The organism is Nitrosomonas sp. Is24, from assembly GCF_033063335.1.
In the GTDB taxonomy this organism is placed as follows: Bacteria; Pseudomonadota; Gammaproteobacteria; order Burkholderiales; family Nitrosomonadaceae; genus Nitrosomonas.
Window position 1 is genome coordinate 2824873 of sequence record NZ_JAWJZG010000001.1, and the last position, 115063, is coordinate 2939935.

Annotated in this window: 119 protein-coding genes and 3 tRNA genes (2 of these 122 running past the window's edge); 51 read left to right on the plus strand and 71 right to left on the minus strand. The window is 48.5% G+C overall.

Features of this window, described 5'->3' with window-relative positions; genetic code table 11:
- Window positions 1–2072, minus strand: the 5' portion of a protein-coding gene (locus R2103_RS12905) for a methyl-accepting chemotaxis protein (protein ID WP_317531787.1). Its footprint begins 34 nt before the window's first position; the window shows 2072 of its 2106 coding nt (coding positions 1–2072); its start codon is at window positions 2070–2072; its stop codon lies off the left edge, out of view.
- Between the two features lie 32 nt (window positions 2073–2104).
- Between R2103_RS12905 and R2103_RS12910 the strand changes: the two genes are divergently transcribed.
- Complete coding sequence (locus tag R2103_RS12910) at window positions 2105–2398, plus strand: hypothetical protein (RefSeq protein ID WP_317531788.1); 294 nt, start codon at window positions 2105–2107, stop codon at window positions 2396–2398.
- A gap of 31 nt (window positions 2399–2429) precedes the next feature.
- Here R2103_RS12910 and ilvA read toward each other — a convergent pair whose 3' ends face one another.
- Together ilvA and sbcB are read right to left on the minus strand one after the other, a co-directional pair.
- On the minus strand, window positions 2430–3941 hold the full coding sequence (gene ilvA, locus R2103_RS12915; RefSeq protein WP_317531789.1) for a threonine ammonia-lyase, biosynthetic: 1512 nt from the start codon (window positions 3939–3941) through the stop codon (window positions 2430–2432).
- Window positions 3942–4122: 181 nt separating this feature from the next.
- Window positions 4123–5553, minus strand: coding sequence for an exodeoxyribonuclease I (gene sbcB, locus R2103_RS12920; RefSeq protein ID WP_317531790.1), 1431 nt, complete (start codon window positions 5551–5553; stop codon window positions 4123–4125).
- Window positions 5554–5662: 109 nt separating this feature from the next.
- On the opposite strand from sbcB, the gene R2103_RS12925 reads away from it, so the two are divergent.
- The gene (locus R2103_RS12925) at window positions 5663–6052 is read left to right on the plus strand and encodes a RidA family protein (protein WP_317531791.1); all 390 of its coding nucleotides are present in this window, start codon (window positions 5663–5665) and stop codon (window positions 6050–6052) included.
- A 99-nt stretch (window positions 6053–6151) separates the two neighbouring features.
- On the opposite strand, the gene R2103_RS12930 is transcribed toward R2103_RS12925, so the two are convergent.
- From R2103_RS12930 to R2103_RS12990, 13 genes are all read right to left on the minus strand, one after another.
- Window positions 6152–7027: a hypothetical protein gene (locus R2103_RS12930; protein ID WP_317531792.1), complete on the minus strand. Its 876-nt coding sequence runs from the start codon at window positions 7025–7027 to the stop codon at window positions 6152–6154.
- 39 nt (window positions 7028–7066) lie between these two features.
- Complete coding sequence (locus tag R2103_RS12935) at window positions 7067–7456, minus strand: type II secretion system protein (RefSeq protein ID WP_317532099.1); 390 nt, start codon at window positions 7454–7456, stop codon at window positions 7067–7069.
- A 2-nt stretch (window positions 7457–7458) separates the two neighbouring features.
- Window positions 7459–7968, minus strand: a complete 510-nt coding sequence (locus R2103_RS12940) for a type II secretion system protein (protein ID WP_317532100.1) — start codon at window positions 7966–7968, stop codon at window positions 7459–7461.
- 7 nt (window positions 7969–7975) lie between these two features.
- Window positions 7976–10261 carry a secretin and TonB N-terminal domain-containing protein gene (locus R2103_RS12945; RefSeq protein ID WP_317531793.1) on the minus strand — a complete coding sequence of 762 codons (2286 nt, stop codon included), beginning with the start codon at window positions 10259–10261 and terminating at the stop codon, window positions 7976–7978.
- Entirely contained in the window at window positions 10258–10827 is a 570-nt protein-coding gene (locus R2103_RS12950) for a hypothetical protein (protein WP_317531794.1), read from the minus strand. Before R2103_RS12950 ends, R2103_RS12945 begins: the two co-directional genes overlap by 4 nt.
- 5 nt (window positions 10828–10832) lie before the next feature.
- Complete coding sequence (locus R2103_RS12955; protein ID WP_317531795.1) at window positions 10833–11414, minus strand: hypothetical protein; 582 nt, start codon at window positions 11412–11414, stop codon at window positions 10833–10835.
- Window positions 11411–11959, minus strand: a complete 549-nt coding sequence (locus R2103_RS12960; RefSeq protein WP_090320487.1) for a PilN domain-containing protein — start codon at window positions 11957–11959, stop codon at window positions 11411–11413. The genes R2103_RS12955 and R2103_RS12960 overlap by 4 nt, the downstream gene beginning before the upstream one ends.
- Entirely contained in the window at window positions 11947–12780 is an 834-nt protein-coding gene (locus R2103_RS12965) for a hypothetical protein (protein ID WP_317531796.1), read from the minus strand. The genes R2103_RS12960 and R2103_RS12965 overlap by 13 nt, the downstream gene beginning before the upstream one ends.
- On the minus strand, window positions 12761–14413 hold the full coding sequence (locus R2103_RS12970) for a GspE/PulE family protein (protein ID WP_317532101.1): 1653 nt from the start codon (window positions 14411–14413) through the stop codon (window positions 12761–12763). Before R2103_RS12970 ends, R2103_RS12965 begins: the two co-directional genes overlap by 20 nt.
- Window positions 14414–14448: 35 nt before the next feature.
- Window positions 14449–15633 carry a type II secretion system F family protein gene (locus R2103_RS12975; protein WP_317531797.1) on the minus strand — a complete coding sequence of 395 codons (1185 nt, stop codon included), beginning with the start codon at window positions 15631–15633 and terminating at the stop codon, window positions 14449–14451.
- Window positions 15634–15642: 9 nt separating this feature from the next.
- Entirely contained in the window at window positions 15643–16077 is a 435-nt protein-coding gene (gene gspG / locus R2103_RS12980) for a type II secretion system major pseudopilin GspG (RefSeq protein WP_317531798.1), read from the minus strand.
- Window positions 16078–16220: 143 nt separating this feature from the next.
- Complete coding sequence (locus R2103_RS12985; protein WP_317531799.1) at window positions 16221–16904, minus strand: zinc metallopeptidase; 684 nt, start codon at window positions 16902–16904, stop codon at window positions 16221–16223.
- Window positions 16905–17168: 264 nt separating this feature from the next.
- Complete coding sequence (locus R2103_RS12990; RefSeq protein ID WP_317531800.1) at window positions 17169–18104, minus strand: CysB family HTH-type transcriptional regulator; 936 nt, start codon at window positions 18102–18104, stop codon at window positions 17169–17171.
- 163 nt (window positions 18105–18267) lie between these two features.
- Here R2103_RS12990 and R2103_RS12995 point away from each other — a divergent pair, with 163 nt between their 5' ends.
- The gene (locus R2103_RS12995; protein ID WP_317531801.1) at window positions 18268–18558 is read left to right on the plus strand and encodes a hypothetical protein; all 291 of its coding nucleotides are present in this window, start codon (window positions 18268–18270) and stop codon (window positions 18556–18558) included.
- A 243-nt stretch (window positions 18559–18801) separates the two neighbouring features.
- Here the strand turns inward: R2103_RS12995 and R2103_RS13000 are convergent, their stop codons facing one another.
- Window positions 18802–20175 carry a substrate-binding domain-containing protein gene (locus tag R2103_RS13000; RefSeq protein WP_317531802.1) on the minus strand — a complete coding sequence of 458 codons (1374 nt, stop codon included), beginning with the start codon at window positions 20173–20175 and terminating at the stop codon, window positions 18802–18804.
- A 127-nt stretch (window positions 20176–20302) separates the two neighbouring features.
- Window positions 20303–21136, minus strand: coding sequence for a PEP-CTERM sorting domain-containing protein (locus tag R2103_RS13005; RefSeq protein WP_317531803.1), 834 nt, complete (start codon window positions 21134–21136; stop codon window positions 20303–20305).
- Between the two features lie 204 nt (window positions 21137–21340).
- Between R2103_RS13005 and R2103_RS13010 the strand changes: the two genes are divergently transcribed.
- From R2103_RS13010 to R2103_RS13020, 3 genes are all read left to right on the plus strand, one after another.
- Window positions 21341–21505 carry a hypothetical protein gene (locus R2103_RS13010; protein ID WP_317531804.1) on the plus strand — a complete coding sequence of 55 codons (165 nt, stop codon included), beginning with the start codon at window positions 21341–21343 and terminating at the stop codon, window positions 21503–21505.
- A 41-nt stretch (window positions 21506–21546) separates the two neighbouring features.
- The gene (mgtA, locus tag R2103_RS13015) at window positions 21547–24051 is read left to right on the plus strand and encodes a magnesium-translocating P-type ATPase (RefSeq protein WP_317531805.1); all 2505 of its coding nucleotides are present in this window, start codon (window positions 21547–21549) and stop codon (window positions 24049–24051) included.
- 186 nt (window positions 24052–24237) lie between these two features.
- Complete coding sequence (locus R2103_RS13020; RefSeq protein WP_317531806.1) at window positions 24238–28269, plus strand: PAS domain S-box protein; 4032 nt, start codon at window positions 24238–24240, stop codon at window positions 28267–28269.
- 12 nt (window positions 28270–28281) lie between these two features.
- Here R2103_RS13020 and R2103_RS13025 read toward each other — a convergent pair whose 3' ends face one another.
- Complete coding sequence (locus R2103_RS13025; RefSeq protein ID WP_317531807.1) at window positions 28282–29688, minus strand: GTPase/DUF3482 domain-containing protein; 1407 nt, start codon at window positions 29686–29688, stop codon at window positions 28282–28284.
- A 3-nt stretch (window positions 29689–29691) separates the two neighbouring features.
- Window positions 29692–31074: a DUF2868 domain-containing protein gene (locus tag R2103_RS13030; RefSeq protein ID WP_317531808.1), complete on the minus strand. Its 1383-nt coding sequence runs from the start codon at window positions 31072–31074 to the stop codon at window positions 29692–29694.
- Between the two features lie 168 nt (window positions 31075–31242).
- Here R2103_RS13030 and R2103_RS13035 point away from each other — a divergent pair, with 168 nt between their 5' ends.
- A complete protein-coding gene (locus R2103_RS13035) occupies window positions 31243–31944 on the plus strand; it encodes a type 1 glutamine amidotransferase (RefSeq protein ID WP_317531809.1) in 702 nt (233 codons plus the stop codon).
- A 17-nt stretch (window positions 31945–31961) separates the two neighbouring features.
- On the opposite strand, the gene R2103_RS13040 is transcribed toward R2103_RS13035, so the two are convergent.
- Complete coding sequence (locus R2103_RS13040; protein ID WP_317531810.1) at window positions 31962–32972, minus strand: metal-dependent hydrolase; 1011 nt, start codon at window positions 32970–32972, stop codon at window positions 31962–31964.
- 227 nt (window positions 32973–33199) lie between these two features.
- Here R2103_RS13040 and R2103_RS13045 point away from each other — a divergent pair, with 227 nt between their 5' ends.
- The 3 genes from R2103_RS13045 to R2103_RS13055 all read left to right on the plus strand — a co-directional run bounded on the left by R2103_RS13045 (window position 33200) and on the right by R2103_RS13055 (window position 36356).
- On the plus strand, window positions 33200–35665 hold the full coding sequence (locus R2103_RS13045) for a YdbH domain-containing protein (RefSeq protein WP_317531811.1): 2466 nt from the start codon (window positions 33200–33202) through the stop codon (window positions 35663–35665).
- 100 nt (window positions 35666–35765) lie between these two features.
- Window positions 35766–35981: a YnbE family lipoprotein gene (locus R2103_RS13050; RefSeq protein ID WP_317531812.1), complete on the plus strand. Its 216-nt coding sequence runs from the start codon at window positions 35766–35768 to the stop codon at window positions 35979–35981.
- A gap of 24 nt (window positions 35982–36005) precedes the next feature.
- Window positions 36006–36356, plus strand: coding sequence for a YdbL family protein (locus R2103_RS13055; RefSeq protein ID WP_317531813.1), 351 nt, complete (start codon window positions 36006–36008; stop codon window positions 36354–36356).
- 128 nt (window positions 36357–36484) lie between these two features.
- Here R2103_RS13055 and R2103_RS13060 read toward each other — a convergent pair whose 3' ends face one another.
- Window positions 36485–37339 (minus strand): hypothetical protein, encoded by an 855-nt coding sequence (locus tag R2103_RS13060; RefSeq protein WP_317531814.1) that lies wholly within the window; start codon window positions 37337–37339, stop codon window positions 36485–36487.
- Window positions 37340–37888: 549 nt separating this feature from the next.
- On the opposite strand from R2103_RS13060, the gene R2103_RS13065 reads away from it, so the two are divergent.
- Complete coding sequence (locus R2103_RS13065; RefSeq protein ID WP_317531815.1) at window positions 37889–38260, plus strand: hypothetical protein; 372 nt, start codon at window positions 37889–37891, stop codon at window positions 38258–38260.
- 206 nt (window positions 38261–38466) lie between these two features.
- Here R2103_RS13065 and gdhA read toward each other — a convergent pair whose 3' ends face one another.
- Window positions 38467–39810, minus strand: coding sequence for an NADP-specific glutamate dehydrogenase (gdhA, locus tag R2103_RS13070; RefSeq protein WP_317531816.1), 1344 nt, complete (start codon window positions 39808–39810; stop codon window positions 38467–38469).
- Between the two features lie 365 nt (window positions 39811–40175).
- Here gdhA and R2103_RS13075 point away from each other — a divergent pair, with 365 nt between their 5' ends.
- From R2103_RS13075 to R2103_RS13085, 3 genes are read left to right on the plus strand one after another with little or no spacing between them, the layout of a single operon-like run.
- On the plus strand, window positions 40176–40502 hold the full coding sequence (locus R2103_RS13075) for a hypothetical protein (RefSeq protein WP_317531817.1): 327 nt from the start codon (window positions 40176–40178) through the stop codon (window positions 40500–40502).
- Window positions 40503–40529: 27 nt separating this feature from the next.
- Entirely contained in the window at window positions 40530–40913 is a 384-nt protein-coding gene (gene crcB / locus R2103_RS13080; protein WP_317531818.1) for a fluoride efflux transporter CrcB, read from the plus strand.
- 16 nt (window positions 40914–40929) lie between these two features.
- Entirely contained in the window at window positions 40930–41247 is a 318-nt protein-coding gene (locus R2103_RS13085; protein ID WP_317531819.1) for a DUF190 domain-containing protein, read from the plus strand.
- A gap of 64 nt (window positions 41248–41311) precedes the next feature.
- Here R2103_RS13085 and R2103_RS13090 read toward each other — a convergent pair whose 3' ends face one another.
- Genes R2103_RS13090 through R2103_RS13105 form a run of 4 tightly spaced genes read right to left on the minus strand, consistent with a single transcriptional unit; the run spans window position 41312 to window position 43844 of the window.
- Window positions 41312–41830 carry a BsuBI/PstI family type II restriction endonuclease gene (locus R2103_RS13090; RefSeq protein ID WP_317531820.1) on the minus strand — a complete coding sequence of 173 codons (519 nt, stop codon included), beginning with the start codon at window positions 41828–41830 and terminating at the stop codon, window positions 41312–41314.
- Window positions 41790–42260, minus strand: coding sequence for a hypothetical protein (locus R2103_RS13095; RefSeq protein ID WP_317531821.1), 471 nt, complete (start codon window positions 42258–42260; stop codon window positions 41790–41792). Before R2103_RS13095 ends, R2103_RS13090 begins: the two co-directional genes overlap by 41 nt.
- A complete protein-coding gene (locus R2103_RS13100; RefSeq protein WP_317531822.1) occupies window positions 42257–42496 on the minus strand; it encodes a hypothetical protein in 240 nt (79 codons plus the stop codon). Before R2103_RS13100 ends, R2103_RS13095 begins: the two co-directional genes overlap by 4 nt.
- Window positions 42474–43844 carry an Eco57I restriction-modification methylase domain-containing protein gene (locus R2103_RS13105; protein ID WP_317531823.1) on the minus strand — a complete coding sequence of 457 codons (1371 nt, stop codon included), beginning with the start codon at window positions 43842–43844 and terminating at the stop codon, window positions 42474–42476. Before R2103_RS13105 ends, R2103_RS13100 begins: the two co-directional genes overlap by 23 nt.
- A gap of 129 nt (window positions 43845–43973) precedes the next feature.
- Here R2103_RS13105 and R2103_RS13110 point away from each other — a divergent pair, with 129 nt between their 5' ends.
- From R2103_RS13110 to R2103_RS13125, 4 genes are all read left to right on the plus strand, one after another.
- Window positions 43974–44453 (plus strand): hypothetical protein, encoded by a 480-nt coding sequence (locus R2103_RS13110; protein ID WP_317531824.1) that lies wholly within the window; start codon window positions 43974–43976, stop codon window positions 44451–44453.
- Window positions 44454–44572: 119 nt separating this feature from the next.
- Window positions 44573–45235: a protocatechuate 3,4-dioxygenase gene (locus R2103_RS13115; RefSeq protein ID WP_317531825.1), complete on the plus strand. Its 663-nt coding sequence runs from the start codon at window positions 44573–44575 to the stop codon at window positions 45233–45235.
- 3 nt (window positions 45236–45238) lie between these two features.
- Window positions 45239–46189: a thioredoxin-disulfide reductase gene (gene trxB / locus R2103_RS13120; RefSeq protein ID WP_317531826.1), complete on the plus strand. Its 951-nt coding sequence runs from the start codon at window positions 45239–45241 to the stop codon at window positions 46187–46189.
- 43 nt (window positions 46190–46232) lie between these two features.
- Entirely contained in the window at window positions 46233–46781 is a 549-nt protein-coding gene (locus R2103_RS13125; RefSeq protein ID WP_317531827.1) for a Smr/MutS family protein, read from the plus strand.
- Window positions 46782–46799: 18 nt separating this feature from the next.
- Here the strand turns inward: R2103_RS13125 and R2103_RS13130 are convergent, their stop codons facing one another.
- The 3 genes from R2103_RS13130 to R2103_RS13140 all read right to left on the minus strand — a co-directional run bounded on the left by R2103_RS13130 (window position 46800) and on the right by R2103_RS13140 (window position 49055).
- Window positions 46800–47171: a TraR/DksA family transcriptional regulator gene (locus R2103_RS13130; protein ID WP_317531828.1), complete on the minus strand. Its 372-nt coding sequence runs from the start codon at window positions 47169–47171 to the stop codon at window positions 46800–46802.
- 101 nt (window positions 47172–47272) lie between these two features.
- Window positions 47273–47806: a peroxiredoxin gene (locus R2103_RS13135; protein ID WP_317531829.1), complete on the minus strand. Its 534-nt coding sequence runs from the start codon at window positions 47804–47806 to the stop codon at window positions 47273–47275.
- Between the two features lie 13 nt (window positions 47807–47819).
- Window positions 47820–49055, minus strand: a complete 1236-nt coding sequence (locus R2103_RS13140; protein WP_317531830.1) for an MFS transporter — start codon at window positions 49053–49055, stop codon at window positions 47820–47822.
- Window positions 49056–49085: 30 nt separating this feature from the next.
- On the opposite strand from R2103_RS13140, the gene R2103_RS13145 reads away from it, so the two are divergent.
- Window positions 49086–49161, plus strand: a tRNA-Arg gene (locus tag R2103_RS13145).
- A gap of 189 nt (window positions 49162–49350) precedes the next feature.
- Here the strand turns inward: R2103_RS13145 and R2103_RS13150 are convergent.
- The 9 genes from R2103_RS13150 to ppc all read right to left on the minus strand — a co-directional run bounded on the left by R2103_RS13150 (window position 49351) and on the right by ppc (window position 59616).
- On the minus strand, window positions 49351–50487 hold the full coding sequence (locus R2103_RS13150) for a PilT/PilU family type 4a pilus ATPase (protein ID WP_317531831.1): 1137 nt from the start codon (window positions 50485–50487) through the stop codon (window positions 49351–49353).
- 38 nt (window positions 50488–50525) lie between these two features.
- Complete coding sequence (locus tag R2103_RS13155; RefSeq protein WP_317531832.1) at window positions 50526–51569, minus strand: type IV pilus twitching motility protein PilT; 1044 nt, start codon at window positions 51567–51569, stop codon at window positions 50526–50528.
- A 190-nt stretch (window positions 51570–51759) separates the two neighbouring features.
- Window positions 51760–53001 (minus strand): EAL and HDOD domain-containing protein, encoded by a 1242-nt coding sequence (locus R2103_RS13160; RefSeq protein WP_317531833.1) that lies wholly within the window; start codon window positions 52999–53001, stop codon window positions 51760–51762.
- A 139-nt stretch (window positions 53002–53140) separates the two neighbouring features.
- Complete coding sequence (locus R2103_RS13165; RefSeq protein ID WP_317531834.1) at window positions 53141–53986, minus strand: HDOD domain-containing protein; 846 nt, start codon at window positions 53984–53986, stop codon at window positions 53141–53143.
- A gap of 155 nt (window positions 53987–54141) precedes the next feature.
- On the minus strand, window positions 54142–54396 hold the full coding sequence (locus tag R2103_RS13170) for a YfhL family 4Fe-4S dicluster ferredoxin (RefSeq protein WP_317531835.1): 255 nt from the start codon (window positions 54394–54396) through the stop codon (window positions 54142–54144).
- 15 nt (window positions 54397–54411) lie between these two features.
- Window positions 54412–54894 carry a pantetheine-phosphate adenylyltransferase gene (coaD, locus tag R2103_RS13175; RefSeq protein ID WP_317531836.1) on the minus strand — a complete coding sequence of 161 codons (483 nt, stop codon included), beginning with the start codon at window positions 54892–54894 and terminating at the stop codon, window positions 54412–54414.
- Window positions 54887–55441: a 16S rRNA (guanine(966)-N(2))-methyltransferase RsmD gene (gene rsmD, locus R2103_RS13180; protein WP_317531837.1), complete on the minus strand. Its 555-nt coding sequence runs from the start codon at window positions 55439–55441 to the stop codon at window positions 54887–54889. The genes coaD and rsmD overlap by 8 nt, the downstream gene beginning before the upstream one ends.
- An 11-nt stretch (window positions 55442–55452) precedes the next feature.
- Window positions 55453–56757 carry a pitrilysin family protein gene (locus R2103_RS13185; protein ID WP_317531838.1) on the minus strand — a complete coding sequence of 435 codons (1305 nt, stop codon included), beginning with the start codon at window positions 56755–56757 and terminating at the stop codon, window positions 55453–55455.
- Between the two features lie 57 nt (window positions 56758–56814).
- Complete coding sequence (gene ppc, locus R2103_RS13190) at window positions 56815–59616, minus strand: phosphoenolpyruvate carboxylase (protein WP_317531839.1); 2802 nt, start codon at window positions 59614–59616, stop codon at window positions 56815–56817.
- Between the two features lie 124 nt (window positions 59617–59740).
- Here ppc and hemC point away from each other — a divergent pair, with 124 nt between their 5' ends.
- From hemC to R2103_RS13205, 3 genes are all read left to right on the plus strand, one after another.
- Entirely contained in the window at window positions 59741–60697 is a 957-nt protein-coding gene (hemC, locus tag R2103_RS13195) for a hydroxymethylbilane synthase (protein ID WP_317531840.1), read from the plus strand.
- Between the two features lie 2 nt (window positions 60698–60699).
- The gene (locus R2103_RS13200; protein WP_317531841.1) at window positions 60700–61488 is read left to right on the plus strand and encodes a uroporphyrinogen-III synthase; all 789 of its coding nucleotides are present in this window, start codon (window positions 60700–60702) and stop codon (window positions 61486–61488) included.
- 83 nt (window positions 61489–61571) lie between these two features.
- Window positions 61572–62747, plus strand: coding sequence for a heme biosynthesis HemY N-terminal domain-containing protein (locus R2103_RS13205; protein WP_317531842.1), 1176 nt, complete (start codon window positions 61572–61574; stop codon window positions 62745–62747).
- A 4-nt stretch (window positions 62748–62751) separates the two neighbouring features.
- On the opposite strand, the gene R2103_RS13210 is transcribed toward R2103_RS13205, so the two are convergent.
- Window positions 62752–63807: a CDP-6-deoxy-delta-3,4-glucoseen reductase gene (locus R2103_RS13210; protein ID WP_317531843.1), complete on the minus strand. Its 1056-nt coding sequence runs from the start codon at window positions 63805–63807 to the stop codon at window positions 62752–62754.
- Between the two features lie 49 nt (window positions 63808–63856).
- On the opposite strand from R2103_RS13210, the gene R2103_RS13215 reads away from it, so the two are divergent.
- The 6 genes from R2103_RS13215 (at window position 63857) to R2103_RS13240 (ending at window position 70239) form a co-directional block, all read left to right on the plus strand.
- Window positions 63857–64753, plus strand: coding sequence for an SDR family oxidoreductase (locus tag R2103_RS13215; protein WP_317531844.1), 897 nt, complete (start codon window positions 63857–63859; stop codon window positions 64751–64753).
- Window positions 64754–64931: 178 nt separating this feature from the next.
- Window positions 64932–66155: a type II secretion system F family protein gene (locus R2103_RS13220; RefSeq protein WP_317531845.1), complete on the plus strand. Its 1224-nt coding sequence runs from the start codon at window positions 64932–64934 to the stop codon at window positions 66153–66155.
- Window positions 66156–66174: 19 nt separating this feature from the next.
- A complete protein-coding gene (locus tag R2103_RS13225; protein WP_317531846.1) occupies window positions 66175–67035 on the plus strand; it encodes an A24 family peptidase in 861 nt (286 codons plus the stop codon).
- A gap of 3 nt (window positions 67036–67038) precedes the next feature.
- Window positions 67039–67665 (plus strand): dephospho-CoA kinase, encoded by a 627-nt coding sequence (gene coaE, locus R2103_RS13230; RefSeq protein WP_317531847.1) that lies wholly within the window; start codon window positions 67039–67041, stop codon window positions 67663–67665.
- A 95-nt stretch (window positions 67666–67760) separates the two neighbouring features.
- Window positions 67761–68516 carry a cell division protein ZapD gene (gene zapD / locus R2103_RS13235; protein WP_317531848.1) on the plus strand — a complete coding sequence of 252 codons (756 nt, stop codon included), beginning with the start codon at window positions 67761–67763 and terminating at the stop codon, window positions 68514–68516.
- Between the two features lie 493 nt (window positions 68517–69009).
- A complete protein-coding gene (locus R2103_RS13240; RefSeq protein WP_317530501.1) occupies window positions 69010–70239 on the plus strand; it encodes an IS256 family transposase in 1230 nt (409 codons plus the stop codon).
- A gap of 639 nt (window positions 70240–70878) precedes the next feature.
- On the opposite strand, the gene R2103_RS13245 is transcribed toward R2103_RS13240, so the two are convergent.
- Entirely contained in the window at window positions 70879–71193 is a 315-nt protein-coding gene (locus R2103_RS13245) for a type II toxin-antitoxin system RelE/ParE family toxin (RefSeq protein WP_317531849.1), read from the minus strand.
- Window positions 71193–71444 carry a DUF1778 domain-containing protein gene (locus R2103_RS13250; protein WP_317531850.1) on the minus strand — a complete coding sequence of 84 codons (252 nt, stop codon included), beginning with the start codon at window positions 71442–71444 and terminating at the stop codon, window positions 71193–71195. The genes R2103_RS13245 and R2103_RS13250 overlap by 1 nt, the downstream gene beginning before the upstream one ends.
- A gap of 288 nt (window positions 71445–71732) precedes the next feature.
- On the opposite strand from R2103_RS13250, the gene R2103_RS13255 reads away from it, so the two are divergent.
- Window positions 71733–72155 (plus strand): hypothetical protein, encoded by a 423-nt coding sequence (locus tag R2103_RS13255; RefSeq protein WP_317531851.1) that lies wholly within the window; start codon window positions 71733–71735, stop codon window positions 72153–72155.
- Here the strand turns inward: R2103_RS13255 and R2103_RS13260 are convergent.
- Window positions 72126–73243 (minus strand): IS3 family transposase gene (locus R2103_RS13260; protein ID WP_411172575.1). Its coding sequence is split into 2 segments (ribosomal slippage): window positions 72126–72982 and window positions 72982–73243, totalling 1119 coding nucleotides; the frame shifts between segments, so codons are not numbered across the junction. The genes R2103_RS13255 and R2103_RS13260 overlap by 30 nt on opposite strands.
- A 103-nt stretch (window positions 73244–73346) precedes the next feature.
- On the opposite strand from R2103_RS13260, the gene R2103_RS13265 reads away from it, so the two are divergent.
- From R2103_RS13265 to R2103_RS13295, 7 genes are all read left to right on the plus strand, one after another.
- Window positions 73347–73958 carry a hypothetical protein gene (locus R2103_RS13265; protein ID WP_317531852.1) on the plus strand — a complete coding sequence of 204 codons (612 nt, stop codon included), beginning with the start codon at window positions 73347–73349 and terminating at the stop codon, window positions 73956–73958.
- A gap of 1 nt (window position 73959) precedes the next feature.
- Window positions 73960–74574: a hypothetical protein gene (locus tag R2103_RS13270; protein ID WP_317531853.1), complete on the plus strand. Its 615-nt coding sequence runs from the start codon at window positions 73960–73962 to the stop codon at window positions 74572–74574.
- 250 nt (window positions 74575–74824) lie between these two features.
- A complete protein-coding gene (locus R2103_RS13275; RefSeq protein WP_317531854.1) occupies window positions 74825–75190 on the plus strand; it encodes a hypothetical protein in 366 nt (121 codons plus the stop codon).
- 53 nt (window positions 75191–75243) lie between these two features.
- Window positions 75244–76320: a replication initiation factor domain-containing protein gene (locus R2103_RS13280; RefSeq protein ID WP_317531855.1), complete on the plus strand. Its 1077-nt coding sequence runs from the start codon at window positions 75244–75246 to the stop codon at window positions 76318–76320.
- Complete coding sequence (locus R2103_RS13285) at window positions 76310–76603, plus strand: hypothetical protein (RefSeq protein ID WP_317531856.1); 294 nt, start codon at window positions 76310–76312, stop codon at window positions 76601–76603. The genes R2103_RS13280 and R2103_RS13285 overlap by 11 nt, the downstream gene beginning before the upstream one ends.
- A 19-nt stretch (window positions 76604–76622) precedes the next feature.
- On the plus strand, window positions 76623–76913 hold the full coding sequence (locus R2103_RS13290; protein ID WP_317532102.1) for a helix-turn-helix domain-containing protein: 291 nt from the start codon (window positions 76623–76625) through the stop codon (window positions 76911–76913).
- Complete coding sequence (locus tag R2103_RS13295) at window positions 76823–77815, plus strand: tyrosine-type recombinase/integrase (RefSeq protein ID WP_317532103.1); 993 nt, start codon at window positions 76823–76825, stop codon at window positions 77813–77815. The genes R2103_RS13290 and R2103_RS13295 overlap by 91 nt, the downstream gene beginning before the upstream one ends.
- Before the next feature lie 25 nt (window positions 77816–77840).
- Here the strand turns inward: R2103_RS13295 and R2103_RS13300 are convergent.
- From R2103_RS13300 to rpsU, 5 genes are all read right to left on the minus strand, one after another.
- A tRNA-Ile gene (locus tag R2103_RS13300) sits at window positions 77841–77917 on the minus strand.
- Between the two features lie 12 nt (window positions 77918–77929).
- Entirely contained in the window at window positions 77930–80203 is a 2274-nt protein-coding gene (gene rpoD / locus R2103_RS13305; RefSeq protein WP_317531857.1) for an RNA polymerase sigma factor RpoD, read from the minus strand.
- Window positions 80204–80285: 82 nt separating this feature from the next.
- Window positions 80286–82097 (minus strand): DNA primase, encoded by a 1812-nt coding sequence (dnaG, locus tag R2103_RS13310; RefSeq protein WP_317531858.1) that lies wholly within the window; start codon window positions 82095–82097, stop codon window positions 80286–80288.
- Between the two features lie 95 nt (window positions 82098–82192).
- Window positions 82193–82639, minus strand: coding sequence for a GatB/YqeY domain-containing protein (locus R2103_RS13315; RefSeq protein ID WP_317531859.1), 447 nt, complete (start codon window positions 82637–82639; stop codon window positions 82193–82195).
- An 86-nt stretch (window positions 82640–82725) separates the two neighbouring features.
- Complete coding sequence (gene rpsU, locus R2103_RS13320) at window positions 82726–82938, minus strand: 30S ribosomal protein S21 (RefSeq protein ID WP_013648785.1); 213 nt, start codon at window positions 82936–82938, stop codon at window positions 82726–82728.
- A 257-nt stretch (window positions 82939–83195) separates the two neighbouring features.
- Here rpsU and R2103_RS13325 point away from each other — a divergent pair, with 257 nt between their 5' ends.
- Window positions 83196–83426 carry a sulfurtransferase TusA family protein gene (locus tag R2103_RS13325; protein WP_317531860.1) on the plus strand — a complete coding sequence of 77 codons (231 nt, stop codon included), beginning with the start codon at window positions 83196–83198 and terminating at the stop codon, window positions 83424–83426.
- A 95-nt stretch (window positions 83427–83521) separates the two neighbouring features.
- On the opposite strand, the gene pmbA is transcribed toward R2103_RS13325, so the two are convergent.
- Window positions 83522–84880 carry a metalloprotease PmbA gene (gene pmbA, locus R2103_RS13330; protein ID WP_317531861.1) on the minus strand — a complete coding sequence of 453 codons (1359 nt, stop codon included), beginning with the start codon at window positions 84878–84880 and terminating at the stop codon, window positions 83522–83524.
- Window positions 84881–84928: 48 nt separating this feature from the next.
- Between pmbA and yjgA the strand changes: the two genes are divergently transcribed.
- Window positions 84929–85474 carry a ribosome biogenesis factor YjgA gene (gene yjgA, locus R2103_RS13335; protein WP_317531862.1) on the plus strand — a complete coding sequence of 182 codons (546 nt, stop codon included), beginning with the start codon at window positions 84929–84931 and terminating at the stop codon, window positions 85472–85474.
- Window positions 85475–85618: 144 nt separating this feature from the next.
- Here yjgA and rsgA read toward each other — a convergent pair whose 3' ends face one another.
- From rsgA to R2103_RS13350, 3 genes are read right to left on the minus strand one after another with little or no spacing between them, the layout of a single operon-like run.
- Window positions 85619–86536: a ribosome small subunit-dependent GTPase A gene (gene rsgA / locus R2103_RS13340; protein WP_317531863.1), complete on the minus strand. Its 918-nt coding sequence runs from the start codon at window positions 86534–86536 to the stop codon at window positions 85619–85621.
- Entirely contained in the window at window positions 86533–86874 is a 342-nt protein-coding gene (locus R2103_RS13345; protein ID WP_317531864.1) for a 4a-hydroxytetrahydrobiopterin dehydratase, read from the minus strand. Before R2103_RS13345 ends, rsgA begins: the two co-directional genes overlap by 4 nt.
- Complete coding sequence (locus R2103_RS13350) at window positions 86871–88127, minus strand: M48 family metallopeptidase (protein WP_317531865.1); 1257 nt, start codon at window positions 88125–88127, stop codon at window positions 86871–86873. The genes R2103_RS13345 and R2103_RS13350 overlap by 4 nt, the downstream gene beginning before the upstream one ends.
- A gap of 152 nt (window positions 88128–88279) precedes the next feature.
- Between R2103_RS13350 and orn the strand changes: the two genes are divergently transcribed.
- Complete coding sequence (gene orn / locus R2103_RS13355) at window positions 88280–88825, plus strand: oligoribonuclease (protein ID WP_317531866.1); 546 nt, start codon at window positions 88280–88282, stop codon at window positions 88823–88825.
- A gap of 135 nt (window positions 88826–88960) precedes the next feature.
- Window positions 88961–89344 (plus strand): calcium-binding protein, encoded by a 384-nt coding sequence (locus tag R2103_RS13360; RefSeq protein WP_317531867.1) that lies wholly within the window; start codon window positions 88961–88963, stop codon window positions 89342–89344.
- A 117-nt stretch (window positions 89345–89461) separates the two neighbouring features.
- Here R2103_RS13360 and R2103_RS13365 read toward each other — a convergent pair whose 3' ends face one another.
- Complete coding sequence (locus tag R2103_RS13365) at window positions 89462–90862, minus strand: pitrilysin family protein (RefSeq protein WP_317531868.1); 1401 nt, start codon at window positions 90860–90862, stop codon at window positions 89462–89464.
- An 83-nt stretch (window positions 90863–90945) separates the two neighbouring features.
- On the opposite strand from R2103_RS13365, the gene ftsY reads away from it, so the two are divergent.
- The 7 genes from ftsY to R2103_RS13400 all read left to right on the plus strand — a co-directional run bounded on the left by ftsY (window position 90946) and on the right by R2103_RS13400 (window position 96590).
- Window positions 90946–91995, plus strand: a complete 1050-nt coding sequence (gene ftsY, locus R2103_RS13370; RefSeq protein WP_317531869.1) for a signal recognition particle-docking protein FtsY — start codon at window positions 90946–90948, stop codon at window positions 91993–91995.
- Between the two features lie 29 nt (window positions 91996–92024).
- Complete coding sequence (gene ftsE, locus R2103_RS13375) at window positions 92025–92678, plus strand: cell division ATP-binding protein FtsE (RefSeq protein ID WP_108697829.1); 654 nt, start codon at window positions 92025–92027, stop codon at window positions 92676–92678.
- Window positions 92675–93586: a permease-like cell division protein FtsX gene (gene ftsX, locus R2103_RS13380; RefSeq protein ID WP_317531870.1), complete on the plus strand. Its 912-nt coding sequence runs from the start codon at window positions 92675–92677 to the stop codon at window positions 93584–93586. The genes ftsE and ftsX overlap by 4 nt, the downstream gene beginning before the upstream one ends.
- A 116-nt stretch (window positions 93587–93702) precedes the next feature.
- Window positions 93703–94548 (plus strand): RNA polymerase sigma factor RpoH, encoded by an 846-nt coding sequence (gene rpoH, locus R2103_RS13385; protein WP_317531871.1) that lies wholly within the window; start codon window positions 93703–93705, stop codon window positions 94546–94548.
- An 80-nt stretch (window positions 94549–94628) separates the two neighbouring features.
- Window positions 94629–94721 (plus strand) — tRNA-Ser (locus R2103_RS13390).
- A gap of 84 nt (window positions 94722–94805) precedes the next feature.
- Window positions 94806–95804: a tyrosine-type recombinase/integrase gene (locus tag R2103_RS13395; protein ID WP_317531872.1), complete on the plus strand. Its 999-nt coding sequence runs from the start codon at window positions 94806–94808 to the stop codon at window positions 95802–95804.
- A gap of 22 nt (window positions 95805–95826) precedes the next feature.
- A protein-coding gene (locus R2103_RS13400; RefSeq protein ID WP_317531873.1) for an IS5 family transposase occupies window positions 95827–96590 on the plus strand; the annotation gives its coding sequence in 2 pieces (ribosomal slippage) (window positions 95827–96142 and window positions 96142–96590; 765 coding nt in all).
- 699 nt (window positions 96591–97289) lie between these two features.
- Here R2103_RS13400 and R2103_RS13405 read toward each other — a convergent pair.
- The 11 genes from R2103_RS13405 to R2103_RS13455 form a co-directional block, all read right to left on the minus strand.
- A complete protein-coding gene (locus tag R2103_RS13405; RefSeq protein ID WP_317531874.1) occupies window positions 97290–97877 on the minus strand; it encodes a trypsin-like serine peptidase in 588 nt (195 codons plus the stop codon).
- A gap of 115 nt (window positions 97878–97992) precedes the next feature.
- A complete protein-coding gene (locus R2103_RS13410; protein ID WP_317531875.1) occupies window positions 97993–98379 on the minus strand; it encodes a PRC-barrel domain-containing protein in 387 nt (128 codons plus the stop codon).
- Window positions 98380–98754: 375 nt separating this feature from the next.
- Complete coding sequence (locus R2103_RS13415) at window positions 98755–99579, minus strand: OmpA family protein (RefSeq protein ID WP_317531876.1); 825 nt, start codon at window positions 99577–99579, stop codon at window positions 98755–98757.
- Window positions 99580–99597: 18 nt separating this feature from the next.
- Window positions 99598–99993: a DUF4398 domain-containing protein gene (locus R2103_RS13420; protein WP_317531877.1), complete on the minus strand. Its 396-nt coding sequence runs from the start codon at window positions 99991–99993 to the stop codon at window positions 99598–99600.
- Window positions 99994–100327: 334 nt separating this feature from the next.
- Window positions 100328–100861, minus strand: coding sequence for an FxDxF family PEP-CTERM protein (locus R2103_RS13425; RefSeq protein ID WP_132428442.1), 534 nt, complete (start codon window positions 100859–100861; stop codon window positions 100328–100330).
- Between the two features lie 452 nt (window positions 100862–101313).
- A complete protein-coding gene (locus tag R2103_RS13430; RefSeq protein WP_411172634.1) occupies window positions 101314–101538 on the minus strand; it encodes a glycine zipper 2TM domain-containing protein in 225 nt (74 codons plus the stop codon).
- A 61-nt stretch (window positions 101539–101599) separates the two neighbouring features.
- Window positions 101600–101875 (minus strand): hypothetical protein, encoded by a 276-nt coding sequence (locus R2103_RS13435; RefSeq protein WP_317531878.1) that lies wholly within the window; start codon window positions 101873–101875, stop codon window positions 101600–101602.
- An 84-nt stretch (window positions 101876–101959) separates the two neighbouring features.
- Window positions 101960–102175: a hypothetical protein gene (locus R2103_RS13440; protein WP_317531879.1), complete on the minus strand. Its 216-nt coding sequence runs from the start codon at window positions 102173–102175 to the stop codon at window positions 101960–101962.
- Window positions 102176–102353: 178 nt separating this feature from the next.
- Window positions 102354–102494: a lmo0937 family membrane protein gene (locus R2103_RS13445; RefSeq protein ID WP_108698634.1), complete on the minus strand. Its 141-nt coding sequence runs from the start codon at window positions 102492–102494 to the stop codon at window positions 102354–102356.
- A 129-nt stretch (window positions 102495–102623) separates the two neighbouring features.
- Window positions 102624–103763, minus strand: coding sequence for a DUF1207 domain-containing protein (locus R2103_RS13450; RefSeq protein ID WP_317531880.1), 1140 nt, complete (start codon window positions 103761–103763; stop codon window positions 102624–102626).
- Window positions 103763–104254 (minus strand): BON domain-containing protein, encoded by a 492-nt coding sequence (locus R2103_RS13455; RefSeq protein ID WP_317531881.1) that lies wholly within the window; start codon window positions 104252–104254, stop codon window positions 103763–103765. Before R2103_RS13455 ends, R2103_RS13450 begins: the two co-directional genes overlap by 1 nt.
- A gap of 396 nt (window positions 104255–104650) precedes the next feature.
- Between R2103_RS13455 and R2103_RS13460 the strand changes: the two genes are divergently transcribed.
- On the plus strand, window positions 104651–104965 hold the full coding sequence (locus tag R2103_RS13460; protein WP_317531882.1) for a BON domain-containing protein: 315 nt from the start codon (window positions 104651–104653) through the stop codon (window positions 104963–104965).
- A 59-nt stretch (window positions 104966–105024) separates the two neighbouring features.
- Window positions 105025–106071 (plus strand): catalase family protein, encoded by a 1047-nt coding sequence (locus R2103_RS13465; RefSeq protein WP_317531883.1) that lies wholly within the window; start codon window positions 105025–105027, stop codon window positions 106069–106071.
- Here the strand turns inward: R2103_RS13465 and R2103_RS13470 are convergent.
- The 4 genes from R2103_RS13470 to R2103_RS13485 form a co-directional block, all read right to left on the minus strand.
- Window positions 106068–106799, minus strand: a complete 732-nt coding sequence (locus R2103_RS13470) for a GGDEF domain-containing protein (RefSeq protein ID WP_317531884.1) — start codon at window positions 106797–106799, stop codon at window positions 106068–106070. The genes R2103_RS13465 and R2103_RS13470 overlap by 4 nt on opposite strands.
- 112 nt (window positions 106800–106911) lie before the next feature.
- The gene (locus tag R2103_RS13475; protein WP_317531885.1) at window positions 106912–107307 is read right to left on the minus strand and encodes a septal ring lytic transglycosylase RlpA family protein; all 396 of its coding nucleotides are present in this window, start codon (window positions 107305–107307) and stop codon (window positions 106912–106914) included.
- 241 nt (window positions 107308–107548) lie between these two features.
- Window positions 107549–108256, minus strand: coding sequence for a Crp/Fnr family transcriptional regulator (locus tag R2103_RS13480; protein ID WP_317531886.1), 708 nt, complete (start codon window positions 108254–108256; stop codon window positions 107549–107551).
- Window positions 108257–108636: 380 nt separating this feature from the next.
- Window positions 108637–109344: a Crp/Fnr family transcriptional regulator gene (locus R2103_RS13485; RefSeq protein ID WP_317531887.1), complete on the minus strand. Its 708-nt coding sequence runs from the start codon at window positions 109342–109344 to the stop codon at window positions 108637–108639.
- Window positions 109345–109529: 185 nt separating this feature from the next.
- Between R2103_RS13485 and R2103_RS13490 the strand changes: the two genes are divergently transcribed.
- Window positions 109530–109688 (plus strand): DUF3309 family protein, encoded by a 159-nt coding sequence (locus R2103_RS13490; protein ID WP_317531888.1) that lies wholly within the window; start codon window positions 109530–109532, stop codon window positions 109686–109688.
- 32 nt (window positions 109689–109720) lie between these two features.
- Here R2103_RS13490 and R2103_RS13495 read toward each other — a convergent pair whose 3' ends face one another.
- From R2103_RS13495 to R2103_RS13505, 3 genes are all read right to left on the minus strand, one after another.
- Window positions 109721–110950 carry an IS256 family transposase gene (locus R2103_RS13495; protein WP_317531322.1) on the minus strand — a complete coding sequence of 410 codons (1230 nt, stop codon included), beginning with the start codon at window positions 110948–110950 and terminating at the stop codon, window positions 109721–109723.
- Window positions 110951–111188: 238 nt separating this feature from the next.
- Entirely contained in the window at window positions 111189–111530 is a 342-nt protein-coding gene (gene smbP / locus R2103_RS13500; RefSeq protein WP_317531889.1) for a small metal-binding protein SmbP, read from the minus strand.
- Between the two features lie 106 nt (window positions 111531–111636).
- Complete coding sequence (locus R2103_RS13505; RefSeq protein ID WP_317531890.1) at window positions 111637–111822, minus strand: CsbD family protein; 186 nt, start codon at window positions 111820–111822, stop codon at window positions 111637–111639.
- Window positions 111823–112257: 435 nt separating this feature from the next.
- Here R2103_RS13505 and R2103_RS13510 point away from each other — a divergent pair, with 435 nt between their 5' ends.
- On the plus strand, window positions 112258–115063 hold the 5' end (the start) of the coding sequence (locus tag R2103_RS13510; protein ID WP_411172647.1) for a GH36-type glycosyl hydrolase domain-containing protein. Its footprint extends 5849 nt past the window's final position; only the first 2806 of its 8655 coding nucleotides appear in the window; the start codon lies at window positions 112258–112260; its stop codon lies off the right edge, out of view.

A 115063-nucleotide genomic window follows, 5' to 3' on the forward strand; every position in this document is an offset into this window, starting at 1 on the left:
TCGGACGCGAATCCTGCGATCTGTTTGATCGATCCTGTGGTTTTCAGCGTTCCTTGTGTCGTCTGCCGGGTAATATGAAGAATTTCTTCCATATTGGCAACTACCTTATGCGCCGCGCGTGTCTGCGTATTGGTCACGTCAAAAATATGCGTCACCAGCTGCGCCAGTTGCTTGGATACTTGTTCGATTTCTTCCAGCGCCCGGCCCGCCGCGTCGGAGCGTTTCGCGCCTTTTGCCACGCCGAGCGTGCTGCGCTCCATCGCCGCGATGGCGTCCTGCGTATCGCCCTGAATGGTGACGATCAATTCGCTGATTTGCTTGCTGGCTTCCGCCGACCGTTCCGCCAGCCGCTGCACTTCTTGTGCGATCACGGTAAATCCGTGCCCCGCTTCACCGGCAGCGGTCGCTTGCAGCGCCGCGTTCAAAGCCAGCACATTGGTTTGGTCGGTGATGCCGGTGATCAAGGCGACAATCTCGCCGATCTCCTGCGAGCTTTCGCCAAGGCGCTTAATCCGTTTCGAGGTATCTTGAATGTGCGTGCGGATTTCGTTCATTCCGGCGATCGACTCACGCACCGCCAGCGTGCCTTTCTCCGCCGCGGCCAATGATTGTTTCGCGACTTTGGCGGATTCCGTCGCCATATCCGATATCTCACTGATCGATTCCGTCATGCCGACCACCGCCAAAGTGGTTTGTTCGATTCTATCCGTTTGTTGCTGTGCTGCGGTTAACAAACCGGACGAAACTTGCTGCGCTTGATGGGATGCTTTCACCACCAATGCGCCCGCCTGATTGACCTGCTCCACCAGTGTGTGCAATTCCTCGATGGTACTGTTGATGGCGTCGGCAATCGCACCGGTCATATGGTTGGTGATGTCGGTGCGCACCGTCAGATCGCCGTCGGCGATTTTTTTCATGTCGTCCAGCAGTGTCACAATCGCTTTTTGCGCTTTCTCCACTTCGTTGCGGTTGGCCAGATTCTGGTGATAGGCATTGCGCCGTACCGACCGGATTAGCAAGATCAATACCAACACGGCGCACGTAGCCAGGATCATCGCCAGCGTATTCAGCAGCAGCGCGGCATGATTGTTTTGCTGTTGTATTTCATCGTCGAGCGTTGCGGCTTGTTCCTGCATCCCAGCATGGCTGTTCACAATCTCGTCGATTGCGGATTCAATCGTCAGCGCGACAGGAATTTCCTTACGGATGATATGTAAATGCTCGTCAAATTTTCTCAACTGCGCATACGCATGCGATAACAGATCCTGGATCACTTCGTGCTTGCTGGAAATCGCGCCAAGACCATGATTGCCTTGACTCAGGGTTTGGATCATCGCGGCGACTTGCGCATGATCCTGCGCCAGTTGCGCAGTGATTTCCACCAGCGGCGCTTCGAGCGGCAGCAGGGTCTTCACATTTTTGGCCACGGTGCGCGCGTGTATTTTGATCGTTTCCACGGTGCGGATTTCCTGCGACAGATTTCCGGCTTCCGTCATGCGATTGATCAGTTCGTCCACGCGTCGCGCCAACTGGCTGTGTGAGTTATTGACCGCTTTGATGCTGTTATTGAGCTGTATGAGAGGTTCCTGCTGATTCAGAATCAAATCGATCCTTTGGTCTTCCAGTTGCCAGTCTCTGAAATAAGTATGCAAGCCCGGCGCTAATGAATCGTCCGCAACCGCCACGGTTGTGCCGCGATACGAGCCGCCTTGCAATAGCAGGGTAATGTCACGATTGAATTGCTGACGGCTGTCGCGCAACCGGGCAAAAGCTTCTGCTTCGCCGAGCAGTGCCTGTTGTAAGGCATTGGCGATATGCGCATGCTGAATTTGCAACTGCGCGGCCAGCTCCGGCTGAATTGCATTCTGTCTGGCTTGGCGCACACTGATGGTTAGTGTCATCAGCAACAGCACGGTGAAAAACATCACGACGCCACCCAGCACCCAGCTGTTGTTCACCAGAGCAGCACTCTTGGGAATATTTTTCTTTGCGGGCGCCGCAAGCACCGGCAACTTCTTACCTAACGCAACCAAACCGGTTGGCAATCCGAATTTAGAAAAATTGTCTTCCATTGTGCTCTCCAGCTTGAAGTCAGACTTTCTGAATGTCCGTTCTTTTTAAAAACAAACGGCATCAGACAGGGGAAATACCGGACGACAGCTTAACTGCTGGAGCGCGTAATCAAAGACAGGATAAGACCTGGAAAACAATGTTTTTTATGAATCTATCGAACTTAATATCAACAAATTCAAGAACAAACCACATCATTCAAGTGATTGCCGGGCAGTGCGAGAACAACCTGCTCGCGGCGTTTGAAATAAGAACGGACGAACTTGCGGTGATTCAGGTTACAGAATGGCCAAATCGTAGAATTCCAGACACAACAATCACCTTCTAAAGCGCTGCGTAATCAGCGCGTCCAGTCTTCGTCACCCAAGAAACAATTTATACGCGGGATTCTTAGTTTCATCCCAATAGTGGTAACCCAGCTGGTCAAGAAAAGCCCTGAAGCTGGATTTCTCTTCCGGCGGCACCTGGATGCCGATCAGCACGCGGCCATAATCGGCGCCGTGATTGCGGTAGTGAAACAAGCTGATATTCCAATTGTGGCTGAGGTTGTTGAGGAAGTTCATCAACGCGCCGGGGCGATCGGGAAATTCGAAGCGGTAGATGATTTCATCCTTAACCGCCTGCGCCCGTCCGCCGACCAAATGCCGCACATGCAGCTTGGCCATTTCGTTATTGCTCATGTCTTCCGTGGCCAGACCGCTCTGTTTTAACTCTTTGATCAATTGCTGCGTTTCTTCCTGGTTGCGCACCGATACACCGACAAACACATGCGCCACCTTGGGATCGGCATAGCGGTAATTGAATTCGGTAATGCTCTTAGTGCCGAGTAAATTGCAGAATTTCTTGAAACTGCCGGGGTGCTCGGGAATCGCCACCGACATCACCGCCTCGCGCTGCTCGCCGATTTCCGCGCGTTCGGAAATGTGACGCAAGCGATCGAAATTCATATTGGCACCGGACGCGATCGCGACCAGCGTTTTATGCAGGATTTTCTCGCGCGCGACATACGCTTTGATACCGGCAATCGACAACGCGCCAGAAGGTTCCAGAATCGTACGCGTATCTTCGAACACATCCTTGACTGCCGCGCAAATGGCGTCGGTATCGACCAGAATCACTTCGTCGACCAGTTCGCGGCATAAGCGGAAGGTTTCCTTGCCGACATGCCGCACCGCCACGCCATCGGCAAACAACCCCACTTGCGCCAACTTGACCCGGCGGCCGCTTTGCAGCGAGCGGTACATCGCATCGGCGTCGACCGGCTCAACGCCGATGATTTTGATTTTCGGATACAGCCGTTTCGCATACGCCGCAATGCCGGAGATCAGACCACCGCCGCCGATTGGCACAAAAATGGCGTAAATCGGACCGGTATGCTGGCGCAGAATTTCCATACCGACCGTCCCCTGCCCGGCGATCACATCCGGATCGTCGTACGGATGCACAAATGTAGCCTGTTCTTCCTTAGCCAGTTGTATCGCGTGCTCATATGCATCGTTATATGAATCGCCATGCAAAGCCACCGTGGCACCATGCCCCATGACGGCATTCACCTTGATTTGCGGCGTCGTCACCGGCATCACGATGGTGGCGGAACAATTGAGCCTTTTCGCAGCCAGTGCTACGCCTTGCGCATGATTACCGGCGGAAGCGGCAATCACGCCGCGATTGCGCACCGCAGGTGTTAACTTGATCATTTTGTTATACGCACCGCGCAACTTGAACGAAAAAACCTGCTGCAAATCCTCCCGCTTCAACAACACCTGATTGTGAATACGCCCGGATAAATTGGCAGCAAGCTCCAACGGACTCTCAATCGCCACATCGTAAACCTGTGCGGTCAGTATTCTTTCAAGGTAATTGTTTTTCATGATGGGAAGTAAGTAAATCCAGGCGGATTTTAAGTTAGGAAACGCGACCGGATTTTAACATGATCAGGGATAGGATAAGTTTTGTTACGGCTACAAAATGTAGTCTAATTTTTAGAAAACAAAGAACGCACTCAACGAAAACAATGGCAATCAATAGAATGATTATCTGGTTAGAAAAGCTTTATGAATTCATTAAAATTTTTCCCCACACCTCCAGCTCATCCAATATCTGTCTTGTACTTATATCTGCCTTGTGTGCCTCTCGCAATATCGCAATCTGCGCGGAAAATTCAGCAAAAGTAAGACTCCCGCCACTACCTTGCGTCAGATGCTGCACACGCAGCTGTTCCCATCGTTCCATTTCATCCGGTGTCAACGTTTCCGGCCAGTTGCGCGCACGGTAGCGGAACAGCAGTTCGGGTAGCCGTTGATCCTGAAAATCAAAACGCATCTTGGCCAATTGTTTTGGTGAAGCGCGCCGGATCTGGGCTAATGACGCAGCATCGGCACTGTCCAGAAAGCCGTCATACAATGCCACATCGACATCGCCGGACGGCTCAAATGCATGGCTGGTATACGCAGTGGCGATGCGCTGGAAGAAATCAGGATGGGCGCAGAGTTTCTGCCAGTGACGGTAACATGCGTCTAGATCGAGTGCAATGCGCTCGGCAGCTTCTTGATCCAGCGTATTGCGTGGCGCCAGCGCCGGGCATTTGTTGATTTTTACCGACTTGACCGGCAGCCGCTGCATGCCTTCCGGCAAATCATCGTTGTGGGTAAACAGCAATTGACTCAGTTCGTCTGCATCAAGCGATAAAAACATTTCCGGATCGTGGCGCAAGTCATACACCAGCACGCTGTTGTTGTTTCCCGGTTCCGTGATGAGCGGCATGACCAGCGAGGTGCAGCCGGTTTTGGCCGGGTACATGCGCGTGGTGTGCAACACCGGGTTGTGTGTGATCAGATCAAGTTGCGCGGCCGCCTTGCGTTTATCGCGCAGTTGCAACAGCCAATCGTACAGGCGCGGTTGCTGTGTGCGCAGCAGGCGTGCCAAGGAAATGGTGGCTCGCACATCGGACAAAGCATCGTGCGCGGATTCGTGCACGATGCCGTTGGCCGCCACCAAATGCTCCAGCTTGAAACTCGGCTGACCTTCTTCGTGTTGCGGCCAGACGATGCCATTCGGGCGCAACGCATACGTCATGCGCACCAGATCGATGATGTCCCAGCGCGAGTTGCCTTGCTGCCATTCGCGCGCATACGGGTCATAGAAATTGCGATACAGCGTGAAGCGCGTGACTTCATCGTCAAACCGCAGCGAGTTGTACCCAACACCGCAGGTATTCGGTTGCGCAAACTCGGCATGAATGCGCGCTATGAATTCGGGTTCCAACAGTCCACGTTCATCGGCAAGCTGCGGTGTAATTCCGGTAAGCAGGCAAGCTTCCGGATGCGGCAGGTAATCGCGCGCCGGTTTGCAATAAATTACCAATGGCTCACCGATCTCGTTCAGCGCTTCATCGGTGCGCACGCCGGCAAACTGCGCGGGCCGGTCGCGCCTGGGATCGGCGCCGAAAGTTTCATAGTCATGCCAGTAAAATGTGATAGCCATGGGTGTGGGTGGATTTAGATGAAGGTGCCGGTAAAAAACTGGTTTGTTGTGCAATTATAGTGGTATCTTACGCAAAAATTTTCAAACCCAATCACAAGGATGACACAACATGGCAACAAAACTCATCAGTTCAGGCTCTACATTTGAGAAGGAAATCGGTTATTCGCGCGCTGTGGTCGCAGATAACTGGGTACTGGTATCCGGCACAACCGGTTTCGATTACAGCAAAATGACCATTTCCGATGATTTGCTGGAGCAAGCGGAGCAATGCTTCAAAAATATCGAAGCAGCGTTGCGGCAAGCAGGGTCAAGCATGAAAGAGGTGGTGCGCGTTACGTATGTATTCCCCAAGGCAGAGGATTTTGAGAAATGCTGGCCGGTGATGCGCAAGTACCTGGGCGATGTGAGACCATCCGCCATGATGCTGACTGCTGGGCTATCCGATCCGCGCATGAAAATCGAGATTCAGGTGACGGCGTATCGCAGTACCGGAGCTTAATGACATTTGTATTTCCTGATCGGGGAAAATAAAAAGGAGCGCTCGAATGGACGAGCGCTCCTTTTTGCGACTTATATTAGTACCACCGTACTTTGACTATCAATCCATTCCAAATCCAGATGAGCTTGCTGGCGCGCCGGATTGCGGTGCAAACGGTGAAGCATTACCCGCTGACGACGACCGCGAGGAAGGTGAAGCTGCACCCGAGGAAGATTGCGGCGCAAAAGGGGAATTGGACGGTGAAGCTCCCGGTGCCGTATTCGGTCTGGATTGAGTGGATGCCGGCTTCGACGCGCTACTGCCCTCGCCGGGTTTATAAATAAATTTCCAATCCCGGTAAGTTAACGCTTCTGAGAATTTAGCGTATTGCTCGGGAAATTTATCTTTCTTGATGGGTTTCTTTTCCGATAGGCTGTATACGCCGGTGATTCTCTTAGTGAGATTGGAACCTATACCCGGACTGCTGCTCGGCGCCGCATTGTTCGATGCTTGATTGGGTGTTGTGCTGCCGGATGTCTGGCCAGTATTGGGCATCAAGCTATTACCCGAGGGCTGGTTACTGCTCGATGCTTGATTACCACCCGCTACTGCATTATTCCCCGGCGTTGTATTCTGGCTGGCTGCCGGGCTGTTACCGGACACTGTATTACCGCCGGGCGGAGGCTCGTCAATGATGCCCCACTCCGCTGTATTGGTGATCGGGTCCATATAGATTTTACGCAAATGCCGTTTGATGGCCGGTGTGCGCTTATCCTCCAGCAACTCCTCCAAAGTTTCGGGAAATTGCTTAGTGCCGGTGTTGTAGTAGGACATAATCGCTTTGCGGAATTGCTCGCCCACATAAAGCAATTCGGCTTCTTTCTCGCGCTGCGCTTTTGCCTGCCATACCTGCCCCACTCCGGCCATGACAACGCCCGCTAGAACGACCGAGAACAAGGCCCAAAGATAAACAAAACCGCTTTCCCGCTGTGGCATATCATGTGCACCGCAAGAATCCGAGCAAGCCCCGGTCATTTACCATTCTTGATAGTACGAGCCATCCAGCGCTCTCCCCGAGTAGCCGCTATAAACATCATAGACACCTGATTCCGTCTCGTTCTTGGGAGGAACCTCGATCCAGGTTTTATCGCTTTCGGTGAAGGGATCTTTCGGCACGCTGCGCATATAGCGTTTGTCGACCAGCTCCGCCAAGTCAATGGGATATTTACCAAAGTCAGAATAGAATTGATCGATGGCATTGCGCATAATACCCAAGTCCTGCCGTAGCACGGCTTCTTTGGCTTTATCGATAGAATTAAAATACTTCGGCGCGACAATACTTAACAACGTCGCGATAATCGCCATAACCACCAGCAGTTCGATTAAAGTAAACCCTCTGAATTTACGGGTCCCGGATAGGTTCATCATCACCACTCCCGGTAAGGAATGCCGTTCAGACCTATGGCTTCCGAACGTGAATGAACATCAAAAACATCGTCGCCTTCCTTGGGACTATCCCAGGGACTCTCATAACTGCGCTTCCCCCAGGTATCCGCAGCCGGAGTCGCCGAAACACCGGCGACATCCAGTTCGACAAACAGTGGGTCAGCGGGCAAGCGGCGCAGGAAATAAATAATCTTCTTATCCGGACTCTTGACATCCGGCACCCCCATGAATAATTCCTCCAGCCGGGGTGGGTAGCCAGATTCATCGGCCTTCTTGGTGATACGCCCCTCATCCGAAGCCTGCTTGTAAGCATCGATGGCCGTTCGAATCTGACGCAATGCAACGCGTAACTCTTGCTCCTTCTCGCGTTTCACCATCAGCTCCCGCAATGGCAATGCGGCTGTCGCTAAAATAGCCATGATTGCCACCACGATCATTAATTCAATCAGCGTAAATCCTCTGTGCTTCACGGAAACTCTGGATGCAGCCATAAGCGGATTATTTAATGTTGACACTGACCGGCGGCGGCGGTGTCACTTCGACCGCCTGACCATTTTCCATATCTTCCGCGTTTACATTTTGGATATTGATTTCTGTGGTACCCGGATTTGCTGCGATCACCTTGAAGCGAAGCTGCGCCGCCAGACCGGAAGCCTGATCCTTACCTAATTTGATAGTACGCGTCCCGGATTTATCTCCGCCATCCAGCGCCTCCAATGCGCTGGCTTCATAACTCAGCACTAAGTCGGAATTAACCGTCGCTTTTGCGCCAACCAGCCGCACACTGACAGAAAATTCTTTACCCAGCCCCACATTAGTCGGTGATTGCAGGGTAAGCGAAGGTACTCCGGATGCGGAAGCTGCAACACTGGCAAATGGATTCGGTGGTGGTTCCTGACCTTCGGCTGGCGGAGAAAAAGCATCCTGAATCGCAGCCGCAACACCGCGGCCCGATCCAGCCGGTGCGACAGACAGGGATTTCGCCGCTGTTCTCTCAATGGTAACGGGTAATTTGCCCGCTTCGCTCGCGGTACCGAAGTGATATTCGCTTTCTAAGTTAGTCGGTCTGGGAATATTGCGAACAATACGAGGGGTAATCAGTAAAATCACTTCATTCTTTGTTCTTTCAATATCTTGATTGGAAGTCAATCGATCTAGTCCTGGAATATTGATCAATCCTGCAAGACCTTTAGCAGCTTTTCTTTCTCGATTATCGAGAAGACCTGCAATGACTTGCGTTTCACCATCTTTTAAAGTGAGAAGAGTCTCGGCATTTCTCGTTCCGACCCGAGGAGCCGTTGCACCTTGCGCATTTGCAATCGTGCCGAGTAGAGAGCTTACTTCCAAAGTAACTTTTAAGGTGACATCGTCATTCAATCCGATACGAGGCTCAACATCAAGTTTGACCCCTAAATCGATAAACGTCGGCGTTGAGGTAACGACACCCCCAGCGACACCAGGTTGAACATTTGCGGTGAAGAAGGGTTCTTTTGTACCAACATGAATCTTTGCTTTTTCTTTGTTATTAACCCGGATTCTGGGGTTTGCCAATATATCCCCTGCTGAAAAGTTTTGCAGAAAATCAATTTTTGCTTGGCTAGTAGCCATGCCAAAACTTTTAAGGCCCTCAAAACCAAAATTACTGATTAGAGCAGCAGCCGGCGTAGGAGTAGCAGCTGTAGCCCAATTGAATTGAACTGATTGGGGGAAATTTGGCCCCAATAAGAAAGTATTGGTGCGCGTTACATCAAGAATGGTAACTTCCAGCATGACTTCGGGTTCCGCGTAATCATTCAAGCTGATCAACCGCTCAGTCAACCGTATGGCTTCGAGCGTATCGCGCATAATGAATAGGTTGAGTTGCTCGTTAACATAAATATCCTTCGCTTTAACGATGCCTCTGACCATCGCTACCATTTGCTTGACATCGGTATGCGCAATCTGAAAACTGCGCACGACCAGCTCCTGATAATCTTTCTGCTTAGCCGGTGTATTGGGGTAGAGCAGTAACGAATTGTTGTTCAGTACCTTGTACGCTAGTTGATTCGTCGTCAGAATCAATTTGAGAATATCTTCAATGGTGTTACTGCGCACAAAAATGGAAATCTTAGTGTCTTGACGAATGTCTTTGTCAAACACGAAATTAATCCCGGCAGTTCGTGACATGAGCTCAAAGACTGATTTGAGATCAGTATCTTTGAATTCCATCGTGACTGTTTTTTTGAATGCGGATTCTAATGCGAGATGGGTAACTTCAGGGCGCGATAGATTTAAATTGATTTCCGAAATCAACTGACGCGCATGCGATTGTTGCGGATTCTCTTGCAACACCGCACGCACCAGTGTTTCAGCTTTTGAAGTTTCTCCATTTCTTAACAGCTCTTTCGCTGTATCCACTTTAGCAATATGTTGACGATCTAATGCTATGGATTCCAAGCCTTCTTTAGCCCTCTCATTGAATGGAAATAAACTGAGGATACGTTGAAAGGCTTCGGTTGCGCGATCCAGTTGTCCAGAAAAACGCAAATTTTCTGCTTCAAAAAGGAGCTTACCAGTAACTTCTTCGCGTAAGCGCAAAACTACCGTTTGAATATCCCTGTTTTCAGGTTCCTCGCGCCGTGCTTGTTCTAATCTTGCAAGTCCGCTCTCAAATTGACCTTGCGCAATCAGTTTCTGCCCATCGTCAAATGCAATATTCCTAGTGCCGAATGTTCTGTTATTGATTGCGCACCCGGCAATCGATACGAGCAAAATGATGAGGACAATGATTCTCCAGCTTTTCATCGGAACGTTCCTGCGATTTTATTGTTAATAGTGAGCGTCTGCTTTATGTTGAGCGGTAGATAAGTGACGGCAATTGTACTGTCATTGATCGAATCCAGCCGGTATTTGTCGTTAATTTTTCCGCCGATCTTGGTAATGAAATTCTCTCCCGGTTGCGACAGAAAAACCCAAGTTTCGTCGTCCGTAATAGCCTTGCCGCTATACTTGAACTGTAGCGGCGGTGCTGTGGGCGCGGGAGGAGGCGCGGCTTTTTTTATTTGCTCAGCCAGCGCAGCTTGCTGCTCGAAGCTGACTGGCGGTTGTTTTGGCGTCCATGTCGTGGATGCAAACAATTCTCCCGCCAAAGGATTGAATTTCCGCTGTCCAAGTTTACCGACATCCAGCGGCTCCGTGCTGCTTTCTTGATTTTTTGCCCGGTCTCTACCTGTGCTTGCAGGTTTTACCGGTTGCACGGTTTCTACGATATCCGTCGATGTCTCTTCCTCTTCAACCAGCACCACAGCGATTAATGTGGCCAGCAATGCGCCGCCTAACATCAATTTCCGCTTTTTCTCAGCTTGATCCATGGCACTTATTTGTTCAAGTAAAGGTTAATTTCAAGGCGGACTTCAAGCTTGTCGGAAGTTATATTTTCCCGTTTAAGCGCAACCGCGGAAATAGCCATGGCAGGAACCTTTTCCAGCGCTTCCGCCATAAAAGCGCGAATTTGCGGATAACGCCCTTTTACCGGCAATATCATCTCGTAACGAGCCAAACGCGCGTCATTCTCATTCATCAAGCGATATTCGCTGCTGCTCAGATCAACGCCATGCTTTTTAGCCAATTGCACCAATTCACGAATCCAGAAAGGCGATGAGTCGATACGCGGGAAGAAGTCATAAAATACTTGCAATGCCTGATCACCGCTCAATTTCTTTCCACTTTCCATTTCTCCCGGAGACTGCTTCGCTAGTTCTTGCAGTTGCAGCGTCTCAGCCCGTTCCTTCAGCTTTTGCAGATCGGAGTCTTGCGGCAGAACCGCTGAAAAGAAATAAATACCGGCAACAACAATCAGGCCCAGGCCGATTTTTCCAATCGTGCCGAGACGGCCTGCCTGCCAGCGCAGTTGCAGCATCAAACGGTCGAGTTGTGTTTGGATTGTTGCGGTCTTCAAGAAACTTGCATCCATGCAGCAGTCAGAAGAAAAATAATGGGCCGGTGCGGATTATCTTGTTTAACTTTGTAGTTTAGCAAATGCACATTCTCAAAAACCAGCTCACGTTCAAGCGCTTCGACAAAATCGAGCAGTTCGGACATACTCTTCGCTTCACCGCTGAGACGCAGTGTCCGGCTGGCTACATTCGGCTGCAAGGATAATAAAGCGATTTCTTCCGTTGCCGCATGTTCGATGGCATCGAATAAAGTCTCCCACGGCAAATTGATCTGATCCAGTATTGCATTGGCTTGCGTGATTTCCTTGCGGATTTCCTGGCTGAATTCTTTTATCCGCGGGGTTGACCGTGTGCGCGGCGCAGCTTTCTGCTGCTGTTGTTTCTCCAGCCGCTCGACCCGGTTTGTCCAGTGATTTACTTCTTCGGTCACCTGGCGGAATTGCAGCAGCACACCGGCAAGCACGAGCAGTCCGATCAGCAGGATGGAAAAATCGATATGCGGAACGGATTGTCCGCGATCCGGGAACTTAAGTCTCAAGCGTGGCATCGATTTACCCCGTCATCATCAACCGGCCCGGATGGATAATGCGGCAATACCGGTATTTTCCCGACCGGCATCGGAACAACGCACCATCCGCACTGTTCCGGCAGCGTCAAATCCGCCTGTTCCGGCGCAAACACATGAACCAGCTCAATCGCTTCCTTACTTCCGGTCAAGATGGCTTCCTGATCCAATGCTGCGAGCAACTCAGCCGCGACATTGTGCAAAATGCGCTGATTGCGGATGCTGTGCCAGCTTCCATTAATCAGCACAGCCAAGCAAATACGTCCAGCTTCAATGACTGCAAAATAGGTTTTATTGCCATCCAACAGTTTTTGCCAGCGATCATAAACAGACGCAAAATAAGGCTCGATCTCTTTAAGTGTGCAACGGCACCGCGCCGCCATCTCTTCCAGTTGCACCATCAAATCGCGCGGAATTGCGGCGCACACCGCACCGCTCAGCGGAGTCCATTCGCTCACGCTCAGCGCCCACGAATTCACCCGTTCCGCATACACTTCACGCATGCGGAACGCGGCATAGGAATTCACCTCTTCCGGCGTTGCGATTTCCGCTTGCGGCAGCAGGGCAACATACCGTACAAAATGATTGGATAGCGTAACACTCAATTGCGCTCCAGCCGCATCCATCAAATGTTTTTCCAACTGCTGCACAGCGGCCTGCCAAACCAGCGCATCCTGCGCAGGCTCGCACCACACGGTAACCTTGGCTGACTGTACCGGTTTGAAACCGCGCGTTGAACGCACCAGGTCGATTCGTCCAGGCGCCAGGAAGACCTGTATTTGATCACGCCACAATGGTGACACGATTGGCCTCCTCTAAACTGGTTAATCCTTGCCTGACCATATCCAAAGCGGCCTCCCGCAGGAATCGGGTGCCATTGTTCCTGGCTGCTTCCTTGATGCGGCGTATCGGCTCCTGCGCTACGATCAACTCACGAATCTCATCGTTCAGGATCAGAATCTCGGCAATTGCATTTCTTCCCCGGTAACCGCTGCCACGGCACTGGCCGCAACCTCGTCCGCTACGAAACTTGAATTGATCCGCTTCGTCGATGGGAATTCCGGATTCTTCGATTAGCTTATCATCCGGGCGCTCATCGACCGAACAGTGCGGACATAACAAACGCACCAGCCGTTGCGCGGCGATTCCGTTCAGCGCGGACACGAAACTGTAAGGATCCACGCCCATATGCGAAAACCGTCCGATGACATCAAATACGTTATTGGCGTGCACAGTGGTAAAAACCAAGTGGCCGGTCAGCGCAGCCTGAATGGCGATCTGCGCCGTTTCAGAATCACGAATCTCGCCTACCATGATTTTATCGGGATCGTGCCGCAGGATTGAGCGCAAGCCGCGCGCAAACGTCAGTCCTTTTTTCTCATTCACCGGGATTTGCAGCACACCCGGAAGCTGATACTCGATCGGGTCTTCGATGGTAATAATTTTATCGCTGCCTTTATTCACTTCGGAAATCGCGGCGTAGAGCGATGTCGTTTTACCGCTTCCGGTCGGGCCGGTAACCAGCAGCATGCCATACGGTTCCGAACTCAGGCGGCGGATACTGGCAATCGCCGTCTGATTAAAACCCAATTGGTTTAACGTCAGTCCCTCAATCTGATCGGATAATGCTTGCCGGTCAAGAATCCGCAAAACCGCATCCTCACCGAAAATACTCGGCATGATGGAAACCCGGAAATCGATCTCCCGCCCCTGGATGGAAACTTTAAACCGGCCATCCTGCGGCACGCGGCGTTCGGCAATATCCAGCTCGGACATCACTTTAATCCGGGAAATGACTTGCTCGGCCAGATCCGTACCCTGGATCACGCCGATCGAGCTCAGTACGCCATCGATACGGTATTTTATCGACAGTGCGCCTGCCGTCATTTCCAAATGAATATCGCTGGCTTGAGACTTATGCGCGTCATACAAGGTGGAATGCACCAAGCGCACCACCTGGCTGGTACCTTCGTTGATGCTTTTTAACGATAAATCCTCAATACCGCTTTGTATTTTATCCAGCTCTGTGGAAGGCAGCACTTGATCCATGGCGCGCATGGTTTTTTCCTGCTGGGCAAAAAAAGCGCTCAAATCAGCGGGATGTACCAAATACCACTCCGCAGCGACAGCAAAACGTTCTTCCGCCCATGCCCGTAATTTTGTCGAGAATGGATTACTGACTGCCAGCAGATAGTCTTGTTCGCGGCGGAATAAAACACATTCATGCATCATGGCTTCGGAAAACGAAAGCACATCAAAAGCGGGACTGAGCGCGTGAATCGCTTTCATGTCCAATACCGGCATATGCAACAACTGGCCGAGCTGCTGCATGAGCTCATCGGGCGTATAACCGCCTTTCTCTTCCAGAACCTGAATGACGGAAACATTCTGTTCGAGCGCTTTTTGCTGCGCATCGGCTAGATGGTTGATCTCCATCGACGGTTTGTTTACGGTTTGTACCTGCGCTTCGATCAATTGATACTTCCCGCCAATTCAAATATGGGCATATACATGAGAATAATAATCCCGCCAATCACAATGCCGATGACCGCCATCAGCAATGGCTCTATCAATTTGGTTGTCCATTCGACCCAACGCGCAATTTCCTCATCGTGAAAATTACCGATCCGTTCCATCATATCGCCCATTAACCCTGTTCTCTCGCCCACGCGGAGCATGCGATTGCCCACTGCCGTTGTCAGTCCTTCCAATTCCATCGCGCTGGAAATCGTTTTGCCTTCGCGGATATGCTTGGCCGCGGCTGCAACTTTGGGGCGGAAATGCGCTTGCAATAAACCGCTGACCATGTCCAGCGCTTGCGTGATGGGAATACCGCCGCGCAGCAGCATACCCAACGTCTTGTAGAAGCGCGCCAGCTGATACACTCGCATGCGTTCGCCGATCGCCGGAATGCGCCACAGGAGCTGCATGACACTGGCACGAAAGGTTGACCGGCTAACTGTATACCCTGTCGCAATCAACAGCGCCAGCGCAGCAATGGCCAATTCCCAGCCGCGTTCATGAACGAATTGGCCCCATTTAATCAGCAACAACGAAAGCCAAGGCAAATCGCTGCCCATATCATCATAAATCGCACTAAATTTAGGTACCACAAAAACCATCAGAAAAATCGACACCAGAAAACCGATCACCAATAACAGCACCGGATAAATCGACGCGCCAACGAGTTTTTTGCGCACAAACTCCATCTGTGTCTGATAGGTGATAAAACGGGTCAGCGCTTCCGCAAGATCGCCGGTCCGTTCGCTGGCGCGGACCGTGGCGATATAGAGCGGCGGAAATGCTTGCGGAAATTCTTGCAGCGCTTGTGAGAATGTCACACCCTCATACAATCGATCCAAGATATTCTGGATAATTTTACGGTTACTACTATCCTGCTCTTTCTCGAGCAGCGTTTCGATGCTCTCGACCAAACTTAAACCGGCAATCTGCAATGACAGCAATTCCTGGCTGAAGTGAACCAGCGGAAAATGGCTCTTCGCTTTCAGCGAAAAACCCGAGAAGCTGCGCCGTATGCTTAGAACCATACCGCCTTGTTCAACCACCTGGCGGCGAGCTTCTTCCTCGCTGTTCGCTTCCAGTTCAAGATGCACGGTACCTTGTCCGGACATCACGGCTTTCACTTCATAACGCATGCGCGGAATTTACCAGTTGGTAATATCAGCCGCCTCACCCTCACCGCCAGGCTGTCCATCCTTGCCGTAAGAGAGCAAATCAAACTCGGAACGTTCACCCGGATACTTGTACACATACGGGCGGCCCCAAGGATCGGCTGGCGGCAGCTTGGACAGGTAAGGCCCTTGCCAGCGCGCCTCATTATTGGGGCGCGTAACCAGCGCGGTCAAGCCTTGCTCCGTGCCCGGATAGCTCCCCACATCCAAACGGTATTGATGCAACGCCTTTTCCAGCGCATCGATTTGCGCTTGCGCCATTTTTATTTCCGATTTGCCGACTTGCGAAAAGTACTTAGGCCCGACATAGGCAGCCAGCAAACCGATGATAACCATGACCACGAGTAATTCGAGCAGTGTAAAGCCGCGTACTGCTTTTGCCTTTTGTTGCTCAACCAATTGCACCATATTTGTCCTCTAACAAAAAATACTGATCTCTAATGGATTAGCCTATCAATTCAGTTTCAAATCTTGTATGGTAAGTTGCCCGTATGACAGGGTCAAGACGGAATATCACACCTGTACTGCGGAATTCCGGCAATTCAGCAGCCTTAGCGCCGGAGAATCGCCCACCACCGGCCGATATTGAGTAGCGCCATGAGCGAAGCGGATACATAAGTCCACGCTGCGGCGCGCAGAATCCTGCGTGCATGCGGCTCGTCACCTTGAATGAGATACTTGCCTTGCTCCAGCATGGGTAACGCCCGGGCGAAACTGGCATGCAATTCCATCGGCAGCGTCACCATATGCACGACTACTGCGCTCCCCAACGTCAACAAGCCACCAGCAAGAAACAGAGCACCCGCTACCGGTGCACGCAGGCCCACTGCGACAATTGGTGCGATCATCAAAATCACCGCGCCCAACTTTTCCGCCGGAGCGGCTATTTGCACCAGGCGGGTCCGCCATTTTAGCGGCAAGTAACCATCGCGGTCCTGGATGGCGTGCCCAACTTCATGCGCCGCAACCGTAATTGCCGTGAGCGATTTGCCATTAAATTTATCCGCGGTCAGACGCACTGCTTTTGCTATCGGATCATAGTGATCACCCTGTTCCGTCACTTCGACCTTCACCGTCTGCAAATTGGCCCAATCGAGCAAAATACGCGCCAGCTCAGCGCCGGTACCCGGATAACGATCTTCAGGATGGCTGTATTTTGCCAGGGTATGCTTAACCCAGTAAGACGGGCCCACAATGAGCGCAGCGATAACGATAACAAGTATTAAATAAAGCATAGACTTGAGATATCAGCACGAATAATTGGTTCCACACAAGACCTGCCCGCCATTTCATATACGCCCGGAAATATCTCTTGTTAATCAAGTATCAGGAGAATACTACTGAATTATACCGCTTGCTTCAAAGATAAACTCAGAAATAAAGTATCGCATTGAGTTACTGAGACTACCGGTAAATCGATTATTTCGATTTACCGATCAGCACAATCAAATGGCGTCATTTATTTGATCAATCGGATCAAACCTATCGCCAGCCCTATTTTATTCAGCATCAATCAATGGTTTAACGCCGGAACGAATGATCGATTCAGTCAATGTTGGAATACAAAGCTCAATAAACCGGTACGCATAGCTACGCAGATAATGATTACGCCGCACCGAAACAAACGTGGTATTCATTTCAAACAGGTATTCACTTTCAAGCTTGACTAATGTTTCATCTCTCCTGGGAGAAAATGCCACAGAAGCAATAATGCCGATACCCAATCCCAACTTTACGTAAGTTTTAATCACGTCAGCATCCAAAGCGGACATAGCGATATCCGGTATTAATCCTGCCTTGGCAAATACCTGGTCGATACGGGACCGCCCGGTTAAACCTTGGTGGTAAGTAATAATCGGAAACTCAGCAATGGCTTCCAGCGTAAGCGGCTGTAGCGATTGCAAAGGGTGCCCCGCAGGAACGATGACTGTATGCTGCCACGTATAATAGGGAAAAGACACTAAATCAGCCGCATTCTCCAACGCTTCCGTCGCTATGCCGATATCGGCCTCGCCGTTGATCAGCATTGATAATATCTCCCCTGGCCTGGATTCATGAAGTATCAGCTGAACTTTGGGAAATATTTTCTTGAACTCTGTCACCACGGGCGGTAACGCATATTGTGCTTGCGTATGCGTAGTCGCGATAATTAATTGCCCTTGATCATAGCTGCTGAATTGCTCGGCCAAACGCTTGATATTTTTGGTGTCGAATAAAATGCGCTCGACAATTTTCACCAATTCCTTGCCGGGTTCTGTCAGACCAATCAGCCGCTTCCCCTTACGAATGAAGAGTTCAATATTCAATTCGTCTTCGAGATCCTTGATATGCTTACTCACACCGGATTGTGATGTAAACAAAGCATTGGCTACCTCGGTCAGATTATAATTCTGCCGGACTGTTTCATTAATAATTCGAAGTTGTTGGAAATTCATTTCCTATCTCTCAGCTATTTAATCATCAACATGCATGCGATTTCCGCAGTAAGCGGCTTCGTGTATTCCGGCAAATCATCTATCGAGTCATCGAACAAGCCGGAAAGCAGGAATTCGCACCGGAAAAATCAACCAGTAAGTGTTTCCACAAACACAGTATGGCATGCGGTATTTAGCAAACATTGCAGCGTCTCCGGAAAACCAGGACGTGCCGTTTGCTGCTATCACAAAAAACTACCCGGAGGGATTGGCTCACTTCGATACCAAACGCTTACCACGGCTCAAAAGCGGAATAAGGCATTCTGCGGCGATACCGCCTGCTATGGCCATCGATGATTTATCCCGGGCATTGTACGACGCTATCCGGCCAGACAAAACACCGGATTCCGCAGCCGCCTTCTTAAACCAAGTTATCACAGAATATCTTTATGCGACGGCATCGTATTTATTCTGACAAGGGTACGGAATACAAATACAAAAGCATGCTTCAGCATGCACTTGTTTATTTTTGCACAACCAATGAGATTTATTCGGGTACGGTGGTCTTAAACCCATGGCAAGATCGAGCGGGTTATCGGAAAAATCAGGGATATGTGGCATAAAAACTATTTTGGCATTACGAAATGAAAGTAAGATCGCTTGAATAACAGCAGACGCCTGTGTTACCAGAGCGCCTGCCGAAATAACTTCAGCTTGATTACGGTGCAGGTGGTTCAACCAGTTGCAATGGCGCGGTGGAATTACCGAAACGTGTTCCATGAGCACGGAATGCATCCAGTGTTGCATTGCCGGTTTCGGGAAACTCGGCCGGATCAAGCACTGTGCCTGCTACGGTTGTAATCACCGCAGGGTCTTTCGCTTTATTGATGAATGCGTTAGCCAGCGCGAGTTGGTCGCCGGTCACGCTTTTACGTAAGTTGACCGAAGCCTGGAAGAAATAATCGTACTGGCCTGAAATCGCTTGTTGCTTGTCGAAAGCAGTACCGGCCGGATTTGTAGCTCTTGCGCCGTTAATGGCCACGAATCGCCATTTGCTTGTTACGGATGGTGCGTTTTCCAGGCCTAGAATACCAATTCCATAAGCGCCTTTGTTGAATACATTGTCGAGCGCACCGGGCACGTTGCCTGCGCTGGGTTCGGTACGCACGGCATATGCGGCAAAATTAACAATATCGCCAATACCGGCTTCGGCCCCTTGGTTTGCCGGAGAAATGGCGCCGCTAAACGCCGATCCACCCGGATTATTCAGGAAATACTGATTTGCGGCTGCCTTAGCACCAGAACCGGCATTGCGGTCAATCAGTATGACCGGCTTGTCCAGCGCTTCCAGACCCTGCACTTGAGTCCAATTCGTGATGGTACCCGAGAGAATACCGGCAATTTCGGCTTTACTCAGTCCATTATCCAAGCTGGCTGGGCGGTGACCGGCCAGCGTTGCTGCCACGAGAGCGTCGGCGAGATTGTTTGTTGCGGCAATCCCGTTCACCACGTTATAAAGCGGCGTTTGAACTAATTGAGCTAATTGGCCAGCAGTCAGCGCGCTGGCGCCAGCAGGCAGATTCGAACCGGTAAAAATCGCCAGCTCCAGATTTGCCAAACCAACGGCCGGTCTTTGACCCGGTACAAAAGTTGATAAATTGGTAATCTTGAAAGTTGGGTTTGCGAGACCGGTGGAGGTTATATTGTTTTGAATCTGATAGTAATTGGTCAACGGTGGATTCGGTGTAACCAGCGGAGCGATTCCGTTAGCGAACACGCCACCCAGGGAACGATAAGCAACGATCCAGTTCTGACCCGCCAGACTGCCTACCGATACGGTACCGGCTACTGCGCGGAACGATCTGCCCTTGGCGGGAGGAGCGCCGGTATCATCAGTAATGTATGACACTGAACCTGCGGTGAACAGTTTGGAGGCTATGGTTTCAAATACACCGTTTTGCTCCGCGCCACCACCGACATAGAGAACGTGTGCAGGCGGTATTGCGTTGATTTCATCCACACTGAGGGCGTAGGCCTGAGTGGATAACATCATGCTGAGAGACGCGATAATATGTCCGAATTTCAGTTTCATTTTAATATTCCTTAAAAATGAGTTATGCACCGGGTGATTTTGCAGTTTTTCAGACAAAATCACCCTCACACCGGCATCCACGGATACCAGTTTCTTCAATAAAACGGAGTAATGCGCTGCGGAGAAACTAAGACACGATTCCTGCGCGGCGGCGGACTGTTACGCCCATCAAACCAAGGCCAACCAAGAGCATGGCCCAAGTATCCGCTTCCGGCACAGGAGAAATAGGTGAGATTGAGAGTAATCCATCGTTGGTCAGTGTTACGGTTCCCAGTAAATCCGTTGTTATTCTGGTAAGGCTGACCACTCCCCCACTCGGCGATTTCGTTATGTTTGCTTCATAGAAATTGAGGGTTTCGCCCAGCGCTCCGGTGGTATCGAATTTCGCTTTACCACTCCAGTTACTGCCAATGGAAATTTCATACGACGCAAAGTCGGTTGGGCCTTCTTTTAAATGCACCGTGGAAGGTTGGCCGCCAAAGCCGAAGACTGTTCCATCCCCGCCATTGCTTGCATTAATAAACGAATTGTAATTGACATTCCATTGGTTCAACTGAGCATTGGTTGTGCCATTGCCGTTGGTGCCAATATCCAAACCGTTGGCTGCCGTAGTCAGAAAACTTCTAAGATCGCCATCGATAACACTGGTATCACCGGCAGTGACAGCCCATCTGATATCAGCAAAGTGAGCTGAACCTACGCCAGCCAGAAAAGTATTCCAGTTGGTATCCAGTGCGAGATTAAAATTGAGGGGAGTAAACAATGGAATGGATGCAGAGTAGTCATCTCTGCGGCTGCCTGTATCCAGGGTAAAAGAATAACCGCTTACGGACTCATAGGCGCTGAACAATAATGAACTGCTTCCACCGGCACTTTGATCACCATTAAAAGCCGCGAATGCAGGACCTGATACAGCCAGGGCTAACACTGCCCCTAGATACTTAGTTTTACGATATCTCATTTAGACTCTCCTTGATTTCGATTAACAGAAAAAACCAGACTGCAATGACCTCCGGGATAGCTCATCAATGTGAACAAGATATTCGCATTAGAAAAATGAGTGGACTCCATCCCTGAACCCCTTGCAGCTACCTCATACAGTTTCCTGTGCTTGCAGTGTAGTAACTATTAAAAGATTCCACAAAGAAGAAAAAATTGTTAAGTTATGAAGTTTATTCATATAAAAGATCTGCGCGACAAAAGCGGCGGGAAACGGGATGAAATGCGAGGCGCACGCAACTCGGCAACCGGGATCTATCGGCATTCCGCGCACGTCATCAATGAAGCGGGATTAAACGTATCCAAAGACTGCATCACCCTGCGTGCATAAAGCCGCTATAATCATGGAACACAAGCCCGGAGGGCGAGAAAATGATTAAAGATCATATGGATACCGGCTTAAGCAATGCAGAAGCAGTCATTCTGTTAAAGCAGCACGGCGCAAACGAGATTAAACCTGTCAAGCAGCGCAACATCCTCGTGCAGTTTCTCGCCCATTTCTACAATCCGTTGGTATTGATACTGCTCGTCGCAGTGAGCATTTCAGCGTTAAACGGTGACGGAGTCAGCGCGCTGATCATCGGCGTCATCGTCCTGATGAGCGTCACACTGGATTTCATTCAGGAGTACCGCGCCGGTCAGGCGGCGGCAAAACTGGCGGCACAAGTCGCTGTAACCGCCACGGTACTGCGGGACGGGAAATTATCCGAGATTCCGGTTGCGCAGTTAGTGCCGGGCGATATCATTGCCTTATCGGCGGGCGATCTGGTTCCGGCCGACGGGCAATTGCTCGACGCCAAGGATTTGTTTATCAATCAATCGCAACTCACCGGTGAGGCCTATCCGGTTGAGAAACATGCCGATGCACCGGCCAGCGCCGATCCCTGGGACTTGGAAGCAAAAGCTGCGGTATTCATGGGCAGTACGGTGATCAGTGGCACAGCCCGGGCCAGAATCACCCGCACGGGACAAACGACAGCGCTGGGGCAAATCGCCGACAGCCTCGAGAAGAAACCGCCACCCACCTCATTCGAGCTCGGCATACGCCAGTTCGGCATGTTGATCATGCGCTTTACCTTCCTGCTGGTGCTGTTCACCTTGCTGGTCAATATCGTGATGCACCGCCCCTTACTCGAGTCTTTCCTGTTTGCCGTGGCCTTGGCAGTAGGACTCACACCGGAATTATTGCCCATGGTGGTATCGGTCACGCTCACACGCGGCGCATTGCGCATGGCCGCATTGAACGTGATCGTCAAGCGGCCATCGGCGATTCAGGACATGGGCGCGATGGATATCCTCTGCACCGATAAGACCGGCACGCTGACCGAAGCGAAAATCCATCTGGAACATCACGTCAATGCACTGGGTCAAGGCTCCCAGCGGGTATTGGAACTTGCCTATTTGAACAGTTATTTTGAAAGCGGCCTGAAAAGCCCGCTCGATGACGCCATCTTGCTGCACCACGACGTAGCGATTGAGGGCTGGAGCAAAATTGATGAAGTACCGTTTGATTTCGAGCGCCGCCGCGTATCCGTACTGGTAGAGCGTGAAGAAACCCGGATACTGGCCGTCAAAGGGGCTCCCGAAGACATCCTGAACCTTTGCACTCAGTATGAAGATGAAACCGGCGCCATTGTTTCGCTGGATGAAACCGTACGGCAATCGATTACTCAACTGCTCGACCAATTCGGCAATGATGGTTTTCGCGTATTGGCTATCGCTTGGCGCGAGGTCGCGCCGGATCATCCGCATGCTGTCGTAACCGACGAAAGCGAACTGGTATTTGCCGGTCTTGCGGCTTTTCTCGATCCACCCAAAATCAGCGCCGGACCGGTTTTGACCGCACTACAGGCGAGCGGTGTGCAGGTCAAGATTTTAACCGGGGATAATGAACGGGTAACGCGCTATATTTGCAACCAGTTGAATCTGCCGGTTACCGGCGTGCTGACCGGCAATGACATTGCCGCCATGCAGGACGATGCGTTGCTCGCCCGCGTGGAAGAAGTCAATCTGTTTTGCCGTGTCAACCCAGCGCAAAAGAATCGCGTGTTGCTGGCGCTCAAGGCACGCAAACATGTCGTGGGTTATCTGGGCGACGGCATCAACGATGCGCCTTCACTACATACCGCCGACATCGGCATTTCGGTGGACGGTGCGGTCGATGTGGCCAAGCAGGCTGCGTCCATGATCATGCTGGAACACGATCTGAAAGTCTTGCATGCCGGTGTGATGGAAGGACGCCGCACCTTCGGCAATGTGATGAAATACATCATGATGGCGACCAGCTCGAATTTCGGCAACATGTTCAGCATGGCCGCCTCGACGCTCTTCCTGCCGTTCCTGCCGCTGCTGCCGTTGCAAATTCTGTTGAACAATTTGCTGTACGATCTTTCCGAAATCACCTTACCGATGGACAATGTCGATGAGGAAGATCTGGCGCAACCAAGCCAATGGGACATGAATTTTATCCGCAATTTCATGATGACCATCGGCCCTATCAGCTCGATATTCGATTTCGTTACGTTCTATCTGCTGATCACCGTATTTGAGGCGGACGAAACCCTGTTTCGCACCGGCTGGTTTGTAGAGTCGATCGCCACGCAAGTACTGGTCATTTTCATCATCAGAACCCGGCGCAACCCCTTGCACAGCCACCCCAACCGCTGGCTGACGATCACTTCGCTCAGCATCGTCGCCATCGCCATGCTGCTCCCCATCAGCCCGATGGCGCATTACCTGGGCTTCACAGCACTGCCATTGATGTTCTTCGGACTGTTGGCTGTTTTGATCGTTACTTATCTGTTGACAGTGGAATACTGTAAACAATGGTTCTATAAGCGCCTGAACAAATCCCGGAACAACCCGGCCGTGCCATAGGATAGCTGATAGAACACCCGCAACCGTTGTCCGTTTTCTCTGGAAAGACGGTGATTCTTTATAGCCATTAAAAAAGCACATTTTGTTTTAATTTCCAACGTGATAATCTTCACCTTATGCCACCTCAAGCGATGTTTATAGCCCAATCCGCACTGACTGCCCACTCAATCGATTTCTTGCCTTTTCATGTTCAGTAACAATCAGCCGGTTTCCTATCGTCATTATATTTTTCAGCTGCTTGCGCTCGCTGTTTTGTACTTTGTATTTGGCCATATCAGCTTTTTGATCTCTGTTTCGCATTTCATTGTCACACCGGTTTTCTTTGTCGCGGAAGGTATTGCACTGGCTGCCGCCATCTTGCTTGGACGCAAGGTCTGGCCGGGCGTTTTCGTTGGGCAACTGGCACTCGCTTTGAGCAGTGGACTGGAGTTTCCACCCGCGCTGGCGATATCCGCAGTCAACAGCTTTGAAGCCGTAATTGCGGCGGCTTTATTCAAGCGCTGGAAACTGGATCCAACGCTCACTAGGGTGCATGACCTCAGCCGGCTGGTTGCCATGATCTTTTTAGTGCTGCAACCAATTAGCGCCACCTTCGGAACGATCGCGCTGTCATTCTTCAATGTCATCCAGGAATCACAGAACTACTTCCAGGCATGGGCATATTGGTGGTTTGGCAACTGCTTGGGACAATTGCTGGTAACGCCGTTTTTGCTGATTTTGTTTTCTTCGCGCGGCCGCAGCATCAGCATCTGGCAATCCATGCGCAAAGCGATCGTGCCGGTTATCTTGATGCTGCCCGCCACATGGCTGGTTTTCGGTAATTCCACTTTCAGCGGCATTTCCCTCGCATTGGTGATTTATGTTCCCTTGTTGTTATGGATTGCGATTAAAAGTGAATTAGCCGTCGTATCGCTGATATGCAGTGTCATCACCGTACTGGCGCTATTTGAAACAGCGCGCAAATTCGGCCCTTTTGTCGTGGATGATTATCCGCAGATCTTCGACATGAATATCTTCATTTTGGGTATTTCGCTCACGGCGCAATTTGTCAGCGTGCTATTCACCGAGCGTAACCAGGTGGAAGCAGAGTTGCGCAAAAGCGAAGCCAGACTTTATGCGATTATCGATACCTCCCCCATACCCAAGGCAATCAACGACGATCAGCAGAATATCACCTTCCTGAACAAAGCATTTGTGCAGACATTTGGCTATACCTTGGACGATATTCCAACGTTAGCGGACTGGTGGCCCAGGGCCTATCCGGACCCAGCATACCGCCAGCGGGTAGAAACCACATGGAATCAGCATCTGGAACAAGCATCGCGAGACAATACCAGTTTTGCTCCGCTCGACGTCATTATCCGCTGCAAAGACGGTTCTCTGCGCAGCGTTATCGCAACCGCCTCACCGCTTGAATCCGGAACATCCGCTAAGAGTTATTTGATCACCTTGGTGGACATCACATTGCACAAGAATCTTGAGACTCAGCTCATCAAAAGCCATAAATTTCTCGAGGATTTATCCAATAGTATTCCTGGCTTTATTTACCAGTTCCAGCTTTTTCCGGACGGGCGGAATTGTGTGCCGTATGCCAGCAAAGGAATAACCGGGATCCTCGGTGTATCGCCGGAAAGCATTACCACGGATGCATCGGCCATTTTTTCCATCATTCATTCCGAGGACATCGAAACATTTAACCGGTCGATTCAGGAATCCGCCGCTACATTGACCGATTGGCACGCTGATTTCCGCGTCATGACCGCACAAAATGAGATCCGGTGGATACACGCGCACTCAAAACCCGAGAAACAAGCTGACGGCAGTATTATCTGGAATGGCTACGCCAGCGATATCACCGAATTAAAAAATATATCGCTGAAATTTGAAGCCTTACTGGAACTCGCCAGCGATGGCGTTCACATTCTCGATGAAGATGGCAATATCGTGGAATTCAGCCACGCCTTTGCCAAGATGCTGGGCTATTCCAACGAAGAAACCGCCCGCCTCAATGTGATGGATTGGGATGCAATGATTCCCAAAGATAAACTGATTGCGGCAGTCCGTGAAGTCTCGAAGACACCGCGTGTTTTTGAAACGCTGCACCGGCGTAAAGACGGCACGATCATGAATGTTGAAATCAACGCCAGCAGACTGGAGGTCACGGGAAAAATACTGATTTACGCTTCGTCACGCGACATTACCGGCCGCAAGCAGCACGAAAAAGAACAGGAATATCAACGCTTGCGCTTATCCAATATCATTGAAGGAACGCACATCGGCACCTGGGAATGGAACGTGCAAACCGGGGAAGTCATTTTCAATCAGCGCTGGGCCGAAATACTCGGCTATACCCTCGAGGAACTTGCCCCGACATCGATTGAAACCTGGCAGAAGTATGCGCACCCGGATGATTTGCAGCAATCCGAAACGCTTCTCAAAGATCACTTCGCCGGAAAAATTCCTTTTTACGAATGTGAAGCCCGTATGCGTCACAAAGCAGGACATTGGATTTGGGTGCTGGATCGCGGCAAAGTGTCCAGCTGGACCGCCGATGGCAAACCGCTCATGATGTTCGGCACCCATCAGGACATCACCGAACGGAAAGAGCGTGAAACCATGCTGATCGAAGCGCGCCAGCAAGCGGAGGCCGCCAGTAACGCCAAAACCCGCTTCTTGGCGATGATGTCGCATGAAATCCGCACGCCGATGAATGCCGTGCTGGGCATGGCGTATTTATTAAGCAAAACCACCTTGGATCCGCGCCAAAGCGGGTATCTGCGCAATATTGAAGGCTCCTCCAATATTTTATTGGGCGTTATCAATGACATTCTGGATTATTCCAAAATCGAAGCCAACAAAATTGAATTGGATCATATCGCTTTCGATTTGAACACGATTCTGGAAAACCTGTCCGCCATTGCTTCAATCGCTGCAAAAGACAAAACCATCGACGTGCTTTTTTATGTCGAACCCAATGTACCCCGGCAGTTTATCGGCGATCCGCTGAGGCTCAGCCAGATTTTCGTGAACCTTATCAACAATGCGATCAAGTTTACCGATCGCGGCGAAGTCATTATCCGCATCGCCATCGCTCCGGCTGACGATGCCGAAACCGCTACGCTGGTTTTCAGCATCACCGATAGCGGTATCGGCATGACACCCGGGCAAATGGCGCACCTGTTCCAAGCATTTACCCAAGCCGATTCATCCATCTCGCGGCGTTTCGGCGGCACCGGCTTGGGTTTGTCGATTTCATACCGGCTGGCGCAGTTGATGGGAGGCAATATCGTGGCCGAAAGCAAACATGGCGAGGGCAGCCGGTTTCATTGCACGGTTCAGTTACACTACAAAAATCAGCACCGGGAACCTTGGGTGACCATTCCCGCTCACTTGCAATCACTTAAGGTAATGATCATTGACGACCATACAGTGACACGCGGCGTCATCGCGGAAATTGTTCACTCCATGGGCTGGAGTGCGGTTGCGGTGGATAACAGCACGGCATCGCTCAGAATGTTCGCCGATCCCAGTCAGGTGCCGTTTGATTTGCTGTTGTTGATGACACGCTTAACCGACACGAATTATCGCGACACCATCCATGCGATAGAAGCTGCATTACCTGCGTCACGCCGTCCCAAAATCATAGTGATCAGCAATAATATCGATCCCGCGTTCTCGAATCAGTTTGAAGCCAATAGCACCATCAACGTGCTGATTAAACCTTTCACACCGCTGAATCTGCTGGATACCGTTGCCGCCTTGTTTAGCGAAACCGCACACCAGCAAGCGCACCAGCAAGCCATTCCCGGCCAGCAGCAATTCAGCGGTGCGCATATTCTGATCGTGGAGGACAACGAGTTCAATCAACTGCTGATCACTGAGTTATTAACAAGCTGGGGTATCAAGGTGAGTCTGGCGCAAAATGGCGTGGAATGCCTGGATTTACTGAAAACAACCGAATCTCCGTTCGATCTGATTTTCATGGATATCCAAATGCCGGAAATGGACGGGTTGGAAGCAACCCGGCGTATCCGCCAGGAATTGCATCTGACTGGCATCCCGATTGTCGCTTTGACCGCCAATATCATGGAACACAACCAACAGGAGTTCCTGGCAATTGGCATGAATGCTTACCTGCCCAAACCTTTCGACCCCAATCAGCTCATTCAAGTTTTGGGTCAGTTTTTGCAACCCGGCGGGCAAAAAACGCCAACCTGATTGCAGCGTCTCTTAATTTTCATCCAGCAATGCCTCCACCAGTTTCGCTTCTATCTCCAGATATTGTGTATTGCTGTTACGCGCAGCGGATGGTTCCTGCCAAGCCGGGTTTTGGCGTAATGCGCTGGTCAGTTTGGTCCAGTTTGCGGGCAATTTCTCGCTGTCGGCTTTGTCCACATGCAGCCTGTCCTGCGCGGCATGGCCGCGGTGCATCAGTTTTTTCAGCAGATGCTTCTGACGCAAATACAAGACTTGCAGCGTGGTTTCGTCGGCACACTGCCATTGCGTGCCTTTGACCGTCGCTTTGATCTCGTCGCCATAGCGTTTGAAGGTCGACCAGCCGGCACCGGCGATTGCGCCTAACGCGCTGGCTGCGCCCAGACTCATGCCGCCGACCATCAAGTCAATTCCGGCGCCCGCCGCAGCGCCTTTAGCCGCGGCGCTGCCGAGATCCAATCCGTACGCTTTGAGGATGCCGGGCGCAAAAATATCCAGTTGCCATTGTCCGTTACTGACCGGTATTTTTTGGATGGCAACGTCTTTTTCCGAAAAATTGAAAATGGCTAACAGATCGTGCAGGCAATGCTGCTCGGCCTTACGGACAAAATCGTGCAGCCGGTCTTCAACCAGCGAATGCGCAATCAAATTATTCTGCGCGGACTTACTTTCACGGTAGCAAGCGACCGTGACAATCAATCCGGCAATCCGCTTGGCACCCGACAAACACAGCTGATTCCATAATTGGGCGCGGTAATCGATCAGCTTCTGCAGCCGGTCGTAGTGAGATTCCACCAGCGTTTGCATCTTCTGATACAAACGCTTCTCCGCTTCAAACGTAAACGCGACGGTATCGAATTCCAGCGTGGCGTGCATGCGGAAAGCCGCCAGATGCTCACGCCATTTCGCCAGTTCCCGGTCATGCCCGGCGATAAAGTTAAAAACCGGAATAATCGGTTTACTGACCTGCGTCAGGATTTCCAATTCCAGCCGGTATTTTTCCAGGAAAGGCTCGCGCACATCGATGATGTAGAGCAGGATATCGCTGCGCAATACCTGGCGGATCACTTTCGCTTCTTGTTCCAGCGGGTCGTTGACCGTTACTTGCGCAATAAACTGTTCCAGAATCTGGGTAGGAGACAACGATTTCGCTTTGGCTTGCAGCTTCTTGATATGCGCAAACAAAGCCCGGGAATCCTCCAGACCGGGCGTGTCATACAACTTCAGAATCGCTTCATTGTCGGCGGATATCGTTGCTTGCTCGACATGCCGGGTGGTACCCGCGCCATCTTCGATGACACCGAATTCAGTGCTGCGCAGCATGGTGCGGATCAGCGATGTCTTGCCGGTATTGGTATGCCCGACGACGGCGATGTTCAGCAATGAATCCGCTTGCGGATGCTGAGGGTTAGGGATATTCATGATTTACCGGGTGATGACATGTTCTGCCGGAATACCGCAGACTTCCGCCAGACGGAACCAGGCGAATTCGCGCGCGCTGGTCACCGGCGCCGATGGTTTACTCAACAGGATCAGCCACGGCTTAGCATTGCTGCCGTCGACCAGCTCCTTGATCAACCGCTGCACGCCGCGATCGGGTAAACGGTGCGCCGCCACGCCCAGCAGCAACGGACCGTTGAGATTCTTTATCAATGTCATGGCCTCATCATGCGATTCCTGATCGACGATATTCAAGCGGCAGGCAACGGATTCCGGCCAGTGCGTGGCATCGTCCAGCTCAATGCCGAAGGCTTGCGCATTGGCCGGAATAGCGACATTCTCCGGCGGACGGACAACTTCCGCAGGCTTCATACCGGCCTGCGGGTCGGCATCGATGACTTGCGCTTTCACGTCGCGCGCCATCAGACGCTGACGCAATTCAATGTAATAGGGTAAGTACAGATCGAGCTTAAAGCGGCTCTCACTCCACTGCTGCATGAGCCAGGAAAACCCAAGCAGTAACAGACGCGGGAAAATACCGTACACCAGCAAAGCGCCAATCAAGAAAACCGCCCACGCGGTGCGCGTTTCCGCGTCTTGTTTGCCTGTCCCGATACGGCTGGCAACCGTCTGCGGGTTATCCGGAATTTTCAGTCCCATCGCTTCCAATGGCGCGCCAAGGATTTCCGTGAGTCTCGGCAACGTGCTATCCGGCAGCAATGTGGTACCCCAAATGAAATTATATTGCCTGGCCAGCATGAGCAAAATCAGCAACACCAGACCGGCGGTTAAATAAGTCAGCCAGAATTGATGCGTCAAAACACTGATACGCCATTTGCCCACCGTGCCGGTTAAACAACTTTCCCACCACGCATGCGATGCCAGCGATGCAACCGTCGGCTCTTTTTTGTGCCGGTAAGGCAGCCAACTGGCCAACTGCGCCACGATACCGCTGCTCAAGCTTTGCAAATTCAAGACAATGCCCGTCAACCACAGCAATAGCGAAATCATGTTGAATCCCAGCAGCACCGCCAGCAGCCAGTAGATATTCAATGTGGAAGATTCGCTGACCGCCTGGCTGGCTGCCAATCCACCCAAAGTCAGCGCAGCAATCAGACAGATCCAGCGCGCCCGGGTAAATTGCTTACGTGGTTGCTGCAATACATCATCCAGCGCGTTATCGCGGATCAGGTGCTTGGCGCGCTGCGCCAGGCGATGAATAAATTCCGTATAGTTGAAGTCACCGGCCGTAGAACCCGGCATATTTTTAATGCCTTCGTACGACAGCTCACCGGCTTTGGCAGACTCGATTTTGCGCAATTGTTCAATGCGCACCAAATCAGCGAAGGTATGTTTGTTTACAGACATGAAAGAGTCCATTCCGGCAGAATGTCCACTCGGATTTCACAATGGGCGATAGCGTTATGTTTCACAGGTAACAAAAAAAGATTTATCCGGATTTTCAGCAGAAAATTTGCTGCAAAACAAGCTAAAATCCGTCATCAGATCGTTCAAAAAATTATGCAGGGAAATTCCATGAAACCGGTTGCAATATTCAGACATATACCCATCGAAGGGCCTGGCTATTTTGCCACATTTCTCGACAACAATCATATTCCGTGGCGCCTGATCAAAATCGACGCCGGAGAACAACCGCCCGCCAGCATCGATGGATTCAGCGGTTTGGTGTTCATGGGCGGAACGATGAGCGTCAACGACGACTTACCGTGGATCGAGCAGGAATTAACATTAATCCGCCAAGCGATTGCTCAAGACGTTCCGGTACTGGGCCATTGTCTGGGCGGTCAACTCATGGCCAAAGCCTTGGATGGCGTGGTCAGCGCCAACCCGGTCAAGGAAATGGGCTGGGGCGAAGTTACCGTGCCGGATAATCCGGTTGCCCGCGCATGGTTCGGCGATCTGACAACTTTCAATTCATTCCACTGGCACGGCGAGGCGTTCACCATCCCGCAAGGCGCCACCCGCATCTTGTCCAGTCCGTATTGCGAAAATCAGGCGTTTGCCCTGGGCATGCACCTCGGCATGCAATGCCACGTCGAAATGACCGAGCGTCTAGTCAGCGACTGGTGCAGCGTCGGCGCGGAAGAACTCGCCAGTTTGAACGAACCGTCGGTACAATCGCTGGAAGAAATTGAGAAGAATTTACCGGAACGTGTAGCGGCGTTAAATGTAGTAGCTGAGCGGCTGTACCGGAAATGGATTGTGAATTTAAAATAGCTATCTGATAATTTCAATCAATCCAGCATATGTTCACCCAGCAGCAACTTCAAAAACTTCTCTCGCGTCACACTGGATGAATCGCGGTAAAGTTTGTATTTCGCATGCTGATCCGGTTGCTCCGGGTTGATTTCGATGCCCCACAGCGGGGCGGTTGTTGTCGGCAAGTTGGAATAGCGCACATCGACCAATACATTCGGTTGTTCCGGGCGGATAGCAAGGAATCCGGCGGAGAAATGACTGAAGCGCGCGATATCCTGAGCCAGCACTGATGAAACCGGCAGATCGCTCAAATCGCGCTCCAGCACAAATTTTTCAATCGATTCTCCTGGATAGATGCGCGGCTCGGAAAACAAACCGGCGCGGATGGCATTCACATACAGTTTGCCCTCAAATTCGTAGATGGATCGCCACAGTACCAGATTGCCAAGCGTTGGCTTGACCAGCAATTGTTCCGCACGATGCCCTCTTTCCGCAATTAATGTTTCCGCAATGGTTTCAGCGCGGTGCAATTGCATCCATCCGAACGACAAATAGATCGCTGCAAGCAACAATCCGATCCGCGCTGCGGCATGACTGTATTTCCTGAAAGCAATCACCCCGGCGACCAGCAAGATCAACGTGAAGGCCGGATCCAGCACCGAAATGATATTCAACGCCACCCGTGCATCGCTGACCGGCCAGAGCAGATTGGTGCCATAGCTGGTAAACGCATCCAGCACGCCGCTCAAGCAATAACCGAGAAAGGTAAACAGGTACAGCCGCGCAAAAGTCAGGCGTTTACGCAAAAACGGCCAGAGCAGCAGCGCAACAATCAAAGCGCCGAGCGGCACAAAAAACAGCGAATGCGTGAAATGCCGGTGAAATTCGATATTCAACAGCGGATCGTTCTCCGATTGAATCAGAATATCGACATCCGCCGCAATACCGGCAACAAAGCCTATGCCGGTTGCAATGCGCGCTTCTTGTTGTTTCGCACCCGACTGCGCCATCGTTGCGCCGAGGAGTCCTTGGGTTAATAAATCCATAGTGTCGTAACGATAGTGAACAAAAAATCTCTTTTGCAGAAGATACGTAGTATAAAAGAGAGGCGCGTGATTCTTTACGATTTTTCGCGCAAACACAGCAAAACATAAAATACTGCAAGGCAATGCAGTTGTGATATCTTGTCGCAGAGTCGAAACGAAGCTAATCAGACCCGTATTAATCGAATTAAAAGTTAATTCAATGCTTGTGATCCTATGCAATTGATACAATGGGAAAACTCTTAAAGACCGGATTCCTGATCCTGATCAGCCTCGCCGTTTTTGCCGGGGCAGGTCTTTATTTTTTCCGTAATCCGTTGCTGGAAACCTTGATCGGCCAGCAGTTGAATAAGCAGGGCTTACCGCTGCAATCCATCGCTGATTTGGATCTCTCATTCAATACTTTCCGTTTGAAGGGGTTGTCGGCAGGTAAAAATAAAGAGTTGCGCTTGGATAACATGCTCGTAGCGTGGAATGTGCCGGATCTGCTTGCCGGTAAGCCAATCTCAGTTGAGATCAGCGGTTTGAACGTAGCATTCGACCTGAACGCGGCGCACCCGTTGTTGAGTTCCACTACCCCCATGACTGCCGCACCTGAGAAAAGTATCAGTCTTCCCTGGTTGCCAAATTTTTCACTCAAGGACTCCGCGATTCATCTGCGTTCAACAGCAGGTGAAACGACCATCGCGCTATCCGGCGGCATTGCGCAAAACCAGCCGGATGCACAAACGATACGCTTGAGTGTAATCGTTTCCGGTTCGCTTGCGCACAGCAAAAGCTTACTGACGGCGACGCTGGATAGAAAGGGAAATATTCAAGGCAAGTTCGCGATCTCTGAAGGTATGCTGGGACTGCCCGAAGCGAGCATCTCCAGTTTCTCGGGCGAAGCGGCATTTTCGTTCGCGGCATTGCAGTTACAGCATATCCAAACCGAATTCACATTAACCGGCATCAAACTGCCGGGAAAAGCAATCATAAAACCCGCATCCGATTCCGCTGATAAAAATCCGGTGACGCCAGCGTTAGGGGATACAGCCATTGATCGTATCACACTGAAAAGCGATATCCGCGCGTCAGCACAATCATTGACAGGATCATTGGATCTCGAAGCCGATGGCGGTCAATATGCCGCGGAACCGCTCAAAGTTCAGCAATTCTCAGTTTCTTTGCCCGTGCAAGTCACGTCCAACCGGGATAATTGGCAAGTTGCATTGCGCAATCCGGGGCAGATCACTTTTGGCAAGATCGATTCCGGCACGCCTGTGCATTTGCTGAATGCACTCAAGTTTTCCATTCCCCAAGTGAATTTGGAATTGGCAAAAAACTCGCAGGGTTGGTCACTTGCACACGATATCGCAGTAATTCCTGGCAACCTGAACGTGCGTATCGATCGTACCGAATCCTCCGCTATTGAAGCGCAGATTCATCCCGGAAAAATAACCCTGACCGGAAAACTCGGTGCCGGCACCGGCTACCAAGGGCGATTTACCATCAACGATGCAGGCTTCACATTGCCGCAATCCGATCTGCAATTGAAGGATTTTTCCGCCACCGTGCATCTAAATGATGCCGAGATCGGCACTGCCGCGGATTTTGCCATTGCCCGGCTGCAACACCTGGCACCCGAACCGTTATTTGCTGCGTTGTCCATCTCAGGCAGTATCCGCAATGAAGCGTCAGCTGGAGAACCAGCCGTGTATGCGCTAAACATAACGGGCGGCGTGCCGGATTTACGCTATTTAAAAATCAGCGGCCGTCATGCGCTCGCGAGTGGCGATGGCACGCTAGTAGCGGAATTTATTCCTGTCCGTTTCTCACCGGAGGGTTTGCAACCCAGCGCACTCTCTCCCGTTCTTGCACAGCTTGAGGATGCCAGCGGACATCTCGGCGCCAACGTTCAATTCAAATGGTCCAAGGAAGGTGTGCAGAACAGTCAGGCTGCATTTGAATTACGTAACTTATCGTTTACCCGTGAAAATACAAAACTCAGCGATCTGAATGTCAGTCTTAATTTGGTGGATCTGTTATCTCCCCGCACCCCGCCGCACCAGACGGTCACAATCCGGCGGATTGACGCCGGTGTTCCGCTGGAAAATTTGCTGGTCTCCTATCATATCGTAGGCACCAGCCCGCCCCGCATCGCCATCGAACAAGCACAATTCTCCGTGCTGGAGGGTACAATTGCCGTGGTACCTACCGTCATCGACCCGGCCGCGACACGTTCCGATACTTTGATCCGCATCAGCAACATCGACCTGGAAACCCTCTTTAATGTCATTAAGGTTGACGGATTGACGGGAAGCGGTCATTTGGACGGTCAGATCCCGCTGACATTGGCAGAAAATCAAGTGACCATCACCAATGGCCACCTTGCAGCGCAAGCTCCGGGGATTTTGCGCTTCAAATCGGCAAAAGCCTCAAAAATGATGGCTTCCGCCGGTAAGGAAATGAATTTATTACTGCAAGCGGCGCAGGATTTTCACTACACCGAACTGTCGCTGGATCTGGACAAATCGGTTACGCACGATCTGGTAGCCAAACTGTCGTTGTTGGGGAATAATCCCAAGGTGAAAGACGGGCAGGCATTCCGTTTGAACATCAAGCTCGAAACGGATATCGATAAAATTCTGCAAACGATTAATCAGGGCTACAACTTATCGCATGAAATTCTGCGCGGCTCATTAAGGTTCCATTAAGTCCGCCCGCGTTAAATTGAAGCCATGGAACACAGTATGCTAATTATCGGATTCCCAGTCAGAGTGGAGCGCGGGAATCCATCAGAAAAGGAGTGCAATCATGCGCAAAATTGATCGAATAACCAACGCGACATTAATCAAAGTCATCCTGATCCTATACTGCCTGACGATCACTGCATGCGCGCCGACCGTTAAAGTGGAGCCACCGCAAGAACCGATCACAATTAATCTCAATATCAAGCTGGATGCCGACATCCGGGTAAAGCTTGAAGAGCAAGCCAAAAAAGATATCGCGGCCAATCCTGGCATCTTCTGATATCAACGAGACGAGGAGAACACTATGCAGCGTACTGCACACATGACAGTTAAAAAACCTTTCGCAAAAATCGGCCAAGCCATGCTGCTGGCATTCCTGCTTAACGCGCTACCCGCCTGGGCCGATTCCATCGAGAATCTGCGTGCATCGGGCGCAGTCGGCGAAAGTTACGATGGCTATGTCGTCGCGCGCCAACCCAGCGCCCGTGGAGAAGCGGATGAGATTAATGCAAAACGCCGATCGATTTACCAGGAAAAAGCCACCGCTCAGGGAATCGATATCGAACAAGTCGGTAAAGTTTATGCTGAAGAAATCATTCGCAAAGTCCCATCCGGAACTTGGATTCAGCTGAATGGACAGTGGAAACAGAAATAGCAGCCCGTGCAAGTTGAACTACCGTTAAAACCGGCAAGCATCATCCGCGAGTACTGACGCTAAAAACCATTGTCCTATTTTGACACCCGTCAGGCGCTCGCAGTCCGGTCCCCAAAGGAATTGATCCGTTAATCCGCCATCAGCGGACTGACTTCGGCATACCAGCTGCAATGACGATAAAGTTCGGCGCGCAACAATGCTCTGTAGTTATCCGGCAAATCACGCGCAATCGCCCGGAATTCCTGCTTATCCTGTGCCGTAATGACAGTCGGACCTATAAACGGGGTTTTGTTGCGGCGCAAATTCAGGTTGAATACGGCCTGATGCGGCAAGTCAAAAAATCGAACCATGTCTTTTAACACTGTTTCCCGTTTGAGATCGGCGTCGACATCGATAAAAAATACGCGATCCTGCCACTGGTTATCTCGGATCAGCTGCATCGCCCGGTGTTCGATTTCCAGCCATTGCAACAAATAAAACTGAAAACGGCTGAGTGTGCCCGGGTAGTGCCGGAACAATGCTTCATGCCCGGTTAAAGCCCAGCGGAACAAACGTTCACCGGTATCGCTGGTATATTCCGCAAACGGCAGATGCAACCGGCGTATAGCCTGTTCGCGCACATATTCGCTTTTTGCCACGAGTAATGGATTTCGTACCAGATGAATAAAACCGAGATTGCGCAGCAGGTTTCCGGCATGGCGGTTAAACGCTTTCACAAAAGCATGATTCGATTCAAAATAAAACGGTTGCTGGCGATCCGTGATAAAACGGCATTTGCGTTCCAGCACAGGGATTAATGCGTTGTCGTTATTCTGCGTATTCCATTCAATGGGTTTGCCGAACAACGTGGGATTACCCGGTGTGAAGTAAGGCTCGTGCGTGCTGTAACAGTGCGTAATATTCTTCGAGAAAAAATCGGCGAGATAGCTGGTACCCGAACGGCCGCTGGCGAGGGCGAATAGTACAAGCTGAGTGTTATTCATAGCCTCGTCGGCGAACTATCCAGTAGTACCATAAACACCATGTTGACTCTTAACTGTATCAGACCGGAGCGTGATGAATCAGCTCTGCTCTTTATTTCAGAAACTTATCCTTGATAATCTGTGCAACAATCAATCCAGCGATCAATGCAATTACAGAATAAATAGTAATTTCTATTAAATCAGTCATTTGGCAAGGTATCCCATCTCAATCAATGCAAACGCAAGCATTTTATATGAGATACATGCATCCAATGGAAAAATATTCTCCGTACAAGATTCCTAAATTGGGAAATTCTTACCGCTGATTGACACCAGCTGAAATTATTCTCAAAATCGCGGCGCACGTTGATGGCGAAACATCTAATGGCATGCAAAAAGCACCTCTGTGGCATGAAGCGTGTGCCATGGCATTAGGATTGGATGATAAAATGCCGTGAAGCTACGCTTATAATAATAAGTGCGTATCTGCCACAAAACAGGAAGCATTGATGTTGATCGCAACGGATTTGTTACTTTAATTTAAGATTAATTTTTATAGGCTTAATACATATGAAGAAATTACTTTTTGTTGTTCTGATTTCCTTGGTGTTTACAAACAACCTGTACGCGAAAGGTAGCAAAGGCAGTAAAGGCAGCGTATCAAAAGCGCCAGTGAGCTCTAAACCGGCCGCACAACAAAAACAAGCGAATACGAACCAACCTGCGCCAGCTCAACAGCCAGCGCAAGCAGCTAACGCCAATGCACCAGCTGCAGCACCAAATGCACAAGCTCAAAACCCATCCCTTTTGCAATCCGCAATGCCCGCATTAGTCGGTGGCGCGGTGGGAAGCTATATCGGCAGCAAATTGGCCAGTGATGGCGAGGATGCAAAAGCAGCGGAAGAAAGCGCGGAAAAAAAGGACGAGCAGTTTTTAAAATAATAAACCATAGCCGTTCGGCTTAACTTCACAAACCCGCAAAGCAAAGAGCGTTACCATTCTTCACAACAAAGAAAGGTAACGCTCGAACCAATGAACCCTGGTACTGAAAAAACAACCTGATGAGCTTGCCGGAAAACAATGGCAGCTCATTCAGGAATTTTTAGCGCCACTCGCCCAGAGTCACATATTCCATCGGTTTGCTAAAGCTAAATAACGCCTTGTCCCAGCATGGCTTCAGCCACTTTGACAAAACCGGCGATATTGGCGCCATCGACATAGTTGACGCTGCCATCGGCTTTGGTACCGTATTTCAGACAGGATTTATGGATCGCCTGCATGATTTCTTTCAGGCGCGCATCGACTTCGTCACGCGTCCACGATATCCGCATGGCATTCTGGCTCATTTCCAAGCCAGATGTCGCAACGCCGCCTGCATTACTGGCTTTGCCCGGCGCATAGAGCACTTTGTTGTGCAGGAAACATTCGACAGCTTCCGCGGTCGATGGCATGTTGGCGCCTTCAGCCACGCAAATCACGCCATTCTTCACTAGCGCCCGCGCATCGTCACCGTTCAATTCATTCTGTGTTGCACAAGGCAATGCCACTTGGACGGGCACATGCCAGGGTTTCGCACCGGGTAGATAGGTGACATTGACCCGTTTGGCATATTCATCGAGACGGGCATACAGGTGATTTTTAACCTCGGCCAGAATCGCCAGCTTTTCGGGAGTGAAACCCGCTTCGTCGACGATCGTGCCGCTCGAATCGGATACGGTCACCACTTTGGCGCCCTGCGACATAGCTTTTTCCACGGCAAATTGCGCCACATTTCCCGAGCCGGAAACCGAAACGCGCATGCCTTCGAGGGAACGCCCTGCGTGTTGCAATATTTCCTGGGCAAAGTAAACCGTGCCGTAACCGGTTGCTTCCGGACGTATCAATGACCCGCCAAAACTCAACCCCTTACCGGTGAATACGCAATCCGCACGATTCGATAATTTCTTCATCATACCGGCCATGAAACCGACTTCCCGCCCGCCTACACCGATATCTCCGGCAGGAACATCGGTATCCGAACCAATATGGCGGAATAATTCGCTGATAAACGCCTGGCAGAAGCGCATGACTTCACCGGGGCTTTTACCTTTAGGATCGAAATCGGAACCGCCCTTACCGCCGCCCATCGGCAGCGTCGTCAAGGCATTCTTGAAGGTCTGTTCAAACGCCAGGAATTTAAGAATCGACAAATTAACCGAGGGATGAAACCGGATGCCGCCTTTGTAAGGTCCGATGGAAGAACTGTGCTGTATGCGATAACCGCGATTGACCCGGACTTCGCCGTGATCATCCACCCAGGACACCCGAAATATAATCACCCGCTCCGGCTCGACCAAGCGATCCAGCAAACCATGCTCGGCATAACGAGGATGCTCCAATATGAACGGCCACAAACTTTCAATCACTTCCGTGACCGCCTGCATATACTCTGGTTGGTTCGGATTGCGCCCTGCCACATCGGCGCTGAACTCTTGAAGACTTTTATATTTCATTTTATTTCCCCGGTAAGTAAAAGGTTATCAGCAAATGGCCCAATTTTGCCAAATTAATGTACAAGCTGCACTGTATTTTTATTAAAAAAGGGTTTTTATACAAGAAACCTCTGCATGGCCCAAAGCGGATGGTTGCCGATAGGAATCTGGAATGGTAGTTTAGACGGCAGACCAGTTTCAGTGTCCGGCTGGCGATGGCCATACTCAAATAAATTGCCTTGTGTGTAAACCGGCAAATCCAAGCGCGCAATAGCACGATGAGAGGAGAATATCATGCCTATATCAGCAGTATGCAAAATCCGCACAAACTTAAAACCAAACCTGCAAATGAATAAAGCCTGATCGTGCTTATCTGCCTGACTTTCTTGATAACATCGCCGGCTCACGCTGCAGAAAAAGCAAGCGAACAAAGGCTGGATGAGGTCGCCGGACGCGCTTCGCATGTCATGCCGTTCGATCTGGAGAAAACCACGCATATTTTTTCCAAGACTGACACGGGCGGTATTCGGCAGATAATTACTAAGAACAAATCCGATAGCGGACAAATCAGCCTGATACGGGTGCATTTGTCCGGAATTACCCAGGAATTTCAGCAAGGTGATTATTTGAATCCGGAAAAAATTCATGTCGCTGGCATACCTGAACTGGCGGAATTGAAATCGACACCCGCGATAGGGGATGACAGGACATGAGCAATCCGATCAAGCAAGGATAATTTTATGTTCAATTCGCTAGCAGCCATTTGTTTGGGAGCATCACTCGGCGCCGTGCTGCGCTGGTTGCTGGGCATGTCGCTCAACGCGCTATTTCCCGCCATACCGCCCGGCACACTGGTAGCGAATCTGATCGGCGGTTACCTGATCGGTGTCGCGCTGGCCGTTTTTGCCCATCACCCCGGCTTAGCACCCGAATGGCGCCTGTTCGTCATCACCGGTTTCTTGGGCGGATTAACCACATTTTCCACGTTCTCCGCCGAAATCACGACGCTGATTCAAGAAGGGCGCATGCTGTGGGCTTTGGGTGCGATCAGCGCGCATGTGATCGGTTCTTTGGTAATGACGATGCTTGGGCTAGCAACCGTTTCCACGTTCAAGACCCTTTGATTTTAGGGAGAGGGCTATGAGAGGCTATCAACTGACTTTTTTCACTCAACAAGACCGTCAGCACAACCACCAGCCGCTCGGAGAATGGCTGCTGCAAGCTGCTATGAAACTGGGCATCGGTGGTGCAACGCTGATCGCCGCTAGCGAAGGCTTCGGACATGATCGCAAACTGCACGCCGCGCATTTCTTTGAACTGGCTGATCAACCGGTCGAGGTGACGATGGCCGTCAGCGAACAGCAGGCGGAACTCATGTTCGAGCATCTGAGGCAGGAAAGTGTAAAAGTGTTTTACGTCAAAACACCGATAGAATTCGGTATGACCGGAAAATTGTGATGCTGCAAAGATAAATTGCTGGGTAACATCGAAACAGAGGATTTTCCCGATATCGGTAAAGACCTCAGGAAATATAGGGCCCAAGAAATCGTACACCATTGAAATGAATTAGATGTGAAGGAGCATCAGCCACCCACACTTCTGTTTCCCAGGCAATTTCACTAAGGTAGCGACTCATAATGGAGCGGTTCGGGAAAGCGGTCACATAGACCAGCCCAGCATTGGAATCCGCAAAGAGTTTGGCGAGTTCGGCGTGGCGCTTGCCATCGACCGGACCGTGACTGGTGACGGACTCCACTAGCAGTAGCCAGTTTTTCTCGGTGAAGTGCAGAACCACATCGGGCATCTTCCCGTGCGACTCTACCTCCACGCCCAGCTTGGCCAGCAACACGGCGTCGAAGTAACCCCACTTGTCGCCGGTGTCACCGGCATAGACCAGCACGCTACCTGGTGCAAAGCGGGGCGCGAAATCCTCGATGATGGCCCGGATCAGTTCGCTGTGTTCGCCAGGGCTGAGAGTGATTTCCTTCCCCGGTGCAATCTCAACCGGGATTCTGCTCGCGCTCCATCGCGTACATGGCAACTAGCGTTTCACGCTCGGCCAGATAGGCGGTTAGATTGTCGTGCCACTTGGTCGTGCCGAAGCTGCGTAACAACTTGAGCGCGGCGGGTTCGATCTGATAGACCGCCTTCGGGCTGTTTACCGGGCGGTCTGGCATATCAGGGTTGTAGAGGACCAGGCCAGCGTCGCAGAACTGGTGCATTGTCTGGCGTCGGAATGTCTCGCGAGTATTCGGCGCGTACTCCCTGTCGTAGTGCTTCCGTACCCAATCCATGATCGGCGTAATGCCAACAAGCGGGTTTTCTGCCTGTGACCACGGCTTTCCCGGTGTGAGGTTTAGCAGAGCCAGCAGAGATAGGGCGGATCGCTCGTTTTGCTGCGCTCGGGGTAAGCCTAAAGACATGATGATCTGGTGGGCGGCCTCGATGTACTCGTTCTTCTTGTCGGTCATATAGTCAGCCTCCCTAGTTGTTCATCCATCATTTCCTGCGTGATTTCGCTGTGCTGCTTGGCCCACTTGCCCAGCTCGATCAGCGCCTCACGGCTCGGGTACTTCATTAGCTTGAGGTCGGTTGCATTGACCTGCGTGTGGCCATTGAAGCGGCGAAAGCTCTCGTCAACTGCGGTCGTATTCAAAAAAACGGCCAAGCCCCTTGCCAGCAACTCAGGTAAACCACGCTTGTTCATGTGAAAGAGGTTGATGTGATTCTCGAATCCCAATGCGGTATGGTCGCCAAATGCCGAAGGTTCGACCACGCTTGCCACCACACGCCGCTTCTGTTCCTTCGATGAGAAGCGGCGCACTGCGCAGTAGAAGCCATTGGGATAAAGCCACTTTTCGGTCGCCTCGTTGAGCAGGATCGCGTTCGGCTTCTTCAAGCCCGGCGCCGGCCACATCGTCCCGGTAACGCTCAGATGTCCGGGGTAGATCAGCGGCACCGTGCCCTCTTCGGGCATGTCGCTTAGTTGCTCTTTCAAGCGGAAGTCCACCACGGGATACCTTGATGCCCAAATCAGCCAGCGTGTAGCGAACGGCGGGTAATAGTTCAATGGCGCTTTTCTCGGGTGATGTAGGTATATGAATGAAGCGCTCCGAATCGTCCGGGAACACGATCCGGTCGAACGGGTGTTCGTGAGTGGTAAGGTTGGTGAAGTTGTCATCGACCGAAGTGGTAACCGTCACCGGCCCTTGCTGGCCACCCCGCTCAAGGCGAATGATGACGTTCTCTTGCAGCACTTCGTCATCCTTGAAAGCTTTGGTGCGTGACTCGAAGAGGTGCATATGGCGGATGGCTGTTCGCTCAAGGATGAAGTCACGGAACGGGCGGTAGTATGGCCCATTGCAGAAGCTTCGCGGAATAATTGCCACGATCTGGCCACCTGGTGCTGCCTGTGCCACGGCCAGCGCGACAAAAGCAGAATACAGATTCACCGTCTCAATGCCAACGGAACGCAAGGCCAGCCGGTAAGCCGAATTGCTGTTGATCTTCTTGTAGGGCGGATTAAGAATCGCATGAGTGTAATAAATGGGGGGCTCAGAAAATAAGCCACTAGATAGTGACTCAGTAGCTGAATAGATAAAATCATCACTCCGGATATTTACTTCAAAATTGCTGGAATCCTTGTACTTCTCGAAAGATTGAAACAAAAAATCATGCAACGCTTTATCAATTTCAAATGCGTTAAGTTCAACACTTTTGAAATGAAGCCCGCCCGCTCTCCACCTCTCAATAAAAGCTACAGATAGCGAACCAATACCGGCACCCGCATCAAGAAGACGGCAAATCCCATTGGCAGCAGGAAATAAGCTAGCTATAAATTTTGCAATTTTCTCAGGCGTAAGAAATTGTCCAAGCTGCGATTTCTTTTGTGCATTAGTGCTACGCGAAACATATATTCTTTTTTGCTCAACGGCAGATAGCAATGAGGGTTCTCCTGTTGTAAGTTCTGAGCACACAAGTTTTTTGTTCAATAATTCCAAATTTCCAAATGTAGCACCTAGGAATCTAAATAATGACCAATCATCTTTATGCATATTAATACAAATCAGAAAATGAACAAGATGAATGGTATCTCCACTATATATCTAACTGCCAGACCTATTGTGGCGGGGCGTACCAAGCTGCTAAAGTCGGGCTTCGATCTTCACTTCAAGGAGCATCAAATGCGAGAAACGCGAATGATCATTGCCTGTTTACTGATTTCCACATCAGCGATCGCGGCGGATATGGATAACCGGCAAACCCTTACACTCACGGAAGGTCAGCGTAGTCACGTGCTGGAGGAAATGCGGGCATTGTTGTCGGGCACACGGGACATTCTGGCGGCGCTTTCGACGAATGACATGGCAGCAGTCTCCAGATACGCCCGTCCTTTGGGGTTGGGCATGGCGCATAAAGCCGAGGATCACCTCAAGAGTGTGCTACCCAGGGAATTCATGCAGCTCGGCATGTCCTTGCATCAGGATTTCGACCAAATTGCCGCGGATGCGGAATCCAAGAAGGACTCCAAACTCACGCTGCGGCAGTTGAGCGACGCCATGGCCAAATGCGTTGCCTGTCATGACGTCTATCAGATCAGTAAGGCACCGGCATCCGGACAACCGGTGCAAGCTAAGGAGCATGGGCACCACCATCATCCTTAGGGCTTAAAACAGACTCCAAGGAATATCCGGTTTTGCTGCGTTGAAATCAGATTCGAGTAGTCTTTGTGTTACTCAAAGCAATCGCACTTACTATACAAATAGCGGTCGAATTACCAATCATGAAAAAAATTTCCCGCAGAAAAATGATCCAGTTCGGTGTATTGAGCGGTCTAGCCAGTGCGCTTGGCATCAATGGTAGTTTTGCCAAAGCATGGGCGCTGATACCGACTCCCGATGAAACTGAAGGGCCGTTTTATCCGGTGAAAGATCAGCAAGACAAAGATGCCGATTTAACACAAATCAAGGGACATAAGGCTGCTGCGCAAGGCCAGCACATTGTTGTGAGCGGTCAAATTCAGGATGTTGCAGGGTATCCCGTTGTACAGGCTGCATTGGATATTTGGCAGGCTGATGCCCACGGGCGGTACCATCATCCGCGCGATCCTAATCCAGTGCGTCCAGACGAAAATTTCCAAGGCTGGGCGATCATCCATAGCGACGAGAATGGCTTATTCCGCTTCAAGACGGTGATGCCCGGCGCTTATCCTGCCAGCAGATCGTGGATCCGTCCGCCGCACATTCATTTTAAGGTCTCAAAACCAGGCTTCCGTGTTCTGACGACGCAAATGTATTTTCCTGCTGAGAAGCTTAACCGCAGCGATTTATTGTTGAACGCAAAATCCGCGCAGGAACGCACCGCGATGACGGCACGGTTGGTCGCCCAGCAAGGCAATTTACCCGTTTACGAGTACAATATCGTTCTTGATTTACTTCACCGATAAAATATGACAACCAAACACAATACATTGCTGATTTTGGGCTCCGGACCTGCCGGTTATACCGCCGCAGTCTATGCCGCGCGTGCAAATCTGAAACCGGTCTTGATCACCGGATTGGCGCAGGGTGGACAGTTGATGACGACTACCGATGTCGATAACTGGCCAGCCGATGCGATGGGCGTGCAAGGCCCGGAATTGATGGAGCGGTTTCAGAAACACGCCGAGCGCTTTCAAACCGAAATCATTTTTGACCATATCCATACCGCAAAACTGACGGAAAAACCGGTTACGCTGATTGGCGATCAAGGCACTTATACCTGCGATGCGCTCATTATCGCCACCGGCGCTTCCGCGCAATATCTCGGTCTGTCGTCGGAAGAAGCGTTCATGGGGCGCGGCGTATCCGGTTGCGCGACCTGTGACGGTTTTTTCTATAAAGGACAAGATGTTGCCGTGATCGGTGGCGGCAATACCGCGGTGGAGGAAGCGCTTTATCTGGCCAACATCGCGCGCAGCGTGACGGTAGTGCATCGGCGCGATCAATTCCGCTCGGAAAAAATTCTGATCGATAAATTGATGGACAAAGTCCGCAACGGCAATATCAAACTGGCATTGAATCATGTGCTGGAAGAAGTGCTCGGCGATCAATCCGGTGTGACCGGCATGCGCATCAAAAGCACGCAGGACAATGCCACGCAGACGATCAACTTGCAGGGGGTATTCATCGCCATTGGCCATAAACCCAATACCGATATTTTCACCGGACAATTAGACATGGAAAACGGCTACATCGTCACGCGCGGCGGCGGTCAAGGCAATGCGACAGCTACCAGCATCCCCGGTGTTTTTGCTGCGGGCGATGTGCAGGATCATATTTATCGTCAAGCAGTTACCAGCGCCGCGAGCGGCTGCATGGCGGCATTGGATGCGGAAAAATACCTCGATCATTTGAAATAGCCCATGCACCGGGAACCCTGCGGCAAGCAGTCAGTGATATTTGATGAAGGACAAGAACTCCACGGAAGATGACGATGAAATGGCGCTATTTCACGCCGCGATGCGCGACGTAGCGCCGTTACCCGCCACCGCTACAGTCGTCCAGCATAAGCCTTCCGTCCCCCCGGTTCCCCGGAAAAGTAATCTGCAGGAACAACTCGTCACAGCAGATGCTCTCTCTGATCATATCGCCATCGAAATGGAAGCAGGTGATGATTGGTTCTATGTGCGCCCCGGTATGCCGCGTCTGACATTGCGGAAATTGCGGCGCGGTCACTGGCGGATCCAGGACAATCTCGATCTGCACGGGTTTACTCGTGACGAAGCCAGGCAGGAATTAAGTATTTTCCTGAATGCCTGTTTACAAAGTAAGTTTCGCTGTGTCCGCATCATTCACGGTAAAGGATTGAGCTCCAAGAATCGCGAACCGGTCCTGAAAACCCGGATTGGAAACTGGTTGCTGCAGCACGCGGATGTACTGGCTTTTTGCCAGGCTAGGGCGGAAGACGGCGGTGGCGGTGCGATCCTGATTTTGCTTAAAAGCAAAGCATAGATTGATCGTGGCTCACCTTTACAGCGACGAACTGGATTCCTGCGGAAAAGCCTTTTCGTACTTGCTCTGACACTGAATACAGCGTTGTGCGGATGGGTATGCCAGCAAACGCTCAAACCCGATTTCGTTGCCGCAATCGATACAATCGCCGAATTCCAGCTCGTTGAGATACTCCATCGACATTTCCAGCTCACGCATCTCGTTGATCTGCCGGTCGATCAGGGCGGTATCGATGTCATCCGGGGTATCGTCCAAATATTCCATCCGCTCAGAGTCACGAATATCGTTGGTGTGCGCCAACTCATTTTGAACCTCTTCCTGCAACGCAAGATATCGCTCATGGAGTGCGGTTTTTAACTGTGCTAACTGATCTTCTGTGAAATTTGCCATTCAGTCTCCTTTCGATTTTAGCTTCCATATATTGTCTGAGATGTAATTTTCAATCCTTGATCGAAGTCAAATGAACATGTCCCCATCACGGCTCTACCGGATCAAACCGCTTGTAAATGCTTCAAATCAGCGATCACTTCGGCAGAGTTACGGGCTGCACTCGCTGACAGATACATCCGTACGATTTTTCCCTGCGGATCGATCAAGAAGGTATTGCGCTGGGCAAATTTGATAATGCCCAGATTAATCAGGGAATGATAATGTGCCGCCGTTTCGGTTGTGGTATCGGCCAGCAACGGAAATTGCAGGTGAAACTTCTTGGCGAAATCAGCATGACTATTTGTGTCATCGACGCTCACGCCGACCACGTCAGCGCCCAAATCCATCAATTCCTGCAAGCCGTCACGAAAAGCGCACGCTTGTTTGGTACAACCGGGCGTATCGTCCTTAGGATAAAAATATAAGGCCAGCCATTTGCCGCGAAAGTCAGCCAAAGTGTGGGTTTTTCCATGCTGATCAGCCAATTTGAAATCGGGCGCAAGCTGACCCAGCTCGAGTGACTTTCTATTCCTGGAGAAAAACCAGAACATGAATCCCAGCGTGAGGATTGATAGGGTAATAGTCAACCATTCCATGATATTGTCGTCCTTATTCGTTGTTATCCGGATGCCGCGGCGGCCAAGCCCATAGCCATAATAATCCAATAGCCAGTAACGCCAGCAGACTGGCGAACATAAATGCCGCCGCCGCGCTGTATACATGCCATATCACCCCGAACAATAGCCCCGCCGGGATGGCCGCGATACCGCTGACCAGATGATACCAGCCAAAAGCGGTACCGCGTTCGTCAGGCGAAGCATAATCACTAATCAACGCGCGCTCGGCGCCCTCGCTCAAACCCATCAGCAAACCGTAAAAAACACTGATGATCCATAGCCCGATGCTCGTTGTAATCTGACTCAGCGCCAAAAACGATACTGCGAGCGCGGACCAGCCGATTAGAATCAATGCGCCACGGCCGAAATGATCGGCCAATTGCCCGCCCTGCGTGGAAGTAATCGCCTTGGCGAGATTGAGCGCCGCCCATAGCAGCAGTAATTCAACCACGCCGATACCTAATTCATGACCAAATAGCAAAATAAAAGTTTCAGAAGCGCGTGCGAAGGTGAACAGCATCAGTACCCATAAGTAATGCTGCATTGGCACGGACAAGGCAGACCAGCGCAACGGCGGGAGCACGCGCTGCGCTGCTGCGGAGGGGGTTTGGCTGGCCGTGGTTTCTTTCACTCCCGCGCCCAAAAGCGCTATCGCGGCAAAGCCGGGTACTGCCGACCATAGAATCACTTCACTTAGACTTAAATCCGACCACGCCAGAATAGCCGCAGCAGCCAAAGCACCGGCAACCGCACCGGCATTATCTAATGCGCGATGAAAACCGAATGCATAGCCGCGTATCTGCGGCGGTGTCGCATCGGCGACCATCGCATCACGCGGCGCGCTGCGCAATCCCTTGCCAACCCGATCCACGCTCCGCAGCAATAATACAGTCAGCCAGGAACCCGCCAAGCCAAGGAGCGGACGCGCCAGATTGGAAAGCGTGTAGCCCGCCAACGCCAGCTTTTTACGCCGCCCGCTCATCACATCGGAATGCCGTCCCGCCCATAACTTCAGAAAACAGGCCAGTGCATCCGCAACCCCTTCGATCAATCCCAGCGCAATCGGCCCCGCAGCCAGTACAGTTGCCAGCAGAATCGGGATCAATGGCACCACGATATCGGATGCGAAGTCATTGAAAAAACTAACCAATCCGAGAACAACAACTGTCCTCGGGAGTTTTTCTGAGGTTTGCGGACTGGAAGGATCTGGCTGATCAGGTTTATTCATGGTGTGATATTAGCGTAAAATATCAAGTTCGCCCTGGTAGCTCAGTGGATAGAGCAACCCCCTCCTAAGGGGTAGGTCGCACGTTCGATTCGTGTTCAGGGCGCCATGAGCAGCACATAATAAATATGTGCCCTAAAAACGATGAGATCAATTATATCCGGTTGGTTGATGTTTGATTAAACTGTGCCAATCGCCATCCAGCTAGCGCATCCGCACAGTTATACCGGATTCAGGTTGTAAAAGAAGAAGTAGACTAACAGAACAGATTCAAAATCGCGAATTTCGCGCTCTGTTCTTATGTGATTGCCAGATGCGCAATGCCAGAATTAAGATCCTGCGATTTGGCTTCAGCGCCTTCCAGCTTAATTTGCAAGCGCAGTTCATTCATTGAATCCGCGTTACGCAGTGCGTCTTCATAACTGATTTTTCCCGCTTCATACAGTTCGAATAGCGCCATATCGAAGGTTTGCATGCCAAGTTCGCGGGATTTTTTCATGATGTCTTTGATCTCGTGAACATTTCCCTTGAAAATCAAATCCGAGATCAGGGGCGAATTAAGCAGCACCTCGATCGCGGCCACTCGCCCTTTACCGTCTTTGGCCGGTATCAACCGTTGTGCAACAAGGGATCGCAAATTCAGCGATAAATCCATCAGCAACTGTGCCCGGCGTTCTTCCGGGAAGAAATTGATGATCCGATCCAACGCCTGGTTGGCGCTGTTGGCGTGCAGCGTGCCCATGCACAGATGACCGGTTTCAGCGAAGGCAATCGCATGTTCCATGGTTTCACGGTCACGGATCTCGCCGATGAGAATGGCATCCGGCGCTTGCCGCAAGGTATTTTTCAGCGCCGCTTCCCACGATTCGGTATCGACACCGACTTCACGCTGCGTAATGACGCAGTTGATATGCTCGTGCACATATTCGACCGGGTCTTCGATGGTGATGATATGGCCGTAGCTATTTTTATTGCGATGCCCGATCAGTGCGGCCATGGATGTGGATTTTCCCGAACCGGTGCCACCGACAAAAATGACCAGGCCACGTTTGCTCATCACCACTTCTTTCAGCACTTGCGGCAACCCCAAATCGTCAAATTCGGGGATTTTGGTGGTAATGGTACGCAGCACCAAACCAACCCTTTGCTGCTGCACAAAGGCATTAACCCGGAACCGCCCTATTCCGATGGGACTGATTGCGAAGTTGCATTCCTTGGTGGCATCGAACTCCACCGCCTGTTTGTCGTTCATGATCGCGCGCGCAAGCATTTCGGTATGTTGCATGCTCAAGGATTGTTGCGACACCGGTGTCATTTTTCCGTCAATTTTCATCGCTGGTGGAAAACCGGCGGTAATAAACAAATCGGAGGCTTTCTTGCTGAGCATTAAGCGCAGTAAATCCGACATAAATTTTGATGCTTGCTCCTTATCCATAATGCACTCCCGGAATTCAACTCAACTGGATTGGCCGATCAGCCCCTGAAATTATCTTTATTCATCGCTTGCGTTCTGGCTTCGGCCATTGAAATCACACCACGCTTCACCAGATCGGTCAAATTCTGATCCAGCGTTTGCATACCCGCATTCTGGCCCGTCTGAATCGCTGAATACATTTGCGCAACTTTTCCTTCCCGTATCAGATTACGGATTGCAGGTGTGCCAATCATAATCTCATGCGCCGCCACGCGGCTTTTGCCATCCTTGGTTCGCAACAATGCTTGAGAAATTACCGCACGTAACGATTCGGACAGCATCGCACGAATCATTTCCTTTTCTTCAGCGGGGAAAACATCGATGATACGATCGATCGTTTTAGCGGCGGAACTGGTATGCAATGTGCCGAAAACCAAGTGACCGGTCTCGGCCGCCGTCATCGCCAAGCGGATGGTTTCCAGGTCACGTAACTCACCGACCAGAATAATATCCGGATCTTCCCGCAAGGCTGAGCGCAAGGCATTCGAGAAACTCAGGGTATCCCTTCCCACTTCACGCTGATTAATCAGACACTTCTTGCTTTCATGCACAAACTCGATGGGATCTTCAAGAGTCAGGATATGTCCATAATCATTTTCGTTGATGTCGTTAATCATCGCCGCCAATGTAGTTGACTTGCCAGAACCGGTAGGGCCTGTCACCAAAACCACACCGCGCGGTTGCTTGGCAATTTCAGCAAATATTTTGGGCGCTTTGAGATCCTCCAGGCTCAATACTTTTGACGGGATCGTCCGCATCACTGCGGCGGCACCGCGTTGCGTATTGAAGGCATTGACACGAAAACGGGCGAGATTCGGCACCGCAAAAGAAAAATCACACTCCAAATGCTCTTCATAAAATTTTCGCTGACCGTCGTTCATAATGTCGTACACCATCGCATGCACTTCCTTATGCCCCATCTCCGGCAGATTGATGCGGCGGATCTCGCCATGCACCCGGATCAAGGGTGGCATTCCGGCCGATAAGTGCAAGTCCGAAGCGCTATTTTTAACGACAAATGCAAGCAGCTCTACGATATTCATAGTGACACCCTCTTGTGACAATGCAAAATGTAACGTGAAACATTTGGATAAGAATTGATGACCGCAAGGATCAGAATCAGAATCTGAATCAACCCGTTTGTTAACGGATAGGGTCAATAAAAAATTGAATGCGGCTGATTTAGAAATTCAGGCTTCTTCAGATCAGCAGTTATAAGCATTACATCGATTTCTATGCCGTCTGGTTGACGGCATCGCTGATCCGGTGAGCCCAGGCTGTAGCGTCCAGTTCCAATCGGGTGAATTCTTCCATGCTGAGAAATCCCAGTTCCAACAGCATCGTTGAAACTATTTCGGATTCACCTTTTTCATACGCTTCGATCAATGCAAGTTGAAATCCAAGCGATCCGCGGCGTGTCAGCAAAGCTTCGCTCATGTCTTTTTGTATACTGAGAGTCCCGACGAGCTCGGACATTTCGATCCCCAGCAATGTATCCAACAATGACAGAACACCGACCATAAACGCGCGATCCTGGTGGTTCTTATCATGCGGACGATCCGCGATGGCAATCGACTCTAATAATTTGCCCCGCACGGTTGCTGTTTGCATCAAGGCATCGGAAGTGCTGCCGTCCCTTTGCTTGGCAGCGTAGAGCAGAATCTGCACCCAGCGTTGCAGTTGCTTGCGGCCCAGAATCATAATGGCCCGTTTGATCGAGTTAATCGTGCTCGGCAAACCATTGGCAGCCGAATTCACCATGCGCAGCAGGTTATAGCTCAAACCGGGCTGATATTTGAGTTCATTTTCAATTTCACCCACTTCACTTTCTCTGACCACCAGCAACAAAAGCTTCAGCAAAGATAGTTTGGATGGATCGATCCGTTTTCCCGAAATAATCTCCGGTTTTGCAAAATAGAATCCTTGCAGCATTTGAAAATTCAGCGCAATGCAGTTTCTGGCAATCTCCTGACTCTCAACTTTCTCGGCTAACAGCAGCACCGGCCAGCGCCTTAATCGCTTCACCAGGCTCAGCAAATCCTGTTGGCTGAGTGCCGTAATATTGATTTTCACCACATTAATAAGCGGCATGATGCGATCAAATCGCGCATCCAGGTGGGTCACATTGGAAAGTGCTAGTTGATAGCCCTTTTGCTTCAGAAAGGAACAGCGTTGAATGATCTCATCGTTAATTTCCACACTTCTTAAAATCTCCAGCACGACATGTTTTTTGGGCAGCATGCAAATAGTATCGTTAAGCAGCAACTTGTCATCCACCTTAATAAAACCGCGCCGCTTACCAATGACATTCTCTATGCCTAACTGCCCATAGGTATCGATAATGACATTTGCGGAAGCTGCGGAGTTATCGGTTATCGAAACGACATTGTGTTGATCGGAGCGGAATAAAAGCTCATATGCCACCAAATTTTGTTTGTTATCAAGGATCGGCAATCTGCCGAGATAAACTTCCATCCCATCTGCTCCTGTAACTTTACGCTGTCCTGCTGATTTTTGTTTATCGTCCCGGATAGGATCAACTTGAGCTTTTGTTTTATGGAAATAACATGATGAAATAATTCAATTAATATGAAACTTTATAATGCCATGATCACTAGCGTATGGCGTTGAATACTTCGATGACTTGCAATTTCGCCACCGTCATTACCGACTCGACAATTTCAGCCGATAAGCCCAGAAAACTCCAAGCCTGAAGTGCACGATCGGAGATAGTTTCTTCGTGCTCTACCGGTTGGTTGGTACAAGGTTGAATATAACTGGCAATATTGACTGCCGCACACAATGTGCTGGCGTCATACTGGAATTCCTTTTCTTGCATCGGATTGAATTGATATTCAACCATCTTGCAGATATTGACCGGCAGTTTCCATTGCTTTAGAAGTTCGGCGCCCAGTTGCGCATGGGTAAAACCGAAGATCTTGCGTTCCGCCTGAATTGCCGCGTCTTCGCCTTGATTCATGCAGCTCAATACTTTGGCCGATTCCTTCGGATATTGGCTGAAAAGAATTAATCGCCCCACGCCATGCAACAATCCGGCGATAAAAAAACGCTCCCGGCTGTCGACACTGGAAGCCAATAAGCGCGCAGTAACTCCGCAGGTGATACTGTGATTCCAGAAGGTATCCATGTCCACCAGATCGGGGGGAATGTCCTTGAATGTGGAGGTCACAGATGTGGCAAGAACCAGATTGCGCAGTTCTTTATGCCCGATAATGGCAATCGCTTTTAAAACGGTTTCCACTTTTCCAGAAAAACCAAAATAGCTGCTATTGGCAAATTTCAGTATCTTGGCCGTCAATGCGGGGTCGCTTGCAATAACACGCTCCAGCTCAGTATTGGTTGCTTCTCCGGAGTCGATCAGATCATTCACTCGAACCACAACATCCGGCAAGGAAAAAATTGAGCGAACGTTAGTCACTATCGTGCGTGGATCATCCATTCAGGTCTCTGTTAAGAAAAATTAGGGTCTTAGGAAGTTAAACACTTACTAAGATTAAACTAAAACCGGAAGGGTTACGCTGACGATTAAACGGGGAAAACTATCGGATTTCGTCGGGAAGGATTAGTGGGACGGGAAGTGTATTGCGAAATACTTTATTTCTTGGCGGCAATAAGCGCCTGATATTTTGCTTGCAATTGTTCCTTACTTTCAATCACAGCGGGATTGGGTGAAATACAATCAACCGGACATACTTCCACGCATTGCGGCTCGTTATAATGTCCGACACACTCGGTGCACAAGGCCGGATTGATCCGGTAAATTTCCTCACCTTGGGAAATGGCGCCATTCGGGCACTCGGGCTCACAAACATCGCAGTTGATACACTCATCGGTAATGATTAATGCCATTTAATTCTCACAAAACTATTGATTAACAATCTTCTCGCGCAGCTTTTGTGCCACCAAGGGATGTACAAATGCATCCGCATTCCCGCCCAACGAAGCGATTTCACGCACCATGGTGGCGGAAATAAACATATATTGTTCGGATGGGGTCATGAATAAAGTCTCGACATCGGGATACAAGCCGCGATTCATTCCCGCCATCTGGAATTCGTATTCAAAGTCTGACGCCGCGCGCAAACCGCGCAAAATGACACGCGCATTCTGCTGTTGTAGAAAATTCATCAACAAGCCGGAAAAGGGCATAATCGTGACATTGGCACAGCCGGACAAGACTTCCTGCGCCATGTCCACGCGCTCTTCCAATGTGAAAAACGGCTTCTTGCTGCTGCTTACGGCTACCGCCACCACCACTTGATCAAACAAACGCGCGGCTCGCCGGACCAGGTCCTCATGTCCTCGGGTTATCGGATCAAAGGTACCGGGATAAATCGCTTTATCCATGCTGCGCCAGCTCCAGCAGCTGGCAATGCACACTGCCGGCTCTTGTGTTACGCCTTACCTGCCATTGCGCATCCGCAGTCCAATTGCCTTTGGCTTCAGCATAAACCAGTCCGCCCGTTTCAAGATGACATGGCAATAAAGGCAGCAATTCCGGCAACAACGCCAGACGGTAAGGAGGGTCGAGAAAAATAACATCAAATTTCCGCGTATCCGACTTCAAAAAATTCATCGCATTCATCATCACCAGTTCAATCTGAGTTGCTTGCAATTTTTCCTTATTTTCCCGCAACATGCGATAGATTCCCGCATCCGCATCCACCATCACCACCGATGCCGCGCCGCGAGATGCTGCCTCGAAACCTAGCGCCCCGCTTCCGGCAAATAAATCGAGACAACGCATGCCGCTTAAATCTTGTCCCAGCCAATTAAACAGCGTTTCACGGATCCGATCGGCGGTGGGTCTTAAATCGGGATGCTCGGGAAAAGCCAGTAAACGGCTGCGCCACTGACCGCCGATGATACGAATTTTTCCCCGGGTTAAAGCCATCGGCACAAATCTTATTCGATTGCACCCACGATCACAGTCACCATACCGTCAGGCTGAATCCGGCGTTGAAATGCCTGCCGGATCTGTTCGGTGGTAACTGCCTCAACGGCTTCCAAGTAATCCGTCAAATAGGTCATCGGCAAACGATAAAAACCGATCACGGACAGAAAACCCAATATTTTGCTATTGCTGTCGATACGCAGCGGGAAGCCGCCGATAATATTTTGCTTCGCCGCCGTTAATTCATCCTCGGTTGGACCTTGAGCGACAAAATCTTTCAGTACTTTGTGCGTCAAAGCCAATGCTTCTTCCGACTGTTCCTTTTTGGTTTGCAAACCGATCTGAAACGGTCCTTGCTCCTGATAAGGAGAAAAGAAACTATACACACTGTAAGCCAAGCCGCGCTTCTGGCGGATCTCTTCCATCAGGCGTGAAACAAATCCGCCGCCGCCCAGAATGTGGTTGCCGACCAGCAGGGGAAAATAATCCGGATCGCTGCGCCGCAGTCCCGGATAGGCCAGCTGGATATGACTTTGCGTTGCAGGATGGGGAATTCTTTTTATCCCCGCTGCCGGGATTGATACCGGTGCAATCCCTGTCTTCGCGCCATCGGCAGGTAAATTGCCGGTGAGTGATTCCGCAAGCGCTGCCGCGTCAAGCCGGGTGATGTCGCCCATGATGGCGATCACGGCATTCTTGGCGACATAATAAGAACGGTAAAAAGTCAGTAGATCCACACGCTGCAACCGGTTCAACGGCTCAATCTCACCCATCTCATTGAATCCGTAAGGATGATCGCCATAGAGCATTTTCATCAATTCACGATCACCGATGTAATCCGGTTTTGTGCTGGACTCTTTGATACTGGCAATGATTCTGGCTTTTTCCCGCACCACTACGTCTTGCGGAAATTCCGGATGCTGAATAATCCGCGCCAATATATCGAGCGCCTGTTTGCGTTCCCGCTCACTGCTCAAGGTGCGCAAAGCAATACCGGCACGATCGCGATCGAAATGGTTCTTCATTTGCGCACCGACATCGGCCAGCGCGGTCGCAATCTGGTCTTCCGTTAAGCCACCCGCGCCAAGGCTGAGCATATGCTGCACCAGACTGGCGCGGCCGGATTGACCGGCGCTATCCGTACTGCTACCGGCGGCAAATTCAACGCTGATATCCAATATGGGCAAATCATGATTCTCGACAAAATACACCCGCGCGCCTGAAGCTGTTTGCCAGTATTGGATCGACAATGTGGCCCAGGCCCATTGCGCGTAAAGACTGAACAGCACAATAAAAATGAATCGTTTTATTTGCACCCCAATACCTCCCGCAGTGCGTTCACTAAAAGTAAATAAGGAAAATCCATATTCCGATTAACCGCTATTGCGCAAACCGGCGGTTACACCATTGATGGTCAGATGAATGGAACGTTTAACTTCCTCGCTATCCTCACCCGAGCGGTAACGGCGTAACAATTCCACCTGCAAGTGATTGAGCGGATCAATATACGGCGTTCTATTGCGGATACTACGCGCTAGCGTCGGATTATCCTGCAGCAACTCGGTATGACCGGTCACGGCAAACAACCATTTTTGACTTCTTAACCATTCATCTTTAATGCGACCGAAAATCTGCTCGCGTAACGCCACATCTTCGACCAATTCCGCATAACGGGAGGCGATACCCATGTCCGTCTTGGCCAGCACCATATCCATATTCGACAACAATGTTTGCATGAACGGCCATTCCCGGTACATCTCTTGCAATAACGCCAACCCTTGACCATTCTGATCCTGATGATTGACAAAAGCTTCCACCGCATGACCAAACCCATACCATCCCGGCAGCATCATCCGGCTTAAACTCCAGCTGAATACCCAGGGAATCGCGCGTAAATCTTCAATCGCATCGGAATTCTTACGCGACGGCGGCCTGCTGCCAATGTGCAGCCCCGACATTTCCCGGATCGGTGTGGACTCCAGAAAGAATTGCTTAAACCCCTCCGTTTCGTATACCAAATCACGATACGCCGCAAAAGAGCCGGATGCCAGTTTTTCCATCGCCTGGTAATAGCGATCCGCATTCGCGCCCAGCGAATCATGACTCAGCAGTGTCGCCTCCATTGTCGCAGCCACCAACGTCTCGAGATTCCGCCGCCCGATTTCAGGTTCGGCGTATTTACTGCTGATCACCTCGCCTTGCTCGGTAACGCGTATTTGACCGTTCACGCTGCCTGGCGGTTGCGCCAAAATACTTTGATAGCTGGGTCCGCCACCCCGGCCTACCGTGCCGCCACGGCCATGAAACAGACGCAGCTCCACTTTATGTTTGGCAAAAACCTTGGTCAGCTCAATTTCGGCTTTATAAATCTCCCAGTTCGACGTGATAAAACCGCCGTCTTTGTTACTATCCGAGTAACCGAGCATGACTTCTTGCACATTACCGCGAGAAACCAAAAGCTTACGATAGTATGGCGTGGAGAATAATTGATCCATAATTTCGCCACAGACACGTAAATCCGAGATCGTTTCGAACAATGGAATAATATTCAGGTGCAATTGCGGGTTTTCACCGCTTTGCAACAAACCGACTTGCTGCAGCAGATATGCGACTTCCAGAACATTGATAATGCTGGTTGTCATGGAAATAATGTAATTCGGCAGTGCGGCCCGTCCAAACCGGCGGTGAATATCAGCAGCACAGTGCAAAATGCGCAATTCCGATTGCGCCAATTCGGAAAAGCCGTCATAAGTAGCGAGTATCGGCCGGGATTGACCGATTTCGCTCAGCAGCCACTCGGTGCGTTGTTTTTCATCGAGTTGTGCGTAGCCGCTCTTGCCGGTGTGATGCTGGAATAATTCGCTGACCACTTGCTCGTGAATTTTGCTGTGTTGCCGCATATCCAGCGGAGTTAAATGAAATCCGAACACATCCGCGGCGCGGCGCAAATTGCGTAATGCTCCGCGAGCAATCCAGGCGGATTTGTGCTGTTTCAATGAGGCAATGATGGTATCGAGATCGCGCAAAAACTCTGCGCAGTCGGCATAAGGTTCCCTCTTTTCCGCCGAGCTGAGTTGCAAGACTTGGTGCCCGAATTGTCTGGCGGTTGCAACCAAACGCGCACCGATACTAAGAAAAATCCGCCGATAGGGCTCATCGGATCGATTAGGAATATCGGGTGCGGTAGCCACCAATTTCTTGACATCATCACTGACTTCAACCAATTGCTCGGTCAAACTCATCGAGCGGCCAATTTTTTGTGCCGCATCAATGTAATAGTCCAGTGCGACCGATGATTGACGTTCAACCGCCCGCAACATGACATCATGTGTAACAAAAGGATTGCCGTCGCGATCGCCGCCGATCCAGCTGCCGATGCGTAAAAATGAGGAAACCGCAGGAATTTCGCTTTGATTTAAACGGCGTTCGAGAAAATCCTCAATTTTTGCATAGATATAAGGGATTTCGGCCAAGAACGTATAACTGTAAAAAGTCAAACCGTTTTCGATTTCATCGTTAACCGATAACCGGCTTGGCCGCAGCATGCGCGTTTGCCACAGAATTTCAATGGTTGCCCGTAAATTTTCTTCATTATGACGCAATTCGTTGGGTGTCAGCTCCGTCCGCGCCCGTTCTCTTAACAACCGCTCAATGGTGAGCTGACAGTCCAATATACTGCGCCGCTGCACTTCTGTCGGATGCGCTGTTAGAACCGGCGAGACGACGGCTTTCTTAAAGAAATCGAAAAGGATAGCGGGGGCATTGTTGCTGCTGGTTAGCACACGTTCAAGCGCCAGCGTCAAACTGCCTTCCTGCAGCGGGGATTCTGCGCGCAAATGCGCACGCCGCCGCCGGTTGTGATGAACATCTTCGGCGATATTGGAAAGCAATGAAAAATAACTGAAGGCGCGAACAACAGGCAAGGAGTTCTCATCGCTCAAACGGTTAAGTATCGCATCCAGCTCCTCACGCGCCTTGGGGTCCTGATCTCGATGAAAACGAATCGCGGTCTGGCGTATATTCTCGACCAGTTCAAAAGCGCTGTCACCGTCTTGCTCCCGCAGCGTATCGCCCAGCATGCGCCCGAGAAAGCGGATGTCCTCACGCAATGGTAAGTCTTTATCATTCACCAATTTATTATTGGCACTATTATTCCCTGAATCAGCAGCGCTCATCGCATTACATACCCACGATCAAAAAAGAATCCGGCGCGCGCTTGCAACACGCAAAGTCCGTACCGGCCATGCTAAAATAATCATCATACAAAATTTTTTGTAATTTTTTCATTTTATACTATTAATGCCCAACTCACTTTTATCTCCACAGAAAATCGTCATTGCATCGCGGGAAAGTTTACTCGCTATGTGGCAAGCCAAATTTATCCAAAAACGTCTCGGCGAATTATACCCGCAAACTGAAGTCAGCATACTTGGGATGACAACACGCGGCGATCAAATACTGGATCAGTCCTTAGCAAAAATTGGTGGAAAAGGCCTGTTCATTAAAGAGCTCGAACAGGCATTGGAAGACGGCCGGGCCGACATCGCGGTGCATTCGATGAAAGATATGCCAATGAATGTGCCGGAAGGATTTGCGCTGGCCGCCATAACGGAGCGGGAAGATCCGCGCGATGCGTTTGTTTCCATTCACTATAGCGGCCTGGATGCATTGCCTGAATGCAGCATCGTCGGCACCTCAAGCTTGCGGCGCGAAAGCCAGCTGCGCGCGCAATTCCCGCATCTCGAAGTTCATCCCTTGCGCGGCAATGTGCAGACCCGGCTGCGTAAACTCGACGAAGGGCAATATGCCGCAATCATTCTAGCTGCCGCCGGTTTAAAACGGCTGGGATTATCCAATCGCATCACCGCATTACTGAGTCCCGAGCAAAGCCTGCCTGCGGTAGGTCAAGGCGCATTGGGTATCGAATGCCGGGCGGATCGCACCGATCTGGTTGCGCTGATGCAACCGCTGCATCACCAGGAAACCGCTTATTGCGTCGAAGCCGAGCGAGCCCTGAGCCGTGTATTGGGCGGCAGTTGCCAAGTGCCGCTGGGCGCGTTTGCTGAAATCAGCAACGGCAAACTCCAGCTGCGCGGATTCGTGGCGCAACCTGATGGCAAACGCATTGTCAGCGATGCGCTGAAAGGCAAACCGGAAACCGGCATTACGATGGGACAGCAATTAGCGCAAAAGCTGATCAACAAAGGCGCCGGTGAAATTCTGGCAACCCTGGTCCCCGCAGAGGGCTGGAAATAACATTGCCTGCGAGCACACAACTTACCGGCCTTAATATTCTGGTCACCCGCCCTGAGCGTCAATCCGCTGTTCTTGCGGAAGGTATCCGCGCGCTGGGCGGCAATCCGATTTTGCTTCCTGTACTGGAAATCGCCGATGTCACCGATCTGAGTCCTTTAACCGATCTGATCAAGCGCTTGGATGAATTCGACTGGGCAATCTTTGTCAGCCCCAATGCCGTCAACAAAAGCATGCCGTTGATAACCAAGCAGCATGCATTGCTGCCGCCGCACCTGAAATTTGCCGCGGTCGGGAAAGGCAGCGCAGACACTTTGAAACAATACGGCGTCAACAATGTGCTCATTCCAACCGAGCATTCCGATAGCGAAGCGCTACTCAAGCTCGATCAGCTACAGCACATGGCCGGGCAACGAGTTGTCATCTTTCGCGGCAATGGCGGCCGGCAATTATTAGGTGACACACTCGCTCAGCGCGGTGCTTATCTCGAATACGCCGAATGTTATCAGCGCAGAAAACCCGACCTCGATACGGCACCGCTACTTGCTGATTGGTCACAAGGCAAAATACATGCCGTGATCATCACCAGCAGCGAAGGACTGCATAATTTATTTGACATAATAGGCATGCTTGGCCAACAATTGCTGAAATTAACGCCGGTTTTTACAGTTCATGAACGAATTGCCCAAACGGCCAAAGAGTTAGGACTGGAAAAAATCATAAAAGCGCCTTCCACGGGTGACGAAGGCTTACTGAAAGGCTTACAAGCATACTTTCAGGTAACCGGAAAATAGTACAACCGAACGGATGTTCATGTAATTTGCCATCGGCGGTTCAATATTAACAATGATCATCTCTACTGCAATGAGGAGAATATATGAAACTGATACTCTGGCTATTGGCACTATTCGCTGCTGCTGTAGCTGTCACGCTAGCTGCTAAAAACACAACAGGGCGCGCGCTCATCGAGATGCCGCCTTATCAATTGGAATTACCGCTGGATCAATTCATCCTTGCGGCAGCAGTAGCCTTTTTTGTTTTTTATATTCTAGTCCGGTTTATTCTGGGGATTTTTGGTTTCAGTCAACGGCATCGCCATAAGAAAACGGATGAAATGCTCTTGTCCGGATTAAAAGCTTATCTTGAAGGCGATTACATTAAATCACAAAAAAATACAGCGATTGCGCTCAAGCTAGCCGATTCATCGACAGCCAAAGCAATCAGCGCTGTTATTGCAGCCCGCTCGGCTCAAATACTTAATGAAGTGGCTGCGCGTGATCAATATTTGAACACTGCACTGGCTCAAGCACCGGATGAGAAATCATTGTGCCTTGCCGCCAAAACCGAATTTATGTTGCAAAAAGGGGACTATCAAGAGGCACTAAGAATATTACAGTCGCTCTATTCAGAAGGCGGGTTGCAATCCATTGCCGTTCTGCAGCTGGAGCTGGAAGCTCAGCAGCAAGCCGGCAATTGGGATGCGGTTCTTGAATTGGTTGACATATTGGCAAAACGCCAATCAGCGAACAAAACGCTGGTAAAAAAATTAAAACACGATGCGCAAATAGAAAATATCAAAAGCAAAGCCACCGATTTACAATCATTGAATCAATATTGGCAATGCATATCACCGCTGGATAAAATGGACAGCAAGCTTTCTGTCGCAGCCGTGCGTGCCTATATCTCGTTAGGTAACTGTAATATGGCCAATAAAATTATCGAAGCGAATATCCCGATGACATGGGATAACGAATTGATAGAGCTGTATTCGGAATGTTTGGATTACCACGTCAGCAGACAAATCGAATGTGCCGAAGTATGGCTTAGATCACACCCCAATAATGCGATTTTACTGCTAACGCTGGGCAAACTCTGTACGTATTGTGAGCTTTGGGGTAAAGCGCAAAATTACCTGGAAGCAAGCTTATCTGTTGAAGCCGGGCACAAAGCGCATTTCGCCCTAGCGCAGTTAAATGAAAAGCTCGGAAAACATGAATTGGCAATGGATCATTACAACAAAGGGTTGCAATTAACACTCAAACAACTCAGTTAAAACGCTAGGGTTCCCGCGCAACTTGGGGATTGCTGGTTGAAGGCGTGAATACATCGGAAAAGAAAGCATCTTTTGGCAAGCTGCGATAATTGGTAAAGTCATGGTAAGCAGCTTTGACCATAGCAGGGACACCGCAAGCGTACACTTGATGCTTTTCCAGATTGTGATGATCCTGCATGACAGCTTCGTGCACCAGACCTGTTCTCCCCTGCCAGTTGTCCGATGGCAACGGATCCGACAGCACGGGAATAAACGTAAAATTATCGTGCTGCTGTTGCCAGCTTTCGGCCAAATCCATCAGATATAAATCAGCTTTTGTACGCGCTCCCCAGTATAGGGTCATTTTCCTTTTCTCATTCCGGTTACTTTCCTGATAAAAAATATGCTCGAGAATACTTTTTATCGGTGCAAATCCCGTGCCGCTTGCTAGGAACGTAATAGCGGTATCGGACGGCGTATCCCTTAAGAAGAATGAGCCCAATGGACCTGTGAAACGAAGCATATCCTTAACTTTCATGTCCGTAAAAACATGTTCTGTAAATGCGCCACCCGGATAATTTCGCACATGCAATTGCAGCAATTCGTCGTCATGCGGTGCATTCGCCAAGGAAAAACTGCGCCGTTTACCATCTTTGAGTAAAATATCGATATACTGACCGGCCAAAAACTGTAATCGCTGATTGGTTGGAAGTTTCAGAGAAATAACCATCACATCCGGAGCAACAAGATCGAGCCTATGCACCCGACAGGGCAAGGTTTTAATTTCAATATCTTTGATTGCACCAATTTCGTGACACTCGATTATCAAATCACTTAATGGGGAAGCGCAACAAAACAATGCATTGCCGGCACGCTTATCTTCTTCAGTCAAGGTTTCTTCACTGTAGTTACCATAAGCGACTGCTCCTTGGATGATTCTTCCTTTGCAAATACCACAGGAACCATTGCGGCAACCGTAGGGCAGCGAGAATCCTTCACGCAGAGCCGCTTCAAGAATGGTTTCTCCAGGCTCAACCTGGAAAACATGCCCGCTGGGCTGAATAATGATTTGATGCGACATTGAGTAGCAAACAAATAGAAAATATAATAATTAGAAACAAATAACTTATATGAAGAAAGCAGTATTAATTATTGGTTGTGGTGATGTCGCGCTTAGAACAGCGCCACTATTACAAGCACATTACCGGATTCTCGGTCTGTACCGTAACTTAGATAATTCCGACCATTTACGATCACATGGAATTATTCCAGTTTACGGAAATCTGGATTCTCCGAAGAGTCTTGAGAAACTCGCTGGAGTTGCACAGTTGATATTGCATCTGGCCCCTCCACCCAACCAAGGGTTACGCGATCATCGAACCGCGCATTTACTGTCCGCATTAACCAATCGGACTAGAAATCGTGCGCTGATTCTACCACAACGATTTATCTATATCAGTACCAGTGGCGTTTATGGTAATTGTCATGGCGCATTGATCGATGAAAGTCACCCCGCTAATCCTGAAAATGACCGTGCAATACGGCGTATTGATGCTGAAAGGCAAATACGCAACTGGGGCAAACGCAATCACGTTCCTGTCTCGATTTTACGTGTTCCCGGAATTTATGCGGCGGACCGGCTGCCATTAAAGCGGTTACGTGAAGGGCATCCGGCAATATTGGCCAGTGAAGACAGTTATACCAATCATATTCACGCAGATGATCTTGCGCGAATCATTTATGCTGCTTTGCATCACGCGAAGCCCAGCAGGATTTATCATACCTGTGATGACTCCCGCCTCAAAATGGGAGAATATTTTGATCTGGTCGCGGATCATTTTGATTTACCGCACCCTCCTCGCATCAGCCGAAGCCAAGCTTACGAGCAAATATCGCCCGGCATGCTATCTTTCATGAAAGAATCCAGGCAGCTTAAGAATTTCAGAATGAAGAAGGAACTGCGCATTCAGTTGTTATACCCAACCGTTCATGAAGGCGTTAAAGCCGCTCGAGCTAACAGCTCATGAAGTCGTGCGGTTGCATCCTTCGCTGATTCAGTTTCTCAAATTAACACTAAGAATATACAAAACTCTGCCGTTAATTCCGCACAATCTCAAAACAATCACTGGGGTTTTGTTGTCAACAGCCGCAGCAGAATTTTAATGTATTGATTTTCATGAGAGCCTCTGTTCTTAGGAGTTAACGATGGCAACTGTCACAGCGCATGCAGAAAAGAAAGTAAAAGAAATCAATTATTCGTGGGAAGGAAAGGACAAAGCTGGTAAACAACTGAAGGGTGAGATGCGCGCTGCCGGAACAGTTGTGGTAACTTCCACATTGCGCCGTCAAGGGATTAAAGTCACAAAAATCAAGAAAACCCAATCCGGCGGCAAAATAACAGACAAGGATATTACGTTATTTACGCGTCAACTGGCCACCATGATGAAATCTGGCGTGCCGCTATTACAAGCTTTCGATATCGTGGGAAGAGGCCACAGCAACCGCGCTTTAAGCAAATTAATATTGGACATCAAAGCGGATGTGGAAACCGGTAGCAATTTGACGGACGCCTTCCGGAAATATCCACTCTATTTTGATGCACTCTACTGCAATCTTGTCGGCGCAGGTGAAGCGGCTGGTATTTTGGATGGTATTTTGGATCGTCTGGCTACCTATAAAGAAAAGATTCAAGCTATCAAGGGAAAAATCAAATCCGCACTCTTTTACCCGATTTCAATTCTTGTGGTTGCGTTTATCATTACCGCAGTAATTATGATCTTTGTCGTTCCAGCTTTCAAAGATTTATTTGAAGGATTCGGCGCCGAATTGCCTGCCCCAACGCTTCTGGTAATGACGATCTCAGACTTTTTTGTTGCTTATTGGTGGGCAATTTTAGGGGTTCTAGGCGGCGCAATCTATGGCTTCTTGTATGCCTGGAAACGCTCGGTTCCGATGCAGCGGGTCATGGATCGTCTTGCGCTCAAATTACCGATTTTCGGTGAGGTCATTCGCAAAGCCACGATCGCACGTTGGTCTCGAACACTATCAACCATGTTTGCCGCCGGCGTCCCATTGGTAGAGTCATTGGATTCTGTGGCAGGTGCTGCCGGAAATTTCATTTATTACGAAGCCACCAAGACCATTCAGCTTGAAGTCAGTACCGGTAACAGCTTGACGTCTTCGATGGCCGGCACCAACGTTTTTCCTAATATGGTCATCCAAATGGTCGCCATTGGTGAAGAGGCCGGATCGCTTGACTCGATGCTCAGTAAAATTGCCGATTTCTATGAAGCGGAGGTGGACGATGCAGTAGCCGCGCTTTCCAGCCTGATGGAACCCATCATTATGGTCGTATTGGGCACGCTCATCGGCGGTATGGTTGTTGCGATGTACTTACCTATCTTCAAAATGGGCATGGTTGTTAATTAAACATTATTTCCTTAAGAACATGTCATTCTTATCCATATTGCAAGACTCGCCTGTTTTCTTCGTATCCTGTACGACAATACTCGGTTTAATGATCGGCAGCTTCCTGAATGTTGTGATTTACCGGTTGCCTGAAATGATGAAAAGGAATTGGCTGCAACAATGCGCGGAACTCCATGGTGAGGCGGCCCAAGCATTACCCGAATTCAACCTTCTTACGCCGCGTTCAACGTGTATACACTGCGAACATAAAATAACCGCATGGGAAAATATTCCGATTATTAGCTACCTTTTTCTACGAGGACGCTGCTCTCAATGCCATGCGCGCATTTCTCCGCGCTATCCGATAATAGAAGCAGCAACCGCTATTATCAGCGGTTTTGTTGCTTGGCACTTCGGTTACGGCTTTGTCGCACTTGCAGCACTAATCTTCGTATGGGCGCTCATCGCCTTAGCTGTTATTGACTTGGATACGCAATTATTACCGGATGATATAACATTACCATTATTATGGATCGGCCTATTGGTTAATATCAATCATGGCTTTACCGATATCCAATCGGCAGTCATTGGCGCCATCGCCGGTTATCTTTCCTTGTGGTCCATTTACTGGTGCTTTAAACTGATAACCGGCAAAGAGGGCATGGGATACGGCGATTTTAAACTGTTAGCCGCAATTGGTTCGTGGCTAGGCTGGAGCATGCTTCCATTGGTGATACTTTCCTCATCTCTGGTCGGTGCGCTGGTCGGTATCGGATTGATTCTTGCCGCCAAGCTGAATAAGAGTATCCCTATTCCATTCGGTCCCTATTTGGTTGGCGGGGCACTTATTGCTTTATTCTGGGGAGAGCAGCTCATTCATACCTACATTAGCTTATTTTAATCAATGACTTTTATAGTTGGACTTACTGGCGGAATCGGTTGTGGAAAATCAAGCGCCAGTCAATTTTTCACTGAATTAGGTATTGATGTCATTGATACCGATGTAATTGCCCGGAAATTAACCCAGCCAGATGGTCAAGCTATCAATTTGATAAGAAACTCATTCGGAGATGCTTTCTTAACAGCGAATGGTTCTCTGGATAGAGAAAAAATGCGCAATCAGGTATTCTCGGACAGTCATGCACGACGTAAACTGGAAGAAATCCTTCATCCGTTGATACTGAAAGAAGTAATTGAACAAATTGAACAAACCCAATCACCTTATATCGTACTTGTGGTTCCATTATTATTTGAAACGAATGATTACGACGGCATCATTCAGCGCAGTCTGGTGGTTGACTGTGAGGAATCAGTGCAAATTTCACGCACAATGGCACGCAGTCAATTACCGGAGCAGCAAGTGAAGGCGATCATGGCGCAACAGATCTCTCGACAAACTCGCCTACAAAAAGCCGATGATATAATTACTAATAATCGAGATATCGATTTCCTGAAGACACAAGTCAGCCAGCTACATCATAAGTATCTGATTCTTTCACAGAATAAATCAGATGCCATAAACTTGCACTAAAGAAATTATTTGGGAAAATTTATTTTTTTGTGAAATAATCTTAGTTGCAGCAAAGCTTCAATACCTCTAATTTCTCTTGTGGATGTACAACTATTGTGATTTGTTACGAACACCCGCTCAATGAGCGCATACGTACCCTTCTTCGACTTGAGGATCTATTTAATAAGATTGATTTCTTCTCTACGAAAGATACTGCGACCGAGCACCACGCGTCACTCATCGCTTTATTTGAAGTGCTTGAGATCACAAGCCGGGCTGATATCAAATCAGATTTACTGCAAGAACTTGAGCGGCAGAAACAAATACTCGAAATGCTCCGAAAAAATCCCGAGGTGTCTGAAACCGCATTGGATAATGTACTCAATGACATAAAAATCACCTTCCGGGAAATGCTGGATTTCCCAGGCAAAGTCGGTGAGCATCTGCGTGAAAATGAATGGTTAATGGCAATCAAGCAACGCATTGGAATACCTGGCGGTTGCTGTGTATTTGACTTGCCATCCTATCATTACTGGTTGAATTTGGATCCTGCCCATCGGCACAAAGACTTCGACGAGTGGTTAACGCCGTTCCAACCCATCCGAAACGCATTCGGAATTGTGCTTTACCTGTTGAGAAAAAGTGGCAGAACCTTGCAGGTGGTTGCAAATCAAGGAATTTTCCAGCAAACGGGATCGGAATACACTGCACACATGCTAAGGCTTAATTTAAGCGATCAATTGCCCTGCGTGCCAGAGATCAGCGCTAACAAATATGCACTGAATATCCGTTTCATTCCGATGCACACGAACCAAAAAAACAAAGCCTATGAAGGTGATGTGAAATTTGAACTAACCTTCTGTAATCTATGATTTTATTTCAATTTACCACAGCAACCGAAGATATGACAATTGCTCTTTTCTGTCAATGCATAACACAATCGCTTGTTGCTTCTTTTAGTGCTAGAAATCTCAGTTTAATTGAGCTAAAGTCTCTACGCACTGAAGTGTGAGTTCTATCGCAAGCAATCATAGTGGAATTTTTCCGCAATGCACACAGTGCTATCTTCGAGTTCCCCTGAACCAATTTCGATCCAATTTCCCATCTGTTTTCATGTGTACTACGGTCGGTCAGATGGTGTTTCACCGTTCATGACCTCGCTCCCCTTCGATGCCGACCCGAATGCAGCATGCAAACCTTGTTTCTAATGTCCTAGACGATACAATCGCGCACACCATAAAGAAAAAAAGAGGTTAGATGTAAGAATTACTAGCGTTGTTTACAGTATTTGGGAGAAGGGGGTGTAAATAATTTTGTGTAAATGGTCATATTGCAGGAAACTGCTTATATATTTTTAGAGTAAAAATGACCACACCCAAACCCCTGCCGGCCGGCTTAATTGATAGCCTGCTGGCCGATTACAAAAAGCCAGAAGATTTAATCGGTGAGCATGGTCTTCTCAAGCAACTCACCAAAGCGTTGGTTGAACGTGCCTTGCAAGCAGAAATGGCCGATCATCTTGGTCACGATAAGCACGAAACGGTAGTCAATGCCACTGGCAATACCAGAAATGGTAAAAGCCGTAAGACCCTGAAAGGTGAATTCGGTGAGTTACCCATCGAGATCCCCCGTGACCGTGAGGGCAGCTTCGAGCCTCTGATCATTTCCAAGCATCAGACCCGCTGGGCGGGCTTTGATGACAAGATCCTCTCGCTGTATGCCCGTGGCATGACAGTGCGTGAAATCCAACAGCACCTCACTGAAATGTATGGCACAGAAGTATCGCCTACGCTCATTTCTACGGTCACTGATGGCGTAATGGATGAAGTGAAGCAGTGGCAATCCCGGCCTCTCGATGCGGTGTATCCTGTGATCTATCTCGATTGTATCCATACCAAAGTTCGTGACGCTGGTAGCGTTCGTACCAAAGCGATTTACCTGGCGATCGGCATTAACATGGAGGGCCATAAAGAAATACTGGGCTTATGGATTGCTCAGACCGAGGGTGCCAAGTTCTGGCTCAGCGTTGTCACTGAACTCAAAAATCGTGGCGTGCAAGATATCTTTATCGCCTGTGTCGATGGCTTAAAGGGCTTTCCCGAAGCGATTGAAACCATCTATCCACATGCCATTGTACAACTCTGTATCGTGCACATGGTTCGTAATAGTCTCAACTACGTCAGCTGGAATAAACGCAAGGAAGTAGCTGCTGATTTACGTTTGGTCTACAGCGCCGCCACGATTGATGAGGCTGAGCACGCGTTAGTCGGCTTTGAAGATAAATGGAACAATGCTTATCCACCGATCGCCCGATCTTGGCGCAATAACTGGCAACGCATCATTCCATTCTTCGACTACCCGCCTGAGATACGGCGCATTATTTACACCACCAATGCGATTGAGTCAGTCAATATGAGCCTACGCAAAGTCAGCAAAAACCGTGGATCGTTTCCCAACGATGAAGCTGTGATCAAATTGTTTTATTTGGCTCTCAGCAATATCGCCAAAAAATGGTCTATGCCACTAAGAGATTGGAAACCGGCACTAAACAGGTTTACTATTCAATTTAACGAAAGAATGCCTCGGCATTATTAACCACCGTTTACACAAAATCTAGGACACCCCCAGAGAAGGCAGCGAAAGTAAAAACTTCAGAAGAAGAGATGCAGCTTCCATCAGAATAGTTCCAAGTGATCCTTCCCCAAAGAATTCCAATATTCCTTCTGGATCAGCTCGTCGGTTGACTCCGCCCTTTTAGTGGATCTTCATTGCTTGTTGTGTCACAGAATTGTACAAAGAATTAACACATCACCTTCAACGGCAATAAAGAAGACCAGCAGATTAGAAGATAATGCTTTGAATTACACAAACCCGCTTCAGCGGGTTTTTATTGCTTGGCGTTGACCGGATTTCCTTACACCAGCCTTACACGATCCTTATTAAACAAAAAAGCACTTAGGATTTTACTCTCTAAGTGCTTGATTTTATTGGTGGGTCTGGTAGGACTTGAACCTACGACCAAGGGATTATGAGACACAGCCTTTAAATTGGCTATATATATTAAACAATAACTTACAGCGCTTGCCACATATAAAATCATTATCACACAACCCTAAATTATGGAGTTTACATTCAAGCGTGACACAAATTTGACACAATCAATTTAGCGCTTTATTTGATTCTGTCATTGTAGAAAAACTGCATCAATTTCACTCAATACTACTTAGTTATGCTTCATGTCGCCAGTCGATTCTTAAGTCTTTGCATGAGATCCATCCTCTCATGCAAAACTGCCAAAATAATTGACACTTTTCTGTCTTTAGGCTGCCAATAGAAAATATAATGATGTTCACAATGAGTAAACAATAAATCTGATCTGTTTTTTAGAAATACTCTTGGCGTGATATCACCTTGAGCGATCTCTTGGAATCGCTTCAACAACAAGGCTTCATAATGTTTTGCTTGTTCAATTCCCCACGTATCAACTGTATAACGAGCGATTGCTTTCAAATCTTCTTCAGCAAGAGCAGTGAGTTCGTAACCGGACATTACTTAGTATTTTCGTTATATACTTCTTGAAAGATTTCTTCTACAGATTTCTTGCTAATTCTGCCAGCTTTAGCTGATTTAATACGTTCATTCAAAAGTGTTTCCAGTTCATTCAAAGCGGTGTCTTCATCAGAAGATGTAGGCAGAACTTGAGCAAGCACATATTCCTTAATTGATTTTCCTTGTAAAGCAGCAACAGCCTTAATTTTTTGATGCTGCTCTGGCGTCAAATCGATAGACAAGCGGCTCATATTATTTCATCCTTTATCATTAAGTGAAAATGAATATAGTACAAAATGAACAAATGCACAAATGTTCAAAGCGAAAGATGCTAACTTGCAAGAAAATTGGCTTGTCCTGATTTTACAGTAACCTATAGAATCATAAAATATTCTCAGGGGGTATGAGATACAGTCAAAAATTAATATGCTCATCATAATTTGCAGCAATAAGATTTTGACTTAATTAAAAATTAATTATTTACCGATTGCCGCACGATATCTTACTATCTAAATTTTTCTACATTCAGAAGGAGAAGTATGTCTTACGTAAAAAAATTAGAATTTGGAAATTACACTCTTAACTTTGGGAATAAGAAAGTACTTCTTGACCTGTTCTATGAAGTCGTGATGCCATCTTTCTACGAAATGAAATATATTCGAGCTCTTCAAAATAAAGGGGAATACTTCTTTCTTGATACAAAAATAGTTAAGCTGGAAGATGATAAGAAAAATCCAGTTATTGGTATTGTCGGCCGCATTGTCAAAAATACCAAACTCAAGCGTGAGCAAATTTTTCGTCGTACTGAAGGAATAGTTGAGGATAAAAAAGAATTAGAAACAGCGCCAAGTTCTACTTTTTTACTAATCCTGAATAATCATAGATTAATTCTCTGCAAAGAAGTACCTGGTGCCCCCCTAATCCCCCCATTTTTAACAGGAGCATGCAGTAGAGAGTTTTAATTTAAAAGCTTCTGCCAACTTCATTGCTGGCGTGATACCTCCAAGTGCCATACTTGGACGTTCATTATTATAAATCCATAACCACTGTGTCGCAGTGAGTTGGGCCTCTTCAATGGTTGCAAATTCATTCATCTCCAACCATTCATGCCGGACGGTCCTGTTATAGCGTTCCACGTAGGCATTTTGCTGTGGCTTTCCTGGCTGGATGTAATCGAGCTGAATACCTCGAGTTTCTGCCCAACAACAAAGCGTGCCACTGATATTCTCCGGCCCGTTATCACAACGAATCTTCCTGGGTTTGCCGCGCCATTCGATAATCCGGTCCAGAGCGCGCGTAACGCGTTCTGATGGAAGCGATACGTCCACTTCGATTCCCAACCCTTCACGGTTGAAGTCATCCAGCACATTGAAGGTTCGAAAAGACCGGCCATTGGTGAGTTGATCAGCCATGAAGTCCATCGACCATGTGTCATTGGGCCGTTCTGGCACAGCTAGCGGCTCCGGCTTCTCCCGCTTTAATCGCTTGCGTGGCTTAATTCGTAAATTCAATTCCAGCTCACGGTAAATACGATACACACGTTTGTGATTCCATCCAAAACCCTTCACATTACGCAAATAAAGAAAGCATAAGCCAAAGCCCCAACGCTTGTGACAAGTCGTCAGGCGTAGTAACCAATCGGCGATTTCTTCGTTCTCATCGTTGAGCGCCGGATGATAACGATAGCAGGTCTCAGAAATGCCAAATGTTGTACAGGCCAAAACGATACTAACGGATTTATCCTGTACTGCCCATTGTGCCATTACTTTGCGCTGTGAGGGCTTTACCACTTTTTTCCAAGTGCCTCCTTCAATAGCTCATTCTGCATCTGGCTTTCCGCATACATCCGCTTTAACCGTTTGTTTTCCTCAACCATCGCCTTCATTTCAGATAGTAAGGCAGCATCCATCCCACCATACTTGCTGCGCCATTTATAAAAACTTGCAGTACTCATTCCATGTTCCCGGCATAAATCAGCCACAGGAATTCCTCCTTCAGCTTGCTTCAATATCTGCATGATCTGGCTTTCCGTAAATCGCTGCTTCTTCATCAGTAAAATTCCTCTTCGTCTAGGATAGAAAATTCTACTGCTTTGCTCGTTCAATTTTTGGGGGGATTACCCCCCTACAATTCAAAATTTTCAGAGCACCAGCTTGTACTGCTTAAAGAAAAGTCATAAAGAATATATTAACGAGCTATACGAGTCACAAAAATCAGAAGATCCTAAAAGAAAAATTGAAACTCAAAATTCTCTATTAGAGAGTAATCCTTATCCAACATTAAGAATAACTCCACTTTCCGATAAGCAAAGCCTTGAGGATTTTATTGATAGATTCCATCATATTGATCGACTTTCAATAAAACTTCTCTCAACAAACAATGAAGAAATTAATAATGATGACTTCTGGGCTGATTTCGGAAAGCTTGGTAATAATATGAATAGCAAATCTGCAAAAGTAGAGTTCTCAAATACTAAAGAAGGTTTAGATTCTGATACTGTATACACTCAGGTAAGCTCTGCATCCAATCTTGGAAATTCTGAAATTAAGCTTAAGGGGTCGGATATAGAGGGTGATTCAATTAATGGAAACAATGAAGACTTCAGTCTAACTATAGAGTTAGATGAGCTATCTCGCGATACAGAGCAGGCGGCTAAAGTCAAATATAGTCAATTTAAGCATTTGTCTGAGGCTGGTATTATAGCCCAACCCCAAGTATCCCAAACTGAACACGATAAAGTAAAAGCCATTTTTAATAGGCTTTGATATGCCATACAATTTTAATGCTTCAGACTTAACAAGTGAAAAGTCGTTATGGCAAATATATAAGTTATCGAGAAAAATACAACCTAGTAAACTACATGTCTTCATTATCATTCTTACAATGATACTACTAGGAACAAATGCTTACTTTCTTGAAGATGATATTTCTATAATTTTGAATGACACCAGAACATGGGCATCGATGGGGTTTAATTTTTCAATCAGCACACTTGGCTTTCTGATTGCCGGATTTACTATTTTTGCCACAATATCAAAACCTGAGATGATGCTGGCTATGATGGGCCATATCAACAAGGAAACTGGATTACCTACTTTAAAATATAATTTCTTCGCATTTATGCAAGTGTTTATAGTTTATATAGTTTTTGCTTTAATTTATCTATTGGTTATGATTTTAGGGCAAAAAAGTGGATTCCTAGCAAATATTGTAAATTTTTTTCCTTATAGCTCTCTCATAAAGCTCGCATTAATTAAAACAAGCTATGTAATAATTGGATCCAGTTTTGTCTACTTGTTGCTCTTACTAAAAGTTTTTGTTTTTAATGTATATGCAATTGTAATGAATTTCTTGAGATGGGAATATCACAATACCCATTAATAGTTTTTTTAATATTAAATTGAAAAGAAATCGCCTCTAGGGTGCGCCGGCCAACCCGGCGCAAGGCCATGCCCAGTTCATGGGCATGCTGGCCGATCCCATTCTACTCGCTGGTTTAAACCACATACTCCGTTCTGCAAAACAGTTTTAGAATTCAATCTTGAAGATGCATATTGTTGCGTGATTCTGAGAGGTTGTTTATTACCCCTTAATCCTTTATGCTTATTACTTATGCATAAAGGATACTGCGATGACTGATCTTACAAATGACACAATTCCAAAACTATCAATTGAAGAAGCTCAGCAATACATTGAGATTGCTGAAAAAGCGGCATTAAATTTTCGCGGACAGGCCGACGAACTTGAAAATGCTATCGGCATGCTGATGATCGGACGCATTTATGGTTGGAGGGTATTGGTAATCGTTCACAACAAACGTACCATCAAAAAATATGAGGAAATACTTGGCATTAATATTCGCGAAATGTTTCCTCCCGAAGGCCCATTAGCGCATAAATCACTTGGTTACAAAGTCGCAACTACGTTCAGTAATTTCTGGAAAGTTGTAAGCGGTGATATAAAAATCGAAAATCGCCGAGAGATTGGCTCTGAATAAAGGATATTAAATATCCTTGACAAGGGGAATGCATACCCTCTATAGTGGAGGGTATGGAAAAACCTTTTGCAAAATTAAATACTCAGAATGATGCCAATGCGGATGCGCGGTTGGGGGCGTCAGCACCCAACGCAGCGCATAGCATTGGCGCAACATTGGATAATACTCATGCATCCGATACAAATCACACCGTTGACACCCCCCGTACGGTAATACGGGGGGAAAGTCCCACCGGAGAAAAAAATAAATCACAGGCGGCCTTAACTGACTGGCTGAATGTTTCCTTCCCTTTTCATCCAGAAAATAATAATCCATTTGAATTTTTTAAATCCTTTAGTGAAGCAACTAAGGGTATTTTTGGTGGAATGACAGACCAGCAGCGAGGGCTTCATGGTTGGCAATTCTCCTTTCAGTTTGATTATGGCTGCGTTTTATTTGCATACGGCGGCCAAAACAACACTGCTTTCTTGTCTCTACCCGGCGAAGGTTGCGCATTAATTCCTGATTGGCAATCTTTCGCTTTATACCTGAGAGATCAACTTCGAGCGCGCATTACTCGCTGGGATGGAGCGGTGGATGATTTCAACGGCGTTCATTCTGTTGATATGGCCATTGAATTTTATACGCAAGGCCACTTTAAACACGGCGGCAGAGAACCGAAACTTACACAGCATGGAAACTGGATTAAACCTGACGGTTCAGGTCGTAGTGTATACGTTGGCAATCGTAAAAATGGCAAGCTCATCAGGATTTATGAAAAGGGCAAGCAACTAGGCGATCCTTCCAGTCCTTGGGTACGCTGGGAGGTTGAACTTCATGCAAAAGATCGCGTCATTCCTTGGGAAGTTTTGCTGCATCCGGGCGAATATGTCGCAGGTGCTTATCCATGTCTATCCTGGGTAACTGATCGTGCCTGTCGTATCACCACAATCAAAGAACAGGATCGAATCAGCTATGAGCGCTTGAAGCAGGTTGCATCAACTGCTTATGGCGCACTCCTCAATGTCATGCTGCAACGCGAAGGCAGTGCGGAGCTTATTGTAGAACAACTAAAACGGCATGCCATTCCCCGTCGCCTTGCTTCCACAGATCATTATTTACGCACAAAGGGAAAATCCGATGAGATTTGAAGCGGACGATCTTGATTGGGCAATGGGCGAACTTGCCAACTTATTTGCTGATGCCAATCGGCTCGGTATTCTTCCGCATCAAATTAATCCTGGTTTGTTTTATGAGGCTTGGACAGTGTTGTGTTTTCAACCGATTGAAGTTTCAATCCGGTGCCGTCAAACATTAATTTCTATGCTTACCTTTCCTTTGTGGCAAGTATCCAAAGAAGGCTATATCAAAAGAAGTTTTGATTTTAACAATCCCGGTGAGCCCATGCGCTATGAAAACACTTTTACTCACTGAGGCTGCCAATTTTCTCAAGATGCACCCAGAAGAGGTGCGCCGTCGCGCAAAATCTGGGAAATTACCCGGTGCAAAATTGGGCAAATGCTGGGTATTTATTCTTGATGATCTTGTTGAACACATCAGATCACAGTATTCTAACCCTCGGCAAGCGTTGCGAGTGGTTTCAGAAAAGGAGGTAAACATATGCCACTCTACAAACGCGGTAATACGTGGTGGATCGCGTTCACCACACCAGCAGGAGAGCGTGTTAGATGCTCTGCTGGCACAGCCGACAAAGCCCAAGCGCAAGAATACCATGACAAGCTAAAAGCTGAATCCTGGCGCATTCAAAGATTGAGAGAAAAGCCGGAGTACACATGGGATGAGGCAGCAGCTAAGTTTCTACTCGAAACACAGCATAAAGCTACCCATGAACGCGACAAAGAAAAACTTAGATGGTTACAGCAATTCTTACGTAATAAGCCATTGCAAGAAATTGACCGGGAATTAATCGATCACATTGCACATGCAAAAGCAAAGGATACAAGCCCATCAACTGCTAATCGCCATTTAGCACTGATACGGGCAATTCTGCGGAAAGCATGCCATGATTGGGAGTGGATAGACAAAATTCCAAAAATCAGGCTTTTCCCAGAACCAAAACGCCGTATTCGATGGCTAACTCCGGAGCAAGTAAAAATATTACTAAATGAATTGCCACAACATCAACAGGATATGATGATATTTGCTTTATCAACAGGCTTGAGACAATCAAACGTTATTAATCTGGAATGGAATCAGGTTGATCTTGAGCGTAAGGCTGCCTGGATTCATCCCGACCAAGCCAAGGCAAGAAAAGCAATTCACGTTCCGCTTAATTCTGTTGCTGTAACGGTGTTACTTCGACAAGTCGGTAAGCATCAAAGCAGAGTTTTCACATTTCGCGGAAACCCGATTGCATGGGTAAATACCCGTGCGTGGAAACTAGCATTAATACGAGCAGGAATAGAAAACTTTAGATGGCACGACCTGCGCCATACTTGGGCAAGCTGGTTGGCTCAACAGGGCACACCCATGAATGTACTGCAGGAACTCGGTGGTTGGGAATCGGAAGAGATGGTAAGGCGGTATGCACACCTATCGAAACCGCAGCTCATGCAGCATGCCGAGCTGGTTTCAAATATCCTTGATACCACAATTTTGTCACATCGGAAAGAAAAAAGAGGTTAGAAATTTATCTAACCTCTTGATTTGTTGGTGGGTCTGGTAGGACTTGAACCTACGACCAAGGGATTATGAGTCCCCTGCTCTAACCAACTGAGCTACAGACCCTTATTGCTTATTTTAATTGTTGCCGGTATCCAAAAAGCTGCGTAAACGTTCAGAACGAGCAGGGTGACGTAACTTGCGCAGTGCTTTGGCTTCGATTTGACGAATGCGTTCACGGGTAACATCGAATTGTTTGCCGACCTCTTCTAAGGTATGGTCGGTATTCATTTCAATGCCGAAACGCATACGCAGCACTTTGGCTTCACGCGGGGTTAAAGAATCCAGAATGTCCTTAGTGACACCGCGCAAGCTTGCGTAAACTGCCGCATCTGCAGGCGCCATCGTGGCTGCATCTTCGATAAAATCACCTAGATGTGAATCTTCATCGTCACCAATCGGGGTCTCCATGGAGATTGGTTCCTTGGAAATCTTAAGAATTTTACGAATTTTCTCTTCGGGCATCTCCATTTTTTGCGCTAAAACCGCCGGTTCAGGTTCTTGTCCGGTTTCCTGCAAAATCTGACGTGAAATACGATTCATTTTATTAATCGTTTCAATCATATGCACGGGAATCCGGATGGTTCTCGCCTGATCCGCAATGGAACGGGTGATCGCCTGGCGTATCCACCATGTAGCATATGTTGAAAATTTGTAACCACGCCGGTACTCAAATTTATCGACTGCTTTCATAAGACCGATATTGCCTTCTTGAATCAGATCGAGAAATTGTAATCCACGGTTAGTGTATTTCTTAGCAATAGAAATTACCAGCCGTAAATTGGCTTCCGTCATCTCGCGTTTGGCCCGGCGCGCTTTAGCCTCGCCCGTTGACATTTTGCGATTAATTTCTTTTAAGTCTTTGATCGGAATGCCAACCTTGTTTTTGAGTTCCAGCAAATTCCGCTGCTCTTCCAAAATTGCAGGTTTATAGTGTTCAAGCGCTTGACTATAAGGCTTTCCAATGGCGATTTCTTGCGCTACCCAATCAAGATCGGTTTCATTCCCAGGAAACGTTTTGATGAAGTGATTTCTGGGCATTTTTGCTTTGGATACGCATAAATCCATTATCCTGCGCTCATAGTTGCGCACATCTCCCACGAGTTCGCGCTGAGTATCACAGAGCTTCTCTACCATTTTCGCCGAGAACCGTATACCCATCAGCTCGGATGAGATTTTGTCCTGAAGCTCAATATAACCTTGATGATAAGGGCCTTCTTTCTCAAGCAGGTCTTGCATTTCGGTATATATTTCACGGATTACCGTGAAACGCTCCAATGCATCTGCTTTAAGTTTCAACAAATCCGCACTGGCAATTGATGCGCCATCACCATCTTCATCTTCGTCATCATCGCCAAGATCGCTGGAAGCTAACTCCTGCTCTAAAGATTCTTCTGAAAATTCTTCGTTCGTGATTTCTTGCGCATTGGCGTCCAACAATCCATCAACCACTTCATCAATGCGTAATATATCCTTCTCAACTTCCGTAGCCAAATCAACAATTTTCGCGATGATCGGAGGACAAGCAGAAATTGCCTGAATCATATGACGCAAACCGCCTTCGATGCGTTTTGCGATTTCAATCTCACTTTCACGTGTCAGCAGACCCACCGAACCCATTTCGCGCATATACATGCGCACGGGATCTGTTGTCCGTCCAAACTCGGAATCTACCGTAGAGAGCGCTGCTTCCGCTTCTTCCGCCACATCTTCATCAGCCACGGTGGTTGCGGCATCGGACATCAGCAATGTTTCCGCATCCGGCGCTTCATCATGCACGGATATGCCCATATCATTGATCATGCTGATGATACCTTCTATCTGCTCAGCATCCAGCATATCGTCGGGCAAATGATCATTGATTTCGGCGTAAGTCAGATAGCCACGCTCTTTGCCTAATCCGATCAGTATTTTCAAGCGCATGCGCCGCGCTTCGATATCTTGCGGTTGCGGATTACCGCCTTCAATAACGGAAACCGAGTCTATATCATCAATAGAATCCAGTCCTCCAGCCGCCTTATTCTTTTTGGGGGTTCTACCTCTGGCTTTCTTGCCTATATTGAACTCAACATCATCGCCACCAAGCATGGCTTGAGAAAATTCTGCCGCAGTGCGTGTTGATTTAACCGGCGCTTCTTTTATTTCTGCAGAATCGGTTGCCTCTAGGCCGGTTGCTTTTTCATTTGTTTTTTTGCCGGTTGCCTTAACACTTTTTTCAGTTTTAGCTATTAATTTCTTAGACTCTTCTTTTTCCACCATTTCATTGCCAGTATCTTTTATTTTCTGAGCTGTTGATTTCTTAATAATTTTATTATCTTTATCTTTTGATTCGACCGCTTTTGTTTTTGGCATATTGGATTCCCAATAATTTGGATGAATTAAAAGCTGAAAGTGCGAGATTATATCAAAATTCGATATTACTGACACCTAATAACTAATTTTGCTGCTTGATCAATTGCTGAAATTCTTGTTTCTCCGCATCGGTTAACATACTCATTGTCATAGATTTATTCTTTAATTCGGTAAAACGCTTTTTGCGGTATGCTTGCTGCAATATTTTTAATGCGCCTAAGAATTCTGCTTCTAAATCAAATCCGTCATCCCACTTTAGCGCCTCACTTTTAATACTTTCCAGCAATGTTTTGTGCGGGCTATTTTGCAAATAAGTCAGCAATGAATGTGCTGATTTATTTTTCGCTATGTGGGGGTGCTTATCAAGAAAATCAACCAATGCTTTTAATGCAACAGCTTCTTCCGTGTTTTCGTTCCATTCTGCAAGCCAGCTTTTATCCAGTTTCTCGATACAGTCTGGATTAAGCAACAACATCAGTATGAGCCAGCGTAAAGGCGAAATGATTTGTTTTGCTGGTTTATTCTCAATTGTACGCATTTTGGATGAGCGTTTGATCTGCAGCAACTCATCCAATTCCCCTTGATCAATCTCACTAAGCTCCGCTAAGCGCCTGATCAGTATCAGCGATAGAGCCGGGGCCGTGACTTGTTGCAGCAGCGGCTTTGCATCACTGATCAATTTTGCGCGGCCTTCGCTGGTTTGAAGATTGACTTCTGAGCATAACTCCTTGAATAGAAATTCCGATAACGGCAGAGTGTGTTTGAGCTGCTGTTCAAAAGATTCTTTACCAAATTGATTGATATAGCTATCCGGGTCTGCTCCCTCGGGCAAAAAAAGAAAACTCAGATATTTACCGTCGGATAGCAGCGCCAAGCTATTCTCGAGTGCGCGCCAGGCTGCTTTTCTGCCTGCTTTGTCACCATCGAAGCAGAAAATAATGTTATCCGTCTGACGCAAGAGTTTTTGTACATGAAAACTCGTCGTCGCGGTACCTAAGGCGGCTACCGCATAATCAATCCCGTGTTGCGATAGGGCGATGACATCCATATATCCCTCTACAACAATGACGCAATTCGCTTCGCGGATAGCGCGGCGCGCCGAGAACAGGTTATACAGCTCTCGTCCCTTTTCAAATAAAATCGTTTCGGGGGAGTTCAGATACTTAGGTTCTTCTTTTGCAAGTACACGACCGCCAAAGCCAATAATCTGCCCTTTCTGATTAAGGATTGGAAACATGATCCGGTCCCTGAACCGGTCATATTGCTTGGTTTCACCGTTGGTAATGACTAATCCAGCTTGCGTCAATAATTTCCGGGTTTTGTCTGAATTATAATCAGAAAAAACCGCTTCAAGGTTTTGCCAGTCTGCAGGAGCGTAGCCAATAGCAAATCGTGCCGCCGTTTTACCGGATAGGCCACGCTTTTTAAGATAGGCGATGGCTTTTTCGGAAACCTTTAGCTGCTCGCGGTAATAGCGGGTGGCGATTTGTAGTGCATTTAACAGGTCTTGCGGCGATATTTCAGCGTTGTTACGGTCATAATCGCTTGCGAAGTCCTGCTGTGAGTCATCCGAGGCAGAATGATGAGACACATTACTGCTTTGTTGCTCCGGTAATTGCATACCAGCGTAGGCCGCCAGATCTTGCACTGCTTCGACAAAGCTTAAGCCGCTATATTCAATCAAAAAACTGATCGCATTGCCATGCGCGCCGCAACCAAAGCAATGGTAAAACTGCTTGGTTTGACTGACTGTGAATGAAGGGGTCTTTTCGCTATGGAACGGACAGCAGGCAACAAAATTAGCGCCCGCTTTTTTCAGCGGGACATGACGATCAATCGCATCGACAATATCCACGCGACTGAGTAAATCATGTATAAAAGATTGCGGAATCATCTACCCGGAGCTGTCAATAACAATCAGCTTCAAGTATAAATAAATTGCAATCGTTGTGGTTTGTTTTGAGAATAATCCGCAATAGCCAATCAATATCAAGCTGATATCTTGGCTTTAATCAGTGCTGACACTTTACCCATATCAGCACGACCGGTCAGCTTCGGTTTCAGTATGGCCATAACTTTGCCCATATCCTGCATGCCGGCTGCATTCGTTTCTGAAATGGCCTCAGTGATCAACGCATCGATTTCGGAATCGCTAAATGCTTGCGGCATATAGGCACTGAGAATAGTAACTTCCTCTTTCTCAATATTGGCCAGATCCAATCGCTGCGCGGCTTCATACTGAGCAATAGAATCCTTGCGCTGCTTGAGCATTTTTTCAATAACCGCAATGACAGCCGCATCATCCAGCACTATGCGTTCATCCACTTCACGTTGCTTGATTGCAGCTTGCAGCAAGCGGATAGTATCCCGCTGTTTGGTGTTACCCATGCGCATCGCTGCTTTCATATCTTCCGTGATTTTCTGTTTTAAGCTCATGATAAATAGATGCAATTAATCGATTATCAACTCATCATTTTGGAAAAACGCTACCGGAAGAAAAACCGGTATTAATATATAACGATTTAATAAAGCTTAGGTGGCAACAACTGGCTGCGTAAGCGCTTGTAATTCCGCTTCACAGCTGCTGCTAGTTTGCGTTTGCGTTCTGCGGTCGGTTTTTCATAAAATTCGCGAGCGCGCAATTCGGTCAGTATTCCTGTTTTCTCGATTGAACGCTTAAAGCGGCGCATAGCAACTTCAAATGGTTCGTTTTCCTTAACTTTAATTGTCGTCATAAATTGGCAAAATCCTCGATAACTTTGATTGAATAACAAGATAAAACAAAAGGCCGGGATTATAACACCAAGCGATTTATTCTAAAAGAATTAGTTGTAAAAACCAGCTTGACTGTAACCAAGAAAACCTTAAATCAACCATACGACACGTCATCGCAGCCCTTGGTGCTAAGATAAAATACCGGATAAGCTACCTCCGGTCTTTGAATTCGCCCACGCAGGCAGTATAGTAATGCGCCCAATAATATGACTAAGAAATGCAGAAAGCAGATAAAGAGTTAGATGCGCGTGGCTTGAATTGCCCGCTGCCCATTCTACGCACCAAGCAATCGCTGGCTGGGATGGTCAGCGGGCAAATATTGAGAATCGTTGCAACAGATCCGGGTTCCGTGATCGATTTTCAGGTTTTTGCCGAACAAACCGGAAATGAATTGTTATCGTTGTCTGAGGTAGACCAGGAGTTCATTTTTTTGCTGCAAAAGCGATAAGCGGGGAAATCCGGTTAAACTTCCGATCAACGGGCCGCACCCGTCAATTTATCTATCGCTCGCTCAATACACCGCAATACCTTCATGCAGCGTTTTCAACCTCCGGCTACCGTCATGCGGTTGATCAATACCGAGCCGCACTGTTTCGATCCGCGCACTATGACATCATTACCAATGGCTGCGATGTTCCGGAACATCTCTTTCAAATTGCCGGCGATGGTAATTTCTTCGACCGGATAACTGATGGCACCGTTTTCGACCCAGAACCCGGAAGCGCCGCGTGAATAATCTCCGGTAACTGCATTGATGCCATGCCCGAGCAGTTCGGTGACTAACAAGCCGTTGCCCATCTGCTTTAGCATCGCGTCAAAGCCCATTGCCGTGCCGTTCTGCATGATCAGATTATGCGTGCCACCAGCGTTTCCGGTGGTGCGCATACCAAGTTTGCGCGCGGAGTAACTGCCCAGGAAATAACCCTGCACAGTGCCGTTTTCCACGATGTTACGATCGACGGTCGCGACGCCATCGTCGTCGAACGGACCGCTCGCCAGGCCTTTGTGCAGATGAGGGCGCTCCAGAATCTGGATATCCGGCGCGAAAACCTGCTGGCCGATGCTATCCAGCAGAAAGGAAGATTTTCGGTATAGATTGCTGCCGCTCACCGCCGAAGCGAAATGCCCGATTAAGCCGGAAGCAATCGGCGCTTCAAACAATACCGGTACTTCGCAGGTGTCGATCTTTCTCGCACCTAAACGCGCTGCGCTGCGCTTGCCCGTTTTTTCACCGATGCTTTGCACCGTCTCCAGATCGGCGGCGTCACGCGCCACACTGTACCAGTAATCACGTTGTTTGCTGTCGCCTTGCTCTGCGATCATGGCGCAACTGATGCTGTGGCGCGATAGCGGATAACCGCCCATGAATCCCAGACTGTTGGCATAGATAAATTGCGATTCACTGACGGAAATGGTCGCACCTTCGGAATTAGTAATGCGCTTGTCCGCAGCGTACGCGGCTTGTTCGCAGCTTCTCGCCAGTTCGATGGCTTCTTCAACGCTGATTTGCCACGGGTAATACAAATTTAAACTTGGGTAGTTTTTAGCCAGCAATTCCGCTTCCGCCAATCCGGCACAATCGTCGTCCGCGGTGTAACGCGCGATCGATAACGCGGCGGCAACCGTGTCGCTGATCGCCTGCGAGGAAAAATCAGAGGTGCTGGCGTGGCCGCGCTTCTGTCCGATATAAACCGTCACGGACAAGCCTTTATCACGATTGTATTCAATCGTTTCCACGGCATCCTGACGCACCGTGACGGTTTGTCCAAAACCATCGGAAACATTCGTCTCGCAAGCGCTGGCGCCGCCTTTTTGAGCATGTTGCAAAATATCGCGGGCGATTTGTTGCAGTGTGCTGATAGGATAGGAAAATCGGGTATCGGAAACGGGTAAATTATTCATGTCGTACAATAAAGATGAAAATATAAGCGGATTTCAAACGAGGAGGCTATGATAACAGCTTATTCACACCGCATTACACAGGTTACCGTGCAAAAAGAACCGGAATACGACGACAACGAAGAAAGCGCGCCGAGTAAAACGAAGCGCAAAAAAGACATGCATGCCTTGCAGGAAATCGGTGAGCAACTGGTGGAACTGGATCCGAAAAAACTGACAGAGTTTGATTTGCCGGAAACTTTAATCGACGCCATCAGCCAGGCCCGGCCCATGCAAAAACATGGCGCACGGCGGCGTCAGATGCAATACATTGGACGCCTGATGCGCGAAATCGATGCGCTGCCGGTTAAGGAAAAGCTCGATTCCTGGCAGCAAACATCCACACACCAAACCGCCCGCCTGCACCAGCTTGAACGCTGGCGCGAACGGCTGCTGAACGATGACAACGCGCTTACCGAATTTGCACAGAAATATCCGCAAGCCGACTTGCAGCGTCTAAGACTGCTGATCCGCAATGCGCAAAAAGAGAAGGCAGCAGAAAAACCACCCAAGAGTTTCCGGCTGCTGTTTCAGGAATTGCAGGAGATTGTTGAATAATAGTGCTGCTCCACTACTGGATTTTTACGAGCAATCCTGCCAGATCGGATTGCCGGTAAAATGACTCATGCCCGGCAGGGCTGACACCATAAGACATTGAAGAGACGTTACATTTGAATACTTTTTCAGATTCATCTCACATCGTTAAATATTTGCACTAAACTCATCGCGTCGCAATAGTTTCTGATAAAAAGCTAAACGCTTAGGATGAATTTTCCCTTGTTGTACTGCCAATAACACAGCACAGCCCGGTTCCCGGGTATGGTGGCAATTATTGAATTTGCATCGCCCGATATAAGAATGAAACTCCATGAAGCCCCACGCCAGATTTTCTTCTTTGATATGATTCAGGCCGAATTCCTGGAAACCGGGCGAATCGATGATGGCGCTATCGTCATCGAGACGATAAAGCTGCGAATGGGTGGTGGTGTGGGTGCCGGAATCGAGCGCTAATGAGATTTCCGCAGTAGCGCGCTTGGCTTCGGGTATCAATGCGTTGAGCAATGTGGATTTGCCCATGCCGGATTGCCCGGCCAAAACACTGAGGTGACCTGACAAATAAGGCCGAAGCGCGGAAATATCCTGTGTTGCGCTTAATTGCAATACGGCATAGCCAAGATTTTGATACAACGAGAGCGTTTCCATCGCCGTTTGGGCCGGTTCGATCAGGTCAGCTTTATTCAGTACGATCAATACCTTGATATTCTCGCTTTCTGCCGCAACCAGACAGCGATTGATCAGCTCCTCGCTGAAACTGGGAGTAGCCGCGACTACAATGATGATTTGCGTGACGTTGGCGGCGATGATTTTTTCCTTAAACGCGTCGCTCCGGTAAAGCAATGAAGTGCGTTGCTGTACGGTTTCAATCACGCCCTGACCTACGGTAGTCAACTGATATTCCACAAGGTCGCCGCAAGTAATCCCGCCTTTTTTGCCGCGCATGACACAAGAGATGGTTTCTCCCGCTGCCGTTTCAACCGAATAGTGTCTGCCGAATGCGGCAACCACTTGTCCGGTTAAACGCTTCGTTTGTGGCTTGTTTTTTCCGGAGCGGGCGCTCAAATTGAGAACAACTTATCGACTTTCGCCGCGCAGATAAAATCATTCTCGGATAAACCGCCGATCGCATGCGTGGTATACGTAACCACGCATTGATTGTAGCCCACCAGCATATCGGGATGATGATCTTCGCGATGCGAAATCCATGCTACCGCATTCACAAATGCCATGGTTTGGTAGTAATTCTTGAACGCGTAGGCTTTGCTGATCTGTTTGTCTTGCAATTGCCACCCTTGAACCTGCTGCAAAAAGGCGGAAACTTCCGCGCCCGGCAGCGGCGGTACGCCGCCTTCGCAAGGTTTGCATTGCTTGGAAGTTAAATCGCATACGCTATTATTCATGCTTGCCCCTGACTTTGTAAGTGCGCCACACGAATGGCCGCGGGCGGGTGTGAATCATAAAATGCGGAATGCAGCGGATCCGGCGTGAGTGTAGCCGCATTATCCTGATACAGTTTGACCAGTGCGTGAATCAGATCATCCGCCGAAGCATTTTGCGCGGCATAGGCATCCGCTTCAAACTCATGTTTACGTGAGTAAATACTCGATATTGGATGCAACAGGAAAGTAAACACTGGCATCACCAGGAAAAACAGCAACAACGCCATCGCAGTTGACGGCACGGCTGCAACCGTCACACCTAGCCCCTCATAAAACCAGCTTTGCCCCATCAGAAAACCCAGTATCCAGAGAAACGCCAGACTCATCGCGAAAGAAATTACGATACGTTTGATCACGTGACGGTGTTTGAAATGCCCCAATTCATGCGCTAAAACCGCTTCAATCTCACTTGGATTCAGACGCGCCAGCAAAGTATCGAAAAAGACAATGCGCTTGGTTTTACCGAAGCCGGTGAAATACGCGTTGCCGTGATTGCTGCGGCGCGAGCCGTCCATGACAAACAAACCGCTGGCTTTGAAACCGCATTTGCTCATCAATTGCTCGATGCGCGTTTTCAGCGTGGCATCTTCCAGCGGTGTGAATTTATTAAACAGCGGCGCGATCCATGTCGGAAAAATCGCCAGCACGAACAAATTAAAAGCGATCCAGGCAAACCAGGCGTACAACCACCAGCTTTCGCCCATTTTCTCCATCAACCACAATACGCAAAATAACAAAGGCGCGCCCAGCAATAAACCCAATACGGATTGTTTAATAAGATCGGTAAAGAACATTCCCGGCGTCATTTTATTGAAACCGTATTGCTCTTCGATCACAAAAGTGCGGTAATAACTCAACGGAATGTCAGCGGCGCTCATGATGAAGAATGTGGTGATAATCAATGCCATGCCGTGCGCCACGGGATCGCTTAACCAGCCCGCCCAGAATTCACTCAAGGCATTCAAGCCGCCACCCAGGGTAAATGCTAGCAGCAGCGCAACTTGCAGCAATATGCCCGGATAGCCCGCGCGCGTTTTGGCGCAGGTGTAATCCGCAGCCTTTTGGTGATCGCTTAAACTGATCTGACTGGCAAACTCTTCCGGCACCTTGTCCCTATGCGTGCGTACATGACCGGTATGTCTTGCTGCCAGCCAGATTTGAGTCAGCGTTGTCAGTAATAATGCGAAAAGAAAAACTAAAGTAAATGTTTGCATAGTAGTTTGTTTTAAGCGCTAAAGTTTGAATTCATTCAATATTCAATGATCACTGCCAAATAAGCCGGGCATTCCCAATCTGTTTAAAAGTGACGGACTGATGGCGATATGACACAATTAAACGCATTGCATTCAAAAAAATCGAAACAATTATGGCACAAGATAACAATAACCTCATCTGGGTCGATATGGAAATGACCGGGCTCAATCCGGATACCGATCGTATCATTGAAGTCGCTCTGGTGATTACCGATTCACAACTGAATACTGTCGCCGAAGGCCCGGTTCTGGTCGTACACCAGCCGGATGAAGTGCTGAACAGCATGGATAAATGGAATCAATCGACACATTCCAAATCCGGCCTGATCGGCAAGGTGAAAGCATCGCGCCTCAACGAAGCGGAAGTGGAAGCGCAACTGATCGAATTCCTGAAACTGCATGTACCCTCCGGCGCATCACCAATGTGCGGCAATTCGATCTGCCAGGACCGGCGCTTCATGGTACGTTCAATGCCGCAATTGGAAGCTTATTTTCACTACCGTAATCTGGATGTCAGCACGCTCAAAGAACTCGCCAAACGCTGGAAACCGCAAATTGCGTCAGGCTTCTCCAAAGACAGCAAGCACGAAGCGCTATCGGATATTTACGATTCCATCAACGAATTGAAGTATTACCGCGAGCATTTTATCGTCGCCTGACCTCACGCTCTCCGCGGCATCACATAACATAATATTGAAATGGTTTTCCGAACTTTACTGGGGGAACCGTTTCTAAAAAACCGAAAGAAAATTTTGCTCTTTCATTCATTGACTATCTCATTTAGGAGAAACAAGATGCGCCACAAAAGAAATTTGGTTTCTATCGCCGCTGCAACTGTTTTTTTACTCGCAGGCACTGCAACCACGGTATTCGCCGCTGATGCCACGCAAGGCAGCAGCCACCAGCATCAAAGCGGGCAAGCCGCAGGCCATAGTCATGGCGATGCAAAGTCCGGTGATGCGCACGGCCATCAGTGTGAACACATGGGGCCAGTGGATTCGAATAAAGACAGCAAAATCAGCAAGGAAGAGTTTATGAAACACCATGAAGCCATGTTTGACAAAAAAGATGCCAACAAAGACGGCTTTATCGATCAATCGGAAATGCACCGCATGATGGATCACATGCATAAACAGGGGAATACGGAGCAATCCAAAGACAGCGCTCATAGTCATTGAGCCGGAAACAAACAACGCTTAAAAGCTAATCAATATTCCTCAGTGCTTCACTCTGACAGCCGCTCAAGTTTTCAGCAGTTCAATGCGACTGTCAGTGTTTCGATGGATGTAACTCACTTAATGCCTTAAACCGCCGGGTACTTTCGCAGGCGCTCTTCTTTCCAGCGGTTGCGGATCCAAGACTGCCACGGTTAGGCTATCGTCATTAAAATACTTTTTCGCCACGTCGCGGACTTGCGCAGCCGTAACCGCTTTCAGCTTTTCCAGAATGACATCGATATCGCGGTAGGACAATCCGGTGCTTTCCAACCGCCCCAGTTGCATGGCTTGGGAAAAGATAGAGTCACGCTGATACACATGACCGGCGACAACTTGCGCCTTCACGCGCGCCAATTCATCTTCAGTGACGCCATCTTTGGTGATTTTCTCGATTTCTTTGCGCAAAGCCTGTTCCAGCTCGGCAACTGTTTTACCGGCACGCGGCACCGCGCTCAGAAAGAAAATGCTTGGACCGCGCGCCATCGCGCTATAGCCCGCATTAGCCGAATTGGCAATCTGGCTTTCACGCACCAAATTTTTATTCAGCCTGGCCGATGCATGGCCATCCAGGACACCTTCCAGTATTTCCAGCGCATACGGCTCCCAGTCTTCCATAACATTTTTAATCGTCGGCGCGTGATACCCCATCATCAGATAAGGCAGTTCCGCCGGCGCCTTGACGATGATGCGCTTGGTGCCTGTTTGCGGCGGCTCGGTTTGCGGCTTGCGGGCATTGAGCGGCAATAAGGGATGCTTAGGGATAGTGCCATAGTTTTTTTGCACCAGCCGGAATACTTCATTGGCATCGACATCACCGACCACAATCAATATCGCATTATTAGGCGCATACCAACGGTCGTACCATTCGCGCGCATCTTCCACACGCATATTTTCCAGATCGTTCATCCAGCCGATAATCGGGTTTTTGTATGGATGCGCTTGATAAGCAACCGACATCATTTTTTCATACAGCAATGAACGGGCCTGGTCTTCCGTACGCAACCGGCGCTCCTCCATCACCACTTTAATTTCTTTGGAAAACTCTTCCTCGGTCAGAATCAAATTGCGCATCCGGTCCGCTTCCAGCTCCATCGCCATAGGCAAGTGATTCTTATGCAATTGCTGGTAATAGGCAGTGTAATCGTAACTGGTAAAGGCATTCTCCCGGCCGCCCGCAGCGGCGATCTTCTTTGAAAAATCGCCATTCGGCACTTTCTCTGTTCCTTTGAACATCATATGTTCCAGCACATGCGCTACACCGGTGACGCCGTTTACTTCATCGATACTACCCGCTTTGTACCAGACTTGCGTGACCACCACCGGTGAGCGATGATCCTGTTTAACAATCAATCTCAGGCCATTATCGAGTAAAAATTCATGCGGATTGGCAGCTGCTGTGGATGAAATCAGCAGGATCGCGATGCATAACCCGGAAAAAGAAAAAAAGCGATGTACAGTAAAACAATAATCAGGTTTCATTTTTACCAACCAAAATGTGAGTAAACAGAATAAAATTAGGCTTTGAGAATTTCCAATGTCTATCAGTAGAAGAGCCTACCAGAATGTTTAGTTTTTTTAAATCCAAAAAAAATCCCGCAGACTCCGCTGAAACACCGGTCTCACCCGATACCGATGTTCAAACTGAAGCTGAAGCTGAAGCCGAGTCCAAGCCGGAAGAATCGATAAGCTTCGCCGCCAAACTTAAGCAAGGGTTAGCGCGCACCCGGCAGAATCTGGGCAAACAGCTATCGGGTTTATTCGGTGGCGGCAAAATTGATGAGGCGCTTTACGAGGAACTGGAAACTATTTTATTAACCTCCGATATTGGCGTCAGCGCAACGCAGCAGTTATTGGAAAATCTGCGCAAACAAGTCAAGCGCGATGCCCTGACAGACTCGGCACAACTCAAAGAAGCACTGAAAGAATCGCTCATTGCCATGCTGGAACCACTGGCACAACCGCTGGATACTACCACACATAAACCTTTCGTCATCATGATCACCGGCGTCAACGGCGTAGGCAAGACCACATCAATTGGCAAACTGGCCAAATATTTCCAAATTCAGGGAAAATCGGTATTGCTGGCTGCCGGCGATACTTTCCGCGCAGCTGCGCGCGAGCAATTGATTGCTTGGGGGGAACGCAACAATGTCACCGTGATTGCGCCGGACAGCGATCCGGATAAAAAAGGCGATCCGGCGGCGGTGATTTTCGACGCGGTCAATTCCGCCAAAGCGCGCGGCATCGATATCGTGCTGGCGGATACCGCCGGACGGTTAACCACGCAATTGCATTTGATGGAGGAGATCAAAAAAGTCAAACGCGTCGTCGCCAAAGCGATGCCGGATGCGCCGCACGAAGTATTGCTGGTACTCGATGCCAATACCGGACAAAATGCCATCACGCAAGTCAAGGCGTTTGACGAAGCGCTCAATGTCACCGGTCTGATTCTGACCAAATTGGACGGCACCGCCAAAGGCGGCGTGGTCGCGGCAATTGCCGGGCAGTACCCAGAAAATCCACCAGCATTGCGTTTTATCGGCGTCGGCGAAGGCGTGGACGATTTAAGACCGTTTGACGCCCGGCAGTTTGTTGATGCACTGTTTGATTAAACGCTACGGATAGCATAAGGCACAGGCCGATGATCACTTTCAAAAATGTCTCGAAACGTTATCCCGACGGGTATGTGGCGCTGAATAACGTTGATCTCACGGTGGAACCCGGTGAAATGGTATTCCTGACCGGCCACTCAGGCGCGGGGAAAAGCACGTTATTAAAACTCATCGCCGCCATAGAACGGCCAACATCCGGCACCATCACGATCAGCGGGCAGAATATCGCCCAGCTTAAACCGGCCGCCATTCCCTATATGCGCCGCAAAATCGGTTTTATTTTCCAGGATCACAAGCTGCTGTTTGACCGCAGCGTTTTTGACAATGTCCTGCTGCCGCTGCAAATCAGCAATTTTGATAACAATACCGTAGCTGCACGGGTTCGCGCCGCTTTGGATAAGGTTGGTTTGCTCAAAAAAGAAAAAGCCATGCCTATCGCATTATCCGGCGGAGAAAGACAGCGTTTATGCATCGCGCGCGCCGTGGTCCATCGTCCGGCAATTCTCATTGCCGATGAACCCACTGGCAATCTGGATGTTGAATACGCCCGGGATATCATGACCATGTTCACTTCATTTAACCAAGTGGGCGTCACTGTGCTGATTGCAACGCACGATGCTTCACTGCTGGAAGATACGCAACATCGCATTTTGTCACTCAAACAAGGGAAACTGGCGGCATGATACGCGCATGGCTGACGCAACACGGGTTTGTGTTCTTTCTGACGCTCAAACGGCTGATTTCAACACCGGTTACCAGCTTGCTCAGCATTATTGTGATGGGCATTGCCCTCAGTCTCCCGGCCGGCATTTACGTGCTCATGCAAAACCTGCAAGCCATCTCTGGGCAAACTGCGGATTCCCCGCAAATGAGTTTGTTTCTTAAGCTTGATATGACACAGGATAGCATTGAGAAAGTAAATCAGCGCTTGGAAGAAAATCCGCAAATCCAGACTGTCCAGTTTATCCCCAAAGACGTCGCGCTCCAGCAGTTACAACAAAGTACCGGACTCACGGATATCACTCCCACCCTGATGCGCAATCCGCTTCCGGATGCTTTTGTAATTCACACCCAGGAAAGCAATACCGAGGCATTGGAGCAATTGCGCACGGTCATGCAAAGCTGGCCGGAAATCGAACACGTGCAATTTGATTCCGCTTGGATCGAGCGACTGAATGCCTTACTCGATCTCGCCCGTTTTGCCGTGCTGATGCTGGCAACGCTATTGAGCATTGCGATTATCGCAATCATGTTCAACACCATCCGCCTGCAAATTCTGACCAAACGCGATGAAATTGAAATATCCAAACTCATCGGTGCAACCGACAGTTTCATCCAGCGTCCTTTTCTCTATTTCGGCGCGATTCAGGGGTTGGCGGGAGGCGCTACCGCATGGCTCATCATGGCGCTGGCCATCCGCGCGCTCAATGAAGAGCTCATCACCCTTGCGCAACTTTATCGCATTGATTTGCAGCTACAACATCTTTCCTCAGTTGATAGCGTCAGCTTGCTATTGTTTTCCGCTTGGTTAGGGTGGTTAGGCGCCCGCATCTCCGTTGCAAGCCATCTCTGGCAAATCGAACCCAAATAAACCGGGCGTCAAGCACGAACTTTCCAAAAATTTGGCACTCTCATTACGGGAGTGCTAGAATATATTCAATTGAAAACTGAAGAGTAAGCACAATCCATCATCAGGAGATTATTACAATGACGAATGCTTTAACACTGCCCTCAATGGGTGGAAGTATAGAAAGTTATATTCAGTCTGTTAATTCTTTCCCTATCCTTTCCCAAGAGGAAGAAACCAGTCTGGCCCGGCGCTTGTGGAATCAGGGCGATCTCGAAGCTGCGCAACAACTGATTCTGTCGCACTTGCGTTTTGTAGTTGCCATCGCGCGCGGTTACAAAGGCTATGGTCTTCCGCAAGCCGACTTGATTCAGGAAGGTAATATCGGACTGATGAAAGCGGTTAAACGCTTCGACCCTGAACGCGGCGTGCGTTTGGTATCGTTTGCCGTTCACTGGATAAAAGCGGAAATTCACGAATTCATCATGCGCAATTGGCGCTTGGTTAAAATAGCCACCACCAAACAGCAACGTAAACTGTTTTTCAACTTGCGCAGCATGAAGCAAGGATTGGATACAATGAACCCGCAAGAAGTGGATGCAATGGCTACGCAGTTGGGGGTTAAATCCGAAGAAGTGGTGGAAATGGAAAAGCGTTTTAATGGTTCAGATATTTCACTGGAACCCATTTCAGATGAAGAAGACGATGCTTTCAGCCCGATCAGTTATTTAACCGACGGCGAAGAACCCTCACAGATTCTGGAAAATGAGCAAATCACGAATTTACGCGAAAAAGGCCTGCAACAATCGCTCGCGTCTCTGGACGATCGCAGCCGCCATATCATTGAAGCCCGCTGGTTAAGGGAAAAAGATACCGCGACACTGCATGATCTCGCTGCGGAATTAGGCGTATCCGCAGAACGCGTCCGTCAAATTGAAGCCAAAGCACTGCAAAAAATGCGTGGCGCATTGGCAACAACAGCATAACGCGAATATGTAAATTTACCCCATTTCAAATACCGGTTTGATCTCAACCAGCTCAAACCGGTGTATCATTGCCACCCCAAGGAGAGGTACCGAAGCGGTCATAACGGCGCTGACTCGAAATCAGATGGTCAAGGTAACTTGGCACATGGGTTCGAATCCCATCCTCTCCGCCAACCATTGATCCAAAGAAATCCAAAGCAGTATAAATAAGCTAATAAGTCAATAGATTCACTCTGAAGTTTGTCCAGAGGAATCTCGTGGAATATAATGCCATCCAACTTTTTGGGAAAGACGGATGGCAAGACGAGATGGCAAAGGAAGTTAAAAGACTAAAATCAGTACAAATCAATTCACTCCCACCTGGCACACACTCGGACGGTGATAACCTGCTTTTACGAGTACGAGATTCCGGTTCTCGCAGCTGGGTATTCCGATATAAGCAAAATGGCCGGGCCATTGAACTTGGATTAGGCTCAACAACGGATAGAACACTGGCCGAAGCTCGTGAAATCGCCGGTCATATGCGGCGTGCAATTGCAAATGGCCAATCCCCTAAAGAAGTATTGCGTGTAGAAAAGCCAAGTAAGACTTTCGCTGACTATGCACTCGAATGCATAGAACATAAAAAGACCGGATGGCGGAACAGCAAGCACGAGAGCCAATGGAGAAACACGCTAATGCAATATGCGTTTCCATTCATTGGCAATAAATCCATCACGGATATTGGCGGAGATGATATTAAAGCTGCGCTTAATCCAATTTGGAAAGACAAGACGGAAACTGCCTCAAGGGTAAGACAGCGGATAGAAGTTGTACTGGATTACGCTTTTCTTCATGAAAATATAGATAAGAGTAACCCCGCTCGATGGAAAGGTTGTTTAGACCACATTTTTCCAGCACCGAAGAAAGTAACTCCTGTCGTTCATTTTAATGCGATTCCCTATGACAAATTGATTGATGTCATGAAAGCATTGCGTGCAAAAGAAGAAAATAGTAGGAGCGCTTATTGCGTTCGATGGATAGCTCTGACCGCTTGCAGAAGTTCAGAGGCGCGTGGCATCACTTGGAATGAAATCGATAAGACCGCAAAAACATGGACAATCCCAGCCAACCGAATGAAATCGGGTCGAATACACCGTGTGCCGCTAGGCCGTGAGTGCCTGGAAATAGTGACTTTGTTAGAAAAATACAAATCAGCGAATGATGATCATGTGTTTGGTCGAAAACTCAGCGATGTAGCAATTAGGGCCTGTTAACGCTATTTGATATAATTTGGTGATGGAAATCACCGAAACTCAGTATCAACAGATCGAGCACTGCCTGCCGCGTCAGCGTGGCAACGTCAGCCATTCCAATCTGCAAGTTCTCAATGCCATTCTTTACGTTGCCGAGCATAGCTGCAAGTGGCGAGGACTGCCCAAGCGATTCGGCAACTGGCATACCATCTATACCCGCATGAATCGCTGGGCAAAGAGTGGTGTACTGAGCCATGTATTTGGGCAACTTCAGCATCAGCAAATCATCCGTATCCGTATTGAAACTGTTTCGCTGGACAGCACCAGCATCAAAGTCCATCCCGACGGTACGGGTGCGTTAAAAAAAACGACCCCCAATCCATCGGAAAATCTCGAGGTGGATGGACCACCAAAATTCATCTGGTTGCCGCAGATTCCAGAACAACCATAGGCTTTGCCCTCTCGCCCGGTCACGCCCACGATGCGCCAGAGGGCAGGCAGCTTTTGCTTTCCCTCGGTCCCGTCAATACGCCCACCTACCTGCTGATGGATCGTGCTTATGAGGGCGACCAAACCCGGCAACTGGCACTAGATTTGGGTTACATCCCGGTTGTTCCGCCCAAAGCAAATCGCTTGTCACCCTGGGAATACAACCGTGCCATGTACAAAAAACGCAACGAGATCGAACGATTGTTCAGAAGGCTCAAGGGATTTCGCCGCATCTTCTCCAGGTTCGATAAGCTCGATGTCGTCTTCATCTCCTTTATCCACTTCGCTCTCATCGTCGAAGCAATCAGATTGTGTTAACAGGCCCTAGTAAAATGCTCAAAAGCGTTTCTTACCCTGGAGCTACCGTACATGGTTTACGAAGCTCATTTCGTGATTGGTGTGGCGACAAAACCAATTTTCCACGGGAAGTTTGCGAAGCAGCATTAGCTCATGTGATCGAGAACCAAACAGAAGCTGCTTACCGGAGGAGTGATTTATTCGAAAAGCGACGTAAATTAATGGCGAGGTGGGGAGACTATATTAGTGATCACTGCAAATTATAGGAGGCCCGGCCCCAAGCCGCCGAGTTTTAGAAGATGGATAATTGCGGTAGTATCAGGAGTTCTGTGTGCTGAGGTTGGGTAAAGATCTTAAATCATTACAGTTAATTACCTCCAATGATTTCTGCCTCAACTCTGGAAACGGATTGGAACACCACCGGTAATACCGATGGTGTTTATTCATTAACAGTTGCCAGCTCTACGTGCACAAGCTACATCAAGAATGCCTGTTTTTATGTTATTGGTAAACTAGCCATCTAAGATGCTGGAACCCAAAGAGCGTACAGCCGTATCACTTGGTCCATAAGAAACCACGCCTACTAGCGCGTTCATAAAACCAGACACAGATTGACCACTCGCAATATCCCCGAAATTTTCCAAGAATGGACCGCCCGAGCTTCCTCCGGTCATATCCGCACCGAATTCGACCGTGTTGATTGAAGTTGGCCTTATAAGACTAAGAATCCACACGGTGCAACCAACTGGCGCGATCGAATGCCGCTGGATAACCGAAAATTGTTACATGATTGGGACTCAGAGCATTTAATAGATATCCATAATAACCTGTAATATTGCCGAGTTTTTGGCCAAGAAAATTATCTTGCATCTCAATTAACGCGAAATCTCCTGAATTGGGGACTTTACCTCCACCATTCACCCAATTATTAGTCGTTATGGCATAAGCCCAATACCATTGTTCGTAGGGAGCGCTCCCATTATGAAATGCGGGAATGAATTTAAAATTCGTAAACCATTTCTTGTTGACTGCATCATAAACACAATGACCAGCCGTGAGAATAAGGCGGGGCTTAATTACAGACGCTGTACACGTGTATTGATTTCCTACTGAGTCGCTAAAAAACAGTTTTCCTGTTGCAATAAATGGCCAAGAATTTTGTACCGTAGGAGCAGGACTAACTCTAGAGCTTGTAAAATAAGCACCGGCTGTACCAAAGGAATAAGGTGTAATATGTGAAGAATTAAATGGGAAAGACGAAAGGAAAGACTTGTTCGATATATTAATAGAATTAATTTTATTAATCATAGTCTTGAATTACATAATCGCCAGACGCCTTATCCAACACAAATTCATTAAATATCAACAACTTAGTTAAAGTACTGACCGTTTTCAGGCATGAATAATCATGTTTCTGATAGGATTACTTCATTGCCGCATAGTAAGAGTGCATTTGATTATCCCAGGATTTGTCTGCCATATCCGGCCAGTGGTTCTTATCAAACCCCGGCGCATTTTTGAGGCGATCCTTATCCACATTCAGCACAAAGTGTTTTTTGCCTGAATCAAACTTCAATCGGTACCAAGGCACCGCAAACAGCTTGCTGCCTATTCCCAAGATACCACCAAAAGACAGCACCGCATAACACACATTACCGGAGGCTGTATCCAGCATGATTTCTTTAATGTTACCCAGTTTTTCACCACCCTCGTTGCAAACAACATTGCCAACGAGTCTTTCCGAACCTGTCAAACGAGTTTCAGATGCTTTATTATCAGTACCATGCGTATTGCGATCTGCGTCATTCATATAAACTCCTGTCAAAAACACTATGGATATAGGATTTTCCAATCCTACCGGTGACCATCGGAATCCGATGATTGAAGGTACAAGAAAATTACCACACCTCGTTGTAAATAATACAAGCCAAACCACATGCGGTCGGTTCGCTAGCGAACTTACGCTACATCAAACGCCAAATACAACGGAAACAAGGCACCCCGCCGGAATCAGCGGAGCATTGATGTGCCGGTTCTCAATTAACTTCCTCTCCGTTGGGTAGAAGTTAATTGAGAACCGGCAGTTAAACTGATCAAACCGAATTCTTAATTGCTACAGCTAATTTGCTTAGAACCGGCAATGAAGCCTACGCAATATCCTTTCACATTCCTGTGGATATTGCTTTCAGCGCGAGGTGATATTGCCATTGTCATCGGAAAGAACGATTTCCACGCGCCGGTTCAATTGGCGGCTACCTGCGGAATCGTTGCTGGCAACCGGATAAGCCTTACCATAACCACGAGAAACGATACGGTCGCCGCTGATCCCGCTATCGATCAAAGCCACTCGCACAGCATTAGCGCGCCGTTCGGAGAGCTCCTGATTGTAGCTGTCGCTGCCAATGCTGTCGGTATGGCCTTCGATCAACACTTTGCGCTGGGAATATTGCCTGAGAAAATTAGCCAGCTTCTGCACGGTGCGCATTCCGCCCGGTTCCAGTTGAGACTGATTGGTACGAAACAATACATCGCCTAATGTGATGACCAGACCGCGCTCCGTTTTTATGGCATTGAGTTCTTTGAGCTGCATTTCCTGTTCGGCAATAAGCGCCTGATCGAATGCCACCTGCCGTTTGGATTCGTCCGCCTCGGCTGTTCTCGCGTCCAGGAGGATTTTGTCACGCTTTCCGCCGGCGTTAGTAACAGCTAATTCAGCCACTTTTCCCCTGGCGGTTTCCTGTGCGATAGCGACTTGTTGATTGGCCATATAGGCCAGATGATTGACTGCGGTATCGTTTTCCCTGTTGTTTAAAGCAGTGTCCGCTTTTTCCAGAAAGCTGCTGGCTTCTTTCAATTCAAGTGCTGCCATATTGGTGATTTGGGGATTGGTTTGTGCATTGTTGTAATTGCGATGCGCTTCAGTCAGCGATGCATTCTGCGGTACCGAGCTACAACCGGAAGCAGCAGCGGCAGCTATCAGAATCATAGAGAAATACCAGTTTCTTTTCATGATAAATTCCTTTCAGGATTATTGGGTTTGACGATCTATTTCTTTGCGCAGCACGCGGCTATCTTCCTGCAAAGCATCGGCTGCTTTCTGAGCCTTGGATGAACGCGCCATCGTTCCAGCCAGCTTGGCATCAATCTGAGCTTGCTCGGCTAGTTGCCGTGCCAGTTCATAATTTCTCTCCGTCATCGCGCGCTCGGCCGCATCCATTTTTTCCATCGCAGACTTGAGCTGTACCGGTGCAAATTCATTGCTGCCAGCACTCAGGGCATTATTCACCGCGGCTTTTGAAACCGCCATTTGTTCAGTCGGTGCCGGAATGCTTGCGCAACCTGCGATAAAGATGGCGGAGATTACTGCCACACCGGCTGTGAGCATCATTTGATGCGATTTTGTGTAATAAGAGTTCTTCATCATCCTTTATCCATTGAATTAAATTTTGAACACAATTGTTGCAATGAATATTTATCACCCTTGTAACAATTGACTATTGATTGATAACTGGATCCAGATGAACCTAGCTTGGAAATCAACCGGCTCTAAGATCATCGGAAGCCATTAGATGCTCTTATCTAAGCAAAACACAGTTCGCTAGCGCACATAAGTACCACGGCGAAGAATTGGAGGTGACAAAACGAATCAATCAGTGACCCGTATCAGTTATTACAAATACAAAACCCCGCTCAAGGAGCAGGGTTTCGATGCGATACCCGATCTAGAATTATTTTCTAATGCTAGAAAAATCCTTTATTTATGCAGCATAAACCGGCGAAAACTTAGTTTCTCTGCGAAATAACGAAAAACCGACTAATCCTAGACCGACAAACAACATGGCGTAGGTTTCGGGTTCAGGAACTGGCGAAATCTGGAAATTCCCAGAATAAGAACCGCTGTTATTCGGCCCGATAATATGACCCTCGACCAGCAGTTGATAGTTATCAGCAGCACTCAGCGGGCCGAAAGAAAAAACCGAAGTAGAACCGGCTATGCCTGAAGCTACCAGTGTAGCCGTAGAAGCATCAACCAATGCAAAGCTATCGATAAAGACATTAAAACCTAACAGATTAAAACCGCTGGTTACACTGGCTCCACCGCTCAACGCATCGAACGGTAACGTCACTGGATGAACGTCGCTGAAAGTTGAGGTTACTACATCATCGTTACCGAAAATCGCATTCCATGAAGGCGAAAATACCGGTGGTGTCAGCGCAGCACTGGCTGTTCCAATACCTAATCCGAATGATAGCGCTATGACAGCAGTCAGTACTTGTAAATTTTTTTTCATAATAATTACCTTTAAAGTCAATGCATTTCTTAAAGAATTTTTAAAAAATGGCAATCATAGTTTGGATTAGGAGATATTGATTTTGGTTAACTACGTTAACTAAAACGGCAACTTCACTTACATACCTTTTCATCAAACACAATTAATTACATTTTCATACTAGTCCTTCTTGATGACTCACTCGGTGCGGTATAACACTTAAGATTAAAATAAACTCAGATTTTCCATTCGTATCTATCCGGAATGAGAAACATGAGCTGGTTAATTTAACTGTGAAGCGAAACAAGCGGAATCTAGCTGACTTACTGAAGAATCGTGAAGAATATTCCAGCGCGTATTTGGACTCATTCCGGATCCGGAACAACAGTGAATTTCTAGCTGTTGCCCAGGTATTCCAGCATTGAGTCCGGATTTACATCGTTCGTAGAATCATTTTAATATTTAAACGGATACTACTTTTTATTCCGCTTATCACCGACCTCATGGCCTACGACGCCACCGACCGCCGCACCGCCGACCGTCCCGAGAGCACTGCCCCCCGTAAGGATGGCGCCGCCGACAGCACCGGCACCCGCACCGATCGCCGTGTTTCTATCCTGTGCCGACATTCCTGCGCAGCCTATTAAACCGGCTATCACTGTTAGGGTCACAGCACTGGCTGTAATTGTTCGCATCATTTTCATTGCAGCACCTTATCGTCGAATATCGAGATATAGGGAATTCCTATACGCATCAAACTTATTTGTTACCTTTGACAGCGGCACTGAGTGTGTTCCAGGCGCTTTCCGCACCGCTCTTCATATGTTCCCAGGCCTCCTCGCTCGCTTCGCTCAGCTCTTTCAGCTTGGACTTCGTGGCGCCAATCTTCTGTTCCAGTTCTTCGATTTGATTTTCATATTCGATACGGACATCGGCTGCGGAATTCTTCGCCTCAGCTTTCAATTCTGCCAATTTAGCCTGCGCCAACTCGACTTCGGCTTCTATTTTTTGTTTGTATGCTTCTTTTGTGCTCATAATATTTCTCCAATGTGAATAGATCCGGAATTGTTTTCAGACTTTCCGGTGAGTCCGGTCAAAAATGACCCAATAGAACAAAAGCTAATTAGTAGCATCTTTAATTGTTTCTTTTATTTCTTTGCCAGTACTTTTCAATTTATCACCGGCATCTTCGGCAGCATCGCGCACCTTCTCGCCGGGGCGCTGATCCAGAATGTCATCGACGTTATCCTTGACTGCTGAGGAATTCGCATTATTTTGGTCACAAGCGGATAGCGTTATGAGTGCGGCAATGATGAGGGGATAGCATGGTTTCATTTGTATTGCTCCATTTTAAGTTTTGCTAAGTTCTATACTGACTTGGCATTTTCTGTTGCACGTTCTTAACTTTCTAAGACTTTTACAGTTTAATGACACTATTGAATACCATCTGTACGGTGTCGCACATAATGAGAAAGAAACCTGATTCCAGCGTTTGCAGTTTATCCGGTAACGGCTACCGGCCCTGAATGACGCGAAGCAGGATGACTATCAGCGCAATCACTAAAAGAATGTGAATAAGCCCTCCGAGGGTGTACGAGGAAACCAAACCCAGTAGCCACAAGATGATCAAGATGAGTGCGATTGATTCAAGCATTTTTACTTCTCCTTGATAGTTCACTATTTGATGATATTTTTACGGCGAATCCTGCGGATAATGCGCTACCGTCCCGGCACATTGCGGCGCAGCTCTCAGGAAAACCCAGATTCACTATGCCATTCTGCGCTAGAAGTGATAGTGGGCTCCGACTCCGATATATTCCACTTTGTTTTTAAAAAACTGCCCGCTCGAAGAGTGTCCGTCAAAGTACTCGACCAGTAACTGAAGTTTCCTGCCAAGCACTTGCAAATTCTCAAACTCAATCCCGGCTCTGGCCGATATATCCGTACCCCAGTTATTTTCTTGAAAATTTTTGAAGTCAGCCGCCAGGATTGGCCGCACGGGGGCAGATCCGATGCGCCATGGGCTGCGAAACTCAGCGCCGTATTGCACCATCCATACTTTGAGTGCAGAAGGTTCTTTATGAAACAGCCCGCCTCCGCCGCCATACAAGCGCACACCATAAGGAAACTCATAAGACAACCTCAGATCCACGCCTTCATAGCTGAGATTAACGCGCTCAAATGCAGAGCCTTCTTTGCGCAGCAGAAATTCGTCACCCAAATGTGAACTTTGATGATAAATGCGGCCAAAGGCTGAAAATTGTTTTGCCCGGAAACTTGAATATACCGATGCAATAAAATCGGAGTTCACCAGATCCGAAGATGGCGCACCCAGATTGAAGTCACTGAAGACGCCACCTTGCAGTCCGACTTCCCACTGTGCGACAGACTCCCCTAAATTCCTGCGGTAAATCGGTATCGTTTCACCGAAGCTCACGGAAGCGATATTTCTGCCATCAAAATTATCGTTCTGGAAATTGCGGTAAGCGGCCGAGAAATGCGCCCAGCGGGGATCCGCTAATAACGGCTTGAATAGATGGCCAGCGGGTAAGAGTCCGGTGGGTAACAATGCAGGATTGGCGGCTACGGCCGCCGGTTTCCCGGAAAATTGCTTGACCGGCTGCGAAGAAGCATTAGCCGCCGGTGGCTGGTACGTGACTTCCGCAATCCTGACCGCATTCACGCCTGGAATCTCCGACAACACCCGCACCACGTTTGCTCGATCAACATTGCCTAAACTACCCGCAGGCAAAGTTATGGTGCCATCCTGTACGGTCAATGATGGAATATCCAGCATCAATGTATGCTTTAACACGGCGGCCGCATAACCGGCAATGTAAGTATCATCCGGTATTGCAGCATGCACTGCCTGCGCTGCTAGCAGCATGACTGCCAATGCTGCGGCAGATCGCAGATAAACCATTATTCTTTACTCGATGCATTCACATCCAGAATCAGATCATTCTGCACCGATCTCACATGTTCCTGGTTTGTTGCCACTTCGATCGCCTTGTCGATACTTTGCTGGGAATCAAGTGTACCGCTCAGGTGCACGAGGCCATTTTCGGTCGTCACTTTAATTTGAAATGCCTTGAGCAAAGAGTCGCTAAGAAGGGCTTTTTTTACATGCATCGTGATCACTGAATCATCAATGTATTGATCGGTTGTTTCAGATTTATCGCTGATCGACTTTTTTGCGTCATCGAGTTTCTTTTCTGCTTGCTCTGCTGTTTTCTCAATTTTCTTTTCAGCGTTTTCAATCGAACGATCCAGTTTTTTCCCTGCCGTCTCAGCAGGCCCTTCCTTTTGGCAACCCGCCAAACCCATAACAATGGCTAAACCAGTAATCGTAAGTAAAAGGGCTTTTTTTGATTTTGCTACTGTATTTTGTTCGTTTTCAATTTTCATTTTCATCGTTCTTCCTTAAATTTTTCTTTAAATCAGCAACACGTGACATTCATATTCAGAAAAGCGTCATAGGGATGAGCGTCTCTCCATTCTGATGGAACGCTATGCACCATGAAACCTATTTTCTGTTTTAAAGATTAAGCGGAAGATTGAAGATGGTCTGTGCGGTATCGTACGTAATGCTTTGAATAATTCTCTGCGATTGCTTTTTCTTGCCCGGTACCTTCTTAGTAGCCCCCCCTCAAGCACAGAATCGATTCACTGCATAACTATGTACGTTAACGTACAGACCGTGATGGGTTTTGCAGTTAAATTGCTCGCCAGTGCCGCAGTTTTTCTCCATCGCATTATGTGATTGAGACATCGGTTATAAAACCTTAACAAGTAATAGGAGATTGAATCATGAAACACTTTATCAAATTATTGTCTGCCTCTTTTTTGGCTTTAACCTTGCTGACAGTTACAGGATGCGCATCAACCAAAACTCATGAGGGAACGGGTGAATACCTCGATGACAGCGTGATTACCACTAAGGTAAAAGCAGCCATACTGAATGAACCCACATTAAGCTCCGCTGAGATCAACGTCGAAACTTTCAAAGGCATCGTCCAACTGAGCGGTTTCGTCAGATCCACCGCCAGTATTAATAAAGCCATCGAAGTAGCACGCAGTGTCGGTGGCGTTAAATCGGTCAAAAACAGTCTACAACTCAAATAAACAGAAAATTTTCTCATGCGCATGAATGGCTTCTGTGCGCATCCCGGAGGTGCATTGAAATGTTGAATAAAGGAAATTTGTTGTTGGCACTGATCACTTTCTTGCCAACGAGCGCTTTTAGTAATGAGCGCGTACCTGCGGATGAAGCATCGGCGATTCAGGAGATTACGCGAATGGTGGAGGAAAACATTCGAGCCGAGACCAAGCAGGGTCCGGCTCATCGCGATGTGCACTTCAAGGCGCATGGTTGTGTGAAAGCGGAATTCCGTGTGCTCCCGCTACCTGCCTCAATGCAAATCGGGATCTTCGCAGAAGCGCGCAATTACCCTGCCTGGATCCGTTACTCCAATGGCTCTGGAAAAGTGCAAAATGACTCCGTTGGCGATGGCCGTGGAATGGCCATCAAGCTTATGGGTGTTGAATCCAGCCAATCCGGGACACAAGATTTTTTGATGGTCAATCATCCGGTATTCTTTGTCAGAAATGCGGCAGAATATGTTGAATTTCAAAAAGCTATTGCGCAGGATGCGCTTAATAAATTCTTTTTCCCGGGTTTCAATCCGCTGAATTTCCGTCTGCATGAACTTGCCAATGCTATCGCGATCCGCAGCAAGAAGGTTGACAACCCGCTGGATATTCAATATTGGAGCGCGACGCCTTATCGTTTTGGCGAAAATACCGCCATGAAGTTTTCCGTTCGTCCTTGCGGCAAACCCAGCCGGTCTTCATCTGCCGAAACCACAGCGCCCGATTTCCTGCGTGAAAATATGCAAAAGCATCTCGCTAACGATGATGCGTGTTTCGATTTTATGGTTCAGCTCGGTACACACCCTGTCGCGATGCCGGTCGAAGATCCCACCATTGCATGGAGTGAAAAAGATTCCCCTTTTGTGCCTGTAGCGAAAATAACCATTCCGGCGCAAACATTCACAGCATCCGAACAACTGAAATTCTGCGAGGATCTTTCCTTCACGCCGTGGCATGCTATACCTGATCATCAACCATTGGGAGGTATCAATCGTGTACGCAAGGCCGTTTACGAAACATCCTCACGTGTCCGTCATGAACTGAACGATATCGAACGCCATGAACCGAAGGGTTTCTAATCGTTACAAATCGTTTGCAAATCAGGTGGGTGTTTAACGTTTGTCTTGGCGCAGTACATGGCAATATCCGCTTGATTGATCAACTCACTGCAGTTTTTGCCATCGATAGGATAAACGGTAGTACCGATACTCGCCGATAGTACAATAGCATGGCCGTCTATCACATACGGTATGGACAACTGAGTACGAATCTTCTCCGTTACGACAGTCACATTTTCCGGATTATCCATTTCCGGCAGCATGATTAAAAATTCATCACCGCCATACCGGCAGGCTGTGTCACCGTAACGGATACACGCAACTAAACGTTCTGCAAACATTTGCAGAAGTCTGTCTCCTGTCGCATGGCCAAAGCTGTCATTAATGTTTTTGAATTTGTCCAGATCTATGAATAGCAATGCAATTTGCTTACGTTGCCGGTCGGATTGGGTTATCGCCTGTTGAAGCCGGTTCAGTAATAATCTGCGGTTAGGCAACTGGGTGAGTTCGTCGTAATACCCAAAATGATGAGCTTGTGTCAATTTTTTCGCAAATCGTACCAATTTTCTTCTTTGGCAAATATTGATTTTATTCAATATCTCAATTTGCTGTTGCGCTGCGACAAGCATTTGCTTGAGTATCGCTAGCTCCACGAGAGAGGACTGTAACTTCTCGGCGCTGACTTGATCGGAAGTACGCAAAAGTGCGGTATCAAAGTCTTCCGCGTTTAATGAATGCATTTTTTTCATTGTATTGTTCCTGCCACTTTTGTTTAATTTGGTTTATCTATCCGGTCAAATGCACGATAGGGCAAAGCATGCAAAACCCGGCACAAGCCCATTCTGTGATATTGGTGCACGGCTATGGTGTTGCTTCGCCCGCGCGCTTGGTCTCGATCCTGACGTGAGCCGTACCATCCTTATGCATATCCAGTTTCTTAGCAGCTGCCTTAGAAACATCGATGACACGATCCTTGGCATAGGGGCCGCGGTCGTTAATTCTGACTTCCACTGTTTTATCATTATCGAGGTTGGTCACTTGGGCTTTGGTACCCATCGGCAAACTCGGGTGGGCTGCCGTCATCTTGGTTTGATCGAAGATATCGCCATTAGCGGTTTCCTTACCTTGAAATCCAGGTCCATACCAGGATGCCTCGCCAATCTCAGTGCGTACTGAACGATCAGTGCCTCCCCTTTTCTCTTGCTGGGTCAGTTTGTTTTTTTCATTCCCATACTCTGAACTACAACCTGAAATCATAGCGGAGCAAAAAAACAATGCGATTGGCAAAATCCTCAAGAACTGTGCACGGCAGAATATGATCTGTTTCATCAATTCTCCTGTATTATCAAGGTATAAATACGCTAAAAGCGCCGCAATCGATAGAACAGTGGAATATCGATTGCGTGTTTCTTATCAGTCCATCATTGGGTTATTTTTCTCTTATCCCCGATATAAATCTGTACGTTCCCGCACATATCATCGTGCGCCGGATTTATTCCTAGCCTAGAATTCTTTCGTACAGTGCTTTTTCCGTGCGATAGCACTCGCAGGAAGCCGCTTCCAGTCCGGTACGGTCGAGAATCTTAATATCTCCTCGTTTGTAACTGATTAATGCCTTATTTTGTAGAGAATTCGCCGCCTTAGTAATGCCGACACGCCGCACCCCCAACATATAAGCCAGGAATACATGCGTGACATGAAATTGATCTGATTGCGCCCGGTCCTGTGTCATCAATAGCCAGCGCGCAAGGCGAGCTTCCACCACATGGAAACGGTTACATCCAGCCGTTTGAGCAATCTGGCTCATTACAACATACAGGTAGCGTTTTAATTCCTGCTTAAATGCAGCATTTGTCTCAATTTCTTGTAGAAATAAGGGGGCCGATAAGCGCAATGCCTGACCTGCTCCCTGAACCACTGCATTATAGGAGGCGACATTAATTGACAAGATGAGAGGAAGACCGAACATGCCTTCATAACCGACCAATCCTACTTCCAGGTTGTGATTGCTATCAATCGGCGTGACCAGGGAAACAATGCTCGTGGTTGGGAAATAAACATGCGATATGGGATCGCCAGAGCGATACAGAGTGTCTGCAAAAACAAGTTCAGTTTCTACACAACGCGCAAGTAACTGTTCTGAATCATCGCTAGGTAAGGCAGCTAACAGATGATTAGTGCCGGTAACGACTGGAGCAAGTGACATCAGCATTCTCAAAGTATAAAAATAAACCGGTTGATCAGTGAGATATCAGTATCCATATCTCTGAGGAATAAAGAAAAAGGTATTTGGCCCGACACGTTAAAAGGGGCAAGTTACATAAGAAAATTTTGATTGTCTGTGCGGTAGTGTACGTACCTGCATTTAGCTTGACACACCACGAAACACAGCTGATTAATCTACAAAGCCAATGTTTTGCAGCGAGAAATCACAAACCCGATGATTGATCGTTGAATGCCCCGGTTTTTCCAGGGATTCTCAGTGTTGAATCAAACCCAAGTGACCGGCTCTTTCCGCTGGCGAGAGTACGCTTGTGATCGATTGATTGCGTGAAAAAATAGATGATCAGTGTCGTCAGACAAAGATCAGGGATGAAGTATACGATCGAATTCCTTCCTAACCACCTGATAGCATTCACAGACTCGTTCTTCCAATCCTTTCCGGTCCAGCACGATGATATGGCCGCGGCTGTATTGAATCAAACCTGCCTGTTGCAATTTTCCGGCCGCTTCAGTGACGCCTTCACGGCGTACGCCTAACATATTGGCAATTAATTCCTGCGTCATGGCCAATTCATTCGAAGAAAGACGATCGAGGCTTAGCAGCAGCCAGCGGCAGAGCTGTTGATCGACTGAATGATGCCGGTTGCACACCGCCGTTTGGGACATCTGGGTAATGAGTGCTTGTGTGTAGTTCAGCAATTTATGCAGTAGCGCGCCATGGCGGTTAAATTCTTGCATAAATAGCTGCTGCCGTACTCGATAGCAATATCCTGCGCTCTGCACTACGGCACGATTCGGCATGGTTTGCCCGCCCATGAAAAGAGCAATACCGACAACTCCCTCAAAACCGACCACGGCAATTTCCGCTGAGGCGCCATTCTCCATCACATACAGCAGCGATATGATGCAATCCATGGGGAAATAAACGTACTGGAGTTTTTCTCCTGATTCGTAAATCACATCGCCCAGGGGCATCTCGACCAGTTCAAGATGAGGAAAAATGCGCTGGTATTCTGTTTCCGGTAACGCCGTCAGGAGGTGGTTTTTTTTAGGGCTGCAGTGCGTATCCATCACGTAAACCCTCAAATTATTATCAACAATATAGAAAAAACTATATGCCTTGAGCTTTATAACATATTCCCGCTCAATACAGTGTGCGCTAGCGTACAGATTCTTCCGGGGATTATCGCTAGGCTGCCTGTGCTGTATTCAGATACGGCTTTTCAATTTAACATTCTTTGAGCAGGAGTATTTCCATGTCACTTAGCGCAATTTTACTTTTAATTATTATTTTGATGCTCGTTGGCGTCATACCCATCTGGCCACATAGCCGTGGGTGGGGATATGGACCGAGTGGCGGACTGGGGTTGATCTTGACCATTCTGTTGATCTTAATTTTATTAGAAAAAATATAACGGGGGTGTCCTAGATTTTGTGTAAACGGTGGTTAATAATGCCGAGGCATTCTTTCGTTAAATTGAATAGTAAACCTGTTTAGTGCCGGTTTCCAATCTCTTAGTGGCATAGACCATTTTTTGGCGATATTGCTGAGAGCCAAATAAAACAATTTGATCACGGCTTCATCGTTGGGAAACGATCCACGGTTTTTGCTGACTTTGCGTAGGCTCATATTGACTGACTCAATCGCATTGGTGGTGTAAATAATGCGCCGTATCTCAGGCGGGTAGTCGAAGAATGGAATGATGCGTTGCCAGTTATTGCGCCAAGATCGGGCGATCGGTGGATAAGCATTGTTCCATTTATCTTCAAAGCCGGCTAACGCGTGCTCAGCCTCATCAATCGTGGCGGCGCTATAGACCAAACGTAGATCAGCAGCTACTTCCTTGCGTTTATTCCAGCTGACGTAGTTGAGACTGTTACGAACCATGTGCACGATACAGAGTTGTACAATGGCATGTGGATAGACGGTTTCAATCGCTTCGGGAAAGCCCTTTAAGCCATCGACACAGGCGATAAAGATATCTTGCACGCCACGATTTTTGAGTTCAGTGACAACGCTGAGCCAGAACTTGGCACCCTCGGTCTGAGCAATCCATAAGCCCAGTATTTCTTTATGGCCCTCCATGTTAATGCCGATCGCCAGGTAAATCGCTTTGGTACGAACGCTACCAGCGTCACGAACTTTGGTATGGATACAATCGAGATAGATCACAGGATACACCGCATCGAGAGGCCGGGATTGCCACTGCTTCACTTCATCCATTACGCCATCAGTGACCGTAGAAATGAGCGTAGGCGATACTTCGGCGCCATACATTTCAGTGAGGTGCTGTTGGATTTCACGCACTGTCATGCCACGGGCATACAGCGAGAGGATCTTGTCATCAAAGCCCGCCCAGCGGGTCTGATGCTTGGAAATGATCAGAGGCTCGAAGCTGCCCTCACGGTCACGGGGGATCTCGATGGGTAACTCACCGAATTCACCTTTCAGGGTCTTACGGCTTTTACCATTTCTGGTATTGCCAGTGGCATTGACTACCGTTTCGTGCTTATCGTGACCAAGATGATCGGCCATTTCTGCTTGCAAGGCACGTTCAACCAACGCTTTGGTGAGTTGCTTGAGAAGACCATGCTCACCGATTAAATCTTCTGGCTTTTTGTAATCGGCCAGCAGGCTATCAATTAAGCCGGCCGGCAGGGGGTTGGGTGTGGTCATTTTTACTCCAAAAATATATAAGCAGTTTCCTGCCATATGACCATTTACACAAAATTATTTACACCCTCAATATAACTGTAAGTACTCGTGTTGTATTCATTTCTTAGTTTTGAGAATTTCTCCCAAAAAATTGACAAAACTACCCGATAGCCGAACCGTATACCCTTCCAAAAGTTTAAAAAAAAGCAGCGGGGATTAACCCGCTGCTTTTTTATTGCTACCGGAATGAATTAAACCACTATGCAGCTTGTTTCAAATGAGCCACTGCTTCTTCAGCAGCTTTCTTTGCTAAATCCGTAGCTCCGGATTTACCTTGCTTAATTGCTTCGTCCAGGCTCTTAATACCGGCATCGATATGTACAGCGGCATTTTTTGCGGAAGTTTTTTCGGCTTTTGAAGCATTTGCATGGGTTTTTGCTTCTTCGGCATGTTTAGCGACAGTTTTTCCATCGGTTGCTTTGATCGCTGCCTCAGCATGCTGGATCGCTTCATCCAGATGACTTTCGGCTGCAAGAGCACTAAACGAGCAAAGCGATATGATTAAGACGATGGCAAATAGAATATTGGTTTTTATGTTCATTTTATAATTCCAGTTAAATGCGTATTCAATAGATTGAGTTGTTGCTCCGTAACAGCCAGCCCGGAAATTCCGGCCAGACTGTTACAGATCAGTCACATGCGCTTTGCTAGCAAGTTTTTTTAGCTTCTTTGATGTCTTCTTTGGCATCGCCGACACCCGCCTGAATTTTTCCGACATTTTTCTGGATATTGCCTTTTACTTCCATTTCTTTATTGTCCAATATTTTGCCGGCAACTTCTTTAGCTTTACCTTTGGTTTCTTCGAAACGGCCTTTCACTTGATCTTTGTTCATGATTGTCTCCTGACAATTAACTTCAAGCGATGATCAAAACATGGAATCACGTCTCGCATCACTTGTTTGTAAGCCTATATACATCGCTACATTCAGTCTGTGCGACAACGAACTTATCCTGAAATAAATACCGGATCACCCCGGTTTCTTGAGATTTGTGCAGCAAAAACAGGCATCGCCGGTAACCGGGTTTGCCACTCCGGAGAGATTCTATGTACGTTATCGCACATACGCCCCTATATTCCGATCAGTATAATTTCCTTCAAACACAGCAGCAGAGGCCTATTCATCGCTAGGGCAATCCGGATGCAGAAAGATTTTAATCATAGTTTCACCGAAGTAATAAACACAGCGTAATGGTTCTTGGCACATACAGCCTATAAAACCGGCGCTACGCTGACTTCCACAAGTTCGAGCAAGGAGAATGTTATTAACATCAAAGAGTTCGAATTTTCAGCACGTACACGAAACATACTCCACAATGCCCAGGATACGGAGTTATTACGCTCCGAGCTGTTCAGCATCGAGCAATTGAAACGTCACGGCGCAACGCTGGCTGGACAGTACGAGATCGATCCGCATCCTGGACCAGACCGGTTGTTGCCGCGATTAGCGGACAATGAACGCATCCTGCTAGCGGCCTATGACGTTGTGACCGCGGCAGCACCGGGACAACGAATCATTCCGGCGGAGGCTTGGCTGCTTGATAATTTTTATCTCATCGAACAGCAAATTGGTCAAGCGCGCCGGCATTTGCCACGCGGATACAGCCGCCAATTGCCGCGATTGGCAAATGGCCCGTCAGCCGGTTTTCCCCGCATTTATGATTTGGCATTGCAATTGATTTCCCACATGGATGGCCGTGTCGACAAGGAAAACGTCACCCAATTTATCGCCGCCTACCAGACAGTAGAACCGTTAAAACTCGGTGAATTATGGGCATTCCCGATCATGTTGCAGCTGGCGTTGATAGAAAACCTCCGCCGCGTCGCATTGCGTATCGCCCGCCGCCGCGAAGATCTCAACACGGCCATCAGCTGGGCGGATCGCATGCTTGCGACCGCTGAGAATAAGCCGAAGCAGCTGATCCAATTGCTGGCCGAATTCGCCAATGCCGATGTACCCTTGACTGCGCCGTTTGTAGAGGAATTCTATGCCCGGCTCCAGGCTCAAGGACCTGCGATGGCATTCGTTCAAACCTGGCTTGAACAAAAGCTGTTAGAACAAGGTGTAACGGCAACACAACTATCAGAGTCGGCCGGCCGCACCGCAGCGGCCAATCAGATCTCCATCGCCAACAGTATCGGCAGTCTGCGTGTTATCGATACCATGAACTGGCGGGATTACGTTGAGTTACTCAGTGTTGTCGAAGAGATATTGCGTGAAGATCCGGCGGGGATGCACATCTGCCAGGATTTTGCCACCCGCGACCGCTACCGGCATGTCATCGAGGATGTGGCAAGGAGCAGCTCGCACAGTGAACCGGAAGTGGCACGGGAAGCTATTGTTCTGGCCCAGGCAGCGGCAGAACGGCTTGATGTCAGTGATCGTACCGCCCATGTTGGATATTATCTGATCAGTCACGGCCGGCTGGTACTGGAACGCGCAACCGGTTTCCGGCCCTCGTGGAAATTACGGATTAGCCGCGCGAGCCGGCATTTCAATCTATTCCTTTATCTGGGTCCGATTCTGCTGCTCAGCGTATTGACTGCATCGGCCGCACTGTTTGCGTTCGACGATCTCGGGCTGCAAGACTGGCGCTATTGGTTTTTTGCGATGACCGGCATCATTGCGGCATCGGCATTGGCGGTGCCACTGGTCAATTTATTCGTTACGCTTATTTTTCCTCCGCGCACATTGCCAAGGCTGGATTTTTCCAGTGGTATCCCAGCGGCTCACCGCACCATGGTGGTCGTTCCCACTTTGCTGAGCAAACCGCAGGAAATCGATGATCTGCTCGAAGCCCTGGAGATCCGCTATCTCGGCAATCGTGACTCCAATCTGTTCTTTGCCTTGCTGACGGATTTCCGCGATGCGCCGCAATGCACACAACCGGAAGATGACGCATTACTGGCGTATGCGCGTACAGCTGTGCAGAGACTCAATGCCGCTTACCAAGACGACCGTCCGTGCATTTTCTATTGGTTTCACCGCCCGCGGGTGTGGAACCCTTACGAACAAGTATGGATGGGCTACGAGCGCAAGCGCGGCAAACTGGAGCAATTCAATGCCTTACTGCGCGGCGCAGCCAAAACGGCATTTTCGGAGATCGCCGGAGAGATTTCCATCTTGGAATCGATCCAATACGTCATCACGCTGGATACCGACACGCAGCTTCCCCGCGATGCGGCACGCACTCTGATCGGTAACATCGCCCATCCGCTCAACCGGCCGGTATACGATACTGAAAAGCGGCGCATCGTCGAAGGCTATGCGATTCTGCAACCACGTGTTTCCATCAGCTTAACCAGCGCGGGCCAATCGCGGTTTACAAAATTGTTTGCCGGTGAATCGGGCATTGATCCCTATTCACGCGAAGTATCCGATGTGTATCAAGATATTTTTGGCGAGGGGTCATTCATCGGTAAAGGGATTTACGATGTGGATGCCTTTCGTCAGGCTGTCGATGGCTGTTTTCCCGAAAACCTTATTCTGAGCCACGACTTGCTGGAAAGCGGATATGCCCGTTGCGCGCTGGTAACCGATGTTGATCTCATCGAAGAACATCCGGCCAGTTACGCCATAGAAGCCAGCCGTCGGCACCGCTGGATACGCGGCGATTGGCAACTTGCGGGCTGGTTGCTGCCGCACGTACCCGGGCCACCCGGCTCCGAACAAGCAAAAACAAAGCGGCAACCGAATCCGCTCACTGCATTATTAATATGGAAAATATTCGACAACCTCCGGCGCAGCCTCGTGTCGCCGTCGCTGTTGGCTTTACTGGCAGGAGGCTGGCTATTCGGTCCGGGACACGCATGGTTCTGGACTCTGCTGGCCGCAAGCGTAGTGTTTTTGCCCATCTTGCTGGGAACGCTGATCGAATTCATCCGTAAACCGGCAGAACGGGATTGGCTGGTGCACATTAATTTGACCGGCATTTTAGCAGGCCGCCCCATTACGCTCGCTGTGCTGACTTTGATTCTACTGCCATACGATGCGTTGATCAGTCTGGGTGCAATCGTGCGTTCGGGATTGCGCATGTTGTTTACGCGTCACGGCTTGATGCTGTGGCACTTGCCAT

Bases quoted from the DNA above. Each gene is read 5' to 3' on its own strand.
- R2103_RS12910 (WP_317531788.1), top strand. From the start codon at position 2,105: ATGTCCGTTCTTTTTAAAAACAAACGGCATCAGACAGGGGAAATACCG.
- ilvA (WP_317531789.1), bottom strand. From the start codon at position 3,941: ATGAAAAACAATTACCTTGAAAGAATACTGACCGCACAGGTTTACGAT.
- sbcB (WP_317531790.1), bottom strand. From the start codon at position 5,553: ATGGCTATCACATTTTACTGGCATGACTATGAAACTTTCGGCGCCGAT.
- R2103_RS12925 (WP_317531791.1), top strand. From the start codon at position 5,663: ATGGCAACAAAACTCATCAGTTCAGGCTCTACATTTGAGAAGGAAATC.
- R2103_RS12930 (WP_317531792.1), bottom strand. From the start codon at position 7,027: ATGCCACAGCGGGAAAGCGGTTTTGTTTATCTTTGGGCCTTGTTCTCG.
- R2103_RS12935 (WP_317532099.1), bottom strand. From the start codon at position 7,456: ATGAACCTATCCGGGACCCGTAAATTCAGAGGGTTTACTTTAATCGAA.
- R2103_RS12940 (WP_317532100.1), bottom strand. From the start codon at position 7,968: ATGGCTGCATCCAGAGTTTCCGTGAAGCACAGAGGATTTACGCTGATT.
- R2103_RS12945 (WP_317531793.1), bottom strand. From the start codon at position 10,261: ATGAAAAGCTGGAGAATCATTGTCCTCATCATTTTGCTCGTATCGATT.
- R2103_RS12950 (WP_317531794.1), bottom strand. From the start codon at position 10,827: ATGGATCAAGCTGAGAAAAAGCGGAAATTGATGTTAGGCGGCGCATTG.
- R2103_RS12960 (WP_090320487.1), bottom strand. From the start codon at position 11,959: ATGCCACGCTTGAGACTTAAGTTCCCGGATCGCGGACAATCCGTTCCG.
- R2103_RS12970 (WP_317532101.1), bottom strand. From the start codon at position 14,413: ATGGAGATCAACCATCTAGCCGATGCGCAGCAAAAAGCGCTCGAACAG.
- R2103_RS12975 (WP_317531797.1), bottom strand. From the start codon at position 15,633: ATGCGTTATGAAGTGAAAGCCGTGATGTCCGGACAAGGTACCGTGCAT.
- gspG (WP_317531798.1), bottom strand. From the start codon at position 16,077: ATGGTGCAATTGGTTGAGCAACAAAAGGCAAAAGCAGTACGCGGCTTT.
- R2103_RS12985 (WP_317531799.1), bottom strand. From the start codon at position 16,904: ATGCTTTATTTAATACTTGTTATCGTTATCGCTGCGCTCATTGTGGGC.
- R2103_RS12990 (WP_317531800.1), bottom strand. From the start codon at position 18,104: ATGAATTTCCAACAACTTCGAATTATTAATGAAACAGTCCGGCAGAAT.
- R2103_RS12995 (WP_317531801.1), top strand. From the start codon at position 18,268: ATGCGGTATTTAGCAAACATTGCAGCGTCTCCGGAAAACCAGGACGTG.
- R2103_RS13000 (WP_317531802.1), bottom strand. From the start codon at position 20,175: ATGAAACTGAAATTCGGACATATTATCGCGTCTCTCAGCATGATGTTA.
- R2103_RS13005 (WP_317531803.1), bottom strand. From the start codon at position 21,136: ATGAGATATCGTAAAACTAAGTATCTAGGGGCAGTGTTAGCCCTGGCT.
- R2103_RS13010 (WP_317531804.1), top strand. From the start codon at position 21,341: ATGAAGTTTATTCATATAAAAGATCTGCGCGACAAAAGCGGCGGGAAA.
- mgtA (WP_317531805.1), top strand. From the start codon at position 21,547: ATGATTAAAGATCATATGGATACCGGCTTAAGCAATGCAGAAGCAGTC.
- R2103_RS13020 (WP_317531806.1), top strand. From the start codon at position 24,238: ATGTTCAGTAACAATCAGCCGGTTTCCTATCGTCATTATATTTTTCAG.
- R2103_RS13025 (WP_317531807.1), bottom strand. From the start codon at position 29,688: ATGAATATCCCTAACCCTCAGCATCCGCAAGCGGATTCATTGCTGAAC.
- R2103_RS13030 (WP_317531808.1), bottom strand. From the start codon at position 31,074: ATGTCTGTAAACAAACATACCTTCGCTGATTTGGTGCGCATTGAACAA.
- R2103_RS13035 (WP_317531809.1), top strand. From the start codon at position 31,243: ATGAAACCGGTTGCAATATTCAGACATATACCCATCGAAGGGCCTGGC.
- R2103_RS13040 (WP_317531810.1), bottom strand. From the start codon at position 32,972: ATGGATTTATTAACCCAAGGACTCCTCGGCGCAACGATGGCGCAGTCG.
- R2103_RS13045 (WP_317531811.1), top strand. From the start codon at position 33,200: ATGGGAAAACTCTTAAAGACCGGATTCCTGATCCTGATCAGCCTCGCC.
- R2103_RS13050 (WP_317531812.1), top strand. From the start codon at position 35,766: ATGCGCAAAATTGATCGAATAACCAACGCGACATTAATCAAAGTCATC.
- R2103_RS13055 (WP_317531813.1), top strand. From the start codon at position 36,006: ATGCAGCGTACTGCACACATGACAGTTAAAAAACCTTTCGCAAAAATC.
- R2103_RS13060 (WP_317531814.1), bottom strand. From the start codon at position 37,339: ATGAATAACACTCAGCTTGTACTATTCGCCCTCGCCAGCGGCCGTTCG.
- R2103_RS13065 (WP_317531815.1), top strand. From the start codon at position 37,889: ATGAAGAAATTACTTTTTGTTGTTCTGATTTCCTTGGTGTTTACAAAC.
- gdhA (WP_317531816.1), bottom strand. From the start codon at position 39,810: ATGAAATATAAAAGTCTTCAAGAGTTCAGCGCCGATGTGGCAGGGCGC.
- crcB (WP_317531818.1), top strand. From the start codon at position 40,530: ATGTTCAATTCGCTAGCAGCCATTTGTTTGGGAGCATCACTCGGCGCC.
- R2103_RS13085 (WP_317531819.1), top strand. From the start codon at position 40,930: ATGAGAGGCTATCAACTGACTTTTTTCACTCAACAAGACCGTCAGCAC.
- R2103_RS13095 (WP_317531821.1), bottom strand. From the start codon at position 42,260: ATGACCGACAAGAAGAACGAGTACATCGAGGCCGCCCACCAGATCATC.
- R2103_RS13100 (WP_317531822.1), bottom strand. From the start codon at position 42,496: ATGAACAAGCGTGGTTTACCTGAGTTGCTGGCAAGGGGCTTGGCCGTT.
- R2103_RS13105 (WP_317531823.1), bottom strand. From the start codon at position 43,844: ATGCATAAAGATGATTGGTCATTATTTAGATTCCTAGGTGCTACATTT.
- R2103_RS13110 (WP_317531824.1), top strand. From the start codon at position 43,974: ATGCGAGAAACGCGAATGATCATTGCCTGTTTACTGATTTCCACATCA.
- R2103_RS13115 (WP_317531825.1), top strand. From the start codon at position 44,573: ATGAAAAAAATTTCCCGCAGAAAAATGATCCAGTTCGGTGTATTGAGC.
- trxB (WP_317531826.1), top strand. From the start codon at position 45,239: ATGACAACCAAACACAATACATTGCTGATTTTGGGCTCCGGACCTGCC.
- R2103_RS13125 (WP_317531827.1), top strand. From the start codon at position 46,233: ATGAAGGACAAGAACTCCACGGAAGATGACGATGAAATGGCGCTATTT.
- R2103_RS13130 (WP_317531828.1), bottom strand. From the start codon at position 47,171: ATGGCAAATTTCACAGAAGATCAGTTAGCACAGTTAAAAACCGCACTC.
- R2103_RS13135 (WP_317531829.1), bottom strand. From the start codon at position 47,806: ATGGAATGGTTGACTATTACCCTATCAATCCTCACGCTGGGATTCATG.
- R2103_RS13140 (WP_317531830.1), bottom strand. From the start codon at position 49,055: ATGAATAAACCTGATCAGCCAGATCCTTCCAGTCCGCAAACCTCAGAA.
- R2103_RS13150 (WP_317531831.1), bottom strand. From the start codon at position 50,487: ATGGATAAGGAGCAAGCATCAAAATTTATGTCGGATTTACTGCGCTTA.
- R2103_RS13155 (WP_317531832.1), bottom strand. From the start codon at position 51,569: ATGAATATCGTAGAGCTGCTTGCATTTGTCGTTAAAAATAGCGCTTCG.
- R2103_RS13160 (WP_317531833.1), bottom strand. From the start codon at position 53,001: ATGGAAGTTTATCTCGGCAGATTGCCGATCCTTGATAACAAACAAAAT.
- R2103_RS13165 (WP_317531834.1), bottom strand. From the start codon at position 53,986: ATGGATGATCCACGCACGATAGTGACTAACGTTCGCTCAATTTTTTCC.
- R2103_RS13170 (WP_317531835.1), bottom strand. From the start codon at position 54,396: ATGGCATTAATCATTACCGATGAGTGTATCAACTGCGATGTTTGTGAG.
- coaD (WP_317531836.1), bottom strand. From the start codon at position 54,894: ATGGATAAAGCGATTTATCCCGGTACCTTTGATCCGATAACCCGAGGA.
- rsmD (WP_317531837.1), bottom strand. From the start codon at position 55,441: ATGGCTTTAACCCGGGGAAAAATTCGTATCATCGGCGGTCAGTGGCGC.
- ppc (WP_317531839.1), bottom strand. From the start codon at position 59,616: ATGAGCGCTGCTGATTCAGGGAATAATAGTGCCAATAATAAATTGGTG.
- hemC (WP_317531840.1), top strand. From the start codon at position 59,741: ATGCCCAACTCACTTTTATCTCCACAGAAAATCGTCATTGCATCGCGG.
- R2103_RS13205 (WP_317531842.1), top strand. From the start codon at position 61,572: ATGAAACTGATACTCTGGCTATTGGCACTATTCGCTGCTGCTGTAGCT.
- R2103_RS13210 (WP_317531843.1), bottom strand. From the start codon at position 63,807: ATGTCGCATCAAATCATTATTCAGCCCAGCGGGCATGTTTTCCAGGTT.
- R2103_RS13215 (WP_317531844.1), top strand. From the start codon at position 63,857: ATGAAGAAAGCAGTATTAATTATTGGTTGTGGTGATGTCGCGCTTAGA.
- R2103_RS13220 (WP_317531845.1), top strand. From the start codon at position 64,932: ATGGCAACTGTCACAGCGCATGCAGAAAAGAAAGTAAAAGAAATCAAT.
- R2103_RS13225 (WP_317531846.1), top strand. From the start codon at position 66,175: ATGTCATTCTTATCCATATTGCAAGACTCGCCTGTTTTCTTCGTATCC.
- coaE (WP_317531847.1), top strand. From the start codon at position 67,039: ATGACTTTTATAGTTGGACTTACTGGCGGAATCGGTTGTGGAAAATCA.
- R2103_RS13240 (WP_317530501.1), top strand. From the start codon at position 69,010: ATGACCACACCCAAACCCCTGCCGGCCGGCTTAATTGATAGCCTGCTG.
- R2103_RS13245 (WP_317531849.1), bottom strand. From the start codon at position 71,193: ATGTCCGGTTACGAACTCACTGCTCTTGCTGAAGAAGATTTGAAAGCA.
- R2103_RS13250 (WP_317531850.1), bottom strand. From the start codon at position 71,444: ATGAGCCGCTTGTCTATCGATTTGACGCCAGAGCAGCATCAAAAAATT.
- R2103_RS13255 (WP_317531851.1), top strand. From the start codon at position 71,733: ATGTCTTACGTAAAAAAATTAGAATTTGGAAATTACACTCTTAACTTT.
- R2103_RS13270 (WP_317531853.1), top strand. From the start codon at position 73,960: ATGCCATACAATTTTAATGCTTCAGACTTAACAAGTGAAAAGTCGTTA.
- R2103_RS13275 (WP_317531854.1), top strand. From the start codon at position 74,825: ATGACTGATCTTACAAATGACACAATTCCAAAACTATCAATTGAAGAA.
- R2103_RS13280 (WP_317531855.1), top strand. From the start codon at position 75,244: ATGGAAAAACCTTTTGCAAAATTAAATACTCAGAATGATGCCAATGCG.
- R2103_RS13285 (WP_317531856.1), top strand. From the start codon at position 76,310: ATGAGATTTGAAGCGGACGATCTTGATTGGGCAATGGGCGAACTTGCC.
- R2103_RS13290 (WP_317532102.1), top strand. From the start codon at position 76,623: ATGCACCCAGAAGAGGTGCGCCGTCGCGCAAAATCTGGGAAATTACCC.
- rpoD (WP_317531857.1), bottom strand. From the start codon at position 80,203: ATGCCAAAAACAAAAGCGGTCGAATCAAAAGATAAAGATAATAAAATT.
- dnaG (WP_317531858.1), bottom strand. From the start codon at position 82,097: ATGATTCCGCAATCTTTTATACATGATTTACTCAGTCGCGTGGATATT.
- R2103_RS13315 (WP_317531859.1), bottom strand. From the start codon at position 82,639: ATGAGCTTAAAACAGAAAATCACGGAAGATATGAAAGCAGCGATGCGC.
- rpsU (WP_013648785.1), bottom strand. From the start codon at position 82,938: ATGACGACAATTAAAGTTAAGGAAAACGAACCATTTGAAGTTGCTATG.
- R2103_RS13325 (WP_317531860.1), top strand. From the start codon at position 83,196: ATGCAGAAAGCAGATAAAGAGTTAGATGCGCGTGGCTTGAATTGCCCG.
- pmbA (WP_317531861.1), bottom strand. From the start codon at position 84,880: ATGAATAATTTACCCGTTTCCGATACCCGATTTTCCTATCCTATCAGC.
- yjgA (WP_317531862.1), top strand. From the start codon at position 84,929: ATGATAACAGCTTATTCACACCGCATTACACAGGTTACCGTGCAAAAA.
- R2103_RS13345 (WP_317531864.1), bottom strand. From the start codon at position 86,874: ATGAATAATAGCGTATGCGATTTAACTTCCAAGCAATGCAAACCTTGC.
- R2103_RS13350 (WP_317531865.1), bottom strand. From the start codon at position 88,127: ATGCAAACATTTACTTTAGTTTTTCTTTTCGCATTATTACTGACAACG.
- orn (WP_317531866.1), top strand. From the start codon at position 88,280: ATGGCACAAGATAACAATAACCTCATCTGGGTCGATATGGAAATGACC.
- R2103_RS13360 (WP_317531867.1), top strand. From the start codon at position 88,961: ATGCGCCACAAAAGAAATTTGGTTTCTATCGCCGCTGCAACTGTTTTT.
- R2103_RS13365 (WP_317531868.1), bottom strand. From the start codon at position 90,862: ATGAAACCTGATTATTGTTTTACTGTACATCGCTTTTTTTCTTTTTCC.
- ftsY (WP_317531869.1), top strand. From the start codon at position 90,946: ATGTTTAGTTTTTTTAAATCCAAAAAAAATCCCGCAGACTCCGCTGAA.
- ftsE (WP_108697829.1), top strand. From the start codon at position 92,025: ATGATCACTTTCAAAAATGTCTCGAAACGTTATCCCGACGGGTATGTG.
- ftsX (WP_317531870.1), top strand. From the start codon at position 92,675: ATGATACGCGCATGGCTGACGCAACACGGGTTTGTGTTCTTTCTGACG.
- rpoH (WP_317531871.1), top strand. From the start codon at position 93,703: ATGACGAATGCTTTAACACTGCCCTCAATGGGTGGAAGTATAGAAAGT.
- R2103_RS13405 (WP_317531874.1), bottom strand. From the start codon at position 97,877: ATGATTAATAAAATTAATTCTATTAATATATCGAACAAGTCTTTCCTT.
- R2103_RS13410 (WP_317531875.1), bottom strand. From the start codon at position 98,379: ATGAATGACGCAGATCGCAATACGCATGGTACTGATAATAAAGCATCT.
- R2103_RS13415 (WP_317531876.1), bottom strand. From the start codon at position 99,579: ATGAAAAGAAACTGGTATTTCTCTATGATTCTGATAGCTGCCGCTGCT.
- R2103_RS13420 (WP_317531877.1), bottom strand. From the start codon at position 99,993: ATGATGAAGAACTCTTATTACACAAAATCGCATCAAATGATGCTCACA.
- R2103_RS13425 (WP_132428442.1), bottom strand. From the start codon at position 100,861: ATGAAAAAAAATTTACAAGTACTGACTGCTGTCATAGCGCTATCATTC.
- R2103_RS13430 (WP_411172634.1), bottom strand. From the start codon at position 101,538: ATGATGCGAACAATTACAGCCAGTGCTGTGACCCTAACAGTGATAGCC.
- R2103_RS13435 (WP_317531878.1), bottom strand. From the start codon at position 101,875: ATGAGCACAAAAGAAGCATACAAACAAAAAATAGAAGCCGAAGTCGAG.
- R2103_RS13440 (WP_317531879.1), bottom strand. From the start codon at position 102,175: ATGAAACCATGCTATCCCCTCATCATTGCCGCACTCATAACGCTATCC.
- R2103_RS13445 (WP_108698634.1), bottom strand. From the start codon at position 102,494: ATGCTTGAATCAATCGCACTCATCTTGATCATCTTGTGGCTACTGGGT.
- R2103_RS13450 (WP_317531880.1), bottom strand. From the start codon at position 103,763: ATGGTTTATCTGCGATCTGCCGCAGCATTGGCAGTCATGCTGCTAGCA.
- R2103_RS13455 (WP_317531881.1), bottom strand. From the start codon at position 104,254: ATGAAAATGAAAATTGAAAACGAACAAAATACAGTAGCAAAATCAAAA.
- R2103_RS13460 (WP_317531882.1), top strand. From the start codon at position 104,651: ATGAAACACTTTATCAAATTATTGTCTGCCTCTTTTTTGGCTTTAACC.
- R2103_RS13465 (WP_317531883.1), top strand. From the start codon at position 105,025: ATGTTGAATAAAGGAAATTTGTTGTTGGCACTGATCACTTTCTTGCCA.
- R2103_RS13470 (WP_317531884.1), bottom strand. From the start codon at position 106,799: ATGAAAAAAATGCATTCATTAAACGCGGAAGACTTTGATACCGCACTT.
- R2103_RS13475 (WP_317531885.1), bottom strand. From the start codon at position 107,307: ATGATTTCAGGTTGTAGTTCAGAGTATGGGAATGAAAAAAACAAACTG.
- R2103_RS13480 (WP_317531886.1), bottom strand. From the start codon at position 108,256: ATGTCACTTGCTCCAGTCGTTACCGGCACTAATCATCTGTTAGCTGCC.
- R2103_RS13485 (WP_317531887.1), bottom strand. From the start codon at position 109,344: ATGGATACGCACTGCAGCCCTAAAAAAAACCACCTCCTGACGGCGTTA.
- R2103_RS13490 (WP_317531888.1), top strand. From the start codon at position 109,530: ATGTCACTTAGCGCAATTTTACTTTTAATTATTATTTTGATGCTCGTT.
- R2103_RS13495 (WP_317531322.1), bottom strand. From the start codon at position 110,950: ATGACCACACCCAACCCCCTGCCGGCCGGCTTAATTGATAGCCTGCTG.
- smbP (WP_317531889.1), bottom strand. From the start codon at position 111,530: ATGAACATAAAAACCAATATTCTATTTGCCATCGTCTTAATCATATCG.
- R2103_RS13505 (WP_317531890.1), bottom strand. From the start codon at position 111,822: ATGAACAAAGATCAAGTGAAAGGCCGTTTCGAAGAAACCAAAGGTAAA.